At 65.7% G+C, this 113,875-nt stretch carries 103 protein-coding genes, 1 tRNA gene and 2 pseudogenes (1 of these 106 cut by a window edge); 38 read left to right on the plus strand and 68 right to left on the minus strand.

What is annotated here, in order from left to right:
- Positions 1-919 (plus strand): HNH endonuclease signature motif containing protein (locus QRN11_RS16100; RefSeq protein WP_285313579.1); only part of this gene is annotated, 919 nt, incomplete at its 5' end.
- Positions 920-1,290: 371 nt separating this feature from the next.
- Here QRN11_RS16100 and QRN11_RS16105 read toward each other — a convergent pair.
- The gene (locus QRN11_RS16105; RefSeq protein WP_350224001.1) at positions 1,291-2,085 is read right to left on the minus strand and encodes a putative protein N(5)-glutamine methyltransferase; all 795 of its coding nucleotides are present in this window, start codon (positions 2,083-2,085) and stop codon (positions 1,291-1,293) included.
- 204 nt (positions 2,086-2,289) lie between these two features.
- On the opposite strand from QRN11_RS16105, the gene QRN11_RS16110 reads away from it, so the two are divergent.
- The gene (locus tag QRN11_RS16110) at positions 2,290-3,342 is read left to right on the plus strand and encodes a lactonase family protein (RefSeq protein ID WP_285313581.1); all 1,053 of its coding nucleotides are present in this window, start codon (positions 2,290-2,292) and stop codon (positions 3,340-3,342) included.
- A 353-nt stretch (positions 3,343-3,695) separates the two neighbouring features.
- Positions 3,696-6,710 carry an alpha-amylase family glycosyl hydrolase gene (locus QRN11_RS16115; protein ID WP_285313582.1) on the plus strand — a complete coding sequence of 1,005 codons (3,015 nt, stop codon included), beginning with the start codon at positions 3,696-3,698 and terminating at the stop codon, positions 6,708-6,710.
- Positions 6,711-6,819: 109 nt separating this feature from the next.
- Here QRN11_RS16115 and QRN11_RS16120 read toward each other — a convergent pair whose 3' ends face one another.
- The 3 genes from QRN11_RS16120 to QRN11_RS16130 form a co-directional block, all read right to left on the minus strand.
- Entirely contained in the window at positions 6,820-7,728 is a 909-nt protein-coding gene (locus tag QRN11_RS16120; protein ID WP_285313583.1) for an SDR family oxidoreductase, read from the minus strand.
- An 81-nt stretch (positions 7,729-7,809) separates the two neighbouring features.
- A complete protein-coding gene (malQ, locus tag QRN11_RS16125) occupies positions 7,810-10,056 on the minus strand; it encodes a 4-alpha-glucanotransferase (protein ID WP_285313584.1) in 2,247 nt (748 codons plus the stop codon).
- Between the two features lie 156 nt (positions 10,057-10,212).
- The gene (locus QRN11_RS16130; RefSeq protein ID WP_285313585.1) at positions 10,213-10,947 is read right to left on the minus strand and encodes a GAF and ANTAR domain-containing protein; all 735 of its coding nucleotides are present in this window, start codon (positions 10,945-10,947) and stop codon (positions 10,213-10,215) included.
- Between the two features lie 196 nt (positions 10,948-11,143).
- Here QRN11_RS16130 and QRN11_RS16135 point away from each other — a divergent pair, with 196 nt between their 5' ends.
- From QRN11_RS16135 to QRN11_RS16145, 3 genes and pseudogenes are all read left to right on the plus strand, one after another.
- Complete coding sequence (locus QRN11_RS16135; protein WP_285313586.1) at positions 11,144-12,190, plus strand: aldo/keto reductase; 1,047 nt, start codon at positions 11,144-11,146, stop codon at positions 12,188-12,190.
- A gap of 120 nt (positions 12,191-12,310) precedes the next feature.
- Positions 12,311-12,832: a DUF488 domain-containing protein gene (locus QRN11_RS16140; RefSeq protein ID WP_285313587.1), complete on the plus strand. Its 522-nt coding sequence runs from the start codon at positions 12,311-12,313 to the stop codon at positions 12,830-12,832.
- A 122-nt stretch (positions 12,833-12,954) separates the two neighbouring features.
- Positions 12,955-13,128: pseudogene (locus QRN11_RS16145) on the plus strand (DUF3040 domain-containing protein); the annotation flags it as partial.
- On the opposite strand, the gene QRN11_RS16150 reads toward QRN11_RS16145, so the two are convergent.
- Both QRN11_RS16150 and QRN11_RS16155 read right to left on the minus strand, forming a co-directional pair.
- Positions 13,084-14,358 (minus strand): DMT family transporter, encoded by a 1,275-nt coding sequence (locus QRN11_RS16150; RefSeq protein WP_350224002.1) that lies wholly within the window; start codon positions 14,356-14,358, stop codon positions 13,084-13,086. The pseudogene QRN11_RS16145 and the gene QRN11_RS16150 overlap by 45 nt on opposite strands.
- Positions 14,355-14,945, minus strand: a complete 591-nt coding sequence (locus tag QRN11_RS16155) for a TetR/AcrR family transcriptional regulator (protein WP_285313588.1) — start codon at positions 14,943-14,945, stop codon at positions 14,355-14,357. Before QRN11_RS16155 ends, QRN11_RS16150 begins: the two co-directional genes overlap by 4 nt.
- Before the next feature lie 139 nt (positions 14,946-15,084).
- Here QRN11_RS16155 and QRN11_RS16160 point away from each other — a divergent pair, with 139 nt between their 5' ends.
- Together QRN11_RS16160 and QRN11_RS16165 are read left to right on the plus strand one after the other, a co-directional pair.
- Positions 15,085-15,945, plus strand: a complete 861-nt coding sequence (locus QRN11_RS16160) for an SDR family NAD(P)-dependent oxidoreductase (protein WP_285313589.1) — start codon at positions 15,085-15,087, stop codon at positions 15,943-15,945.
- A gap of 72 nt (positions 15,946-16,017) precedes the next feature.
- On the plus strand, positions 16,018-16,320 hold the full coding sequence (locus QRN11_RS16165; protein WP_091420465.1) for a hypothetical protein: 303 nt from the start codon (positions 16,018-16,020) through the stop codon (positions 16,318-16,320).
- Positions 16,321-16,419: 99 nt separating this feature from the next.
- Here the strand turns inward: QRN11_RS16165 and QRN11_RS16170 are convergent, their stop codons facing one another.
- From QRN11_RS16170 to QRN11_RS16195, 6 genes are read right to left on the minus strand one after another with little or no spacing between them, the layout of a single operon-like run.
- Positions 16,420-16,860, minus strand: a complete 441-nt coding sequence (locus tag QRN11_RS16170; RefSeq protein WP_091420463.1) for an SRPBCC family protein — start codon at positions 16,858-16,860, stop codon at positions 16,420-16,422.
- Positions 16,861-16,901: 41 nt separating this feature from the next.
- Complete coding sequence (locus QRN11_RS16175) at positions 16,902-17,165, minus strand: hypothetical protein (protein ID WP_285313590.1); 264 nt, start codon at positions 17,163-17,165, stop codon at positions 16,902-16,904.
- A 38-nt stretch (positions 17,166-17,203) separates the two neighbouring features.
- Positions 17,204-17,674 (minus strand): ribose-5-phosphate isomerase, encoded by a 471-nt coding sequence (locus QRN11_RS16180; protein WP_139204945.1) that lies wholly within the window; start codon positions 17,672-17,674, stop codon positions 17,204-17,206.
- Between the two features lie 51 nt (positions 17,675-17,725).
- The gene (locus QRN11_RS16185) at positions 17,726-19,516 is read right to left on the minus strand and encodes a dihydroxyacetone kinase family protein (RefSeq protein ID WP_285313593.1); all 1,791 of its coding nucleotides are present in this window, start codon (positions 19,514-19,516) and stop codon (positions 17,726-17,728) included.
- A 44-nt stretch (positions 19,517-19,560) separates the two neighbouring features.
- The gene (locus QRN11_RS16190; RefSeq protein WP_091420458.1) at positions 19,561-20,334 is read right to left on the minus strand and encodes an SDR family NAD(P)-dependent oxidoreductase; all 774 of its coding nucleotides are present in this window, start codon (positions 20,332-20,334) and stop codon (positions 19,561-19,563) included.
- A gap of 41 nt (positions 20,335-20,375) precedes the next feature.
- Positions 20,376-21,200: a sugar phosphate isomerase/epimerase family protein gene (locus QRN11_RS16195; RefSeq protein ID WP_285313595.1), complete on the minus strand. Its 825-nt coding sequence runs from the start codon at positions 21,198-21,200 to the stop codon at positions 20,376-20,378.
- Positions 21,201-21,384: 184 nt separating this feature from the next.
- Between QRN11_RS16195 and QRN11_RS16200 the strand changes: the two genes are divergently transcribed.
- From QRN11_RS16200 to QRN11_RS16220, 5 genes are all read left to right on the plus strand, one after another.
- Positions 21,385-22,722 carry an MFS transporter gene (locus QRN11_RS16200; protein ID WP_285313596.1) on the plus strand — a complete coding sequence of 446 codons (1,338 nt, stop codon included), beginning with the start codon at positions 21,385-21,387 and terminating at the stop codon, positions 22,720-22,722.
- A gap of 35 nt (positions 22,723-22,757) precedes the next feature.
- The gene (locus QRN11_RS16205) at positions 22,758-23,684 is read left to right on the plus strand and encodes a transketolase (RefSeq protein ID WP_285313597.1); all 927 of its coding nucleotides are present in this window, start codon (positions 22,758-22,760) and stop codon (positions 23,682-23,684) included.
- Positions 23,681-24,712, plus strand: coding sequence for a transketolase family protein (locus QRN11_RS16210; RefSeq protein WP_285313598.1), 1,032 nt, complete (start codon positions 23,681-23,683; stop codon positions 24,710-24,712). The genes QRN11_RS16205 and QRN11_RS16210 overlap by 4 nt, the downstream gene beginning before the upstream one ends.
- Positions 24,713-24,854: 142 nt before the next feature.
- On the plus strand, positions 24,855-25,514 hold the full coding sequence (locus QRN11_RS16215) for a GntR family transcriptional regulator (RefSeq protein WP_285313599.1): 660 nt from the start codon (positions 24,855-24,857) through the stop codon (positions 25,512-25,514).
- Positions 25,515-25,599: 85 nt separating this feature from the next.
- A complete protein-coding gene (locus tag QRN11_RS16220; RefSeq protein ID WP_285313600.1) occupies positions 25,600-26,052 on the plus strand; it encodes a transferase in 453 nt (150 codons plus the stop codon).
- A gap of 84 nt (positions 26,053-26,136) precedes the next feature.
- On the opposite strand, the gene QRN11_RS16225 is transcribed toward QRN11_RS16220, so the two are convergent.
- From QRN11_RS16225 to arfA, 12 genes are all read right to left on the minus strand, one after another.
- A complete protein-coding gene (locus QRN11_RS16225) occupies positions 26,137-27,192 on the minus strand; it encodes a HoxN/HupN/NixA family nickel/cobalt transporter (RefSeq protein ID WP_285313601.1) in 1,056 nt (351 codons plus the stop codon).
- A complete protein-coding gene (locus tag QRN11_RS16230) occupies positions 27,192-28,016 on the minus strand; it encodes an urease accessory protein UreD (RefSeq protein ID WP_285313602.1) in 825 nt (274 codons plus the stop codon). Before QRN11_RS16230 ends, QRN11_RS16225 begins: the two co-directional genes overlap by 1 nt.
- 131 nt (positions 28,017-28,147) lie before the next feature.
- Positions 28,148-28,765 (minus strand): urease accessory protein UreG, encoded by a 618-nt coding sequence (gene ureG, locus QRN11_RS16235; protein WP_285313603.1) that lies wholly within the window; start codon positions 28,763-28,765, stop codon positions 28,148-28,150.
- A 23-nt stretch (positions 28,766-28,788) separates the two neighbouring features.
- Positions 28,789-29,454: an urease accessory protein UreF gene (locus tag QRN11_RS16240; protein WP_285313764.1), complete on the minus strand. Its 666-nt coding sequence runs from the start codon at positions 29,452-29,454 to the stop codon at positions 28,789-28,791.
- Between the two features lie 147 nt (positions 29,455-29,601).
- On the minus strand, positions 29,602-30,081 hold the full coding sequence (gene ureE, locus QRN11_RS16245) for an urease accessory protein UreE (RefSeq protein ID WP_285313605.1): 480 nt from the start codon (positions 30,079-30,081) through the stop codon (positions 29,602-29,604).
- A 26-nt stretch (positions 30,082-30,107) separates the two neighbouring features.
- The gene (gene ureC, locus QRN11_RS16250) at positions 30,108-31,865 is read right to left on the minus strand and encodes an urease subunit alpha (protein ID WP_285313606.1); all 1,758 of its coding nucleotides are present in this window, start codon (positions 31,863-31,865) and stop codon (positions 30,108-30,110) included.
- Positions 31,862-32,206, minus strand: a complete 345-nt coding sequence (locus QRN11_RS16255; protein WP_285313608.1) for an urease subunit beta — start codon at positions 32,204-32,206, stop codon at positions 31,862-31,864. Before QRN11_RS16255 ends, ureC begins: the two co-directional genes overlap by 4 nt.
- Before the next feature lie 10 nt (positions 32,207-32,216).
- Entirely contained in the window at positions 32,217-32,519 is a 303-nt protein-coding gene (locus QRN11_RS16260) for an urease subunit gamma (protein WP_091420439.1), read from the minus strand.
- 224 nt (positions 32,520-32,743) lie between these two features.
- Positions 32,744-33,301 (minus strand): cysteine hydrolase family protein, encoded by a 558-nt coding sequence (locus QRN11_RS16265; protein WP_285313611.1) that lies wholly within the window; start codon positions 33,299-33,301, stop codon positions 32,744-32,746.
- A 95-nt stretch (positions 33,302-33,396) separates the two neighbouring features.
- Entirely contained in the window at positions 33,397-34,401 is a 1,005-nt protein-coding gene (locus QRN11_RS16270) for a LacI family DNA-binding transcriptional regulator (RefSeq protein WP_285313613.1), read from the minus strand.
- A 103-nt stretch (positions 34,402-34,504) separates the two neighbouring features.
- The gene (locus QRN11_RS16275) at positions 34,505-35,095 is read right to left on the minus strand and encodes an HhH-GPD-type base excision DNA repair protein (RefSeq protein ID WP_091420434.1); all 591 of its coding nucleotides are present in this window, start codon (positions 35,093-35,095) and stop codon (positions 34,505-34,507) included.
- A gap of 58 nt (positions 35,096-35,153) precedes the next feature.
- Positions 35,154-36,650 (minus strand): arabinosylfuranosidase ArfA, encoded by a 1,497-nt coding sequence (gene arfA / locus QRN11_RS16280; protein ID WP_502935046.1) that lies wholly within the window; start codon positions 36,648-36,650, stop codon positions 35,154-35,156.
- A gap of 432 nt (positions 36,651-37,082) precedes the next feature.
- On the opposite strand from arfA, the gene QRN11_RS16285 reads away from it, so the two are divergent.
- Complete coding sequence (locus QRN11_RS16285) at positions 37,083-38,105, plus strand: ANTAR domain-containing protein (RefSeq protein WP_285313615.1); 1,023 nt, start codon at positions 37,083-37,085, stop codon at positions 38,103-38,105.
- A 1-nt stretch (position 38,106) separates the two neighbouring features.
- On the opposite strand, the gene araA is transcribed toward QRN11_RS16285, so the two are convergent.
- The 3 genes from araA to araB all read right to left on the minus strand — a co-directional run bounded on the left by araA (position 38,107) and on the right by araB (position 42,172).
- The gene (gene araA / locus QRN11_RS16290) at positions 38,107-39,627 is read right to left on the minus strand and encodes an L-arabinose isomerase (RefSeq protein WP_285313616.1); all 1,521 of its coding nucleotides are present in this window, start codon (positions 39,625-39,627) and stop codon (positions 38,107-38,109) included.
- A gap of 71 nt (positions 39,628-39,698) precedes the next feature.
- Positions 39,699-40,394 (minus strand): L-ribulose-5-phosphate 4-epimerase, encoded by a 696-nt coding sequence (locus QRN11_RS16295; protein ID WP_091420429.1) that lies wholly within the window; start codon positions 40,392-40,394, stop codon positions 39,699-39,701.
- On the minus strand, positions 40,391-42,172 hold the full coding sequence (gene araB, locus QRN11_RS16300) for a ribulokinase (protein ID WP_285313619.1): 1,782 nt from the start codon (positions 42,170-42,172) through the stop codon (positions 40,391-40,393). Before araB ends, QRN11_RS16295 begins: the two co-directional genes overlap by 4 nt.
- A gap of 229 nt (positions 42,173-42,401) precedes the next feature.
- On the opposite strand from araB, the gene QRN11_RS16305 reads away from it, so the two are divergent.
- Positions 42,402-42,902 (plus strand): hypothetical protein, encoded by a 501-nt coding sequence (locus QRN11_RS16305; RefSeq protein ID WP_285313621.1) that lies wholly within the window; start codon positions 42,402-42,404, stop codon positions 42,900-42,902.
- Positions 42,903-42,965: 63 nt separating this feature from the next.
- Here QRN11_RS16305 and mmuM read toward each other — a convergent pair whose 3' ends face one another.
- The 3 genes from mmuM to QRN11_RS16320 all read right to left on the minus strand — a co-directional run bounded on the left by mmuM (position 42,966) and on the right by QRN11_RS16320 (position 45,164).
- Positions 42,966-43,928: a homocysteine S-methyltransferase gene (mmuM, locus tag QRN11_RS16310; protein WP_285313766.1), complete on the minus strand. Its 963-nt coding sequence runs from the start codon at positions 43,926-43,928 to the stop codon at positions 42,966-42,968.
- A 46-nt stretch (positions 43,929-43,974) separates the two neighbouring features.
- A complete protein-coding gene (locus QRN11_RS16315; protein ID WP_285313623.1) occupies positions 43,975-44,991 on the minus strand; it encodes a LacI family DNA-binding transcriptional regulator in 1,017 nt (338 codons plus the stop codon).
- Positions 44,992-45,091: 100 nt separating this feature from the next.
- Positions 45,092-45,164, minus strand: a tRNA-Lys gene (locus QRN11_RS16320).
- 180 nt (positions 45,165-45,344) lie between these two features.
- Here QRN11_RS16320 and QRN11_RS16325 point away from each other — a divergent pair.
- The 4 genes from QRN11_RS16325 (at position 45,345) to QRN11_RS16340 (ending at position 48,592) form a co-directional block, all read left to right on the plus strand.
- On the plus strand, positions 45,345-46,004 hold the full coding sequence (locus QRN11_RS16325) for a hypothetical protein (protein WP_091420424.1): 660 nt from the start codon (positions 45,345-45,347) through the stop codon (positions 46,002-46,004).
- Between the two features lie 325 nt (positions 46,005-46,329).
- On the plus strand, positions 46,330-46,947 hold the full coding sequence (locus QRN11_RS16330) for a DUF47 domain-containing protein (protein ID WP_285313625.1): 618 nt from the start codon (positions 46,330-46,332) through the stop codon (positions 46,945-46,947).
- Between the two features lies 1 nt (position 46,948).
- Positions 46,949-47,962: an inorganic phosphate transporter gene (locus QRN11_RS16335; RefSeq protein WP_285313626.1), complete on the plus strand. Its 1,014-nt coding sequence runs from the start codon at positions 46,949-46,951 to the stop codon at positions 47,960-47,962.
- Positions 47,963-48,187: 225 nt separating this feature from the next.
- Positions 48,188-48,592 carry a hypothetical protein gene (locus QRN11_RS16340; protein ID WP_091420419.1) on the plus strand — a complete coding sequence of 135 codons (405 nt, stop codon included), beginning with the start codon at positions 48,188-48,190 and terminating at the stop codon, positions 48,590-48,592.
- Between the two features lie 92 nt (positions 48,593-48,684).
- Here the strand turns inward: QRN11_RS16340 and pstB are convergent, their stop codons facing one another.
- The 4 genes from pstB to pstS all read right to left on the minus strand — a co-directional run bounded on the left by pstB (position 48,685) and on the right by pstS (position 52,828).
- A complete protein-coding gene (gene pstB, locus QRN11_RS16345) occupies positions 48,685-49,464 on the minus strand; it encodes a phosphate ABC transporter ATP-binding protein PstB (RefSeq protein ID WP_091420417.1) in 780 nt (259 codons plus the stop codon).
- 84 nt (positions 49,465-49,548) lie between these two features.
- A complete protein-coding gene (gene pstA, locus QRN11_RS16350; protein ID WP_285313627.1) occupies positions 49,549-50,661 on the minus strand; it encodes a phosphate ABC transporter permease PstA in 1,113 nt (370 codons plus the stop codon).
- The gene (gene pstC, locus QRN11_RS16355; RefSeq protein WP_142059419.1) at positions 50,662-51,594 is read right to left on the minus strand and encodes a phosphate ABC transporter permease subunit PstC; all 933 of its coding nucleotides are present in this window, start codon (positions 51,592-51,594) and stop codon (positions 50,662-50,664) included.
- A 112-nt stretch (positions 51,595-51,706) separates the two neighbouring features.
- Positions 51,707-52,828, minus strand: coding sequence for a phosphate ABC transporter substrate-binding protein PstS (gene pstS, locus QRN11_RS16360; protein WP_285313629.1), 1,122 nt, complete (start codon positions 52,826-52,828; stop codon positions 51,707-51,709).
- Positions 52,829-53,080: 252 nt separating this feature from the next.
- Here pstS and QRN11_RS16365 point away from each other — a divergent pair, with 252 nt between their 5' ends.
- Positions 53,081-54,208 (plus strand): FUSC family protein, encoded by a 1,128-nt coding sequence (locus QRN11_RS16365; protein WP_142059423.1) that lies wholly within the window; start codon positions 53,081-53,083, stop codon positions 54,206-54,208.
- Between the two features lie 25 nt (positions 54,209-54,233).
- On the opposite strand, the gene QRN11_RS16370 is transcribed toward QRN11_RS16365, so the two are convergent.
- From QRN11_RS16370 to QRN11_RS16395, 6 genes are read right to left on the minus strand one after another with little or no spacing between them, the layout of a single operon-like run.
- Complete coding sequence (locus QRN11_RS16370; protein ID WP_285313631.1) at positions 54,234-55,268, minus strand: Gfo/Idh/MocA family protein; 1,035 nt, start codon at positions 55,266-55,268, stop codon at positions 54,234-54,236.
- A complete protein-coding gene (locus QRN11_RS16375) occupies positions 55,268-56,284 on the minus strand; it encodes a LacI family DNA-binding transcriptional regulator (protein WP_285313633.1) in 1,017 nt (338 codons plus the stop codon). The genes QRN11_RS16370 and QRN11_RS16375 overlap by 1 nt, the downstream gene beginning before the upstream one ends.
- A 46-nt stretch (positions 56,285-56,330) precedes the next feature.
- Positions 56,331-57,773, minus strand: coding sequence for a GH1 family beta-glucosidase (locus tag QRN11_RS16380; protein ID WP_285313635.1), 1,443 nt, complete (start codon positions 57,771-57,773; stop codon positions 56,331-56,333).
- Entirely contained in the window at positions 57,774-58,694 is a 921-nt protein-coding gene (locus QRN11_RS16385; RefSeq protein ID WP_285313637.1) for a carbohydrate ABC transporter permease, read from the minus strand.
- Positions 58,691-59,695, minus strand: a complete 1,005-nt coding sequence (locus QRN11_RS16390) for a carbohydrate ABC transporter permease (RefSeq protein ID WP_285313639.1) — start codon at positions 59,693-59,695, stop codon at positions 58,691-58,693. The genes QRN11_RS16385 and QRN11_RS16390 overlap by 4 nt, the downstream gene beginning before the upstream one ends.
- Before the next feature lie 57 nt (positions 59,696-59,752).
- Positions 59,753-61,012: an ABC transporter substrate-binding protein gene (locus QRN11_RS16395; protein WP_502935047.1), complete on the minus strand. Its 1,260-nt coding sequence runs from the start codon at positions 61,010-61,012 to the stop codon at positions 59,753-59,755.
- A 285-nt stretch (positions 61,013-61,297) separates the two neighbouring features.
- Here QRN11_RS16395 and radA point away from each other — a divergent pair, with 285 nt between their 5' ends.
- Positions 61,298-62,671, plus strand: a complete 1,374-nt coding sequence (radA, locus tag QRN11_RS16400; protein ID WP_285313643.1) for a DNA repair protein RadA — start codon at positions 61,298-61,300, stop codon at positions 62,669-62,671.
- Between the two features lie 121 nt (positions 62,672-62,792).
- Here radA and QRN11_RS16405 read toward each other — a convergent pair whose 3' ends face one another.
- On the minus strand, positions 62,793-63,068 hold the full coding sequence (locus QRN11_RS16405) for a hypothetical protein (RefSeq protein ID WP_091420394.1): 276 nt from the start codon (positions 63,066-63,068) through the stop codon (positions 62,793-62,795).
- Positions 63,069-63,186: 118 nt separating this feature from the next.
- On the opposite strand from QRN11_RS16405, the gene QRN11_RS16410 reads away from it, so the two are divergent.
- Positions 63,187-63,711, plus strand: a complete 525-nt coding sequence (locus QRN11_RS16410) for an NUDIX hydrolase (RefSeq protein ID WP_285313645.1) — start codon at positions 63,187-63,189, stop codon at positions 63,709-63,711.
- Positions 63,712-63,814: 103 nt separating this feature from the next.
- Here the strand turns inward: QRN11_RS16410 and QRN11_RS16415 are convergent, their stop codons facing one another.
- The 5 genes from QRN11_RS16415 to QRN11_RS16435 are packed head-to-tail and all read right to left on the minus strand — an operon-like array spanning position 63,815 to position 67,663.
- Positions 63,815-64,093 carry a hypothetical protein gene (locus QRN11_RS16415; protein WP_285313647.1) on the minus strand — a complete coding sequence of 93 codons (279 nt, stop codon included), beginning with the start codon at positions 64,091-64,093 and terminating at the stop codon, positions 63,815-63,817.
- Positions 64,094-64,116: 23 nt separating this feature from the next.
- Positions 64,117-64,521, minus strand: coding sequence for a universal stress protein (locus tag QRN11_RS16420; protein ID WP_091420388.1), 405 nt, complete (start codon positions 64,519-64,521; stop codon positions 64,117-64,119).
- Positions 64,518-66,050: a tripartite tricarboxylate transporter permease gene (locus tag QRN11_RS16425; RefSeq protein ID WP_091420386.1), complete on the minus strand. Its 1,533-nt coding sequence runs from the start codon at positions 66,048-66,050 to the stop codon at positions 64,518-64,520. The genes QRN11_RS16420 and QRN11_RS16425 overlap by 4 nt, the downstream gene beginning before the upstream one ends.
- 9 nt (positions 66,051-66,059) lie before the next feature.
- Positions 66,060-66,638, minus strand: coding sequence for a tripartite tricarboxylate transporter TctB family protein (locus tag QRN11_RS16430; RefSeq protein WP_370455841.1), 579 nt, complete (start codon positions 66,636-66,638; stop codon positions 66,060-66,062).
- Between the two features lie 23 nt (positions 66,639-66,661).
- Complete coding sequence (locus tag QRN11_RS16435) at positions 66,662-67,663, minus strand: Bug family tripartite tricarboxylate transporter substrate binding protein (RefSeq protein WP_285313649.1); 1,002 nt, start codon at positions 67,661-67,663, stop codon at positions 66,662-66,664.
- Between the two features lie 141 nt (positions 67,664-67,804).
- On the opposite strand from QRN11_RS16435, the gene QRN11_RS16440 reads away from it, so the two are divergent.
- From QRN11_RS16440 to QRN11_RS16460, 5 genes are all read left to right on the plus strand, one after another.
- Positions 67,805-68,689 (plus strand): LysR family transcriptional regulator, encoded by an 885-nt coding sequence (locus tag QRN11_RS16440; RefSeq protein ID WP_285313652.1) that lies wholly within the window; start codon positions 67,805-67,807, stop codon positions 68,687-68,689.
- 129 nt (positions 68,690-68,818) lie between these two features.
- Positions 68,819-69,733: a 5-dehydro-4-deoxyglucarate dehydratase gene (kdgD, locus tag QRN11_RS16445; protein WP_142059447.1), complete on the plus strand. Its 915-nt coding sequence runs from the start codon at positions 68,819-68,821 to the stop codon at positions 69,731-69,733.
- A gap of 29 nt (positions 69,734-69,762) precedes the next feature.
- Entirely contained in the window at positions 69,763-71,376 is a 1,614-nt protein-coding gene (locus QRN11_RS16450; RefSeq protein ID WP_285313655.1) for an aldehyde dehydrogenase (NADP(+)), read from the plus strand.
- Complete coding sequence (locus QRN11_RS16455) at positions 71,373-72,701, plus strand: enolase C-terminal domain-like protein (RefSeq protein WP_285313657.1); 1,329 nt, start codon at positions 71,373-71,375, stop codon at positions 72,699-72,701. The genes QRN11_RS16450 and QRN11_RS16455 overlap by 4 nt, the downstream gene beginning before the upstream one ends.
- Before the next feature lie 171 nt (positions 72,702-72,872).
- The gene (locus tag QRN11_RS16460) at positions 72,873-74,225 is read left to right on the plus strand and encodes an MFS transporter (protein ID WP_285313658.1); all 1,353 of its coding nucleotides are present in this window, start codon (positions 72,873-72,875) and stop codon (positions 74,223-74,225) included.
- 113 nt (positions 74,226-74,338) lie between these two features.
- Here QRN11_RS16460 and QRN11_RS16465 read toward each other — a convergent pair whose 3' ends face one another.
- Entirely contained in the window at positions 74,339-75,583 is a 1,245-nt protein-coding gene (locus QRN11_RS16465; RefSeq protein WP_285313659.1) for a beta-ketoacyl-[acyl-carrier-protein] synthase family protein, read from the minus strand.
- A gap of 5 nt (positions 75,584-75,588) precedes the next feature.
- Positions 75,589-77,202, minus strand: a complete 1,614-nt coding sequence (locus QRN11_RS16470) for a peptide chain release factor 3 (RefSeq protein ID WP_285313660.1) — start codon at positions 77,200-77,202, stop codon at positions 75,589-75,591.
- Between the two features lie 287 nt (positions 77,203-77,489).
- Here QRN11_RS16470 and QRN11_RS16475 point away from each other — a divergent pair, with 287 nt between their 5' ends.
- The 3 genes from QRN11_RS16475 to disA all read left to right on the plus strand — a co-directional run bounded on the left by QRN11_RS16475 (position 77,490) and on the right by disA (position 80,121).
- A complete protein-coding gene (locus tag QRN11_RS16475; protein ID WP_285313661.1) occupies positions 77,490-77,720 on the plus strand; it encodes a hypothetical protein in 231 nt (76 codons plus the stop codon).
- Between the two features lie 178 nt (positions 77,721-77,898).
- Positions 77,899-78,783, plus strand: a complete 885-nt coding sequence (locus tag QRN11_RS16480; RefSeq protein WP_285313662.1) for a pentapeptide repeat-containing protein — start codon at positions 77,899-77,901, stop codon at positions 78,781-78,783.
- 261 nt (positions 78,784-79,044) lie between these two features.
- On the plus strand, positions 79,045-80,121 hold the full coding sequence (disA, locus tag QRN11_RS16485) for a DNA integrity scanning diadenylate cyclase DisA (protein WP_091420370.1): 1,077 nt from the start codon (positions 79,045-79,047) through the stop codon (positions 80,119-80,121).
- A 72-nt stretch (positions 80,122-80,193) separates the two neighbouring features.
- On the opposite strand, the gene QRN11_RS16490 is transcribed toward disA, so the two are convergent.
- Positions 80,194-80,880, minus strand: a complete 687-nt coding sequence (locus QRN11_RS16490) for a hypothetical protein (protein ID WP_285313663.1) — start codon at positions 80,878-80,880, stop codon at positions 80,194-80,196.
- A 177-nt stretch (positions 80,881-81,057) separates the two neighbouring features.
- On the opposite strand from QRN11_RS16490, the gene QRN11_RS16495 reads away from it, so the two are divergent.
- Complete coding sequence (locus QRN11_RS16495; protein WP_285313664.1) at positions 81,058-82,002, plus strand: iron-sulfur binding domain-containing protein; 945 nt, start codon at positions 81,058-81,060, stop codon at positions 82,000-82,002.
- A gap of 86 nt (positions 82,003-82,088) precedes the next feature.
- Positions 82,089-82,580 (plus strand): hypothetical protein, encoded by a 492-nt coding sequence (locus tag QRN11_RS16500; RefSeq protein ID WP_285313665.1) that lies wholly within the window; start codon positions 82,089-82,091, stop codon positions 82,578-82,580.
- Between the two features lie 8 nt (positions 82,581-82,588).
- On the opposite strand, the gene QRN11_RS16505 is transcribed toward QRN11_RS16500, so the two are convergent.
- The 5 genes from QRN11_RS16505 to QRN11_RS16525 all read right to left on the minus strand — a co-directional run bounded on the left by QRN11_RS16505 (position 82,589) and on the right by QRN11_RS16525 (position 86,006).
- Positions 82,589-82,768, minus strand: a complete 180-nt coding sequence (locus QRN11_RS16505; protein WP_142057166.1) for a hypothetical protein — start codon at positions 82,766-82,768, stop codon at positions 82,589-82,591.
- A 91-nt stretch (positions 82,769-82,859) separates the two neighbouring features.
- Positions 82,860-83,555 carry a dihydroxyacetone kinase phosphoryl donor subunit DhaM gene (dhaM, locus tag QRN11_RS16510; protein ID WP_285313666.1) on the minus strand — a complete coding sequence of 232 codons (696 nt, stop codon included), beginning with the start codon at positions 83,553-83,555 and terminating at the stop codon, positions 82,860-82,862.
- Positions 83,552-84,184, minus strand: coding sequence for a dihydroxyacetone kinase subunit DhaL (gene dhaL, locus QRN11_RS16515; RefSeq protein WP_091420362.1), 633 nt, complete (start codon positions 84,182-84,184; stop codon positions 83,552-83,554). The genes dhaM and dhaL overlap by 4 nt, the downstream gene beginning before the upstream one ends.
- A gap of 2 nt (positions 84,185-84,186) precedes the next feature.
- On the minus strand, positions 84,187-85,188 hold the full coding sequence (gene dhaK / locus QRN11_RS16520) for a dihydroxyacetone kinase subunit DhaK (protein ID WP_285313667.1): 1,002 nt from the start codon (positions 85,186-85,188) through the stop codon (positions 84,187-84,189).
- Positions 85,189-85,496: 308 nt separating this feature from the next.
- Positions 85,497-86,006, minus strand: a complete 510-nt coding sequence (locus QRN11_RS16525; RefSeq protein WP_285313668.1) for an amino-acid N-acetyltransferase — start codon at positions 86,004-86,006, stop codon at positions 85,497-85,499.
- Between the two features lie 227 nt (positions 86,007-86,233).
- Between QRN11_RS16525 and QRN11_RS16530 the strand changes: the two genes are divergently transcribed.
- On the plus strand, positions 86,234-87,694 hold the full coding sequence (locus tag QRN11_RS16530) for an amino acid permease (protein ID WP_285313669.1): 1,461 nt from the start codon (positions 86,234-86,236) through the stop codon (positions 87,692-87,694).
- A gap of 282 nt (positions 87,695-87,976) precedes the next feature.
- Here the strand turns inward: QRN11_RS16530 and QRN11_RS16535 are convergent, their stop codons facing one another.
- The 5 genes from QRN11_RS16535 to lysS all read right to left on the minus strand — a co-directional run bounded on the left by QRN11_RS16535 (position 87,977) and on the right by lysS (position 95,789).
- Positions 87,977-90,100, minus strand: a complete 2,124-nt coding sequence (locus QRN11_RS16535; RefSeq protein ID WP_285313670.1) for a S9 family peptidase — start codon at positions 90,098-90,100, stop codon at positions 87,977-87,979.
- Between the two features lie 590 nt (positions 90,101-90,690).
- On the minus strand, positions 90,691-93,183 hold the full coding sequence (locus QRN11_RS16540; protein ID WP_091420356.1) for an ATP-dependent Clp protease ATP-binding subunit: 2,493 nt from the start codon (positions 93,181-93,183) through the stop codon (positions 90,691-90,693).
- 417 nt (positions 93,184-93,600) lie between these two features.
- A complete protein-coding gene (locus tag QRN11_RS16545) occupies positions 93,601-93,936 on the minus strand; it encodes a histone-like nucleoid-structuring protein Lsr2 (RefSeq protein WP_091420354.1) in 336 nt (111 codons plus the stop codon).
- 123 nt (positions 93,937-94,059) lie between these two features.
- On the minus strand, positions 94,060-94,248 hold the full coding sequence (locus QRN11_RS16550) for a hypothetical protein (RefSeq protein ID WP_091420353.1): 189 nt from the start codon (positions 94,246-94,248) through the stop codon (positions 94,060-94,062).
- A 2-nt stretch (positions 94,249-94,250) separates the two neighbouring features.
- Positions 94,251-95,789: a lysine--tRNA ligase gene (lysS, locus tag QRN11_RS16555; protein WP_285313671.1), complete on the minus strand. Its 1,539-nt coding sequence runs from the start codon at positions 95,787-95,789 to the stop codon at positions 94,251-94,253.
- 68 nt (positions 95,790-95,857) lie between these two features.
- On the opposite strand from lysS, the gene QRN11_RS16560 reads away from it, so the two are divergent.
- Positions 95,858-96,712, plus strand: coding sequence for an alpha/beta fold hydrolase (locus QRN11_RS16560; RefSeq protein WP_091420349.1), 855 nt, complete (start codon positions 95,858-95,860; stop codon positions 96,710-96,712).
- Here QRN11_RS16560 and atzF read toward each other — a convergent pair.
- The 5 genes from atzF to QRN11_RS16585 all read right to left on the minus strand — a co-directional run bounded on the left by atzF (position 96,709) and on the right by QRN11_RS16585 (position 105,471).
- Positions 96,709-98,553, minus strand: a complete 1,845-nt coding sequence (atzF, locus tag QRN11_RS16565) for an allophanate hydrolase (protein WP_285313672.1) — start codon at positions 98,551-98,553, stop codon at positions 96,709-96,711. The two genes, QRN11_RS16560 and atzF, sit on opposite strands and share 4 nt — an antisense overlap.
- Positions 98,550-102,332 carry an urea carboxylase gene (gene uca / locus QRN11_RS16570; protein WP_285313767.1) on the minus strand — a complete coding sequence of 1,261 codons (3,783 nt, stop codon included), beginning with the start codon at positions 102,330-102,332 and terminating at the stop codon, positions 98,550-98,552. The genes atzF and uca overlap by 4 nt, the downstream gene beginning before the upstream one ends.
- An 11-nt stretch (positions 102,333-102,343) precedes the next feature.
- A complete protein-coding gene (locus QRN11_RS16575) occupies positions 102,344-103,021 on the minus strand; it encodes an urea amidolyase associated protein UAAP2 (protein ID WP_285313673.1) in 678 nt (225 codons plus the stop codon).
- Complete coding sequence (locus tag QRN11_RS16580; protein ID WP_285313674.1) at positions 103,018-103,896, minus strand: urea amidolyase associated protein UAAP1; 879 nt, start codon at positions 103,894-103,896, stop codon at positions 103,018-103,020. Before QRN11_RS16580 ends, QRN11_RS16575 begins: the two co-directional genes overlap by 4 nt.
- Positions 103,897-103,968: 72 nt before the next feature.
- Positions 103,969-105,471, minus strand: coding sequence for an amino acid permease (locus tag QRN11_RS16585; protein ID WP_285313675.1), 1,503 nt, complete (start codon positions 105,469-105,471; stop codon positions 103,969-103,971).
- Between the two features lie 221 nt (positions 105,472-105,692).
- Here QRN11_RS16585 and QRN11_RS16590 point away from each other — a divergent pair, with 221 nt between their 5' ends.
- The gene (locus QRN11_RS16590; RefSeq protein ID WP_285313676.1) at positions 105,693-106,364 is read left to right on the plus strand and encodes a TetR/AcrR family transcriptional regulator; all 672 of its coding nucleotides are present in this window, start codon (positions 105,693-105,695) and stop codon (positions 106,362-106,364) included.
- A gap of 68 nt (positions 106,365-106,432) precedes the next feature.
- Complete coding sequence (locus QRN11_RS16595) at positions 106,433-107,269, plus strand: alpha/beta fold hydrolase (RefSeq protein WP_285313677.1); 837 nt, start codon at positions 106,433-106,435, stop codon at positions 107,267-107,269.
- A gap of 61 nt (positions 107,270-107,330) precedes the next feature.
- Here the strand turns inward: QRN11_RS16595 and QRN11_RS16600 are convergent, their stop codons facing one another.
- Both QRN11_RS16600 and QRN11_RS16605 read right to left on the minus strand, forming a co-directional pair.
- Positions 107,331-108,806, minus strand: coding sequence for a DHA2 family efflux MFS transporter permease subunit (locus tag QRN11_RS16600; RefSeq protein WP_285313678.1), 1,476 nt, complete (start codon positions 108,804-108,806; stop codon positions 107,331-107,333).
- Positions 108,807-108,934: 128 nt separating this feature from the next.
- Complete coding sequence (locus tag QRN11_RS16605; protein WP_142057129.1) at positions 108,935-109,501, minus strand: type 1 glutamine amidotransferase domain-containing protein; 567 nt, start codon at positions 109,499-109,501, stop codon at positions 108,935-108,937.
- 431 nt (positions 109,502-109,932) lie between these two features.
- On the opposite strand from QRN11_RS16605, the pseudogene QRN11_RS22565 reads away from it, so the two are divergent.
- Positions 109,933-111,607 (plus strand): annotated as a pseudogene (locus tag QRN11_RS22565) (HNH endonuclease signature motif containing protein).
- A gap of 323 nt (positions 111,608-111,930) precedes the next feature.
- On the opposite strand, the gene QRN11_RS16620 reads toward QRN11_RS22565, so the two are convergent.
- Positions 111,931-112,461, minus strand: coding sequence for a TetR/AcrR family transcriptional regulator (locus tag QRN11_RS16620; RefSeq protein WP_285313768.1), 531 nt, complete (start codon positions 112,459-112,461; stop codon positions 111,931-111,933).
- A gap of 267 nt (positions 112,462-112,728) precedes the next feature.
- Between QRN11_RS16620 and QRN11_RS16625 the strand changes: the two genes are divergently transcribed.
- Positions 112,729-112,995: a hypothetical protein gene (locus QRN11_RS16625; RefSeq protein WP_285313680.1), complete on the plus strand. Its 267-nt coding sequence runs from the start codon at positions 112,729-112,731 to the stop codon at positions 112,993-112,995.
- A 138-nt stretch (positions 112,996-113,133) separates the two neighbouring features.
- On the opposite strand, the gene QRN11_RS16630 is transcribed toward QRN11_RS16625, so the two are convergent.
- Positions 113,134-113,875, minus strand: the 3' portion of a protein-coding gene (locus tag QRN11_RS16630; protein ID WP_285313681.1) for a 4-phosphopantoate--beta-alanine ligase. 194 nt of this gene lie beyond the right edge of the window; 742 of the gene's 936 nt are visible here — the last part of the coding sequence; the start codon falls outside the window, past its right edge — the gene reads right to left on this strand; it ends in the stop codon at positions 113,134-113,136.

Genomic DNA, 113,875 nt, shown 5'->3' on the forward strand with positions numbered 1-113,875 from the left:
CACCGACCAGTTCGAACACCTCAGCACCGTCATGAACACCGCCACCAACCCCCGCACCACCACACCCATACACGGCACACCCGCCACCGCAAACGCCACCGGCACGGCAGCGGCCACCGGGACCACCGACGGCGGCACCGGCACAACCGGCAGCCAGGACGGAAACCCTCACGACCGGGTTTGGAACGACACCACCGCCGGCCCGGACCTGGACCGCCGCACCCGGCCGCAAAAACTACTCGAGGGCCTCGTCGGCGCCGCCAAAATAGCCCTGGCCACCAACGCCCTGCCCGCCACCGGCGGCAACCGCCCCCAAATCATCGCCACCATCAACTACCAAGACCTCCTCCCCCACCACCAGAGCAGCACCGGGGCCGCAGCCAGCACCACCGCCAAACACACCGGCAACGGCACCGGGAACGGCACAAACCCCAACGACAGCGAAACCGGCAACACCCGCACCCGCACCGGCACCGGCACCGGGAACTTCGTCTTCACCGGACCCGTCGCCGCCGCCACCCTGCGCAAAATCGCCTGCGACGCCGACATCATCCCCGCCATCCTCGGCACCCACGGCGAACTCCTGGACCTCGGCCGCAAAACCCGGCTCTTCACCCCAGCCCAACGCACCGCCCTCACCACCCGCGACCAAGGCTGCGCCTTCCCCAACTGCACCATCCCCGCCCCCTGGTGCGAAGCCCACCACATCACCTACTGGTCCCACGGCGGCCCCACCAACATCGACAACGGCGTCCTCCTCTGCAGCGGCCACCACCACCTCATCCACAAAGAACAATGGACCATCACCACCACCAACAACACCCCCTGGTTCACACCCCCAAAACACCTCGACCCCCACCAAAAACCCCAACAAAACACCTACTTCAAACCACCCCCACCACCAACACCGCGCGAATAAACCACGCGCAAACCGGCACGGCTGTAAGGCCGCCCGAAAGAAGCCACAGCTAATCTCAGCGCCGACCCCAGCCCGGCGGCCGGAACTTACAAGTCACTCCGGGCGAAACCACGCTTTCTGGCTACATCAGGTAACAGCCATTCTGCCGTTGGGGAAAATGTCCTGGATCGGACGACGAGCGCATTGGCCGAAGGCCCGGTGCCAGGACCTCCCGCGACCAGTTCGCTGGGCGGAGGAAACTGCTTTGGATTCAGCTGTTGGCCCCACGCCTCAGAGTTCCCACACCGCCACGGAAGCCGCATCCCTCCTCGAAGCGGCAGCAAAAGAGACGCCGGAAGCGGTGCACTACTGCGAGCGGAAAGTGCCAACTACTACAGTTCCGTCCAACTCCTCCGAGTGAACAGTTCGTGCCGCCAGACCTGCGCGGCCATTATGGAAGCAGTTCCGGCTGCCTGTCGTTCACTGGTTTCAATGGCGAGATAACCGGCCTCATCCAGCCAATCAGACGCTTCGCCGATGACCCGGCGGTGGAGGCTCAAACCGTCCGGGCCGCCGTCCAGCGAGATGCGCGGCTCATAGATCCTGGCCTCGGGCGGCATGGTCGGCAGCACGTCAGTGGGGACATACGGCGCGTTCACCACAATGAGCTTCGCACGTCCCCTCAGCCGGGTGGGAAGCGCGGTGTAAAGATCCCCTTGATGGACCTGCCCGCCCACGGGCGCAAGGTTGCGGTGTGCGCACGCCACTGCAACGGAGTCAATGTCGGCGGCGTGAAGCTCCATGACTGGCACCTGGGAGGCAACCGCAACACCAACAGCTCCGGATCCACAACAAAGATCGATAACTACGCCGGCCTCCGCACCCTCCGGGAGGCGCTGCCTCAGCAGGGCCACGGCCTCAGAAACAAGCAGTTCGGTGCGCCGGCGCGGGACAAAGACACCGGGATCAACGGCAATGCGAAGACCGTAAAACCCGGCCCAGCCAACAATAAATTCGAGCGGCTCGCCGGAAACACGGCGGCCAATCCATTCAGTGAGCTCTTCGGGAGTGGACGCTTCGGATGACAACAACTGCGCTTCTTCCTCAGCGAAAACGCAGCCGGCCGCCCTCAGCAGGGTGACAATGTCGGCAAAACGTGGACGAGCAGGTAATGCGGCACGCGGCATGGGAACGCCTTTCGATGGGCCAGCAGGCACTCGCGCGTCTTCCAGCGGCCTATCCGAACTGGCCGTGGCGGCACAGGCGGCATAGGAAGGGAGTACCCGAAACTGATGAAGCAGGAATGGGGCTCACCTCCTTTTGCCTGGCTGGGATCCAATGCTAAACCGTAGTTCCCTTGAATGCGCTCACTTTGTTGGCAGGATGGACCCATGACTTCCCCCGCCCTGCACCCCATTATCTGGACCGGCACCTACACCCCGGACGGCGACGGCCGGGCAGAAGGGATCGGAGCCTTGTCCGCCCACCCGGACGGGACCTTGGAATGGCTGGGCACGGCAGCCAAGGCGGATTCGCCGTCGTTCGTTGCTGTCCACCCCGAGCAGCCCGTGGTGTACGCGGTGGCCGAGCAGCGCAAGATGGTGCGGGCCTTCCGGCGAACCGGCGATTTCAGGCTGGCGCCCCTCGGCGAGCCGCAACCCGCCGGAGATGCGACCTGCCACGTGGCCGTAGAACCCCAGGGGCGCTTCCTGACCGCCACGTGCTGGGGTGATGGTCAGGTACTGCTCTATGAACTGGATTCCGACGGCGGCATCACGGCACGGTTCCCGGCGCCCGCTTCAGTGGATCCGCACCCCGCCCAGACCCCGGGTGAAGCCCGGCAGAGCCGCGCCCACGCAAGCCTCATGCTGCAGGACGGCCGGATCATGACAACAGACCTCGGGCACGACACCCTCCGCATCTGGAACTACGTGCCCGGATCAGGACTGGAAGCAGACCACGAGGTGGCCCTCCCCTATGGCTGCGGGCCTCGCCACCTGGTACAGCACGCCAGCGGCAACGTTTTTGTGGTTTCGGAATACTCCATTGAGGTCTTCGTGGTCCGTCCCGAGGCTGGGACATTTGAACTCGTTTTCCGCGGCCCGGCAACCTCCGGGGGCAGCTTGCCGGACGACTCCGCAGCAGAAATCTGCCTCGACCGGGAGGGAAAGCACGCATACGTGGGCGTCCGCGGTTCCAACATAGTCAGCGTGCTGGATGTCGCTGCCGAAGGGACGGAGCTGCTGCCCGTCCGGGACTTCCCCAGCGGAGGGGACTGGCCGCGCCACCACATCGTGCGCGGTAACTGGCTCCATGTTGCCCATGAACGCTCGGACAACATCGCCACCTTCGAGCTGGACCCAGCCAGCGGTCTCCCCGGTCCCTTGATCCACGACCTGCAAACCCCCTCACCCACTGCCCTCGTGCCTGCTCCAGGACTGTAAGGCCAGCAGGCACAAGATCCCCCCGCCAGCACCAAAGAACAGGTTCCGCGGCTTTTCCTAAACGCTGGAGTTATTCAGTGCAAGCGCTTACAGTTGTGACGTGGTTCACAGGGCCAAGCCGGCCTTGTTGACCCGTCGGACTCATGTCCAACCCCTTGCCCCGGCAAGCCTGTACAGCAGCGCAGCTACCAGGAAAGGTCTCTTCCTTGAAATTCCGCACCCTCCCGGGCGCATCCCCATGCGCCAGAACGAGCACCACACCTCATCAAACCCGCAGCCGTCCCATAAACGGCACCCGGACTCCAAGCACAGCCAGAACCACAACACGCACGGCGGCTGCCCTGGTGGCCGCGATGGTTGCATTTTCTGCCACAGCTCTTCCAGCCCAAGCCGCCCCGGACAGCAATGACCCCGGCGGGAATGGCCATGGCAACAAAAACCCGGGATCGACGTCCGCCCTGCACAGCCTGCGTGCGCCAGTCACGGACGAGAACTTCTACTTCGTCATGGCTGACCGTTTCAGCAATGGGAGCACCAGCAACGACGACGGCGGACTGGGCAGTGATCCCATGGTTTCAGGCTTCGATCCCACCAAGAAGGGCTTTTACAACGGCGGCGACCTCACCGGACTGTTGGACAAGATCGACTACATCCAGGGCTTGGGCACTACCTCCATCTGGCTGACCCCCAGCTTCAAGAACAAGGCAGTGCAGCCCGAGGACAAGTCGGCCGGCTACCACGGCTACTGGGTCACGGACTTCACCCAGATCGATCCCCACCTGGGCACCAACGACGAACTCAAGGCCCTGATTGACGAGGCCCACAAGCGCGGCATGAAGGTGTACTTCGACATCATCACCAACCACACGGCTGACGTCATTGGCTACGAGGGAGCCGCGCGCAAGGGATACACCTCCAAGGATGCGGTGCCCTACAAAACGGCCGACGGTAAGGAGTTCGATGACCGCGACTATGCCGGCACAGAAAGCTTTCCCGCACTCGATCCGGAAACATCGTTCCCCTACAGACCACGACTCGATAAAAACGAAGAACACCTCAAGGTTCCGGACTGGCTGAACGACCCCACGCTGTATCACAACCGCGGCGACACCACTTTTGTGGGCGAGGACTCGTTCTACGGTGACTTCTTCGGCCTGGATGACCTCTTCACTGAGCACCCCAAGGTGGTGGACGGGATGAAGGACATCTACAAAACCTGGATCGGCAAGTTCGGCGTGGACGGCTTCCGGATCGACACCATGAAGCACGTCAACAACGAGTTCTGGCAGGAATTCGGCCCGGACGTCCTTAACTACGCCAAAGAACAGGGCAAGGACGAGTTCTTTATGTTCGGCGAGGTATTCGACACCACCAAGAGCTTCACCTCGCAGTTCACCACCAGGAACAACATGCAGGCAGTGCTGGACTTCCCCTTCCAGGACGCAGCGCGCAACTTCGCCTCCAAGGGCCAGGACGCCACCGCCTTGGAAACGTTTTTCGCGGGTGACGACTGGTACACCGATGCCGATTCGAACGTCTACCAGCTCCCCACTTTCCTGGGCAACCACGACATGGGCCGCATCGGCAGCTTCATCGCCGCGGACAACCCCGGATCAACCGACGCCGAGCAGGTGGCCCGCGACGAGCTCGCCCACGAGCTGATGTACTTCTCCCGCGGCAACCCGGTGATCTATTACGGCGACGAACAGGGCTTCACCGGCCCGGGCGGTGACCAGGATGCCCGGCAGACGCTGTTCGCCAGCCAGGTGCCGGAGTATCTCGACGACGACCTGCTGGGCACGGATGCCACGCACGCCACGGACAACTTCGACGCCGGGCACCCGCTGTATGCCAAGATCCGCCAGCTCGCAGGGCTGACCAAGGAGCACCCGGCGCTGCGCGACGGCGCCCACCAGCACAGGTACGCTTCGGACGGCCCCGGCATCTACGCCTTCTCACGTACTGACGCCGAGGACCAGCGCGAGTACGTGGTTGCCCTGAACAACAGCGAGCAGCCGCAAACCGCGGAGGTGCCCACGTACATCGCCAAGCGCACCTACACCCGGATCTACGGCGACGGCGCGGACGAGGCGAAAACCTCGGCAGAGGGCAAGCTCACGGTCAGCGTTCCCCCGCTTTCCGCCGTGGTTTACCAGTCCTCCGGCCGGATTCCGCACTCCAAGGCGGCGCCCGCCGTCGTCCTCCAGGAGCCGGTCCCCGCCCAAGGCGACAACGGGCGGATTAAGGTGACGGCCGACGTCGACGCCTCCTCGTTCTACGAGGTCACCTTCGAGGCCAGGACAGCAGGCGGCGGGTGGCAGCCTATCGGCACTGACGACACGGCGCCGTATCAGGTGTTCCACGACGTTGCGGCGTTGGATGCCGGCTTGTCGGTGGAGTACCGCGCCACCGTGCTGGACAACGGCGGGCACACCGCAACCTCACCGGGCCGTGCAGCAACGGTTCCTGCACCGGTCCTCACGCTCCAGAAGCCCGTGGAGGGCAGCAGCGTGGAGGGCTCCGTGGAGCTCAGCGCCACCGCGGATCCCGAAATGGCGAGCCATGTAGTGTCCTTTGAACGCAGCGTGGCCGGCGGGGACTGGACCTTGGTGGGTTCGGATGATTCCTCGCCGGTGTACTCGGTGAAGGATGACGTCTCGGCACTGGCGGATGGCACCCAGGTCAAGTACCGCGCAACCATGTCCGGCCCGGGTTTCAACGTCTCCAGCGAAGTCCGGACTGTCACAGTAGGCCAGGCACCGCAGCCGGATTCGGTCACGGTGGCCGGCTCCCTGAACCAGGCCATGGGCTGCGCTGAGCCGTGGGACCCTGCGTGCGCCCAGGCCATGATGGAACTGGATCCCGCGGACAACATCTGGCGCCTGACCGTTGATCTCCCCGCCGGAAAGTACGAGTACAAGGCCGCGCTCAACGGCAACTGGGATGTGAACTACGGAGCTGATGGCGCTTTCAACGGGCCGAACATTGTGTTGGACCACCCTGGCGGGCCTGTCACGTTCCGCTACGACAACAGCACGCACCAGCTCAGTGCCGTGTACGCGTCGCAGCAGCCGCAGGCCGTTTCCGTGGCCGGAAGTTTGGGGTCTGAGCTGGGCTGCACTGCCGACTGGCTGCCCGAATGCGAGCAAGCACAGCTGGCACTGGATCCGGCAGACCTGGTGTGGAAGCTGACGGTCCCGAACCTGCCGGCGGGCAGCTACGAGTTCAAGGCGGCCCTGGACCGCTCCTGGAACGTCAATTACGGCGCCAATGGCGTGCCGAACGGCGGCAACATTCCGTTTGCGCACAACGGCGGCCCAGTCACCTTCCGTTACGACCACTTCACCCACCTGATCACGGCGGGGTAGAGGGTCTTATCAACGCGCAACGCGAGGTCATTTTTGGCCGTTCCGAACCATCGGATTGGGCTAAAAGTGACCTCGCGTTGTTGCTGGAGAACGGCCTACCGGCGGTTCGTCAACCCTTGACGGCGTGCCCCATGCTTGTGACGAGCCGCTGCACCGCGTCCTCTGCCGTGGGTGGAGGGCCAAAGACCTCGGCCTGCCGGGTTGTGTCGGCAACGTACTTTCCGGTCTGGAACCAGCCCATCATGGCGGCCAAGTCCTTTGCCATGGGGTTGACCGGCGCCATCAGCGCACCCGCTGCCCGCACCACGCCAACGGGAACCGTTTGGACGCGGATCTCCTCGCCGGTCAGCCGCTCCACGATGTCGGCGAACTCCTGCAGGGAGATGGGCCTGTCCCAGCCGATGTCGATCCGCTGGCCCTCCACTGCCGGGGCATCCACGGCGGCGGCCAGGTATCCGGCGAGATCGGCGGTAAGCACAAAGGTCAGCGGGATTCCGGGCGAGCCGAACCACCTGACCTTGTGTTTGGCGATGGGGTCGCCGCCAAACCGGGTCACCTGGTCCAGGAAGGCCCCGGGACGCAGTGCAACAAAGGGGACGCCCAGGGCCTGCAGCCTGTCCTCCATCAGCCGTTTGTGCCAAAAATGCGGGACTTCCGGCGTCTGGTCGCACGTGAGGATGCTGGTGAGGACAAACCGGCGGATCCCGGCACGTTTGGCGGCATCGGCGAGGTTCGAGTTGCCCACCGTGTCGATTTCCGGGTTGTCGCCCTTCCGGTGCCTGGTATAGCCGGCAGCCGAGGTGATCACCGCATCGGCACCGGTCATCGCGCGGATCAACGAGTTCGCGTCCATCATGTCCCCGCGCGCAATCTCAACGCCGCGAGATTCCAACCGGGACGCGTCCGAGCCCGGCCGGACGAGTGCCCGCACCTGCTTCCCCCGGTTCAGCAACTCCGTGACCACCTGGCCGCCCACCATGCCGGTTCCGCCTACAACGAGTACTGGCCCTTCACCCATCGACCTCTCCTGACTGTTGACCCTGGCTGTAGACCCAGGCAAAACCCGGCAGGAAAGCCGGGCAGACTGCCCCCGCCTGCACTAGCCGCGCAGGGCTTCCTCCACCGCCGACAAGAGCGAGTTGAACCGCTGGTTGGTTGGAAGATCATCCAGGAAAACGGGCCGGCCGTCCGGTCCGGCCAGCGGAACCTGCCAGTTCGGGTAAAGGGCTTCAGTGGTGCCCGGTTGGTTCTGGACCCGCCGCTCGCCCACAGCATCCACCAGGGCAACACCAAGCAGCACCGACGGCGCTTGGGCCAGCAGCAGGTGCAGCGCCTCGATGGTCCTCTCTTCGCGTCCGGCAGCTCCTCCGGGCCCGTCCTCGGGCAGGTATCCGCGCTCTCTGAGCAGGGCAAACATCTTTTCCAGTGAGGCGTTATGCTCGGCACGCTCCTCCGCCTCCGAGCGCTCCAGCAGGCCCAGGCCGCTGCGCAAGGCCACGTGGTCCCCAGCGAGGTAGCCGGCGGTGGGCGGCAGGTCGTGGGTGTTGACGCTGGCGAGCGCCTGTGTGCGGTACTTTTCGGGCGCAAGGGGAGAATCGCCGTCGTACTCAAACCACAGGATGGAGGTACCCAGGATGCCGCGGGCGGCAAGGTAATCCCGGACCCACGGCTCGAAGGTGCCCAGGTCCTCCCCGATCACCACGGCCCCGGCGCGCTGCGCCTCGAGGGCCAGGATGCCGATCAGTGCCTCGTGGTCGTATTTCACGTACGCGCCATCGCCGGGAGCGTTTCCGGCCGGGATCCACCACAGGCGGAAAAGGCCCAGGATGTGGTCCACGCGGACACCGCCGGCATGGCGCAGCACGGTGGCCAGCATGTTCCGGAACGGGATGTAGCCGGCCTCGGCCAGCCGGGCGGGGTGCCAGGGCGGCTGGCCCCAGTCCTGGCCCTGCTGGTTGTACATGTCCGGGGGCGCGCCCACGCTGGTGCCCGGCGCCAGGACGTCGTGGAGTGTCCAGGCGTCGGCGCTGCTGTGATCCACGCCCACGGCGAGGTCGTGGACCACGCCGAGGCGCATGCCGGACCGGAGCGCGGCCCGCTGGGCTTCTTCGAGCTGTTCGTCGCAGATCCACTGGAGCCAGCGGTGAAACCCGATCCGGTCCGCCAGCCGTTCCCGCAGCGCTTCGGTCTGCGGCGTGCCGATGGCGCAGGCGGGATCGGACCAGAACGGGTCCCCGGCGGGCAGGTCCTCGCGGATGGCGGACCACAGGGCAAAATCGTCAAGGCCCTGGCCGGAAATCCGGCAGAACTCGTCGAAGGCGGCCTGCCGGGCCGGCGGCCGGCGCGCATGGTAGAGCAGCTCGAGGGCTTGGAGCTTTGCAGCGTAGGCGGCGTCGCGGTCCAGCCGGTTGCCCTCCTTGTTCAGCCCGGCCACCTCCTCGTGGAGCTTCTCCACCGTGGCGCGCTTGCGCGGCTTGAGATAGGCCACTTCGGGGATGGCCTCGATGCGGATGTACAGCGGGTTGAAGAACCGCCGGGTGGACGGCGAATAGGGCGATGGCTGCACGGGTGGAACCGGCTCGGCGGCGTGCAACGGGTTGACCAGTACATAGTCCGCCCCGCGGGCACCGCTGAGAGCGGCCAGGTCAGCCAGGTCCGAGAAGTCGCCGATACCCCAGGACCGCCTGGAGCGCACGGAATAGAGCTGGGTGGCCAGTCCCCAGCCCCGGCGCTCCTCCAGCGGAGCTGCGGTGGTCAGCCGTGCGGGCACCACTACCAGCGTGGCCGTCGCGGTGGCACCTTCGGATTCTGCATGCAGGGTGTGCCATCCCAGCGGCAAATCCTGTGGAAGGGCAAAGGTCGCTCGTCCGGTGGCAACGCCGTCGACATCCCGCGGCTGGACCCAAAGGTCCTGCTGGACGCCATTCCGGGACCCGGCGCCGTCCTCAAGCACGATGGTTAGCTGAGCTGTTGCACCGTCGCGTACGTGCACCGGGACCTGTGCCGGCTCGCCCTGCTGGATTACGACGGCGGGCGGCAGCATGCGCCGCCATGGCGCCAGTTCAGCTTCCGCCAGTGCCGCTTCGATGAGCTGGTTGGTGTCCGCCCGCACCCCGAGGGAAGCGAGGACCTTGATTAAAGTGTCTTCGGCGACAGAGTGCGGCAGCCCGTCCCAACCCTGGAATGACGTTCCCACGCCGTGGGCATCGGCCAACCGCTGGAGGAGGTGCGGGTCAACGGGCTCCCTGGCAGCAGCTTCATAGGCTCCCCCATCGGCAGGGGATGGAAAACCCGGCGCGTCCGCGGGCGCGGGCGATGGGAGGTGCTGCTGGTCTGAAGCCGTCATTCGTGTCCGCCTCGTCTGGTGTGATGTGGCCCGAACTTACAGTGCTGCCTGTTGCGCCGGGCGTTTGCACCCCGCGCACAACCGTTGGTTCAGATTATTGCAGGCGGGCGCACAGGTGAAACCCAGGCTGGTTTTGTCGCGTGGAGGGAGGCCGTTTCACGGCTCGAAGTGAGTGGTGACCGTGCCTGAGCTGACCTGGTTCAGGATGTCCCCGGCGAGGTCGCGCAGTTTCCGGTTGCGGTGGCTTGAAGCCTTGGTGAGGACGGCCATCGCTTCTTCCTGGGAGCACCTGTTTTGCGCCATCACCACACCACAGGCCAAATTGATCACGGTGCGGTGTTCCAGGGCTGCGGTGAGGTCCTCCGCCAGGTTTTGGGCATCAGCGATCCTCAGCGCAAGCCGTACTGCCCGTCCCGCCAGTTCGGCAAAACCTTCTGCACGACGCACCACCGCGTCCGTGAAGAGGCCCGGTTGGGAAGCGAAGAAGTTCAGTGCCGCTGCATGGCTGTTGTCCAGCGCCAGGGGAACTCCCAGCACGCTGGCACAGCCGTTGTCCTGCAGGAGTTTCTGGTACTCGGGCCAGCGGGAGTCTGTTGCCACGTCCGCGAGGATCACGGGCTTCATGGTTTCCAGGGCTGTCAGGCACGGCCCCTGCCCCAGTTCCTGCTCGAGTTTATCCAGCAGGGTTGCGCGCGGGCTGCTTCCGGCTACGGTGGCGCTGCGCTTGCGCTGCCGGAGCGTAACGCCGCACTCGATGTTTGAACGTGCGGTCTCCCCCAGAGTCGAGGCGGCGAAGACCGACAGGTCGCCAAGGAATGCGCTCACGTTTGCGCTGCCGATAATCATGTCGTGCAGCTTGACGAACTGCTCGTCATTACTGGGAGTGCCCATCCCTCAATATAAGCGACATCCACTCCTGCCGGCGCTCCACAAAACGTCACACCCGGGCCCGGGCGTTACTTCAAAAGTAGAAAAGAGAAGCACTAAGGCGGAATTCTGCAGCAGCAGCGCCGATCTGTGTAGCCTCGTGACGATCAAGGGCACGTGTCAAAAGCTGCATGCCAAAGAACTGTGAGGAGACCGGAAAATGAGCCTCAGTGAACTGCGGGTGTTCGGGCGGTCAGGCACGCCGATCAGCCCGCTGACCCTGGGCACCATGAACTTCGGCGAGGGGACCGGAGGTCCGCCCGGCGCCCCCACCGGAGCCGACGAGAGCATTCGGATCATCCACTCCGCGCTGGACGCCGGCATCACCGCCATCGACACCGCCGACGTCTACTCCCAGGGAGAGTCGGAGCAGGTTGTGGGGCGGGCATTGCGCGGACGCCGCGACGACGTTTTCCTGGCCACCAAGTTCCACGGCCAGATGAGCCCCAATCCGGCCCATTCCGGCAACTCCCGGCGCTGGATCACCCAGGCCGTGGAGGGCAGCCTCCGACGCCTGCAGACTGACCGGATCGACCTGTACCAGGCGCACCGGCCGGACTACAACACCGATGTCCTGGAGACGATCACCACCCTCAATGACCTCATCAGGCAGGGAAAGATCCTGTACTACGGCACCTCGGTGTTCACCCCGGCACAGCTGGTGGAGGCGCAGTGGCTCGCCACCACCAACCACCTGATCCCGCCGCTCGGCAACCAGGTTCCCTATTCCATGCTGGTGCGCGCCAACGAACGCGACGTCTTCCCGATCACCCAGCAGTACGGGCTCGGCGTGCTGGCCTACGGTCCGCTGGCCGGCGGCTGGCTGTCCGGCAGCTTTGTGCTGGAGTCCGGCGCTGCACCGACCCGGGTGCATTCACTCCCTGGCCGCTACGACATTTCAGGTCCCTCCAGCGAGCGGAAGCTCCATGCCGCCGATGCGCTGGCGCGGCTGGCCGACAAGCTGGAGCTGTCGCTGGTGGATCTCTCCATCGGCTTCGCCCTGACGCACCCGGCCATCAGCAGCGTGATCATCGGGCCGCGCAGCGAGGAGCACCTGGCCGCCTACCTGAAGGCGGCGGACGTCCAGCTCGGCGAGTCCGTCCTTGATGCAATTGACGACGTTGTGCCGCCGGGCACCAATTTCGTGGAGCGGGACGCGGGCGCCATTGTCCCGTCGATTGAGTTCGCAGAATTACGACGGCGGTAGTCCAGTCCCGCCGTCCGCCCGCCTGAGTGGGGCCGGGCGGAGCGGAGGCCGGCCGGAGCGGGGGCTGGCCTGAGTGGGGCCGGCACGGCCGGGCGCTCTCCCGTGCCTATCATGGCTTTTGTGGGCGTTCTCTATACAGCAGGGCACGGGACGGCTTCCCAGGACGGCTTCGAGGCGATGCTGAAGGCCGCGGGTGTGGTGTCCCTGGTGGACGTGCGCATTGGCCCGGGCAGCCGCAAGTTTCCGCACTTCGGCAAGGACCTGATGGCGGAGTGGCTGCCGGAAGCAGGAATCAGCTACCGGTGGGAGCGGCGGTTGGGCGGATTCCGAAAACTTCCGGCGGAATCCCCGGATACGGCCTTACGGAACGACTCCTTCCGTGCCTACGCCTCCTACATGCGCAATGATGACTTTCGCGCCGCGGCAGCCGCGCTGGTGGACGAAGCCAGTGATGTCCCTACCGCCATCATGTGCAGCGAAACCCTCTGGTGGAGGTGCCACCGTAGGCTCATTGCTGACCACTGCGTCCTGCTCGCCGGGCTGCCGGTGGAACACCTGATGCCGGCGTCCCGGCCGGCCGCCCACGTCCCGATAGCAGGGGTCAGGGTGCTGGGAGCTTCGCTTTTCTACGACGTTACCTAATGACTTCAGCCGGCCGCCCGGCCTCGCCCCGGAAGGGGGGCTGTCCCTTGACGGAAGGGGGCAAGGCTCCTACGGTCAATATCGAGAGTCCAGAAGTGTGATTTCAAGGCCGTCCAATGCCAATGTCCGAAGAGGAGCGGCGGCTCCTCAAGGAGCTGGAGCTCCGCCTGATAGCCGACGACCCGCACCTTGCGATGGAGCTGCTGTCCGGGTACCCGTCGCGCCGGTTCAGGTCAGGTGTCTACTACGGTTCAGCCGCGGGTTTGCTCGGCCTTGTCCTCTTTATCGCGGGTATCAGCGGGCAGATCATCGGAGTTGTTATCAGCGGGGTCCTTCTGATGGCTCTGGGCATCTATCTGGCGGTGCGAAAGCCGACGCCCCGTCGCCGTGGCCGGAATGGACGGGCGGGGTAGCTCGGACGGAAGAGGCAGCCCTGCGCCATCTTCAGGCTCCCCGTGCCCGGACGCACGTGGAAGCAGGAAAACCAACCCGGCCAGGACGGTGGCCGCTCCAATCCAGCCCGCCGCCGGGAGCCGCTCCCCCACAACCAGCACGGCCAACACCGCTGCCACCACTGTCTCAACCAGGGAGAGGCCGGTGGCGGTGCTCGCGCGGATCCGGGCCAGGCCCCACCCGAACAGGACGTACCCGGCAAACATCGGGACAAGGGCCATGTAGGCTCCAACGCCGACGTTCGTCCAGGATTCGACGAGTGCGCGTCCGGTCAGGAGGAGCACCGGCATCAGGAGCACCCCGCCCGTTCCGAAAACCGTGCCCATGGTGGCCCTCGCCGACAGTCCGCGGCCGATAAGGCGATGCGCCGCCCACGAATAGAGGGCGTATGTCACACCCGCCACCAGGCCCAACACGATACCGGCGGGCACCGCCCAGGAATCCACACCGGGTTCCATGCCGGTGCCACTCGCGCCGCCAGCATCGCCGGGCCTCTGTCCGGCAACCGATAACAGCGCCGCGCCCGCGACGCCGAGCAGTGCTCCGGCCAGCCACCGGCGGGTGAGCGGCTTCTTGTCGGCAAACCGCTCGATGACTGCTGCTGCAACGGGAGCCGAGCCGATGGAAACCACAGTTCCCACTGCTACGCCGGCGAGATGCATGGAGGTATAAAAAGCCAAGGGATAAACAGCGACGGCCAGCGCTCCCAACGACACCAGCGGCCATTGCTCCAACAGCAGCCGCCATTGGCCCCGGATCCGCCTGGCCGCGTGCAGGGCCTGGAGAAGACCGCCCACACCCATGGCCACGGCACCAATGGCCAGTGGGCTCACTGCCGGAGCAAAGGTGGCCGCGGTTCCCGTAGTCCCCCACAGCACCGAGGCGGCCAGCACAAAAACGGCACCCCAGCCTGCCCCGGGCAGATGTCCAGGCCCCGACAGGCTGCGGGTCCCGGACAGGCTCGTCCTCGAAGGCACCCGACTGTCCCGCCCACGCCGCCTGCTGCGCCCGATCTGCCGGGCAGAGCGGGTCAGGTACATCATCAACGTTGAGCGTTCGGTGGAACCCGTCACAGTTCGTCCAGCATCTGCGCGGCAAGTGTTCGGCCCTGCAGAAGCCGCGCTTCTCCGCCTTCGAGTCCGGCCCGCACCATGGCGCCTTCCAGCACGAAGGCAAGATGGACTGCAAGATCCGGGCGGCGTAAGTCCTGCTCCGGCATCAGCTCTCCCACGTGCTTGGCCAGGAGTGCCTCAACTTCTTCCTTATGGTGCCGGACGGCCAGCCGGCCCGGGCTCCCGGCGGGCAGTTCTGCCGCCGCATTAAGCAATCCGCAGCCGCGGAACCCATGCTCGTACGCGAAGTTTGCGTGATCCACATAGGCGTCAAAGACGGCCAGCACCCGTTCGCGGGGCCCACCAGCGGCGTCAACACGGGTCCGGTAAAGGCCGAGCCACTCTTCGTGCCGGGCTTCGAGGTAGGCGGCCACCAGGTCCTGCTTGGAGGCGAAGTTGTTGTACAGGCTCTTTTTCGCCACACCGGCCTCGGCAGTGATGGCGTCGATTCCGGTGGCACCGACACCTCGGGCATAGAAGAGCCGCGCGGCGGCGTCGAGCAGCAGTGCACGGGCACGCTTTTTTGGTTGCACTTCAGCCGGGGACACCGCAGCTCCTTCTTTTGAGGTAGGTAGACCAGTCTACCTACCTCAATGGGGTGAGGAGCCATACTTTCCCCGTTTGTACTGATGGAACGGTGCCGTCCAGGCGTAACCTGAAGGCGACTTCGGCGCTGAGGAGACGGCAATGGGTTCAATGGATGGGCGCCTGGCCCTTGTTACCGGTGCCACGGGCGGACTGGGGAAAGCCGTGGCGGCCGGGCTGGCACGGGAAGGCGCTGCTATCGTCGTCGTCGGACGCTCCGTTGCCCGGGCGGAGGAAGCCATGGCGGCCGTCCGCGGCCAAGTGCCGGACGCCCGGTTCGAACCGCTGGCCTGTGACCTGTCGGACCAGTCCTCCATCCGCTCGGCGGCGGCAGACGTCCTCTCCCGGCACGAACGGCTGGACGTGCTGGTCAACGCTGCAGGCGTGTTCCGGAAGGAACGCCATGTGACTCCCGACGGGCTGGAGCTGACCTTCGCCACCAATGTCATGGCCTATTTCCTGCTGACCACCCTGCTGCTGGACAGTCTGAAAAGCAGCGGAACCGGCGGCGCTTCCGGAGGCGGGCGCATCGTGAACGTGGCTTCGAGATACGGCAGAACTACGCTCAACTTCGATGACCTCCAGACAGCGAGCGGCAAGTACAGCTACCTCCGCTCCACGCCGCCCACCATGCTGGCCAGGGTCCTGCTCACCCAGGAATTTGCCGAACGGCTCCGCGGAACGGGCGTGGTGGCAAACGCCGTGCACCCGGGGCTGGTCAAAAACACTGGCCTGCTGCAGGACGTGGGCGGTCCGTTCCGCTGGATTACCAATGCCATCGGCGCCCCTGCCGAAAAGGCTGCCGACACCCCAATTTGGCTTGCCGCCGCACCCGAAACCGCGGAGGTTTCTGGAAAGCTGTGGGCCAATCGGAAGGAGCTGCCAACGCCGGGGATGGGCTCGGACCCTGAAGCCCGGAGGCGCTTGTGGGCGGAGTGCAGCCGGCTGGCAAGACTTTCCTGACGGCCAACCCATCCGTCGTGGCGGCGGCTCCGAACCACAGGGGCAAGAAGTCCCTTGGGAGCGGATAGAGCAATGGACGAGCAGGACCAACAGGCACTGACCGGCGGGGTTATCCAGGAACACAACCTTGATCTCGCCCAGCTGTGGCTCGATTACATCGCCTTGGGCGGCAACGCCACCCAACAGGACATCAAGGACTACAGCGCGGGACGCACCAGCCTTCCAGCGAAGGAACGCGACGTCCTGTCCCAGGCTGTCAACGAGCATTCGGATCCGGAAGGCCGGCCCCGTGAACTGCTGGCGATGGCCCCTTACAGCAACTCTCCGCTCACCGTGCCGCGGCGGGATTCCTCCGGCTCGCAATCCTCCAAGTAGGCGCGCCCCAGCCCGAGGGCGCGCCGCTGGGTTTGGGCCCCGCCCGCCTGTCGGTTCGGGCCGCCATTGAGTTCGGGCTTGCCCGTGGGTTTCGGGGCTCTAGGCTGCAGCGCGGGAGTTGAGGGTGTCCCTGATGCCGTTCAACGCCGGGTCCCGCAGCGACATAAACGCCGGCTTCAGGAGCGGCTGGATGATCTTGGCAGGCCCTTTGATGCTGAACTCGGCCGTGTACTTGACCACGGACCCGCCGGCCGCGGGGCTGACGTCGATGGAGTCGAAGGCAGTCACCGTTTTGTTCTCACCACGGAGCTTGATGTGGTTCTCTGTCAGCTCGATGACCTCATACTCCAGGGACTGCCGCTTGCCCCGGAACTCGGACTCGGCGTGGTAACGGTGGCCCACGGCCACCGGACCAGGCGTCAGTTTGTCCATCACCGGAGTGCTGGGATCCCACTCGCTGGTGTTTTCGAACTCCCGCATGTAGGCGAAGGCCTGGTCCGCGGGCAGTTTTGTTTCCACACTTCCGGTGACTGTGATCATCACCCCAGTGTAGGAACCGCATCTCCGGAAGCCCACCCCTATCAGCGACGCGGCGCACAGAGTTGGGCGGCCGCCATCTTGAAGCACAATTTTCCGCCCAGCTCCTGCGGCCTGATCCACACTTCGAAACCCTCAGCGGCAGTGAACAGGGTCCTGCCGCCGCCGGCGTCTGCCGCGATCCACAAGGCCGAGGAATCCTCCATGGCGTCGTCCACCACGCCGGTCCGGACAACCTCGAAGTCCTTGCGGATCTCCACCGGCGCCCCAATCAACCGGCGCCAGTCATGGTAGCGGTACGGCTTCATCGCCTTCCTCCAACCATTACCTTGCCCAACCCGGCCGGTCAGCAGGCTTCGAAGTCCGTGAGGACCTTGACCTTGCCCGCCGAGGCAGAAGCCGGGTCGAACGTGTAGCCGATCCACTCCTTGGCCAGCCTGCGCGCCAGCTCGATGCCCACCACCCGCTGGCCCATGGTGAGGACCTGGCAGTCGTTGGACAGGATGGAACGCTCCACCGAGAACGAATCGTGCGCCGCGGTGGCCCGGATTCCTTCCACCTTGTTGGCGGCAATTGCCACCCCGATTCCAGTGCCACAAAACAGAATGGCACGGTCGGCGGCGCCCTCCCGGATCATTTCCCCGGCGGCTATCCCCACATACGGGTAGGGTCGGGTGAAGTCGTCCGGGGCATCAGTGCGATTGACTCCAATGTCGATAACTTCAGTGATGCGCGGATCCTGCCGGAGGTCTTCAAGGACCTTGTCCTTGTAATCCACCCCTGCTTCGTCCGCGCCCACGATGAGCCGCAGTCCCATGGCTTGTCCTTTCCCTGTCTTTTGCTTGTGTGCGCTAATGCTTGCGCAGGTTTACGCTTGTGCTCCGGCAGGTTCCCTGCCGGGAATGGCTTGGTCGCGGCCGGGAACGGCCTGGGCGCTGCCGGGAGCGGCCGTGAAATGGGGGCCCATCACGGTGAACACCATCGCCAGGGACGTGGCGCCGGGATCCGGCGTTCCGAGGCTCTTTTCCGCCAACGGCCGGGCGCGGCCCTTCAGCGGCAAAAGGTCGGCAGTGACCGCGGCAGCTTCGGTGGCATGCAGGGCAGCCTCCTCCCACGCCTTGCTTGCGGGCTGGCCTTCCCCCACCAGGCGGCTGAACGTTTCAACAAAGGGCAGCAGGGCGTCCACCATGGTTTTGTCGCCGGTTTCCGCTTTACCCAGCTGGACGATCCGGTCGGCGAACGCGGTCACCGCCGAGGCCAGTTCCAAGGCGTCCGGGGCAGCAGAATTCCCCACGGACTTCCCGAAGGCCCGCAGGCCTGCGCCCCACAGAACGCCGGAGGTTCCGCCCGCCTTGTCGGCCCAGGCATCGCCGGCTGCGGCGAGTAGGTCGCCTGCTCCGGCCCCTTGCCCCAGGGTGAGGGAAGCTGCGGCGGCTGCGGCATCAATTCCGCGGACCATCCCGCGACCGTGGTCGCCGTCGCCGGCGATGGCGTCCATCCTGCCAAGCTGCTCCTCGGCGTCGTGAATCCAGGACCTGGCCGCTTCAAGCGCCGCAACGCAGGCGCCGGCAAAGTCCCGGGAGGCCGGTGTGGCGACGAACGCCACCAAGTCCGCACCGCCGTCGGACGTTTCATCGACGTGCAGCGCACCTGCCTCCCGGGGCGCGTTTCCGCGGCGGTAGGCGGGCGTTTCCGCAGGAGCAGTCCAGAGCGGTTCCAATTCCTCATCCAGCCACGTCATGGTGAGCGAGACGCCGGCCATGTCCAGGCTGGTGACCAGTTCGCCTACCTCAGGCATCACCAGGGTGTAGCCCGCGGCGCGGAGCAGGGGCGCCACGGTTCCCCAGAGGACGAAGAGCTCCTCATGCTTGGTGGAACCGAGGCCGTTAAGGATGACGGCGGCCCGCATCCCGGCACCCTCCGGCGCCTCGGCCAGCAGCCGGGTTACCAGTTCCTGGCCCAGTTCCTTGGCGGAGGGCAACGTTGTGTCGTACAGGCCCGGTTCGCCGTGGATGCCCAGCCCGAGGCCCATCTGTCCGTGCGGGAGCGAGAACAGCGGCGATCCGGCACCCGGGAAGGTGCAGCCGGCGAACGCGCTCCCGATGGTGCGGGTAAGGCCATTGGCCTTGCGGCCCAGCCGGACTACTTCAGTCAGGTCGGCGCCGTTTTCGGCGGCCGCGCCCATGATCTTGAAGACGGTGAAGTCACCGGCGATGCCGCGGCGCTTTTCGGCTTCCGACGGCGGCGCGCTGGCGATGTCGTCCGTGACCAGGACGTTCTCCACGGCGATGCCCTCGGCGGCCAGCCGCTCGCTGGCCATACCGAAGTTCATCACGTCTCCGGCGTAGTTGCCGTAGGTGAAGACGACGCCGGCGCCGGACTCTGCGGCCTTGGCCACGGCATACGCCTGCTGGGCGGACGGTGAGGTGAAGATGTTGCCCACCACTGCGCCGTCGGCGAATCCCTGGCCAATGAGGCCGGCGAAGGCCGGGTAGTGGCCGGAGCCGCCGCCGGCCAGGACGGCCACCTTGGGCTGTGCGGGCCGGTGGCGCCGGACGGCGCCGCCCGGGACCTGGCGCACAAGGTCCGAGTGGATGTCGCAGAAGCCGGCCAGGGCCTCCTCGGCGAAATCTGAGGGGTCGTTGAAGATCTTTGTCATGGTGGGCTCTCCGGCATCCGTGGTTTCGTGGGCGGGCGGGACCGTTAGTGCATGTGGCTTCCCCCGTTGATGTCCACGGTGGTGCCGGTGAGGTAGGCGGAGTCTTCGGAGGACAGGAAGGTGATCACGGCGGCCACTTCCTCGGTGGTGGCGTTGCGGCCCAGCGGGATGCCGGCGTTGATGGCGGCTTCCTGCTCCTCGGTGCTGCCCACGCGGATGTTGGTGTCTACAGCGCCGGGGGTGATCGCGTTGACCGTGACGCCGGTGGCGCCCAGTTCGCGGGCAAGGGCTTTGGTGAAGCCGAGGATGGCTGCCTTTGCCGACGAGTAAGGGACCTTGCCGAAGACACCGCCGCCGCGCTGGGCGGACACGGAGGACATGTTCACGATCCGGCCCCAGCCGTTCTCGATCATGGCCGGCAGGAAGGCCTTGGTCACCAGGTAGGTGCCGGTGGCGTTCACGTCCATGACCTTGTGCCACAGCTCCAGCGTGGTTTCGAGGAACGGGACCGGGGAGGTGATGCCGGCAATGTTGGCCAGGGCGCCCACCGGGGGCAGGTTTCCGGCAGCCACCTCGGCGGCCACTGCAGCCTGCGCAGCGGTGACCGAGGCTTCGTTGGCGACGTCGATTTCGTGGCCGAAGGCGGGGACGTTGAATTCATTGCCGATCTCGGCGGCAACTTTCGCGGACTTCTCGCCGTCGAGGTCCAGGATGACCACTGCCCAGCCCTGATTCGCATAACGGCGGGCGGTGGTGAGGCCGATGCCCCGTTCCGAGGTGGCTCCGGTGAGGACGGCGGTGCGCTGGATGGTGGTCATGATTGCTCCTTGGTTTTGTGGGGTTTAGGCGTTATTGGGTATCAGATGAGGTCGGTGATGAAGCTGGCTGCTTTCGCTGCAGCCGCGGGGCGTTCGTCGTGGGTGACATCCCGGGTTTCCAGCTCCAGCGAGAAGTGCCCGGTGTAACCGTCCCTGGCCAGCCGCTTCAGGCCGCCGGCGAAGTCCGCGTTGCCGTTGCCGATGCTGAGGTTGATGTTCCCCGGTACGGCATCGCGCAGGTGGACGTGGGTGATGCGGCCGCGGTGCCGGTCCAGGTAGGCGTGGACGTCCTCGCCCGCTGCGGTGATGTGGCTGAAGTCCATAACGATTCCGACGCCGGACCCCGCCAGCCGGTCAGCCAGCAGTCCTGCGCGCTCCAGGTTCCAGCAGAAGCGCAGGAAGTGCAGCGATTCGGTCCAGAGTTCGACGCCGAACTCCGCTGCCCGTTCCCGGGCGCCGATCAGCTGGGCGGCGATGAGGTCCAGGTCCTCGTCCATGCTCCGGACCGGGTTGTGGTCCAACGACCCGCAGGGGAGGACGAGAGCCCTGGCCCCCGTGGCGGCAGCAAGGCCAAGCAGGGCGTCAAGGTGCCGCTGCCTCGCGGCGGTGGCGTCGCCGTCGAGCACTGCATTCAGGTCACCAATGTCACCGTTGACGGAGCGCACCCGCAGGCCCGACGCCAAGGCCTCAGCGGAAACAGCCTTGACGGCCGTGGCGGTGAGTTCGTAGGGGACGTGGTCGCAGACTCCGGGCAGCGCTCCAAGATCGATTTCTTCGAAGCCCAGTTCCCGCATGCTACGCAGGGCCACGGGGAGCTCCTGGTGACGGAAGCTGATGGATGAGCACCCGAGACGGGAATGGAACATCGTTGATCCTCTGGTCAGGCCAAGCAGTAGTGATGGGCACCACAGTACCGCTGTTGAATGTTAACAGTCAACCTCTGGTGGTGACTGTTGACAGTAACCATGATGCGGGTCACACTTAGGGATATCATTTGTTAACAGTCGACAGCGGCGGACTCCTTCAGCCGCTCTTCGAAAGGGAACCACCATGAGCAAAGATGCTCTGACCATGCGCGGTCCGGTCCACGGCACCAAGGACGCCAGGCGTGTTGCCATTGGCTCCGGGGTGGGCGCGGTGATCGAGACGTATGACTTCATCGGTTTCGGCACCGCCGCTGCGCTGTACTTCGGAACTGCGTTCTTCCCGGGCAGCGATCCCGTGACGGGCACCCTGGCCTCCTTCGCCACCCTGGGTGTCGGCTTCGCGGCCCGCCCCCTGGGCGGCATCATCGGTGGCCACCTTGGTGACAAGGTGGGCCGCAAGCCCGTCCTGGTTGCTTCGCTCATCCTGATGGGCCTGGCAACCTTCGCCATCGGCCTGCTGCCCACCTACGCCGCTGTGGGGCTGCTGGCCCCGGCACTGCTGGTCTTCGTCCGCATCGTCCAGGGCCTGGCCTTCGGTGCTGAATGGGGCGGCGCCATCCTGATGAGCTACGAGCACGCACCCTGGAAGTCCAAAGGCAAGTACACCGGCATCGTCCAGGCCGGCTTCCCGGTGGGCCTGCTGCTGGCTAACCTGACCTTCCTGGTCAGCGTGAACCTGGGCGGCGAGCTCGCCTGGCGCGTCCCCTTCCTGGCCAGCATCGTGCTCGTAGCCGTGGGCCTGATCATCCGGTCCAAGGTTCCTGAATCCCCCGTCTTTGACGAGGTCAAGGACAGCGGCGACATCGTGAAGTCCCCCATCGTTGAGGTCATCAAGACTGACTGGCGCAATATCGTCAAAGGCATCGGCCTCCGCGTTGCCGAGACCGCCGGCTACGCCGTGTCCATCACGTACATGATTTCCTACCTGCACACGGAAAAGCTCGCGGACAAGACCCAGACCCTCGTCGCCCTTTGCATCGCCTCCGCCGTAGGCATCCTCGCCACCATGGCCTGGGCCCGCCTGACGGACCGCATCGGCCGCCGGCCCCTCTACATCTGGTCCACCGCCTTCGCCGCACTCTTCGCGATTCCGATGTTCCTCCTGGTCAACACGGGCCTCTTCATCGCCATCATCATCACCATCGTGATCTCCTACGCGGTCTGCCAGAACTCCTTGGCCGGCGCCCAGGGCGCCTGGTTCCCGGAGCTCTTCCAGGCCAAGACCCGCGCTTCCGGCGCCAGCCTGGCCTACCAGATCTCCGCCATGGTTTCCGGTTTCACCCCGTTCATCACCACCCTGCTTTTCGTCAGCTTCGGCTGGATGGGCCCGGCACTGCTCTTCGGCACCTACGCGCTGATCGGTCTCTGGGCCGCAGTGGCCACCCGGGAAACCTGGGGCAAGCGTGAGCGGGAGCTGGCGGACGAAGCCACCAAAAGCACCCCCAACACGGTAAGCGTCTAATGACGGTCACGAACCACACGAACACGGAGCAAGTAATGGCAACAAACACCGTCCAGGACCGGCCAACAGCGGCCGGGGCACTGGAAGACGGAGCGGCGCGTGGCCCGGTAACCCAAGAGCGCATCGCCAAGATCAGCGCCGCTGCCTTCCGGATCCGGCACCACGCCCTGAACATGGGCGAGGTCCAGGGCCAGGGCTACGTGGGCCAGGCCCTCGGCGCAGCCGACATGCTCGCCACGGTCTACGGCGATCAGCTCCGGTTCCGCGCCGAGGACCCGCACTGGGAAGCCCGCGACCGGTTCCTGCTCTCCACCGGCCACTACGCGATCGGCCACTACGCCGCCCTGGCAGAGGCCGGGATCGTGCCGGTCGAAGAGCTCGAGACCTACGGCTCCGACGATTCCCGGCTGCCAATGTCAGGGATGTCCACCTACACGCCCGGCATGGAAATCTCCGGCGGTTCACTGGGCCACGGACTGACCATCGCCGTCGGCATGGCCCTGGGCCTGCGCTACCAGGGCTCGAACGCCCGGGTGTTCAACTTCCTCTCGGACGGCGAACTGGACGAAGGCTCCACCTGGGAGGCCGCCATGGGCGCGCACCACCACCAGCTGGGCAACCTCACCGCGATGGTGGACATCAACGCCCTGCAAGCCGACGGCAAAACCGACACCGTGCTCCGCACCGAGCCGGTCACCGAAAAGTGGGAATCGTTCGGCTGGTACACCCAGCGTGTGGACGGCAACGACGTCGGCGCCCTGCTCGCAGCGTTCGACAACGCAGCCGCCCAGGCCGCCGCCGTCGGACGCCCTTCAGTAATCCTCTGCGACACGAAGGTGGGCCGCGGCGTCCCGCTCCTGGAAAACCGCGAAAAGGCGCACTTCATGCGCATCGAAGAACACGAATGGCAGACCTGCCGCGAGCAGCTCACCGCCGGTTATGAAGGAAAGGCTTCAGCATGAGCACCACCACCGAGGCCCCCGACACCACAACAGCCGCTGCAGCACCCGCCAAGCCGAAGCTGAAGACCTCGGCGATGATCGCTTCCTTCGCCGATCCCGGCCAGAAAACCAGCTCCGCACCGTTCGGGCACGCACTGGTCAAGGCAGCGCAGGAGAACGACAAGATCGTGGGCCTCACCGCGGACCTGGGCAAGTACACGGACATGCACATCTTCGCCAAGGCCTTCCCGGAGCGCTTCTTCCAGATGGGCATGGCCGAACAGCTGCTCTTCGGCGCCGCGGCCGGCCTTGCCGAGACCGGGCTGGTGCCGTTCGCGTCCACGTACTCGGTGTTCGCCGCCCGCCGCGCCTACGATTTCCTGTGCCTGGACGCCGCTGAGCCGAACCTGAACGTGAACATCGTGGGCGGCCTGCCGGGTCTCACCACCGGGTACGGCCCCAGCCACCAGGCCACCGAAGACATGGCGATCTTCCGCGGCATGCCCAACCTGACCATCGTTGACCCCTGCGACTCGGTGGACATCGAACAGGCAGTCCCCCAGCTCGCAGCGAGCGAGGGGCCCACCTACCTGCGCCTGCTGCGCGGGAACGTGCCCACGGTACTGGACGAGTACGACTACACCTTCGAACTCGGCAAGGCCAAGGTGCTGCGCGGCGGCAACGACGTGGTGTTCATCTCCTCCGGCCTGATGACCATGCGGGCCCTGCAGGCAGCCAAGGCGCTGGCAGCTCACAACGTGGACGTCGCCGTCGTCCACACCCCCACCATCAAGCCGTTCGACGCCGAGACCGTCCTCGCCGAGATCAACACAGACCGGCTGGCCGTCACCCTGGAAAACCACTCGGTAGTGGGCGGGCTGTTCGAAACGGTTGCGTCCGCCGTCGTGACCGCCGGGGTGGGCAAGCGCGTGGTTCCTGTGGCGCTGCCGGACCAGTTCCTCGACGCCGGCGCCCTGCCCACGCTGCACGACCGCTACGGCCTCGCTGTGGACCGCATCGTGGCGAAGGTGCTGGCCGAACTCGGGTAGCCGTCCTTTGCTGGCCAGGAGTTCAGCAGAGGTCCATCACCGCAGAAAGCACGGCACCAGGTCCCGCCCGGTGCCGTGCTTTCTGCCGTACTATCGGATTACGACTGTAAACAGTCGACTTACAACATTGAGGACAGACACCATGGCCGGAGTGAGCGCACCGCTGCTGGGACTGCAGAAGAAAAGCCTGCGCGAGCAGGCACTGGCGGCATTGAGGACCGCTATCACCAGTGGTGAACTGGAACCCGGCCGGCACCTGGTGGAGACCGAACTGTCCGAGATGCTACAGATCAGCCGCGGAACCCTCCGTGAGGCGCTTCGGCAGCTGGAGCAGGAGGGGCTGCTGTCCGCCGGGCCGCGCGGCCGGCTGTCCGTCCGCCACCTGGATGAGAAGGAAATCCGGGATATCTACGCTGTCCGGGCTGCCCTGGAATCCCTGGCGGCCCGCACGCTGTGCGAACTGCCGGACCGGCAGCACGTAATTGGCTCCCTGCGCTCCGCTATTGATGCCATGAAGGCGGCCGAAAAGGCAGGCCTGCAAGAGCGCGTTGAATCGGACCTGGAGTTCCACCGCACCCTGTGCCGGCTCACGAAAAACGAGACCCTGCTGCACACGTGGGAGTCACTGGAAGGCTCCATCCGGATGTCCATCATGTTCGCCGGATTGGAGAAGGGCGTCCGTAATATGAGCGTGGACCGCCACCACGACATCGTGGCCGCGATCGAAACCGGCGACGCGTCCCTGGCCCGCAAGACCATCCGGGAACACATGGATACCGCTGCCGCGAACCTGGTGGCCTAGTAGCCCGCCCAGCCGGGAATCCCTTTGAGTTGCTGACCGTTAACTGAGTGTGCGGAAGAGTCCGCGCCTTCAGACGAGGGATTGAATGAACGCGAAGTTTGTATCAGTTGAAGACGACGCCGGGAAGGTCACCCGCTACGCCCGCCATGTGAACGGTGGCGGCCTCATCGCCCCCGGCGCATCAGTGGCCGGGAGCGCGACCATCGGTCCGATGACTTACGTGGAGTACGGCGCCCGGGTCGGCTCGGGCTGCCGCATCGGGCGTGGCAGCTGGATCGACCGCGACGCGACCATCGGCGACCGCACGGTGATCGGTGACGGCGTGCGGATCGGCCGCGGCACGGTGGTGGGAAGCCGCGTGCACATTGGGAGCCATTCGAGGATCGGCTCGGGGGTCCTGATTGAGCACGGCGTGCACCTGCACGCCGACACAACAGTTCCCGACGGCGGGCACGTCCCGTTGGGCGTTCGCGCGCATGTTGCGGATCAGGCAAAGCACCGGCCGCACCGGAAGAGCAAGGGCCGGATGGCCGCCTGAGCCTGTGCTGCAACGTTCGCGCCCCCCAACCGGCGGTCCCCGCCTGCCCGAGGCGCCCGGCGGTCTCCTCTGCTTCGCCTTGGGTCAGGGCCTCGAACCGCCCGCTCGCCGCGCCTTCAGCGCCGCGGCTCCCCACACTGCCAGCAGGAGCGCCACGAGCAGCAGGCCGGCGTCGCCCAGGTCGATGGATCCCAGCCAGACCGTCAGGGGATCCTCCAATGTGAAGGCGGCATTCGCAAACCCGCCCAGCGTGATGGCGGCGATGAACAGGGCGGACACAGCGGAGATGCCCGTGACCAGGGCATTAAAGCCGAGTTTGCGCTGCCGGTCGGCGAGGGCCGAACGGTACATCCGCATCATCGCCAGCCCGTTCAGTGAATCGCACAGGGTCATGGCGGCGGTGAATGCGAGGGGCAGCGCCAGCAAGGCGAACGGCGGCACCCCGGCCAGGGACGCCGCCGTCGTCATCATCAGCAGCCCGATAGTGGTGGCGGTATCGAAGCCCAGCCCGAAGAGGAAGCCGATGACGTAAATGTTCCGCGGCCGCCGCACTCTGGACAGAGGCCTGGCAAGGAGCTTGGCCACCAGTCCCTGCGGCTCCAGGTCCTGAGGGTCTATGGTGCCACCGCTGCGGGAGCGTCGGTAGGCGCGGGCCGAGCGGACAAAGGCCGATCCGTTGAACAGGCCCATTCCCAGCAGGAACAGCCCGGAAACGCCGCTGCCGATCAGGCCGAGGACCAGGTTGCCGGCGGACCCGTCCTGCATCAACCCACCCACGGCCGCGGCGCCGGCAATCACCAGCACGCCGGTCAGCGTCACCACGGAGCTGTGGCCCAGGCTGAAGGCGAACCCGACACTCACCGGGTCCTGGCGGTCCGCCACAAACTTGCGGGTGGAGTTGTCGATGGCCGCGAGGTGGTCCCAGTCGTAGCTGTGCTTCACGCCAGCGAGATACGCGGTGAGGACCAGCCCCCAGGTGAGAGCCTGCGCGCCGGATGCCCCTGGCGTGCCGCTGAGTAAAAGTACGACGGCGGCTGCATGCAGGGCGGCCACGGCGCCGAACAGGCACAACAGCCGGGTGCGCAGCGGCAGGGTGTCCCGCTCCCGATAGAAAGTGGCGATGTTCGCGATGGCTGTCATCAGTGCTTCCTCAGGTTCAGCGGTTCCTGCCCGTACCACCGTTTCCGAAGCAGGGCTGTGCAAGCGCCGAGCAGGCGGTTCAGTTCGCCTGTGCTGTTCGAGAGCGATCGCAGGACCAGCCCGGTGGTGCCCGCCGCGCTGCGGGTGAGTGACATGCCGGTCAAGGCGTCGTTTTCTGAGGTCACGCTGTGCAGATCATCGGCGAGCGCCTGGTCCACCCGCGGGTCGACAACAACCAGCGATCCGAGGTGGCTGTAACCCTCCATAAACCCCAGCCCGGTCACATCCCCCAACGGCGGTCGGATCAGGAGGTTGTCGAGCGCCAGCAGTTGGCTGCCGTCCTCAGTTTCAACATGGATCTCGTTCCGCAGCCGCACTTCCTCATACCGGAACGCGGCCCCGTCGGGAGACCATCCGGGGGTCACCACTTCAGCCATCACCAGGGACGACGACGGCCGGACAGTAATGTGCGTCCGTTGCCGGTAGCTGGCCTCCCGGTAGGCAATGAGCTGGTCAGGCACAAGCTCCAGCCGCGCCCCCTCCCCCAGCCGAATGACCATCCGCTGCTCAGCAAAAGACCCCGGAGTCCGATAAACCTTCGTCGCAGACTGGGTAGTAAGAACAAGCTCCGCCTCTTCTTGCACCTCGACATCCAGCAGAAAAAGATCTGCCCCAAGATAAGCCCCACCAGGATTCACCACGACATAACAAACCTGCCCCGAGTCGTCGAGATAGTGAGGCCGGAGCACCCTCAACGCGCCCTGATGAAACTGCCGGGACGCAATGGAACGCTCCCCACGCTCACTGATGACGAGCTCCAGCACTCCACGAGGCGACACAATCGCAGAGGCTGCGGAGCCGGGTGTAAGGGGCCGCGGCGTGGCGGGCACCGCGGAGCGGGCACGGCCCCTTACACCCGGTGAAGCGGCCGGACCCAAGGGGACCGCCGTCGTGCTCATGACGCGAGGTCAAGCATCAGGACGTCGTGGCGTATCCAATCGATGACCTTTTCCAGCCCTTCGTCGGTCTTGAGGTTGGTGAAGCAGAAGGGTTTGTTGCCCCTGAATTCGCGGGAGTCCCGTTCCATCACTGACAGGTCCGCCCCGACGTGCGGTGCGAGGTCGGTTTTGTTGATGATGAAGAGGTCGGACTTGATCATGCCCTGGCCGGCTTTGCGGGGGATTTTTTCGCCTTGGGCCACGTCGATGATGTAGATGGAGAAGTCGACAAGTTCGGGGCTGAAGGTGGCGGAGAGGTTGTCGCCGCCCGATTCGACGAAGATGACCTGCAGGTCGGGGTGCCGTGCCTTGAGTTCCTCAATGGCGGCGGTGTTCATGGAGGTGTCTTCGCGGATGGCGGTGTGCGGGCAGCCGCCGGTTTCGACGCCGATGATCCGGTCCTCGGGGAGGATGCCGTTCGCGGCGAGGATTTTGGCGTCCTCGATGGTGTAGATGTCGTTGGTGATGGCGGCCATGGAGATTTCGGCGCTCATGTGCCGGGTGAGCCGCTCCACGAGCTGGGTTTTGCCTGCTCCGACGGGCCCGCCGATGCCGATCCTGATGGGTTCAGACATTAGTCCTCCTTTGAAAAACACACTTAGCTCATGAACATCCGGGCACGTTGGCGCTCGTGCCGCATTTGCGAAATTTCCAGGCCGGGGCTGACGGCGCCAAAGTCGTCCGGCGTGAGGCGGGCGATGCTGTTGATGGCGGCAGCGACGTCGTCGTGCGCCTTCCGCAGCAGCCGCTGCCCGGCGTTCTGGCCCAGCGGGATGGCGCGGACGGCGTTCTGCGTCAGGGAGGTGGCGGCGGCGAAAAGGTAGGCGGCGAGCGCCTCCTCCATCGGCACGCCCAGTGAGCGGGCGACGACGGCGAACGCCAGCGGCTGGTGCCCCGCGGCCCGGCCAGTGGCCACCAGGTCCCGGTACAGCCCCAGCTCAGCAGAGGGAAAGACCTCCACCCCGATCTCAAGCAACCGAAGCCCCATCTTGACGGAAGCCTCCCGAACCTGCCGCGGCAACAAAGAAGCAGAGAGCAGCGCATCAAGTTCAAGAACATCGGCCCCCTCATAAAGAAACCGGATAGCCAGCCCATCGGAATAAGTCAGCTGTTGCGAGACAAAAGCAGCCAACCACCGCCCAAAACCAGCCTCATCAGCGACCACCCCGGCGTCGACATACGTCTCAAACCCAAGAGAGTGAGCAAAAGCCCCAGTAGGCAACGCGGAATCAACAAGCTGCTGCAAAGCCAACTGGTAGTTCATAACCACGCTCGCAAGGTGAGGGGGGAGCCAGACGCAGCGGAAGCGGGTGAAGGGGGCTGCGGCGTGGTGGGCACCGCGAAGCGGGCACAGCCCCCTTCACCCGCTGGAGCCCCTGACACTTCCCTCGGCGCAGCCGCGGGGCGAAAGTTAGTGACTGTGTTCAGCATGGCGAAAAGGAACAGGCATAACGCGTTCCTGCCGGGAGAAGGGCACACCCACATGGATGAGGTAGTCCTCGACGGTGTGGTCGTAGGCGCATACCATGACGTCCGCTTCATATTCGGACGACGAGTCGAAGAACTGTGCCTGGAGGTGCCGGTTGCCGAGGGAGTGGGCTACGACGCCCATTTCGTGGATGGTCCGGGGTGCAATGACGAGGACGTCGGTGGGCAGCACGGAGACGACGATCATGTTGGTTTCTGCGATGTGCAGGATGTCGCCGTCGCGCAGGTCGCCGGAACCGGAGGGAAGGCGGATGCCGATTTCCTTGCCGTGGTCCGTGGTGGCGCGCTGGATGCGTTTGACCAGCTGGGCGCTCGGGAGGACCACTTTTTCCTGGTGCAGGGTGGCGTAGGTGTGCGGGTCCGGCAGTTCGTGCAGGTTGCCGAGGACTTTTTCGATGATCATGGGTGGCTCCGGGGTCAGGAGGTGCTTTAGAACAGGAAGTAGCGCTGGGCCATGGGCAGGACGTCGGAGGGCTCACAGGTGACCTCTTCGCCGTCGACGGTCACCTGGTAGGTTTCCGGGTCCACCTGGATGTCCGGCGTGGCGTCGTTGTACTTGAGGTCGGCCTTGGTGAGGGTGCGGATCCCGGAGACCGGCCGTATGACTTTTTCCAGGCCGAGCTCGTGGGGCACGTCGGCGTCGATCGCTGCCTGGGACAGGAACGTGATGGAGCACTGCTGGACGGCTTTGCCGAACGCGCCGAACATGGGGCGCATGGTGCGTGGCTGCGGGGTGGGGATGGAGGCATTGGCGTCGCCCATGAGTGCGTACGCGATCTGGCCGCCTTTGAGCACCAGTTCCGGTTTGACGCCGAAGAAGGCCGGGTCCCACAGCACCAGGTCCGCGAACTTGCCTTCTTCCACCGAGCCCACCGAATCCGCGATGCCCTGAGTGATGGCCGGGTTGATCGTGTACTTGGCCACGTAGCGCTTGAGCCGGAAGTTGTCGCTGCCCGCAGACCCATGGAAACCGGCAGCGCTGTCCCCCCGGGGGTCTTCCAATACGCCCCGCTGCTTCTTCATCTTGTCCGCCACCTGCCACGTGCGGGTGATCACCTCGCCCACCCGGCCCATCGCCTGGGAGTCCGAGGAGGTGATGGAGAAGATTCCCAGGTCCTGCAGGACGTCCTCGGCCGCGATGGTTTCGGCGCGGATCCGGGAATCGGCGAAGGCCACGTCCTCGGGGATGTCCGGGTTGAGGTGGTGGCACACCATCAGCATGTCCAGGTGCTCTTCGATGGTGTTGCGCGTGTAGGGCAGGGTGGGGTTGGTGGAAGCGGGAAGGACGTTGGGCATGCCGGCGATCTTGATGATGTCCGGTGCGTGCCCGCCGCCGGCGCCTTCGGTGTGGAAAGTGTGGATGACCCGGCCGTTGATGGCGCGGATGGTGTCCTCCACAAAGCCGCACTCGTTCAGTGTGTCGGTGTGGATGGCCACCTGGACATCGAATTCGTCCGCCACTGTGAGGGACATGTCGATCGAGGAGGTGGTTGATCCCCAGTCCTCATGGACCTTCAGCCCGATCGCCCCGGCGCGGATCTGTTCGGCCAGGGGTTCGACGGCGGAGGCATGGCCCTTGCCGAAAAGTCCGATGTTCATGGGGAACCCCTCAGCGGCCTGCAGCATCCGCTGGATGTGCCACTTCCCGGGTGTCACGGTGGTGGCCTTGGTGCCTTCGGCCGGGCCGGTGCCGCCGCCGATCATGGTGGTGATACCGCTGGTGAGAGCGGTGGGGACCTGGTCCGGGGAGATGAAGTGGATGTGGGTGTCCACGCCGCCGGCGGTGAGGATCTTGCGTTCGCCCGCGATGATTTCGGTGCTGGCCCCGATCACAATGTCCACACCATCGGTGATCTGGGGATTGCCCGCCTTACCGATCTTGAAGATATGCCCGTCCCTGAGGGCCACGTCGGCCTTGTAGATGCCGGTGTAGTCAAGGATCACGGCGTTGGTGATCACGGTGTCGGGCACTCCGTCGCTGGAAGAATCACCGTCGCGGACCGCTTGGCCGTTCTGGCCCATGCCGTCGCGGATGACCTTGCCACCGCCGAATACCACTTCCTCGCCGTAGACGGTGAGGTCCTTTTCGATTTCGAGGAACAGTTCGGTGTCTGCCAGGCGGATCGAATCGCCCGTCGTCGGGCCGTACAGATCGGCGTACTGCCGGCGTGGAATCTCGAAGCTCACTTGGCACTCTCCTTCGCGTCTTCGGGGGCCCCGCCGCGCAGTTTTCCATTGATGGCGTTGCTGAGGCCGTACACCTCGCGGCCGCCGGCGAGTTCGATCAATCGCACGTTCCGGGAGTCCCCCGGTTCGAACCTGGCAGCGGTTCCGGCGGGAATGTCCAGCCGCCGGCCGTAAGCTGCTTCCCGGTCAAAAGCCAGGGCAGCGTTGGCTTCGGCAAAGTGGAAGTGCGAGCCCACCTGAACGGGCCGGTCGCCGGTGTTGGTGACCGCGACGTCGATCGCCTCACGCCCGGCGTTCGCCGTCAGAGGCTCCGGCCGAAGGATGTACTCTCCAGGAATCATGGCCTGCCCCTCAGCGGATGGGATCGTGGACGGTGACGAGCTTGGTGCCGTCAGGGAAGGTTGCCTCGATCTGCACGTCATGGATCATTTCCGGCACGCCTTCCATCACGTCTTCGCGGGTCAACAACGTTGTTCCGTAGCTCATGAGGTCGGCAACGGTGCGCCCGTCACGGGCGCCCTCGATCAGTTCGTAGCTGATGATGGCCACGGCTTCCGGGTAGTTGAGCTTGAGTCCGCGGGCCTGGCGGCGGCGCGCCAGATCGGCGGCCACCACAATCAGGAGTTTTTCCTGCTCACGTGGCATCAGATGCATTGCGGGTCCCTTCAGCGGCCAGCGGACGGCGTGCTGCCCACATTAGGTGGCGGACGTTTCAGGCACGTTTCGGGACTGTAATGCAGGTCTCTCCGCTGCCAGGGCTGTACCGGCTCCCGGCTGCGCGCTGAATCTCCCCGGGTTTCCACCCGGGGAAGGCGGTGACGACGGCGTTTCGCCGGGACACGCCGTCGTCCGTCCTTAAAGGTGGGGAGACTCAGCCCCTACTGCGCCTCACTGAGCCGGGCGAGGATCTCGTTGGTGGACTGGACGGGCTGGCGGTAGGTGGTGGAGAGGATGCGCAGCATGTCCGCCGCGTCCTGGTTGTCCTCGGAGGCCATGGCTTCCTTGGCGTACGTGACCCGGATGTTGTGGGCGAAGGCGTCCGCGCCGGTCTGGGCGATGCAGTTGTGGGTGGAGACGCCGGCCAGCACTACTTCATCGGCACCCCAGTTGCGGAGGCGGGAAAGCAGGTTGGTGCCCACAAACGCGCTGTCCCTCGTCTTGTTCAGCTGGGGCAGGCCGTCGATGGCCAGCCCGGGCACAGCTTCCGCCTGCCTGGTGCCGCGGAAGATAAAGCCCTGGTCGTCGTCGAGCATGTTCAATGTCCAGGTGGATTTGTCCCGCTCGTGCTCGGTGCCCACCATCAGCGCCTTGTGCCCGCTGGCTTTGAAAGCCTCAAGCAGCCTGTTGCAGCACGCCACCAACTGCTCCTGCTGGGCTGCCAGTTCCGGCGCCTCGAAGTATGCGTTCTGCATGTCGATGACAAGAAGGGCAATCATGCGCGGTACCTTTCCTCGTGTTGCTCGTTCGGGAAAACGTACCCTCCCGGCGGCCGGGTGAAACTCAGGCCGGGAAACCGGAGGCGCGTAAAGACCTAGGGTGCCGATTCCCGGATCTGCAGCTGGAACCCGGCTTCCACGTGCACGCCCTGGTCCGCTGTTTCCCGGCCTTCGATCCGGTCGATCAGCAGGGCGATGGACCGCTCGGCGATCTCTGCCATTCCGGGTGAAACTGTTGTCAGCGACGGCGAGGCAAACCGGGCTTCGTCAATGTCGTCAAAGCCGGCGACGGCCACCTGGTCCGGGACTTTGATGCCGCGGATGAGCAGCTCGTGCATGGCACCCAGGGCCAAGGCGTCGTTCAGCCCGAACACCGCATCAAATTCAACCCCCTTGTCCAGGAGCCCGGCCACTGCCGCGGCGCCCCCGTCCCGGCGCCACTCACACGGTGCAACCAGCGCGGGATCAAAGGGAATCCCGGCCGTGTCCAGTGCCTGCCGGTAGCCGTTGAGGCGAAGCCCTGGAGTCCCGCCGGACTCATCCGGACGGGCGCCAATGACGGCGATCCGGCGGCGGCCGGCCGCCGTCAGGTGCGCGGTCAGTGCCGCGGCCGCTTCCTCGTTCTTCATGGTGACCAGGTCAAACCGGGGATCCAGGATGTGTTCACCGAGCATCACCAGCGGTTTTTTGCCCTGCCGCCCGGCAATGGCATCAGCCTCCATCACCAAAGGGGTGAACAACAGGCCGTCGGTGAGCTGCCGGAACGGACCTTGCAGGGCATTCAGTTCAGCATCCACCGTGGCATCGGACTGCTCCACGAGGACCCGGTACCCGCGCTGCGCTGCGGCCTTCATCAGCCTGGATGCCAGTTCGGCGTAATAGGGGGCGGAGAGGTCGGACAGCACCAGGCCCAGCATGCGGGTCTTCCCGGAGCGAAGGCTGCGCGCGGTCAGGTTGGCCTCGTAGCCCAGCTCGGCGATGGCGTCCTGGACCCGTTGTTTGGTGGCAGGACGGATGAACTCGTAGTCATTGAGGACGTTGGAGACCGTCTTCAGCGACACCCCCGCTGCCCTCGCAACATCGTTCATGGTGACCGCCATCGTGGCTCCTTCGTGTGGTTCCGCCTGTTCCTGCGATACATCGTTGCAGAAGAAGCCGTTGCGGCGGGAACCCGCCGTCGGGCCTGGGGCAGAAGCAGCCCGGTCAGTCCTTGGCCTTGGCCGCTTTCGCTGCAGCCTTGGCCGCCTGCTTGCTGGCGCGGACCTTCACCAGGGACTCGGGATCAACGATGTCCGCGACCGAGAGATACGAGCCTTCCTCGCCGTAGTGCCCGGCAGCCTCCCGCCAGCCCGGCGCCTGGAGGCCCCGCTGTTTGCCCAGCAGGGCAAGGAAAATCTTTGCCTTTTGCTCACCGAAGCCTGGCAGCGCTTTGAGCCGGCGGAGGACCTCCGCACCGTCAGGACCGCCCTTGGTCCAGATCGCGGTGGCGTCGCCGTCCCATTCGCTCTGCACGGCTTCAGCGAGGGCCTGAACCCGAGCCGCCATGGACCCCGGGAAGCGGTGGACGGCGGGGCGTTCCTTGAACATCTCCACGAAGGCCTGCGGCTCCTGGGAGGCGATCGCTTCCGGCGCAATGGAACCGATCCGGGTCCGGATCTTCTCCGGGCCCGCGAACGCCGATTCCATGGTCACCTGCTGGTCCAGCAGCATGCCCGTCAGCAGCGCAAAGGCGTCCTCACTCAACAACTTGTCCGCGGCGGGATCCCCCGTGATGTGCAGTTCCATGCTGTCCATCCTCCCAGAGGTTGGCAGGGACGTCAGCAGCCATCGCCATGACGTCCCCACCCCCGGATCAGCCGCCCACTGCGAGGCGGATCATGGACCAGGACACTGCCGGGAGGGTGGCGGTGAGGCGGCCGCCGTCGGCCTTCACCGAGACGTTCTCCGCCGGAAGGACGGACGTTGAATCATCGGCGCTGGCCTGCCAGTAGGGGTCCTTGTTCGCGTAGGTCAGCGCCTCCACCACGCGCACATCGCCCAGGCCGGACACCACGGCGTCCAGGCCAAGCGCATCCGTGGCCGAGCGGTTGACGGCGAACACCACGGCCTCACCCTTCTCTGCGTCATAGGTCGCGACGGCGGACACTGCGGCGAAACCGGCCGTCTTGCCGCCGCTGACAACCGGGGATTCGACGGCGAGCTGCAGCACAGTCCCGGACGCGTGGCGGGAGGTAAGTGCGAACGGGTGGAACGTGGTCTGCTTCCAGGAGCGGCCTCCGGGCTCGGTCATGATGGGGGCGATCACGTTGACCAGCTGCGCCAGGCTCGCTGAATGCACGCGGTCAGTGTTCTTGAGCAGGGTCACCAGGAGATCACCGACGACGACGGCGTCCGCCACCGTGTAGGTGTCCTCGAGCAGGACGGGCGCCACCGGCCAGTCCTTGCCCGACGGAACCCTGGACTCGTCGCGGCTCATGTGCCAGACGTTCCACTCGTCGAAGGAGATGTTGACCTGTTTAGTTGACTTCTTCACCGACTTCACGTGGTCGATGTGGCTCACGATGTCGTGGATGAAAGCTTCCATCCGGTGGCCGGCGGAGAGGTGCTCCTGGAGGTCGCCGAAGTCCTCGAAGTACTGGTGCGCCGAGATGAGGTCCACCAGTTCGTACGTCTCGGAGAGGACCACGCGCTCCCACTCACCGAACGTGCTCATGGTGGGGCCGGAGCTGCCGCACGCCACGAGTTCCAGGTCCGGTTCGATCATGCGCATGCCCCGGGCGGTGTCCGCTGCCAGGCGGCCGTACTCGAGCGCATTTTTGTGGCCGATCTGCCACGGCCCGTCCATCTCATTGCCAAGGCACCACATCTTGATGCTGTAGCCGTTCTCCGCCCCATTGGCCTTGCGCTGTTCCGAGAACGCCGTTCCGCCGTCGATGTTGCAATACTCCAGCAGGTCCAGCGCCTCCTGGGTGCCGCGGGTGCCAAGGTTCACCGCCATCATGGTTTCGACGCCGGCCTTGGCCGACCACTTGGCGAACTCGTCAACGCCCACCAGGTTGGGGTCAGTGGAATGCCAGGCGAGGTCCAGCCGGACGGGGCGCTGGCCTGCCGGTCCAACGCCGTCCTCCCAGCGGTAGCCCGAAACGAAGTTTCCGCCCGGGTAGCGGACCGTGGATACGCCAAGTTCCCGCGTCAATTCCAGGACGTCGCCGCGGAACCCGTCCTCGTCCGCCGTCGGATGTTCCGGCTCGAAGATGCCGGTGTAGACGCAGCGCCCCAGGTGCTCTACGAAGGCACCGAAGGTGCGGCGGCGGACAGGCCCCACGGTGAAAGCCGGGTCCATGGTGATTTTGGCGGCTGCGGTTCCTGGTGCGGGGGTTCCTGGGGCGGCTGATCCGGCGGCCGGTGATTCCGCCCCGGCTCCAGTGGGTCCGGATGCCGCGGCGGGAGTGGTGGTTTCGGTGGGTGCCACGAAAACGTCCTCGTTTCGGTAAATTTACAACGTTATAGAAGCCATTGTTGATGGTTGCCGAATGAGAGTCAAGCAACATTCCTGCGGTCGTCCCCGCACGCTCCGGCCAGGGCCATCCCGGGCCAGGCGCTTCCCACCTGCGGAAACATTGGCCCCAGGCCGTAAGGGCAAAAACCAAGTAGTACCTAATCTCAAAAACGGGTACCGGTTACGCATTCACCGCGTACGGCCACGCAATTAGGTTTTTCTCAGAGACAAGACGGGTTCTGGCTCGCGGTACTTGGCTCACGAGGGGGTGTGAGACTGGCAATGCACGCACAATACGCAAACTCCGATTTCCCGGGTCGACGGACCCGGGCATTAAGCGGGGCCGGCGACGAGGAGGTCTTCGAGACCAAGGCCTCTCCCCCAGCCGTCGCCGGCCCTCTGGTTTCCCAGCAGGGCCCCCTCCACCGCCCCCACGGCCCCGCTGTCTACGGAAATCCGGCAGTTGGACGGGCTCCGCACGGCAACCCGGGGGCCGGAAACGCCGCCTTGGGTGATTCACGGCAGGGCAGGCCTGCCGGTCCGCAGAGCGGGACACAGAACGCCATCCTGCTCGACCTGGTGACCGGCGCCGAAACGCTGTCCGACTCCCTGGAACTGCTCGCCGCTGCGTCAGCCCGGGCCGTTGTGGGTACGGCGGGCCTGGTGATCGAAACGGGGGTGGTGGTCCGGCAGGCGAAGCGGGCCCCTGTCATCACCGGAACATCCGCCGAGGTCATCCGGCTCCTGGAATGGGAACAGGAGGCAGGCGAAGGGCCGGTGTGCGACGTACTCGCCGGCGGACATCCCGTGGCGGTGCTGCAGCGCAGCGGCGACTTCCGCTGGCCCCGGTATTGCCAGGAGTTACAGGCGGCCAATCTTGGCAGCGTCCTGGGAATGCGGCTCCGGGTGGACAAGGACAGCGGGACAACCGCTGACGGCAGCGTACCCGGGCGCGAAACCACGGCCGCCCTCTCGTTCTTCGCCCAGGACGCCAAGGCATTTCCGCTGCAGGTCATTTCCGAGGCGCGATCCTTCGCCGGCCTTGCCGCGAAGAGCCTTCAGATGGCCCTGGACCTCCATAACGCCCGGTCAACCGCATCGGATTTGCGGTTCGCGCTGGACAGCCGCACGTCCATCAACGTTGCCTGCGGCGTGATCATGGCCCAGAACAGGTGTTCCTACCACGAGGCTTTTTCGATCCTCGCCCGTGCCTCCAGCCACCGGAATATCAAGGTGCGCCGGGTGGCGGAGGACATCCTCGAGCGTTTGCCCGAGGGTCCTCCGCAGGCGCACTTCGGCCACTAGGTCAGATGCCGCCGGCGAGCTTGTAGTAGGCGGCGTTCCAGTTCAGGTCCTTCTTGAACTGGCGGATGGTGGTTTCGGCGTCGATCGTGAGCAGCTCGGTTTTGGCGATCTCCGCGAAGTCCTCGAACACGTCCATGCCCACCTGGGTGGAGAGAACGGTGTGGTGTGCGGCGCCGGCGGTGAGCCAGGCGGCAGCGGAGGTGGCGAAGTCGGGTTTGGGCTGCCACAGGGCGCGCGCCACTGGAAGGTTGGGCAGCGGCTGGTCCAGCGGGACCACGTCCACGGCGTTGGCCACCAGGCGGAACCTGTCCCGCATGTCCGACAGGGCCACAACGACGCCCGGGGAGGCATCGGCGTCGAACACCAGGCGCACCGGGTCTTCCTTGCCGCCAATGCCCAGCGGATGGATCTCCAACCGCGGCTTGGTAGCAGTCAGCGACGGGCAGACCTCGAGCATGTGCGCGCCGAGGATCTTCTCGGAACCGGGTTCCAGGTGGTAGGTGTAGTCCTCCATCAGCGAAGCGCCGCCGGGCAGGCCCGCGCCCATCACCTTGGCCGCGCGGACCAGGATGGCGGTTTTCCAGTCGCCTTCGGCGCCGAAGCCGTAGCCGGCAGCCATGAGCCGCTGCACGGCCAGGCCGGGGAGCTGGCGGAGGGCGCCGAGGTCCTCGAAGGAGGTGGTGAACGCGGCGGAGCCGTTGGCTTCGAGGAAGCTGCGCAGGCCGAGCTCGATCCTGGCCCCGTAACGGAGCGAGTCGTGGCGGGCCGCGCCTGCGCGGAGCTCCGGCACCACGTCATAAAGGTCCTCGTACTCGGCAACGAGCGTGTCGACGTCGGCCTCCGCAGCGCTGTGCACGGCGTCGGCGAGCTCGTTCACGGACCACGTGTTGACCGCGACGCCGAAGCGCAGCTCCGCCTCGGTCTTGTCGCCTTCAGTGACGGCGACGTTACGCATGTTGTCACCAAAACGGGTGAGCTTCAGGGTGCGGACGGCGGCCCAGCCGGCGGCGGCGCGCTGCCAGGAACCTACCTGCCGGGCTACCTCCGGGTTGGAAACGTGCCCCACGACGGTCTTCCGGGCGATGCCCAGGCGGGACTGGATGTAACCGAATTCGCGGTCGCCGTGGGCTGCCTGGTTCAGGTTCATGAAGTCGAAGTCGATGTCCGCCCAGGGCAGGTCCCGGTTGGCCTGCGTGTGCAGGTGCAGCAGGGGCTTGCGGAGCAGGTCCAGGCCCTGGATCCACATCTTCGCCGGGCTGAACGTGTGCATCCAGGCGGTGACGCCGATGACGGAATCGTTCGAATTCGCCTCGAGCGCGGTGCGGCGGATGGCATCCGAATCAGTCAGGACAGGCTTCCAGACAATCTTGACCGGAACGTCGGAACTGCCGTTGAGCTGGTTGGCAATCTCCTGCGACTGCGCGGCAACCTGCTTGAGGACATCCTCGCCGTAGAGGTGCTGGCTGCCGGTGAGGAACCAGACCTCATAACCGTCAAGGGATGTGTTTGCTGCGCCACTCATGGGTTCTCCTTTGGAGTAAGTCTTGTTGGGAGTAAGTTCTTGGGGGTGCTGCTTGGATCGGCGGCGCTGGATTACTGCCCGTAGACGTTCTGGTACCGGGCGTACAGGGAATCGATGTGGCTCTGGTCGATGGCTATGGGCTCGCCGAGCTGCCGGGCGATGTGGACGGTGCGGGCCACTTCCTCGCACATCACCGCAGCCTTCACCGCGGACTTGGCGTCCTTGCCGATGGTGAACGGGCCGTGGTTCTGCATCAGCACCGCCGGTGAGTTCGAGTTCTTCAGCGTCTCCACGATGCCGTGCCCGATCGAATCGTCCCCGATTAGTGCGAACGGTCCCACCGGGATGGATCCGCCGAATTCGTCGCTCATCATGGTCAGGACGCACGGGATGGACTCGCCGCGGGCCGCCCACGCGGTGGCGTAGGTGGAGTGCGTATGCACCACCCCGCCCACCTCCGGCATGTGCCGGTACACGTAGGCATGGGCAGCAGTATCCGACGACGGCGAGAGCGCCGGGTTGCCCCACTCACCTGTCGCATCTCCCGGCACAGGCACCCCGTACAAGTCCGTGACCACCATCTGCTCCGGCGTCAGATCCTGGTAAGAGACGCCCGAGGGCTTGATGACCATCAGTTCGTGGCCGGGGACCCGGGCGGAGACGTTGCCCGCGGTCCATACCACCAGTTCATACCGGGTCAGCTCGGCGTGCAGGGCGCAGACTTCCTCCCTGACGCGGGCGATGGTGTCCAGGATTCCGGTGCTCATGCGGACACCTCCACAGCGGCCTCAACAGCCGCGGTATCCTGGTCTGCATTTCCCGCCAGGGAAGCGGCGGCTCCGCCGGGGGAACCGGCAGCCTTCCGCTGGATGGCCTTGAGCCGGTGCATCACGTCGTTGCTGCCCCGGCCGAAGTAGTCATGCAGGGTCTTGTATTCCTGGAACAGTTCCTCGTAGGCGGCCGCGTTTTCAGGGATCGGCGTGTACACCTCGCCCGGCTCCGCCCCCATGGCGGCGGCCGCCTCCCGGATGTCCGCATACTTCCCGGCCGCCACGGCAGCGTGGATGGCCGAGCCCAGGGCCGGGCCCTGCTCCGAGCCGATCGTGGACAGCTGCAGTCCCGTGACGTCAGCGTAGATCTGCATCAGGAGCCGGTTCTTGAGCAGGCCGCCGGCCACGATGAATTCCTTGACCGGAACGCCGGAACTGCGGAACGCGTCCACGATGGTCCGTGTGCCGAATGCGGTGGCTTCGAGCAGGGCGCGGTAAGTGTCCTCGGGGCGGGTGGCCAGGGTCTGCCCCACCACGATCCCGGACAGTTCGTGATCCACCAGCACCGAGCGGTTGCCCGAGTGCCAGTCCAAAGCGATCAGGCCGTGCTCACCAATGGACTGCCGGGACGCCAGCTCAGTGAGGTATTCGTGGATCCCCACGCCTGCTGCTTCGGCGGCCGCGTGGTATCCGGGCGGCACACCGTACCTAGTGAACCAGCCGAAGATGTCGCCCACGCCGGACTGGCCGGCCTCGTACCCCCAGAGTCCGTCCACGATGCCGCCGTCCACCACACCGCACATGCCCGGCACTTCATGGAGTTCATTACCGTTCATCACGTGGCAGGTGGAGGTGCCCATGATCGCCACCAGCTGGCCGGGGTCCACCGCGCGCGCCGCCGGAGCGGTCACGTGCGCGTCCACGTTGCCTACCGCGACGGCGATGCCCTCAGGCAGGCCTGTCCAGCCGGAAGCCTCCGCCGTGAGGTAGCCGGCGGCGTCGCCGAGACGTCCAATAGTGTGTTCCAGCTTCGTGCTGACAAAGTCCTTGAACCCAGGATTCAAGGCAGCCAGGAAATCCTCCGACGGGTAGCGCCCGTCCTGGTAAATCCCCTTGTAACCGGCAGTGCAGGCATTGCGGACATACTGGCCGCACAGCTGCCAGACGATCCAGTCCGCAGCCTCCACCCAGTGGTCCATCCCGGCGTAGGCTTCGGGGTCCTCCTCCAGCAGCTGCAGGCCCTTGGCGAACTCCCACTCAGAAGAAATCAGCCCGCCGTACCTGGGCAGCCACTCTTCGCCGCGTTCGGCCGCCAGCCGGTTGATCCGGTCGGCCTGGCCCTGCGCGGCGTGGTGGCGCCAAAGCTTCACGTAGGCGTGCGGCCGGTTTTCGAATCCGGGCACCTCGTTCAGTGGGGTTCCGTCCGCTTTTACCGGCACCATGGTGCAGGCGGTGAAGTCCGTGGCAATTCCGACGACGGCTGCCGGGTCAATTCCCGCCTCAGCCACAGCTGCCGGGACGGCAAAACGAAGGACGTCCCGGTAGTCGTTGGGCACCTGGAGGGCCCATTCCCCCGGGAGCCGGACGGACTGTCCATCGGCGCCCTGGCCGGCGACGTCTTCCGGGAGTACATCAGTAACCACTGCATGCGGGTACTCGTACACGCCGCTGCCCAGCTCCTTGCCGTCCCGCACGCGGACCACCACGGCCCGGCCGGAAAGGGTCCCGTAATCCACACCGATGACGTAGCTGTCCGTGTCCACTCTGACGTCCATAAAAGTTCCTCCAATAGCTGCCGCAGCTTCGCGACCTTTCAATTGTGAGCGCTAACAAGAATGAAGTCAATGCCCCAAAAGGCAACGTTGTAAATCGAGGCGCGCCAAGTATCACCACGGAAACTGTGGGACGGCTGCCACATGGGGTAGGGACAGATGGGGTAGTGACAGGATGGAGCAGGGACAGGATGGACCGTCACACGGGACGCCCTGGGCAGGAAGGAAGTTCGTGGCAACCCTTCAACCGGCAGGGCGCACTGGGACTGTCGCGTGGCTGGCCGGTCCGCTCTCCACGGGTTTCGGCCTGGCAGCGCACCTGGCGGCCGGCGGCCCGGCGCCCTCGCTCATCATCCTTGTGGCTTTGGCAGCTCTGCTCGGCATGGCGGCAGCGATGATCGGGCGCTTCAGCATCCCCGGCTGGGCCGTGCTGCTCGCGTGCGCGGTGGCCCAGCAACTGCTTCACCTGGGATTTGCGGCGTTTTCCGGCGGCTCCGCCGAAGGGATACCCAGCCATGGGCACGGCGGCAGCGGGCAGGAGGTCCCGTACCCCGCGCAGGATCGACCATCGGGGGCCGAGGCTGCACCGCCGCCCGGGTATTCGCCGCACCTGATGCTCCACGCGCACATGGCCGCGGCGCTTTCAACCTATGCCGTTATGTACTACTGGCCCGGTTTTGTCCGCTGGTCCCGGCGCTTCCACGCATCCCGGCCAAAATCCCCCACTGTTTAGTGCTCTCGCCGGATAAGGCTCACGCCCGGCCGGGGCTCACCGGAAGTGCCGGCTGATGCGGGATCAGGACCGCCAGAGGCGGGCCAAGGCGGCAATGTCCGCCGGCGTGGTCCGGCAGCAGCCGCCCACCATCCGCGCGCCGCGTTCCTGCCACGCCCGGGCTCCTTCCACAAGGCTGGCCGGCGCGCGTCCTGCATCAGTGGCGTCACCGGAAGCTGCGGACGGCCCCCAGGTCTTGGTGGTGGCGTTGTAGGTTTCTCCGGAGTTGGGATAAGCGATCAACGGTTTGCGGGTGGCCCGCCCTAAGGCATCCAGTGCCGGAGTGACCAACTCCAGCGGGACGCAGTTCACCCCTATCGCGGCTACGCGCGGCTCGTCGTTGCACAGCTCCGCCACCCGTTCGAGGGCAGTGCCGTCACTGATGTGCGCGCCATCCCGGAGTGTGAACGTCAGCCAGGATTCGACGTCGAACTCGGCAACCAGTTCCAGCAGCGCGGCAGCTTCAGGCAGCGAGGGCAATGTTTCGCAGGCAAGGACGTCGGCTCCCGCGTCCACGAGGGCCGCGATCCGCGGCCGGTGGAACGCCTTAAAATCGTTCCGGCTCAGGGTGTAGTCGCCGCGGTATTCGGATCCGTCCGCGAGGTAGGCGCCGTACGGTCCAACAGATCCGGCCACCAGCAGCGGGCCGGCCTCCGGGTTTGCGGCCAGGTGCTCGCGGCGGGCTTCGTCTGCCAGGCTGACGCTCAGTGCCACCCGTTCCAGGGCTTCAGCTTCGGAAATCCCCCGGCGTGCGAACCCCAGCGGCGTCGCCTGGTAGCTGGCGGTGATGGCAACCCGCGCCCCCGCACGAAAGTAGTCAAGGTGGACCCGCCTGACGAGTTCCGGCTGCTCCAGCAGGACTTTGGCAGACCACAACGGGTCCTCCAGGTCGCAGCCGTGTGCTTCAAGTTCGGTGGCCAGGGCACCGTCCAGGACCAGTTTCTCTCCGGCTTCAAGCAGGCGGGACAGGGCGTTGTTGCGGGGCATGGTGTCAGGCAGGGGCATCACTTCAGGCTACAGGGAAGGGCGCGGGTCAGGAGCGCGGTGCTGCCGTGCTCTCCCGGGGCACCAACTGCGGGATGACCACCGTGGAACTGACCGGCGCGCCCGCTTCGATCTCCTTCAGCATGGCATCCATGCAGCGCCGGCCCAGCTCTTCGAAGTCCTGGCGCACGGTGGTGAGGGGCGGGGTAAAGAAGCCCGATTCAGGCTGGTCGTCGAACCCCACCACGGAGACGTCGTCGGGCACGCGCACGCCCGCCTCATTAAACGCGCGCAGTACACCGAGGGCCATCTGGTCGTTGCCCACGAACAGGGCCGTTGCCGTCCGCTCGGCCGCCAGCCGCCGCCCGATCGCATAGCCGCTTTCGGCGCTCCAGTCGCCTTCCAGCACCAGGTCGTCCTGCAAACCCGCCTGCTGGAGCGCTGCACGCCAGCCCTCGGCCCGGAGGGCACCATCGATCCAGTCCGCCGGCCCGGCGACGTGGCCGATCCTGCGGTGCCCGAGGTCGATGAGATGCCCGACGGCGATCCCGGCGCCGCTCTTCTGGTCCACCATCACGCCGCTGACGGCGTCGTTGCCCGCCGAGCCGACGGCCACCACCGGGACGCCGGGGTTGAACTCCTCCAGGATCCGCAGCGTTTCGGTGTGCGGCACCAGGACGGCGATCCCGTCCACCGACTGGTCCATAAAGTGCCGGAGGGCGTCGAAGATGGCGTCCCGGCCGATGGAACGCAGCGCGGCGATACTGACGAAGTAGCCGGCATCGCGCGCGGCACGCTCGACGCCGAGCATGGTGTTGGCGGGGCCGTACTGTGAAAGCTCACTGCCCAGCACCCCGATGGTCTGCGAGCGCCGGGTCACCAGGCTGCGGGCCGCAGTGTTGCGGCGGTAGCCCAGTTGTGCGATGGCCGCCTCGACCCTTTCGCGCGTTGCCTTGCTGACATTGGGGTGGCCGTTTACCACCCGGGAAACGGTCTGGTGCGAAACACCAGCAAGTTCAGCCACGTCCTCAAGGCGCGGCAGGCGCCCGCTGCTGCTTTTAGTCATGTCCCCATTGTGCCCGTTTGGCCCGGGTTGCCACGCGCCCCACGAAAAATCCCCCGGCGGCTTCGAAAGGCTGCCGGGGGATTCCCGCTCTTACAAAGAGTGGGCCCTGTGGGGCTCGAACCCACGACCCACGGATTAAAAGTCCGATGCTCTACCAACTGAGCTAAAGGCCCCTGCCGGGCTGTGTGGGCACCGAAGTGCCGGCCTGCCCGGCCCAGTCCATTTCTGGACATTTAATACTCTAACCCATGGTTCCGGCCCCGTTGAACGCAAGCCGGGACCCGCCGTCGGGCGCGTGTGCAAAGGGTTCCGATGCTCGATTTACGGCAGGGCACAGGAGTAGCGTGGGTGGCATGAGCGAGCAACCAGGTCCCAGTCCTTACGGCGGCGCCAACCGGCACCACAAGCCGAAGCCTTTCGCCCCCGTGGACTTTGAGCCTTTTGCCGGCGGCGCGGATCCCGCGCGCGTGTCCGAGGCCGCCCACCTCGCCGCCCAGGCGCTGGTCCGGCACGGCCGCGACAGCGACGATCCCGCCGTGACCGAGCGGCTGGTCAGGCTGGCTGACGAGCAGGGCCTGGAGGCCATCGCGGAGATGTGGGCGGAGAGCCCGGCCCGGTCGCTTCCGGGTGCCCTCTGGCGCCTTTATGCGTTGCGGGCGGCCACAGTGCAGGACCCGGAGCGCATTTCCGTCTACTTCCGCGCCGGAAAGGACACTGCCCAGGTTTCCAACGTGGTGGCCGGCGCGGCCGAGCCTCCCGGGGCAGACGAGATGAAGACCATGGCGGACGCCATCCTGTCCGGGGCGTTCGACGGCGAGTTCGACGTCGCGCTGGAACGTTCCGCGGCGTTCTGCCGCGTGGTGGCACTCGGCCAGGCCACCCTTGCCGACGGGGCCGAGCACGGCAACGAGGCCCACGCCAGCAAGCTCACCCGCAACTCCAACCAACTGGTCAAAACCGCTGAAGACCTTGAGCACGCCGCCAACGCCTGGCGGCTGGGCGAATTGGACTGACAGGGCCCGCTTTGTGGCCCAGAACCGGCGATCTGTCAATGTTGACTTGGGCCAACCAACGTAGAACACTGAAACTGGTGCCGAGCCGCGAAACCCCCGGGCTTCAACATTTAGCCGCCTAGAGCGGCCTACCGCCGAGAGGCGTATCCGGTTCGGCACCATTTTTATGCCCGCTTACGGCCGGCCTGATGTTCGTGGGCCGCCTGCCGTCAGCCCATTTCAACCCTCCTTTTACGGGCCGGTAGAGTTAGCGTTGGTTGCGCCGGGGTCACGTCACACGGCAGGCAACTCCCGCCCTGAACTACTCCCGGAGACCGGTAACTACGTGAAACTGCGCCTTTTTCCCCAGGAGCCCGCCGGGCTGAACCTCTTGTCGCAAATGGCGCAGCAGATTGTGCTGGGCAGCGCCACCCTCGCCGAAATCCTCGGTGTCCCCGCGGCGGAGCACGGCAGGCTTGTGGAGGACATGCACAACCACGAGGCACGGTCCGCCGAACTGCATTTCGCCCTTCTGACGCACATGCGCACCAGCTTTGTTAACCCGTTGCCGCGCGAGGACATGTATGCCCTCTCGCGGTACCTCAACGAGGCCATCGAGAAACTGGATGCCGCCGCGGAACTCGTGGCCCTTTACCGGCTGGAGCGCCTCCCCAAACGGGCCGCGGACCAGCTGGAGATCATCAGCCGGCAGGCCGAGCTCACCGTGGATGCCATGCGGCGGCTCGACAACCTGGACGACCTCGAGGATTACTGGATCGAAATCCTCCGCCTGGCCAAACGTGCCGAACGGACCCACCGGGTGTGGGTGGCGGACATGATCAGCGATATGAAGTGGGCGCAGTACTCCCGCAACCGCGACATCGCCAACCAACTCGTGGAAGTCACCAAGGACATGCGCCGCATCGCCACCCAGGTAGGCAGCATCATCGTCAAGGAATCCTGAGGTGACGGCAGTCGTCTTCGGCGCAGTGGTCCTCCTGGCCGCCGTGTTCGCCTTCGTCAACGGGTTCCGCGACGTCTCCACCTCCGTGGCCCTTGCCGTCCGCACCCGGGCACTCACGCCCAGCGTGGCGGTGCTGCTCGCAGCCTTCTTCAACTTCATTGGTGCACTGCTCAGCGCGGGCCTGGCGGTGGCTGTGAGCCAGGCCTGGATCAGCCTCCCTGCCGGGACGGACGGACTCAGCATCCTCCTGGCCGGCCTGGCCAGCGCCATCGCCTGGGGTGTCTTCCTGTGGTGGCGGGGCATCCCGGCCTCCACCACCCACGCCCTGGTGGGCGGCCTTGCCGGGGCCGGACTCGCCAGCCTCGCCATGGGTGGGCCAGGTGTTGGCGGGGTGGACAACTCCCTGCTGTTCCAGGTCATCCTGCCCCTGGTGCTGTCCCCCCTGGTGGCCTACAGCGGCGCGTTTATGCTGGTCTACCCCGCCACCTGGGCCGCACGGCACACGCAGCCGAACGTGGTGAACCAGCGGTTCCGCCGGAGCCAGTCCATCGCCGCGGGGGCGGTGGCGTTCGGCCATGGCCTGCAGGACGGGCAGCGGATCAGCGCCGTCCTCCTCCTTGCCCTGCTGGCGGGCGGCTATTCCGACGGCGGCAGCATCCCCGTGTGGGTTGCGCTGCTTTCCGCGGTGATGATCGCCGCCGGTACGATGTTCGGCGGCTGGCGGATCTCGCACACCATCGGCCATAAAATCACCAGGATCGACCCGCTGCGCGGCTCGGTGGCCCAGATTTTCAGTGCCGTGATGCTTTTTGTGGGTGCCATCGGCCTGCACTGGCCCCTGTCCACCACGCACACCGTCACCTCGGCGGTGTTGGGCGCGGGAGAGAACCAGCACTTCTCGGTCACCAACCGGAAGCTGGTGATCCGCATCGTGGGGCTCTGGATCCTCACCCCGCTGGCCACGGCCGCCCTCGCCTTTGTGCTGGCGCTGGCACTTTCCCCGCTGCCGGAATAAGCCGCGCGGACCGGGTCCGCCGGCTCACAGCCGGGGACCACGCCGTCGTCTGCTGCTGCCCTGCCGTACAAGACCTGTACAGCCGGAAGCTGGTGACGTAAATTCAAAAGTAGGCCCCCAGCACCGCTGCCGGGCCTGCCATCCGCAGCCGGGTGCAGGGCTGGGGATGGTTCCGCTGCAGCATATCGGCGGGTTGGCTGCACAACGTGGAAAAGACCAGGCGCCATGTCTACCCCGGCTCCCCGCCACGACCACCCTCAGCCACGCCATATGCAGTGCGAGCTTTGCGGAACGGAACAGCAGCTGACCATCCACGCGATCATTGCGATGGGTGCCGCCAATGGCGACCTGGTCACCGTCTCCTATACGTGCAACGAATGCCGCCGGTTCCAGGAGCACCTCGCGTATGCGGCCGACGTAGCCGCGGCGCTCGGCCAGGTGCGGTGGATGGCAAAGGTTATTTTGCTCGGTGACGAGTACATCCATTGCGGATTTGCCATGGAGGAAGCCGAGTTCGAGATAGAGCGCCTGTGCTACCGGAGCAGTTCCGGCGGGGCACTGAACACCGTCTCGCTGCCCACCCGGGTGCTGCGCTGCCGGTGCGGCTTCCAGCTGGAAGTCCCCGAATAGGCGTACGACGACGGCCCCTGGTTCAGCCGGCTGTGGGCCCACGGCCGCAGGGGTCCCCGGGCGAGCGTGCGAGCCTGGGGCGCGGCTGGGGATTATCCGAAGCGGCCGGAGACGTAGTCTTCCGTGGCCTTCTGCGTGGGGTTGCTGAAGATGGTGTGCGTGTTGCCGACTTCGATGAGCTTGCCGGGCTTGCCGGTGCCGGCGATATTGAAGAACGCGGTGCGGTCCGAGACGCGGGCTGCCTGCTGCATGTTGTGCGTCACGATCACCACCGTGTACTGGTCCTTGAGCTCGTTGATGAGGTCTTCAATGGCCAGGGTGGAGATGGGGTCCAGCGCGGAGCACGGCTCGTCCATCAGGATCACCTGCGGCTCCACTGCGATGGCCCGCGCGATGCAGAGCCGCTGCTGCTGGCCGCCGGAAAGGCCCGAACCGGGCTTGTCCAGGCGGTCCTTGACCTCGTTCCAGAGGTTGGCGCCCTTCAGTGAGCGCTCCACCAGGACGTCGGCCTCGCCCTTGGAGATCTTCTTGTTGTTCAGCTTCACGCCCGCCAGCACATTGTCACGGATGGACATGGTGGGGAACGGGTTGGGCCGCTGGAACACCATGCCGATCTGCGAGCGGACGGTAACAGGGTCCACGCCCGGGCCGTACAGGTTGTCGCCGTCGAGGAGCACTTCGCCCTCCACGCGGGCGCCGGGAAGTACCTCGTGCATGCGGTTCAGGGTCCGCAGGAAGGTGGACTTGCCGCAGCCGGACGGACCGATGAATGCGGTGACGGACTTGGCCTCGATGTTGATGGTGACGTCCTCCACGGCGAGGAAATCGCCGTAGTACACGTTCAGGTCCTTGACGTCGATGCGCTTAGACATGGTGTTCCTTCACTAACTGGGGATGAATTGAAGTCTAGGTTCCGGCCGGAAGCGGCGGTAGGTGCCACATGCCCGGAGCCGCGGTCAGCGGCCCGTTTTGGGGGCGAAGACCCGGGCGATCAGCCGGGCGCCCAGGTTGAGGATCATCACCAGGATGATCAGCACCAGGGCAGCGCCCCAGGCCCGCTGGGAGGACGGGTCCGGGTTGGCCGGCGACGTTGGGTTCAGGATCTGGGTGTAGATGAACGTGGGCAGCGAGGCCATCCAGCCGCTGAACACGTTGGAGTTGATGCTGGTTGCGAAGCCGGCGGTGACCAGGATGGGCGCCGTCTCGCCGATAACGCGGGCGATGGCCAGGGTGACGCCCGAAGCGATGCCGGAGATCGCCGTCGGAATCACCACCTTGACGATGGTCCGCCACTTGCGCACGCCCAGCGCGTACGCCGCTTCACGCAGTTCGTTGGGCACGATCTTCAACATTTCCTCGCTGGACCGCACCACAACGGGGATCATCAGCACGGAAAGGGCGACGGCGGCCACGGCGCCTGTCTTGGTTCCCGGGCCCACCACCGCGAAGAAGAAGGCGGCGGCAAAGAGGCCGGCCACGATGGACGGGATGCCGGTCATAACGTCAACGAAGAAGGTGATGGCGCGGGCGAGCCGGCCATCCCTGCCATATTCCACCAGGTAGATCGCGGTCAGCAGGCCCACCGGCACGGAGATAACGGTGGCCAGCAGGGTAATCTCCACCGTACCCAGCAGCGCGTGGTAGATGCCGCCCAGGACGGGTGCGCCCTCTTCCACGGCCCGCCTGTCGTACACTCCCGTGACGCCGTTCATGGAGCTGCTCAGGAATCCCGGTGTCAGGAGGCCGGGGATTCCGTTGACCAGCACGGTCCAGATGACCGAGACGAGCGGCAGCAGCGCAACCAGGAAGGATCCCACCACCAGGCAGGTGGCCAGTTTGTCCTTGGCCTTGCGGGATCCTTCCACTGCTGCGCTCCAGGACACGAGCCCAACGGCGAACAGGATCGCGGAGACCACGCCCCAGCCAAAGGCGTTAAAGCCCACCAGGGCCAGGAGCGCCGCACCGAGAATCAGTGCAACGGCAAGGACCACGTAGGGCGCGTACTTGGGCAGCTGGCCCTTGGTGAGCGCCGAGCGCTTGCTGCGGACGGGAGTAAGGGTGGAGGTCATTTAGTTGGCTCCCGAGAATTCTTTGTGCCGGGTGATGATCCAGCGCGCGATCATGTTCACGGCCAGGGTGATGATGAACAGGACCAGGCCCGCAGCGATGAGCGTGCTGACCTTGAGTCCGCTGGCCTCGGGAAAGTTCAGGGCGATCTCCGCGGCGATGGTCTGGTTGCCGGACTGGATCAGGCTGGCCGTCAGGGCTCCGGAGGACAGCACGAGGGCCACCGCCATGGTTTCGCCGAGCGCGCGGCCGAGCCCGAGCATAACGGCGCTGATGATGCCGGGCCGCGCAAAGGGCAGGACGGACATCTTGATCATTTCCCAGCGGGTGGCACCCAATGCGAGCGCGGCTTCCTCGTGCAGTTTGGGGGTCTGCAGGAAGATTTCGCGGGACAGTGAGGTGATGATGGGCAGCACCATCACGGCCAGGACGATGCCTGCGGTAAGGATGGTTTTGCCGGTGGCGGAGGCCGGGCCTTGGAAGATCGGCAGCCAGCCCATGTTCTGGGCGAGCCAGTTGTAGGCCGGGGAGATTTGGCCGGCCAGGAACGCTGCACCCCACGCGCCGTAGACCACAGAGGGGATCGCGGCGAGCAGGTCCACCACGTAGCCCAGGCCGGCGGCGAGTCCGCGCGGGGCGAAGTGGGAGATAAACAGGGCAACGCCGATGGCGATGGGCGTGGCAATCACCAGCGCAATGACTGCTGCGATGAGCGTGCCGATCACAATAGGCCAGATGTAGGCGAAGAAGCCTGCACCGCCCTGGATCTCGGCGGCAGGTGCCGTCAGCGCCGGGATGGCCTGGACCACCAGGAAGAGCGCGACGCCGAAGAGGACGGCGAGAATGAGGCAGCCGGCGGCCAGCGCGGCACCCGAAAAGATTTTGTCCCCGGCGCGGCCGGCGCCCTGGGTGCTGGTCAGGGGGGTGGCGGTCATTCGACGGCCCTTCGATCGTGGAGGTTATTCAAAGACTGGAAGAACGTGCATCCAATGCCAAGTTCCCCGCACTGCCTGCCGGCAGGCGGGGAACCCGGATTTGGTGCGCTGATTAGGACTTGACCTTGACGGACTCGATGGCCGCCTTTGCCTTCTCGGCGAGGGTGGAGGAGAGCGGAGCGGACTTGGCGGAATCCGCAGCCGTCTGCTGGCCTTCCTCGGACACTACGTAGTTCTCGAAGGCCTTGATCAGGTCAACGGTCTCCTTCTTGTCGTAGGTGCTGCATACGACGTGGTAGGAAACCAGGACCACGGGGTAGGCGCCGGAGGCGGTGGTCTTGCGGTCCAGCTTGATGGCACCGTCGTTGGCGGAGCGGCCTTCAACAGGCTTGCCGGCTTCAACTGCCTTGGCGGCGGCGTCGGCGGAGATCTTCACGAAGTCTTCGCCCACCTTGATGGAGGCGGTGCCGAGCTTGCCGCCAACGGCGGAGTCGTCAGCGTAGGTCACGGCACCGGGGGTGTCGGTGACTGTCTTGACCACGCCGGAGGTGCCCTTGGCGTTCTCACCCTGGAGGCTTGCAGGCCAGACGCCGGCGGCCTTGTCCGTCCAGATCTCAGATGCTGCCGACGCCAGGTAGTCGGTGAAGTTGGTGGTGGTGCCGGAGTCGTCGGAGCGGTTCACCGGGGTGACCTTGAGGTCCGGCAGGGTGACGCCGTCGTTCAGGGCAGCAATGGCGGGATCGTTCCAGGTGGTGATCTGGCCGCGGAAGATCTTGGCCACCGTGGCTGCGTCCAGCTTCAGCTCGGTGATGCCGGGGAGATTGAAGGCTACGGCAATCGGGGAGATGTAGACCGGGATGTTGACAGCACCTTCGGGGCCGCACTTGGCCTTGGAGGCTTCAAGTTCTTCGTCCTTGAGGTACGCGTCCGAACCGGCAAACTGTGCCGAGCCGTCGATGATGGCCTTGCGGCCGGCGCCGGAGCCGTCCGGCGAGTACTGCACGGTGGCGCCGGGGTTTGCCGAGGCGAAGCCGGCCTTCCACGCGTCCATGGCCGCGGTGGTGGAGGATGCGCCGATGCCGGTGAGCGTGCCGGTCACCTTGGGTCCGGCTGAAGTCTGGTTGCCGCTGGGCGCGGTGCCCGTGGCGTTGTCTGAACCGCAGGCGGTGAGCGCGAGTGCGCCGGCTGCGATAACAGCAATAGCGGCGTGGCGGCCGAAGCGAAGTGCCTTCACTAGGTGTACCCCTTCCAGGGTTTCTCAGTTGCGGGACAGGGGCGGAGAACCCTGCAGCGCGATGCGTACGTTTTGTACCTTCATCGAAGTTAAGGGCCGCAGGTAACGGGATGGGCTGTCCAAAGTGAACGGAACATTAACGACGGCGGGATATTTGCTGACAAGTGCCGGGTTCCCATTGCGCAGATCACATCTGCGGCCGTAGTGCGCGGCAGCAAAAATAAAACACGGGCAGCAAATAGACTGGACGTCATGGCTTCGGCAGCAGGACTCTCAGCGGGCAGGCGTTTCCTGCACGGCCGTATCCGCACCGGGTTGATCCGGAGCCGGAATTCGCTGGTTCCTGCCATCCAGATGACCCTGTGCGCAGTGGGCGCCTATGCCTTCGCCGAGTACGTGCTGGGCCATTCCGGGCCCCTGTTCGCCGCCACCTCCTCCCTGATCGCCCTGGGCTTCTCGCGCGAACCGCGGCTGCGGCGGGTGGTGGAGGTGGGACTGGGCTGCACCATCGGCATCGCGGTAGGCGACCTGCTCTTGCACTGGCTGGGCAGCGGAATCTGGCAGGCCGCCGTCGTGCTGCTCTTCTCCATCCTGCTGGCCCGCTTCCTGGACAGCGGCACCATCTTTACCACGCAGCTGGGGCTTCAGTCGTTGCTGGTGGTGCTGCTCCCGGCGCCGGCCGGCGGGCCTTTCACCCGGAGTATCGACGCCGTGGTGGGCGGCCTGTGCGCTCTGCTGGTGACCATCCTGATCCCCAAGGACCCTCGGCGGGAGCCACGCAAGGACGTGCAGAAGCTGCTGCACGAACTGGCGGAGGTGCTGCGCGAGTGTGCCGACGCCTTGGCCGACAGCGACTCCACGCAGGCATGGCACGCGCTCATCCGGGGCCGGAACTGCCAGCCGCTGGTGGACGCGATGCGCCAGTCCCTGCGCTCTTCCGGGGAGGTGGCCAGGCTTGCGCCCGCCTACCGGCGGCACCGGGAGGAGCTGGACCAGCTGAAAGTGTCACTGGACTTTATTGATCTGGCTTTGCGGAACAGCCGGGTTTTCGCCCGCCGGCTGACGAGCGCCATCAATCACGCGGCGCTCTCGGACGAGGCAACGGAGAACATCGCAGAAGTGCTGCAGGAGACCGCTGCCGCCATTGATGAGCTGTCGCTGGGCCTGGCGGAAACGCACGACGGCGTCCGCCGCGCCCACCTGCGCACGGCCCGGCGTGACCTGAGCGAGATTGCCCTGCGGCTGCACCCGAAGCTGCTTGAAGTGCAGCGGCTCGAAGGCGAAACGGTGGTGATGCTCTACCGGCCCCTGATGGTGGACCTCCTGGAGGCCACGGGGATGGACGCGCGTGAGGCGCGGGACGTGCTCCCGGCGCTTTAGCTCCGGTGGTTGAGCCCAGCCGAAACTAAACGTCGTTGGGGTAGTGCAGCCCCAGTTGCTGCCGTGCTTCGTCCAGCAGCTGCATCATCTGCACGGTTTCGGCCCAGCGCATCAGCGGACTCTCCTGGAGACCGGCGCGGATGCACCGTGCCGTTTCGCGCAGTTCGTGGATGAAGCCCTCGGTCTCCTCTGGAAATTCCTCAACCCGGATTCGGCCGTCCAGGCCGCAAATTTCCAGGCTTTTCGGGCTGTACAGCGGGGAACCGGTCCTGATCCAGCCGGCGGTCCCGCCGAGTGTTGCCATGCCCGGACCGGCCGACGAGAGTGAGGAGGTCAGCTGGGCTGCGGCGCCTTCCGGATATTCGAGCGTGAGCGTGTTCTGCACGTCCACGCCGTCCCGGTTCAGGTGCCCCGTGGCGGTGAGCCTGGTGGGAAATCCGAGGGCAGCCACGGCCCAGGTCAGCGGGTACACCGCGAGGTCCAGGAGGGCGCCGCCGCCGGCAGCCGGATCCCACAGCCTGTCCGCTGGATCGTACACAGCCGGAAAGCCCAGGTCCGCTTGGACCCAGCGCACCGTGCCGATCGCCCCGCTGCCGGCCAGCTCAAGGGCGCGGCGGGTAGCCGGCAGGAAACGGGTCCACACCGCCTCCATCAGGAACACTCCCCGTTCCCCCGCCAGCGCGGTCAGTTCGCGGGCCTCACGGGCGTTGATGGTGAGGGGCTTTTCGCACAAGACATGTTTGCCGGCGTCGAGGGCGGCAAGGGCAACTTCGAAGTGCTGGGCGTGCGGCGTGGCCACGTACACCACGTCCACCAAAGGATCGGCGAACAGCTGTTGGTAGCCGGTTGCGGTGGGTGTGTCGTGGTAGCTCACGGCAAAGCCGTGCTCTTCAGCGAAGCCCCGGGCGGAGCCCTCGCTCCGCGAACTCACCGCATACAGCGTGGCATCCTCAAGGCAGGCGAGGTCGCGGGTTACGCGGTGGGCGATCCTGCCGGTGGCCACAACACCCCACCGCAGGAGGCGCCCACTGTGGCCGGAACCTTCCTCCTCGGCGCCCATCAGGCGGACCCGCGCACCACGAGTGACGTGGGGATCTGTGTCACCCGGTCCGGGTCCTTCCCCTCAATCAGGTTCACCAGGATTTCCGCCATTTTCTTTCCCATGTCGATGATCGGGTGATGCACCGTGGTGAGCTGCGGGTCCACGGAAACTGCGAACGAGTCGTCGTCGAACCCCACCACAGCGACATCCTCGGGTATCCGGAGTCCGCGCTCCTGCAGGACCGTGTAGGCCCCGGCGGCCATCTGGTCATTGGCGACGAACAGTCCGTCCACCGGCCGCCCGCTGCCCAGCAGGCGCCGCATCGCTTTGGCTCCGGAGGCGAGGGTGAAGTCCCCGTACTCCACCATGGAATCATCCAGCCCCGCTTCCGCCAGGGCTTTTCGCCAGCCGTTGACGCGGTCAATGCCCGGCGGCATGTCCTGGGGGCCTGCGATGGTGGCGATGTTGCTCCGTCCCCGTTCGATCAGCAGCCGGGTTGCCCCTGCGGCTGCGGCCTCGTTGTCAACGTCCACGTAGTAGCTGCCGCTTTCGCGCAGGGGCCGGCCGGCGAACACCATGGGGATGTAGTCGCCCAGGTGGGTCCAGGACGTGTCCCCCGCATGATGGGACACCACCAGGGCCCCTGCGACGCTTCCGCCGAGCAGGAAAGCCCGGGTCTTTTCCGGCTTGGCCTCGGAAGCAATCACCATGTTCAGTGTGTAGTCCGTGTCTGCCAGATAAAGGGCCACGCCCTCCACTACTGAGGCAAAGAACGGGTCCGCGAAGACCTTGGACGTGGACTCCGGCACGATAAGGGTCACGGAGTTGGGCTTCCTGCTGGCCAGGGTACGGGCTGCCCGGTTGGGGGTGTAGTTGACGGCGAGAATGGCCTGCCGCACCTTGGCAGCGATGTCCTCGTCCACGCTCGGCACATCATTAACCACCCGCGAGACGGTGGCGCGGGAAACGCCGGCCAGCGCTGCCACCATCTCAAGGGTGGGCGCCGGCCTGCTTGCGCTGGGGTCTTGCTTCACAATCTTCGCTCCGTGATCTAGCTGGCACTGGGCCGGGGATTTCAGTTTAGGCGGGCAGGGAAACAGCGGGGCGTGGAATGTTCCGCTTCGCCGCGGCAATCAACCCGGCGTAGGCCTTCCCGCTGTCCTTGACGGTGCGCTCGAAGCTGCCGTAATCCACTCGGACAATCCCGAAACGTTTTCCATACCCCCACGACCATTCGAAGTTGTCCAGCAGGGACCAGACGAAGTAGCCGCGGACGTCCGCACCCTGGTCTATGGCCTGGCCGACGGCGGCCACATGGTCCAGGATGAACCGGGTCCGGTCCTCGTCGTGCACTGCGCCGCCGGCATCCACCGTGTCCTCGTAGGCGGCGCCGTTCTCGGTGATGTACAGCGGCGGCAAGGACGGATACTCCTCGCCCAGCCGGACCAGCAGCGTACGCAGGCCCTCGGGGTTCACTTCCCAGCCCATTGCTGTCCTCGGCAGCCCCCTGCTGGGGAACGCGATGTCCTCGGAACCGATCCAGGGTGAGGCGGTGGGACGTTCGGCTCCGCCGGAGTGGCCGTCACTCCCGGCGGCGTCGGCGTGGCCGCTGATGAGGTCATCGTGGTAGTGGTTCACGCCCAGGAAGTCCAGGGGCGCGCTGATGATTTCGAGGTCGCCCGGACGGATCACCCCCTGCAGGCCGAAGGGTGCCAGGTCCCGCAACGAATCCTCCGGGTAGCTTCCCCGCAGGATGGGGTCCAGGAAAATCCGGTTCTGCAGGGAGTCGAACCGGCGGGCGGCGTCAAGGTCCACCGGGTCCTGGCTGTCCCGCGGAATCGAATTGCTCAGATTAAGGGTGATGCCCAGCTGCCCGGCTCCACGGCTTCGCAGCGCCGTGACTGCCAGCCCGTGGGCGAGATGCTGGTGGTGAACGGCGGCGATGGCTGCCGCGGGCTCCTGGCGGCCGGGCGCGTGGACCCCATCCCCGTAGCCCAGCAGCGATGAACAGAAGGGTTCGTTGAACGTGGTCCAGTGGCGGACCCGGTCCCCCAGCGCCGAATACACGTCGTCTGCGTACTCAACGAACCGGTACGCGGTGTCCCGGTTGGCCCAGCCGCCCTTCTCCTCAAGTGCTTGCGGCAGGTCCCAGTGGTAGAGGGTGAGCCAGGGCAGGATGCCAGCTTCGAGCAGCTCGTCCACCAGCCGGGAGTAGAAGTCCAGGCCCTCGCGGTTCGGGGTCCTGTCTCCTGGACGGACCCGCGCCCAGCTGGTGGAGAACCGGTAGGAATCCAGTCCGAGTTCCTTCATCAGCCGGACGTCCTGGGGCATCCGGTGATAGTGGTCCACTGCCTGCTCGAGGGTGTCACCGTTGGCGATGGCGCCGGGGATCCTGGCGAAGTGGTCCCAAATCGAATCTTCCTTGCCGCCTTCGTGGCCGGCGCCCTCTACCTGGGCGGCCGCCGTCGCCGATCCCCACAGGAAGCCCTCGGGCCATTGCCGCTTATATGTTGAGTGCTGCATTCAGCCCTTCACTGCTCCTTGCATGATTCCTGAGATGAGTTGTTTTCCTGCCAGTACGAAGAGCACCAGCAGCGGGAGGGTTGCCAGCACGGCGCCGGCGAGGACCACGGAGTAGTCCACGTAGCGGGCAGACTGAAGCTGGCTGAGCGCCGACTGCAAGGTGGGGTTGCCGGCGTCGAGCACCAGAAGGGGCCAGAGGAAATCAGTCCAGGCCGTCATAAAGGTGAAGAGGCCCAGGATGGCCATGGCGGGCCGCGCTGCGGGGATGGCGACATGCCGGAAGGTGGAAATCATGCTGGCCCCGTCCATCCTGGCGGACTCGATGAGTTCGTCCGGGATGACGTCCACCAGGTACTGCCGCATAAAGAAGACACCGAACGCCGTTACCAGGGTGGGCACCACCACGGCGCCGATTTCACCTGTCCAGCCCAGGGTGCGCATCACCATAAAGAGCGGGATGATTCCGAGCTGGGTGGGGATGGCCATGGTGGCCACCACCATCAGCATGAGCCCGTCCCGGCCTTTGAAGCGGAGCTTGGCGAACGCGTAGCCGGCCAGGGTGGAGAAGCCCACCACCGAAACGGTGATGATGCAGGAAATCAGCACGCTGTTGCCCAGGGCGAGCCAGAAGGGAATGGTGTCGAAGACTTCACCCACGTTGGTCCAGAAGTTTCCACCCGGGAGCAGTGGCGGCCAGGTTTCACTCAGGGCCTCATTGGAACGGCTGCCGATCACGGCGGACCACCACAGCGGGTAGGCCGAGGACAGCAGGAACGCCAGGAGCAGGCCGTAAGTCAGGAAGCCGGGTTTTTCTCCGGAGCCGACGAAGCGCTTGCGTGGTCCGGTGGAGGGGCCTGGCGCAGGCGTTCCGGAAGTGCGGGATTCAGTGGGTGCCGGGGCTGCCCCTTCGATGATGCTCATCGCGTGGTCCTTTCGGCGCGTCTCCGGGCAGCCCGGGAGGGTTTGGTGGCGTCTGCGGTGGCGATCCGCCGGGAGATGAGGTAGTTGACCAGACCGAACAGCACGATAATCAGGAAAAGGAGCCAGGCGATGGTGGATGCCTTGCCGAAGTTCTGGCGCTGGAAGGCCATTTCCCAGAGGTACAGCACGGTGGTTTGGAATTGCCGCTGTGATCCGCCTGCGGTGGCGGGATCGAACAGGCGCGGCTCGGTGAAGATCTGCAGGCCGCCTATGGTGGACGTAATGACCACAAACACCATGGTGGGACGGATGCTGGGCAGGGTGATGCTGAAGAACCGGCGTACCGCTCCGGCCCCGTCCAGGGCGGCGGACTCGTAGAGGTCGCGGGGAACGGCCTGCATGGCTGCGAGCAGGATCAGCGCGTTGTAGCCGGTCCAGCGCCAGTTCACCATGGTGGCGATGGCGATGTGGCTGGGCAGGGTTTCGCTTTTCCACATCACGGGGTCCAGGCCGATATTGCCCAGGACGTTGTTGATCAGGCCGTACTGCTCACCGAACATGTTGGTGAAGATCATGGCCACTGCCACCGGCGTCACGATGTAGGGCAGGAGGACGCTCATCCGCCAGAAGGTCCTGGCCCGGAGGTTCTGGTCAAGCATTGCCGCCAGGAAGAGCGCGACGGCGAGCTGCGGAATGGCGGAGAGCAGGAAGATGCTCACCGTGTTGAACAGGGAGTTCCAGAAGAAACGGTCTTGCAGGACCTCCACGAAGTTTTGCAGCCCCACGAAGTCCCCCTGGCCCTTGAGCAGGTGCCAGTCGAAGAGGCTCACCACGAAGGTGTAGACCAGGGGAAAAAGCCCCACGAGGGCGAAGAGGATAAAGAACGGGGCGACGTACAGGTAGGGCGATGCTTTGACGTCGAAGACGTTCAGCCGCTGCTTCCAGGTGGGTTTCGGTTTGATGGCCGCGGGTTTGGCGGCCCGGTTCAGGGTGGTTGTCATGGGCTCTTGCCCTCCATCGGGGGGCCTCCCTTCCGGAAGACCCCGCAGCGGGTGGTGCTAGTTGTTTACGACCAGGTCGTTGAGGAGGGTCAGTGCTTCGGACCAGGCCTTGTCAGCATTGGCCGTGCCGCCGTCGAGCATTTTCAGGGCCGGGCCAAACACGTTCTCCTGGATGACGGAATCGTCCGGTCCCTTGAACTGGGCCACCACTCCCTTGGCGCGGTTGGCGAGGATAACGCCGGTGGGGGCGTTGTTGAACAGCACGTTGGGGGTGGCGTCGGCCACGAGCTTCTCCTGTGCCTTAAGCGTGCTGGGGAAGTTGTTGGCCGCGGCCGACTGCTTGACCTGCTGCTCAGGCGCAGTCAGCCAGGCGGCGAGCTTGGCAGCTTCTGCCGGATGTTCGGAGGTCTTGGGCACTGAGAGGAAAGCGCCGCCCCAGTTCGAGGCCCCGCCCGGGAAGACATCGGCGAAGTCCCAGCCGCTGTCCGCGCCGCCGCCTGCTGATTCAAGCTGGCCCTTGATGGTGCCGAGCATCCAGCCGGGGCAGACGAAAGTCGCGAAGGAGCCGTCGGTAAACGCCTTGCCGGTGCCCCAGTCAAACTGGGTCTGGTTGGCGGACAGACCCGCCGCCGTTCCGGCCGCCAGCAACTCGAATTTGGCTTTCATCTCCGCGTTGCCATCAATGTTCAGCTTTCCGTCCTTGGTGTAGTACCCCTCCTCCATCTGGTTCACCATGGAGTTCCAGACGAAGCCGGACTGGTCATACCAGGCCTTCCCGGTGGCCGCCTTGTACTGCTCGCCGAGCTTGAAGTAGGTCTCCCACGTGGCGTCCTCGCCGCCGAACAGCTTCGCTACCGATTCGCGGTCCTTCGGCAGGCCGGCAGCCTCAAACAGTTTCCCGTTGTAGCAAAGGCCCTGGGGTCCGATGTCTGTTCCGTAACCAATGACGCGGCCGTCCGGATCTGTGCCCTGCTTGAACTTCCAGTCCACCCAGTTGTCCTTGATGTCCGCAGCCCCGTGCTCGTTCAGGTCCACGAACTGGTCCGAAACTTCCATGATGGATCCGAGCCAGCCTTCCTCGATGGCCACCACGTCGCTGAGGCCGGAGCCGGCAGCAAGTTTCGTGAACGCGTCGGTGCGGGCGTTGGCTCCGCGGTCTATGTTCGTTGCCTTGATCTTGATTCCGGGGTTGGCCTGCTCGTATTCACCGTAGAGATCGTCGTAACCGAAGGTTCCGAAAGTGGTGACCGTGAGTTCCACGGGGTTGTCTGCGCTTGCTGCCTGTTCTTTGCTGCTGCTGCTGCAGCCGGTGGCCATCAGGGCCAGGGCCGCTGCGCCCGCAATTGCGGCCGCGGTATGTCGTGCGAATTTCAAGGTCACTCCTTTGTGGGGGGAACTACCGGCGCTGAGAGAGCGCTCTCTGGCAAGTTCCTCAACTGTAGAGGTGGCGCAGATCACTGTCAAGAGAGCGCTCTCTCGTGGTGTCCTGTTGGTGGGAGGTTACGGTCGGCGGTCGGCCCACGCCCGCAGGGTTCCCTGGCCGAGCGTGCGAGGTTAGGGTGCGGGCGGGGATTGTCGGTGGCCGCCATTAGGGTTGGACGCATGGCAACAAAGACTTCCCGGGCCGCCAAGGCGCCCGCCTACAAATGCGCCGAATGCGGCTGGACCACCGTGAAATGGGTGGGTCGCTGCGGCGAGTGCCAGGCGTGGGGCACCGTGGAGGAGACGGGCACCGCGGTTGCGCGCACGACGGCGGCCACAACAGTCCTCGAGCCGGCCCGCCGGATTGCCGAGGTGGATGCCACCACGGCCGCTTTCCTGCCCACGGGCGTGGACGAACTGGACCGGGTGCTGGGCGGCGGCCTGGTCCCGGGCGCGGTGATCCTGCTGGCAGGCGAACCCGGCGTCGGAAAATCCACGCTGCTCCTGGACGTCGCTGCGAAGTTCGCACGCACCGCCCAGGACGTGCTGTATGTGACCGGCGAGGAGTCCGCGGCGCAGGTGAAGCTGCGCGCCGAGCGGATCGACGCCGTCGCGGAGTCCCTGTATCTCTCGGCGGAAACGGACCTGGGCCAGGCCTTGGGGCAGGTGGAGAAGATCGAGCCGCGGCTCCTGATCGTGGACTCGGTCCAGACCCTCAGCAGCGCCGACGTTGACGGCAGCGCGGGCGGTGTTTCGCAGGTGCGGGAGGTCGCGGCATCCATTATTGCCGCGGCAAAACGGCGGAACATGACCACCTTGCTGGTGGGCCACGTGACCAAGGACGGTTCCATCGCCGGGCCCCGGCTCCTGGAGCACCTGGTGGATGTGGTGTGCCAGTTCGAGGGAGAACGGCATTCGCGCCTGCGGCTGCTCCGCGCCGTCAAGAACCGCTACGGGCCTACCGACGATGTGGGCTGCTTCGACCTGAACGAGAACGGCATCGAAGGCCTCGCCGATCCCAGCGGGCTGTTTGTCAGCCGCACCAAGGAACCGGTCTCGGGCACCTGCATCACCGTGACCATGGAGGGCCGGCGCCCACTGCTGGCCGAGGTGCAGTCGCTGCTGGCCGAGAGCCCCAACTCGCAGCCGCGCCGGGCTACCAGCGGCCTGGACAGTTCCCGGGTCTCCATGCTGCTGGCGGTGCTGCAGCAGCGCGCGGGGACACTGCTGCACAAGGACGACTCCTACGTGGCCACGGTGGGCGGGGTGAAGCTGAGCGAACCCGCCACGGATCTAGCGGTCGCCCTCGCCGTGGCCTCGGCCAAGGCGCGCAAACCCCTCCCGATCCGCTTGATTGCTTTCGGCGAAGTGGGACTCGCCGGCGAAGTCCGCCCGGTTCCGGGCATCAACCAGCGGATCCAGGAGGCCCACCGGTTGGGGTTTACCCATGCCGTGGTCCCGGCAAGCCATGCCGGCCCCGGGCCCGTCCCGGCCGGTTTTTCGGTCCGGGAAGTGGAGCACCTGACGGAAGCCCTGAGCCTGTTGATCGGCTAGCGCCTGCTGATTGGCAGGCCGGTTGGCAAACCGGTTGATCGGCTGGTCCGATTGATTGGCTGACGCCGCTGCCTGGCCGGTGCCTGCTGATTGACAGGCCCGCCGGCGCCTTCTGCCGCGTTCAGTGCTGGCCGTGTTGCGGCAAGGCGTCGGGGTCGTCCCGGTGGGAGTTGAGGAGCCAGCCGGAAACGTCGCTGCGCAGCACCAGCAGCGGGCCGCCGGTGGCACTGACATTTCCGTTGGGCACGTAATAGCCGCGGCCCGAACCGGGGCCCCCGGCCGCGCGGTCCAGTGCCTCAACCAGGTGGCGCGGGAGGTGGCCCTGCGGACCAAGGCTGCGAAGCTCATCAAGTTCTTCCGGCGTAAGCCGTCCCAAAACCTCAGCAATATTGGCCATGACCGGTCCCTTCGAGGAAAGTGCCTGAAGGAATAACCTAAAGCAGGGCCGTGAACTGCCGGTTAACACTGGACGGCGAATTCGCTTCTTTTCGTTTGTTGCTGGAAATGGAGGACACATGCCGGTCCGAAGCGCAGGAATCCTCCTGTACAGGATGGGTGCGACGCCGGGGCCCGCCACCGGTCAACAGCCAGGCAGCGCACCTGGTGTTTCCGCCGAGCTGCAGGTGTGGATTGCCCACATGGGCGGTCCGTTCTGGGCCCGAAAGGACGCGCACGCCTGGTCCATTCCCAAGGGCGAGTACACGGAGGACGAGGACCCGTTGGCGGCCGCCATCCGGGAGTTCGCCGAGGAAATGGGAACACCCGCACCGGCTGCTGACTACGAACACCTCGGCGAATTCCGCCAGCCCTCCGGCAAGATCATCACCGTTTACGCGGCCGAACAGGACTTCCAGCCGGAACGCATCGAGAGCAATACCTTCCCAATGGAATGGCCCAAGGGTTCAGGCCGGATCCAGCACTTTCCCGAAATTGACGACGCCCGCTGGTTTGCGGAGCCAGAGGCAAGGCTCAAGCTGGTGAAGGGCCAGGTCCAGGTCCTGGACGCCCTCGCCGAACATGTCCACCCCCGGTCCGCGTGAAGGTGCCACCGAAGACCGCCCCTGTCCCCCAGACGGCTGAAGGCCGGGAACCCTCTGGGATTCCCGGCCTTGCACGCCCTTGCCGCGCCAGATGCGGCGTCCTTCAGGCTGCCGCGCGGATTCGCCCCGCCATGGGGTTGGCTGACGCAACCTTGACCACGGTCACGTCGTCGCCGCAGCACAGCATGGTCCTGCCGGCCCCATCGTCCCGGATGATCCAGAAGACGCTTCGGTCTGCGGCAATCATGTCGATAATTCCGGACACCGGGGCACGGCCGGCGGCATGGAGCTCCACATGGTCGTTGCGGCAGAGCCTGGACCAGTCAGGAACCGGCGGCGCCGCGTTTACCGTTCCCCGGCGGGCTGGTTTGTGAACGTACATGCGCCTCTCCAAAGGACTCTCTGCTAGAAGTTTCCGCCGTCGGCCTTGACGGCCAGGACCGGCCGGTCTGCCTGCATGAGGATGCGCTGGGCGTGGCTGCCCAGGATGAACTTTCCCACCTGGGTGCGGTGCCGAAGCCCGATGACGATCAAGGAAGCATCAGCGTCCCTGGCCACGTCCAGGAATTCATCCGCGAGGTCATGCTGGTAGGGCGGCTGGATGACGCTCGCCTTAACCCCTGCCTCGGTGGCGCGGCGGGCGGCCTGCGCCAGGAGCTCCTCGGGCGCCACGGACTTGTCCACCAGTGCGCCTTCCCTGGCGGAGTTGACGATCAGGAGGTCCTCGTTCCGCAGCCGGGCTTCGGCGATGCCGGCCGTAAGGGCGGCTTCTCCTGCCGGCGTGGGAACGAATCCGACGACGATGCTCATACTTTCTCCTTGATGTCCTGCCGCGCTGCTGGTGCAGCGACGGGCGGCTTGCGCTTGGCGATGGAAGTCCGGATGACCGGCAGTACTGCCACCAGGACAAAAACAACGAGCAACGTGGCTGAAATGGGCCGGCCAAAGAAGCCCAGCGGGTCGCCGCCGAAGACCAGCAGCGAACGCCGCATGGAGCTTTCGAGCAGTTCGCCGAGCACAAAGGCCAGGACCAGGGGCCCGGGTTCGAACCCGAACTTCTTCATGAGGTACCCGATGATGCCGAAGACCACCACGAGCGTCACATCGAACATGCTGTTGTTGATGGTGTAGGCACCCAGCAGCGTGATCAGGGCAGTGACCGGCGCCAGGATGGCCGCACGGACCCGCAGGATCCGGACGAAGATTCCCACCAGCGGCAGGCTCATGATCAGCAGCAGGATGTTGCCGATGTACATGGAGTTCACTACGCCCCAAAACAGCTCCGGGTTCTGCTCCACCAGCTGCGGGCCGGGGGTTACGCCCTGGATCAGCAGCGCGCCGAACATCAGCGCCATGGTGGCGTTGGCCGGGATGCCCAGCGTCAGCAGGGGGATGAACGAGGAGGTGGCGGCGGCGTTGTTGGCCGTTTCCGGGCCGGCCACGCCTTCCGGCGCTCCCTTGCCGAACCGCTCGGGCTGCTTGGCGCGCTTCTTCTCCATGGCGTAGGAGGCCATGGAGGCGATAGTGGCGCCGCCGCCTGGAAGAATGCCGAGGAAGAAGCCCAGGACAGAGCCGCGGCCGATGGCGCCCGAGGCCTGCCTGAGATCGCCGCGGGAAGGCCAGACGTTGGCCACTTTCGACGGCGCCTTGGCGGCCCGGTGCCGTTCCTCCAGGTTGTAGAGGATCTCACCCAGCCCGAAGATGCCCATGGCAATCGGCACGAAGTCGATGCCGTCGGCCAGTTGCAGGCTGCCGAAGGTAAAACGGCTTTCGCCGGTGAAAATGTCCCTGCCGACCGTGGCGAGCAGTAGGCCGAGGGCCGCGGCTATGAGTGCCTTGGCTTTCGCGCCGCTGCTGATGGTGGCCACCAGGAGGATGCCCAGCAGTGCAAGGGCGGTGTACTCCGGCGGCCCGAAATCCAGCGCGAAACCGGCAACGATGGGCGCCAGGAAGGTCAGGCCGATGATGGCCGCCGTGCCGCCGATAAAGGAACCGATGGAGGCAAGGCCCAGGGCGGTACCGGCCTTGCCCTGCCGGGCCATTTGGTAGCCGTCAAAGACGGTCACCACGGAGGAGGCTTCGCCGGGAAGCCGGAGCAGCACCGAGGTGATGGTGCCTCCATACTGGGCGCCGTAGAAAATGCCGGCGAGCATGATGATGGCGGTGACCGGCTCGACGTTGTAGGTCAGCGGAAGCAGGATGGCGATGGTTGCCGCGGGCCCCAAGCCGGGCAGCACACCGATCAGCATGCCGATGACGACGCCGATCAGGCAGTAGAGGAGGTTGGTAGGCTCCAGGACCACCGCAAAACCGTTAATGACGGGATTCAGAAAATCCACGGAGGTCTCCTAGAAAAGGTGGGGGATGGACGTGCCGAGCGCCAGGACAAAGATGCCGTAGAACGCCGCGACGACGATGGCGCTGACCAGCAGCGTGGAGCGCCAGGTTTCGCCGCCCAGGAAGCGCATCCAGATGATGCACAGCACCAGGGCAGGAATCTCGAACCCGATCAGCGGCATCAGTGCCACCATGGCTGCCAGTGTCACCAGTCCGGTGAGCGGGGCAAGTGACATGCGCGTGAACTTTTCGGCGTCACGGTTGTGCCTGCCCAGGATGAGCTGGAACAGGCCCAGGGCGGCCATCACGCAGCTGATGACGAACGGCCAGAGGCCAGGCTGCGGGCTGGACGGTGTGCCAAGTCCCATGGAGATGGACAGGACGACGGCGCCGATGCCCACACCGAGGACCACCAGGGACGAGGCCATGTTGGCCAGGGGACCGGCCGCCGGGGGCTTTTCCTCCTCCCATTGGGCGGCCAGCTGCTCCGGCGTCAGTTCGTCGACGGGTTCGGACTGGCCGTCCTCCGATGCGCGGGGGGCGGTGCCGCCGGAGGAGGCAGCCGTGCTGCTTCCTCCGGCAGGCTCCACTGCATGGGTTCCTTTCACAGGAATCACTTATTTCCGCTCAGGCTGATGTCATACTTCTCCACCAGTTCCTTGTACTTTGCTGCGTAGCCCTTCCATTCGCTGACCACTTCCTCGCCGGAGATTTCCTTCGGCGTCAGCATGTTCTTCTCGTTGAACTCCTTGTAGGCGTCCGATTTGAAGGTCTCCTGGAATGCCCCGTACAGCTTGTCCTTGACCTCCTGCGGCGTTCCCTTGGGAGCGGCGACCGCGCGGTACTGGGCCACAGGAACGTCATATCCTGCTTCCTTGGCAGTGGGGGTGTCCGGCAGGAAGCTGTTGCGCTCCTCGGAGAAGACCAGCAGCGGGGACACCTTGCCCGCCTTGATCTGCGGCATGGCCTCGCCCAGCTGGATGGTGGCGAGCTCCACCTGGTTGCCTAGCGCCGCCGTCAGTGCCGGCTTGCCGCTGTCGAACGGGATATCGGTGCCGGTGACGTTGGCCTGCTTGAAGAGGACGGTCTGGGCCAGCTGGCTTCCCGTGCCCACACCGGTGGTGCCGAAGGTTACGTTGCGGCCGGCATCGGTGACGTCCTTGAAGGACTTGAAGCCGGAGCCGGGGCTGGCCACCAGGACGTAGTCATCCTGGGACAGGCCGGCGATGATGTCGAGGTCGTCAATATTGACAGCTTCGTCGGCGGAAACAGCCAGCGGCGTGATGGTGATCAGCGAAGCGGTCAGCAGGACCAGTTCCTGCCCGTCGGCGGGCTTGCCGGCAACTTCCTTTGTAGCGAGGGCGCCGTTGGCACCGGGCTTGTTGACGACGGGCACCGGCTTGCCAAGGGTTTTCGAGGCGCCTTCGGCCAGGGCGCGGGCTATGAGGTCCGTGCTGCCGCCAGCCGCCTGGCCTACCGTGAGGTTGATGGGCCCGGAAGGGTATTCAGCCGTTTTGGACTGGCCGCCGGCGACGTTGCCGCAGGCTGTCATGGCCAGCAGGGTGATGGCCGAAGCCGCGCCGAGGACTGAGCGGCGTGTGGGGAAGTGCTTCATTGGGACTCCTCATAAAAACTCCGGGATGCTCCCGGACGGTGCTGTGAACCGAATCACTTCGGCTTGCTCGAACGAGTTTAGGGACGGGTTATGATGCCTGTCTAAGCCCAAAACTGCATCACCTGATACCCGGAAGGCATCATGTTTACGTTTGACCAGCTGGCAGGATTCATCGCCGTCGCCGAGGAGCTCCACTTCGGGAGGGCTGCCGAGCGCCTGAACATGACGCAGCCTCCGTTGAGCCGGCAGATCCAGAAACTTGAAAAAATCGTCGGTGCCGAACTCCTGGAGCGGGACAACAGGCGGGTGGAGCTCACCTCGGCGGGCCGGATGTTCCTTGAGGAAGCCCGCCGGCTCATGGCACTGGCGGAGCGTGCACCGGTGACGGCCCGGCGGATCGCGTCGGGACGTTCCGGCGTGCTGCGCATCGGCTTCACCGCGGCCAGCGGCTTCAGCATCCTGGGCCCGTTACTGGAAGAGGTTTCGAGCCTCATGCCGGACGTGGATATCGACCTTCAGGAACTGGTGACCCGTGAGCAGCTCAACGGCCTGCTGACCGGTGAACTCGACCTTGGCTTCGCCCGCCCGCCCTTCGACAGCGAAACCTTCGATTCCCATCTGCTCTACCGGGAATCCATGGTGCTGGCCGTTCCGTCCGGGCACCGCCTGACCCTGCTCGGCCGGGACATCACCGCAGCGGACTTCAGCGACGAGCCCTTGATCATGCACTCCCCCACGCAGGCCCGTTATTTCTATGACCTCGTGGTCAGCATGCTGCCCATCCGGCACACGAACGTGGTGCACACGGTCAGCCAGATCCTCACCATGGTCTCGCTCGTTGCCGCTAAGCGCGGGCTGGCCTTCGTGCCCCACTCCGCCACCATGCTGGGCATCAAAGGGGTGGAGTTCCTGCCGCTGGAAGCAGGCAGGGGGGAACAAGTGGAACTGCACGCCCTCTGGAATCGAAGGATCACCAATCCCGCCCTGGCACGGCTGCTGCAGGATCTCGAATTCTCGATGGAGTAGGTCCCCGATCATGCTCCGAAGGTATCAATACATATAAAAATGCACTTAGACAGGCATTAGACGGGCTCCTAGGCTGGGAGGGAATCATCACCTTCGCCGCCCGCGGCGCACATACCGGAGGACCACAACGTGGCAAAGCATTCACCCCAGGAACTGGCGGACACACTCAAGGAAGGCCTGCTCTCCTTCCCCGTTACCGCCTTCGACGCGCAGCTGCAGTTCGATGAAGAAAACTACCGCAAGCACCTGGCGTGGCAGGCCAGCTTCCCCGTTGCCGGCCTGTTCGCGGCCGGCGGCACCGGCGAAGGCTTTTCGCTGACACCGGCAGAATCCGAGCGCGTGGTCCGCACCGCGGTGGACGAAGTGGGCAGCCGCGTCCCTGTCCTCGCTTCCGCCGGCGGATCCACCGCCCAGGCCATCGAGAACGCCAAGGCAGCAGAGGCTGCCGGCGCTGAGGGCATCCTCCTGCTGCCGCCGTACCTGACCGAGGCTGACCAGGGCGGACTGATCGAGCACGTGAGCGCCGTCTGCAGCGCCACATCCCTGGGCGTCATCATCTACAACCGCGCCAATGCCATCTACAAGGACACCACCGTGGCCACCCTGGCTGAACGGCACACGAACCTGATCGGATTCAAGGACGGCGTGGGCGACCTCGAGCACGATGCCCGCGTGTACGCCAAGCTCGGCGACCGGCTGTTCTACCTCGGCGGCCTGCCCACGGCTGAAACTTTCGCCCTGCCTCTGCTGCAGCTCGGCATGAGCACCTACTCCAGCGCCATGTACAACTTTGTGCCGCAGTTCGCGCTGGACTTTTACCAGGATGTGCGCAACCAGGACCGCGTTGCCGTCAACAGGAAGCTGAACGACTTCGTCATCCCCTACCTGGACATCCGCGACCGTGTGAAAGGCTATTCGGTATCCATCGTCAAGGCCGGGCTGGACGCCATCGGCCGCTCCGCCGGCCCCGTGCGCCCGCCACTGCAGAACCTTGCCGAACAGGACCTCGCCGACCTCAAAGCCCTGATCGCCACCGTTTCCTAGCCGTCACCGCAGACACAGGAGAAAAGTACATGACCCTTACCGGACATTCCCTTATTGCCGGGCAGCCCACCGTTGGCGAAGGCAAAACGACCTTCGGCCTTAACCCGGCCACCAACCAGGCCCTGGACCCCACCTACACACTGCTCACAGAGGACCAGCTCAAGGCAGCCACCGCCGCCGCAGCCGAAGCCTTCCCCTCCTTCAGCACCCTTGACCCCGAAACCCACGCCGGCTTCCTCGAAGCCATCGCGGACAACATCGAAGCCATCGGCGACGAACTCATCACCCGCGCCGGCCAGGAAACCGGCCTGCCCGCAGCCCGGCTCCAGGGCGAACGTGCCCGCACCACCGGCCAGCTGCGGCTCTTCGCAAATGTGGTCCGGCAGGGCGACTTCCGCGGCGTCCGCATCGATCCCGCCATCCCGGACCGCACTCCCCTGCCCCGGGCCGACATCCGCCAGCGCCAGATCCCGCTCGGCCCCGTCGCCGTGTTCGGCGCCAGCAACTTTCCGCTGGCCTTCTCCACCGCCGGGGGAGATACCGCGTCCGCCCTCGCCGCCGGCTGCCCCGTCGTCTTCAAAGCACACAACGCCCACCCCGGCACCAGCGAACTCGTCGGCCAGGCCGTCACCAAAGCCGTCAAGGACTTCGGCCTGCACCCCGGCGTGTTCTCCCTGGTCTACGGCCCCGGTGCCAGCATCGGCCAGGCCCTCGTGGCCGACCCCGCCATCAAGGCCGTCGGCTTCACCGGCTCCCAGGCCGCCGGCATCGCCCTCATGCGCACCGCCGCTGCGCGCCCCGAGCCCATCCCGGTCTACGCGGAAATGTCCTCCCTGAACCCCGTCTTCGTCTTCGAAGGCGCACTGAACGGCACCGCCGAAGACATCGACGCCCTCGCCCGGCAGTACGTCACCGCCGTCACCGGCAGCTCCGGCCAGCTCTGCACCTCACCCGGCCTGCTCTTCGCCCCCGAAGGCGAGGCAGGGGACAAACTCGCAGCCGCCGTCGGCCGCGCCATCTCTGCCTGCGCCGGACAGACCATGCTCACCGAAGGCATCGCCACCTCCTGGAACAACGGCACCGAAAACCTCGGCAGCGCCAACGGCGTCCAGCTCATCGGCCAGGGCACCCCGGGCCCCACCGAAAACGCCCCGGCACCCACCATCTTCGGCACGGGCGTCACCGAATTCACCACCAACCCGGTCCTGCACGAGGAAATCTTTGGCGCCGCATCCCTGGTGATCCGCTATTCCTCCATCGAGGACCTCCTCCAGGCCACCCGCCGCATCGAAGGCCAGCTCACCGCCTCCCTGCAGCTCACCGAAGAGGACTACCCGACCGCGGCACGCCTCCTGCCCGTCCTCGAACAGAAAGTAGGCCGCATCATCGTCAACGGCTGGCCCACCGGCGTCGAAGTAGGCCACGCCATGGTCCACGGCGGCCCCTTCCCCGCCACCTCCGACTCCCGCACCACCTCCGTCGGGACCCTCGCCATCAACCGCTTCCTCCGCCCCGTCGCCTACCAGAACCTCCCCCAGGAACTCCTCCCCGAAGCACTGAAGGACAACAACCCCTGGCACCTGAACCGGCGCATCGACGGCGAAACAGTCGCTGCTGCGGAGAAGGCCGAGGTGGGCGCATGAGCAACCAGCCCATCATTGCCGCCGTTGAAGTAGTGCCGGTTGCAGGCCATGACAGCATGCTGATGAACCTCAGCGGCGCGCACGGCCCCTTCTTTACCCGCAACGTTGTGATCATTACGGACTCGGAGGGCCGCACCGGCCTGGGCGAGGTTCCCGGCGGCGAGAAGATCCGCACCACCATCGAGGAAGCCGGCGCCCTGATCACGGGCAAGCCGGTGGCCCGCTACCGCTCGCTCCTGCGCGAGGTTGCGTCCGAGTTCGCGGACCGCGACGCCGGCGGCCGCGGCCTGCAGACCTTCGACCTGCGCACCACAGTGCATGCGGTGACGGCGGTGGAATCGGCGCTGCTGGACCTGCACGGCCAGTTCCTTGGCGTTCCCGTGGCCGAACTCCTCGGCGACGGGCAGCAGCGGACCTCCGTGCCGATGCTCGGCTACCTGTTCTTCGTTGGCGACCACGCCCGCACCAATTTGCCCTACCTCGTGGAGGATGCTCCGGCTGACCGTTGGGAGAAGCTCCGCCGGCAGGAGGCAATGACTCCGGACGCCGTCGTCGCGCTGGCCGAAGCGGCACAGGAGCGCTACGGCTTCAGCGACTTCAAGCTCAAGGGCGGCGTGCTGTCCGGGGACGACGAAGTGGACGTTGTGACCGCCCTGGCCAAGCGCTTCCCCGAAGCCCGGGTCACCCTGGACCCCAACGGGGGCTGGCTCCTGGACGAAGCCATCCGGCTGGGCAAGCGGATGCAGGGCGTCGTTGCGTATGCCGAGGACCCGTGCGGTGCCGAGGGCCGCTTCTCCGGCCGCGAGGTGATGGCCGAATTCCGACGGGCCACCGGACTGAAGACGGCCACCAACATGATCGCCACGGACTGGCGCGAGATGTCGCACGCCATCCGCAGCAACGCAGTGGACATCCCGCTCGCGGATCCGCACTTCTGGACCATGCACGGCTCGGTCCGGGTGGCGCAGATGTGCCACGAGTTCGGCCTCACCTGGGGCTCGCACTCGAACAACCACTTCGACATCTCGCTGGCGATGTTCACCCATACCGGGGCAGCAGCCCCCGGCGAGATCACGGCGCTGGACACACACTGGATCTGGCAGGACGGCCAGGGCCTCACGAAGGAGCCGCTGCAGATCAAGGGCGGCGCGATCGAGGTTCCCGACGCTCCCGGCCTGGGCATCGAACTGGACCGCGAAGCCCTGGACAAGGCCCACCAGCTGTACCTGCAGCACGGCCTCGACGCCCGCGATGACAGCGTGGGCATGCAGTACTACATCGACGGCTGGTCCTTCGACCCGAAGCGGCCGTGCCTGGTCCGATAAGAGCAGTTCGGTAGCAGTTGCCCGGTAGAAGCAGTCTGATAACTGCCGTTCGATAGAAGCAGTCCGCCGGCAGCTGTCCGGTAAAGTTGTGGGGTCCGCTGTGACGGGCCCCACTGCTTTCCAGTGCCCCGCAGCCGGCCTGCGTTATCCAACCCCCAAAGGAAACATTCAATGATGTCTTTGGACAATGCCGTCACGGACGTGGCCTCGGCCACGAAGAAATTCTTCAAGCGCGTGCTGCCCATCATGCTGGTCATGCTGGTGTGCAACCAGCTGAACCGGTCTAACATCGGCTACGCGCAGGACCACCTCCAGGCTGACGTTGGCATCGGTGCCGCCGCCTATGGTTTTGGTGCCGGCCTCTTCTTTATCGCGTATGCCATTTTTGAACTTCCCAGCAACGTGATGATGGAGAAGTACGGCGCCAAAGTGTGGCTGGCAAGGATCATGGTCAGCTGGGGCATAGTTTCCTTCCTGATGGCGTTCGTGCAGAACGAAACCATGTTCTATGTCCTGCGCTTCCTGCTCGGCGCCGCAGAAGCAGGCTTCTTCCCTGCCGTCATCTTCTACTTCGCCCGGTGGGTGCCAGCCGGGCAGCGCGGAAAGGCAACCGCGATCTTCATCGCCGGCTCATCCATTGCCGCGGCCATTTCCGGACCCATCGCCGGGATGCTGCTCAGCCTGCACGGCGCGCTGGGCCTGCGCGGCTGGCAGTGGCTGTTCGGCTTCGAAGGCGCCCTGTCAGTAGTTGTGGGCATCACGGTGTTCTTCCTCCTGGACGCCAGGATCAGGGATGCCAAGTGGCTCACACCACGCGAAAAAGATGCACTGTCCCAGGCGATCGCAGCTGAGGACGCCCAGCACACCACTGCCGGCGGCGGAAAGATCAACCGCTGGAAGATGCTCCTGAACCCGCAGATCCTGCTGCTGTGCGGCATCTACTTCTCGGTGCAGCTCTCCATCTACGCAAACACGTTCTGGCTCCCCAGCATCATCAAGCAGATCCCCGGCACCACCGACCTCACGGTGGGCTTCCTGTCCTCGATTCCGTGGATCTGTGCCGTGTTCGCCATGTACTTCGCCGCCAAGTGGCAGGACAAGGCCAAGTCCAAACGTCCCTTGCTGGTGGCCGCACTCCTGGTCGCCGCAATCGGCACGTTCGCAGCCGCCGTCGCGTCCCCTGTGATGGCGCTGGTGTTCCTGGCCATCGCCGCGATGGGTTTCAAGAGTGCTTCGCCGCTGTTCTGGACCATCCCGCAGTCAGGGCTGCATCCGCTGGTCCTGGCTCCGGCCATCGCCATCATCAATTCGCTGGGAAACCTGGGCGGGTTCGTGGCGCCGTTCGGCTTCGGCATCATCAAGGAGCAGACCGGAAGCGTCATCCCGGGCCTGTTTGCCCTCGCAGCCGCCTCCACCATCGCCGCGGGCCTGGTGTATTTCCTGAAGGAACGCCGCAACGAAACGGAGCCAGTCGCCGACGCGGCGGACCACAGTGTGGAGGCTCCGGCGCCCAGCCGGGCGTAGCAATGACGCGATTGCGCCGCGATCGCCGCAACAGTGCCGGGGAGCTGTAGCGTTCCGGCGTCACTGCACTGTTCCAGCGTCCGGGCCGGGAAACCGCCCGGAACGCTGTGCGGCTATGAACCCGTGATCACCAGGGCAACGCTGTGCCCGCCGAAACCGAAGGCGTTCACCAGCCCGGCCTGCGGTGTACCCGGCTGGAGATGGCGGACGTCTTCGGTAACGACGTTAAGCTCCACCTCCGGGTCCAGCGCCTCCACGTTAAGGGTCCCCGGCAGCATTCCGGTCCGCAGCGCTTCCACCACCACCACCGCAGCCAGGGCTCCGGCGCCGCCCAGCAGGTGGCCCGTGTGGCCCTTGGTGGACGTCACCGGGATGCCGGCACCGAAAATCGCGTTAATGGCCTGGCCCTCGAGCCGGTCGCCCACCGGGGTGGACGTGGCATGGGCGTGCACAAAGCCGATGTCCTCCGGATGCAGGCCGGCGGAGTCGAGTGCCTTCTGCATCACGCGCCGCTGCATGGCAGGATCGGCGGCCACAATGTCGTTCGCGTCGGAGGTCACTGCTCCCCCGGCAACCGCCCCCAGCACCGCTGCACCACGGGCCCGCGCGTGCTCTTCGCTCTCAAGCACCACCACGCCGGCGCCCTCTGAGAGCACAAAGCCGTCCCTGCCGCCGTCGAACGGCCGCGACGCGCGCTGCGGATCATCGTTGCGGGTGGACAGCGCCCGGATCTGCGAGAAGCCGGTGACCACAAGGTTGTTCACGGAGGCGTCCACGCCGCCGGCTATCACGACGTCGGCAGCACCGGAGCGGATCATCTCGGCTGCCTGGACAATCGCCTCAGCTCCGGAGGCGCAGGCGCTGACGGGAGTCCGGGCGCCGCCGCGGGCGCCGAGGTCGATGGACACCCAGGCCGCCGGGCCGTTGACCATCAGGCGGGTAAGGGTGTGCGGGGAAACCTTGCGCGGGCCTGATGCGGCGAGCGTCCGGTCCTGTTCCAGGGTGGAGCCCAGTCCGCCGTAAGCCGAGCCGATCACCACGGCGAAGCGCTCCGGGTCAACGTCGGGGGCGCCGGCCTGCTTCCAGGCTTCCCGCGCCGCGATCAGTGCCAGCTGCCCGCAGCGGTCCATGCGCTTCATTTCGCGCGTGCTGAGGTGTTCGTTGAGGTCCGCAGTGACCTGGCCGGCCATTTTCACCGGCAGCTGTTCCGCCCACCCGGCTTCGAGCGGCGCAATCCCGGATTTGCCCGCCACCAGCGCGGCCCAGGTTTCGGGGACCGATGAGCCGAGCGGGTTGATGGTGCCAACGCCGGTGACCAGTGCGCGTGGTGGTGTTGCGCTGGATTGAACTGCGTTCACGGTTCCTACTTTGCGGGGTTGTGCGTGCCGATGGGCACGAGCGTGAGGTCGGGGTGGTTCTTTTCGATGCGGCGCAGCGCCCAGACGTCGTTGAACAAGGCGAGGTACTCGCCGTCGGACCGCAACAGCACCTCGGCGCCCGGCACGTTGGCCAGCGCTGGCATGGCATCCGCCGTCGAAATCCTGGCCAGCGAGTAGGGCAGGCGTTCCAGCCTCATGGGCGCACTGAAGTCATGTGCCATCCGGTCCTCCACCACCTCGAACTGCATGGGGCCGACGGCGGCGAGCACCGGCGCCTGGTCGCCGCGGAGGTCGGAGCGGAGCAGCTGGATAACGCCTTCGTGTTCGAGCTGTTCGATGCCGCGGCGGAACTGCTTGAATTTGCTGGGGTCCTTGGAGCGTGCCACCTGGAAGTGCTCCGGGGCAAAGAGCGGGATGGCGGGGTATTCCACGGGTTCGTCAAGGAAGAGGCTGTCGCCCACGCGCAGGGATGATGCGTTGACCAGGCCCACCACGTCCCCGGGGTAGGCCTCGTCGATGACTTCGCGTTCGCGGCCGAACACCTGCTGGGCGTACTTGGTGGCGAAGGACTTGCCGGTGCGGGTCTGCGTGACCACCATGCCCCGTTCGAACACGCCGGAGCAGACGCGGATGAAGGCCACGTGGTCGCGGTGGGCCTTGTTCATGCCCGCCTGGACCTTAAAGACGAAGCCCGAGAACGGGGACTCAACCGGCCGCGGTTTTCCCTCGATGTCCGGCCGGGCAGCAGCCGGCGGAGCGAAGTCCACCAGCGCATCCAGCAGCTCCTTGACGCCGAAGTTGAGCGCGGCGGAGCTGAACAGGATAGGGGTGGCCTTGCCGGCGTGGAAGGCTTCGACGTCGAACTCAAGGTTGGATTCGATCACCAGGCCGGCCTCGTCCACGGCGTCGGACCAGTTGCTGCCCTGGGTTTCAGCTGCCTCTTCAGGGGTGAAGTATTCGGTGATGGCGATCTGGGCGCCGGCGTTGTTGCGCTGGAACCGGGCGAAGCGGTCGTTGCGGAGGTCCCACACACCACGGAAGTCGCCGGAGATGCCCACGGCCCAGGTCAGCGGCATGGGCTGCAAGCCGGTGCGCTCGGTGATTTCGTCCATCAGCGCCAGCGCGTCCAGGCCCGGGCGGTCCCATTTGTTGATGACGGTGATAATGGGCAAGTTGCGCTGCTTGCAGACCTCGAAGAGTTTCATGGTCTGGGTTTCCAGGCCTTTGGCGGCGTCCACCAGCATCACCGCACAGTCGACGGCGGCCAGAACGCGGTAGGTGTCTTCGGAAAAGTCGGCGTGGCCGGGGGTGTCCAGGAGGTTGATGACCGTGTCCCGGTAGGAGAACTGCAGCGCCGCCGAACTGATGGAGATGCCGCGGTCCTTCTCCATCTGCATCCAGTCGGAGACGGTTTCCTTACGGTTGGCCTTGCCGCTGGAGGCACCCGCGGTGCCGATCACCTTGGCGTGCAGTGCCAGCGCTTCGGTCAGCGTCGACTTGCCGGCGTCAGGGTGGGAAATGACAGCAAAGGTCCTGCGACGGCCCGCCTCTTTATGAATCTCCGAGATCCGGGCGGGGGTGAGGACATCTTGGGACACGGTGCTACTTTCGCTGCGGGTGGGACTGTCCAGGCGCCTTTGAAGGCACTGCGCGCCGGAGCGCTGCGGCCCGGGCCGGGAAACGGACTGGCGGAAAGCCAAGTTCCAGTTTATCGCAGCGCGGCAAATCAATGCCGGTCCGCTTAACGCCGCGGAAACCACTGGTTCAAAGCCTCGAAATGAGTGCCCGCTACCGTGACCGCATGATGAGTCTCAGCAACGCCTCCTGTGGAGCCTTCGTGTCACTCCGCACCGCCGTATCCGGCAGGGAAAGGAACTGATCAGTTATGCACGGCATTTCCTTCCCGGCCAACCTGTTTTTTGATCCCCTGGCCACAGGGCTGGTGGCGCCCGCCCCGGCTGCCCATCTTCGCGAGAGCGAATCGATGGACGCTCCGGCGGGTACACCCCGGCGGCGGCCTACGCAGACGGCCGCCGAGCAGAAAGCACTGCGCGCCGCATCCCTGGTGAAAGTCAGCAGGGAGCTGGAACGGATGGTGCGGGAGCGGGCGCGCTAACCGCCTCGCCGCGGTATTCTTGATCCCAGTGACACTTCATATTTCTCTGTGACCCAGAGCCTTAACAGCGGTTTCGGCCGGCTCCTCCTCGAAGGAGCCGTGATTGTGTGCGCCCGCCGGGGGAACTCCAGTTCCCCCCAAGACCGGCCACATCGAATCCCTACGCCTGGAAGATCACATGCTCAAGCCTTCATCGCCTTACCCCCAAGCTCCCTATAAGACGCCGTCTTCGCCCGCCCTTGACCGGCAAGCGCTCCGTCCTGACTGCGCCAACTGTTTTGCCCTTTGCTGTACAGCCTTCGGGTTCACCAGGTCCGCCGACTTTGCCGTCGATAAGGATGCAGGAACCCCGTGCACCAACCTCGCCGCAGACTTTTCCTGCACCATCCACCACAGCCTGCGTGCCCGCGGATTCAAAGGCTGTACGGTGTTTGACTGCTTTGGTGCGGGCCAGCGGGTGTCCCAGGATCTCTTCGGCGGAGAAAGCTGGCTGGAGCGGCCGGCCAGCAAGGAGAAAATGTTCTCGGCCTTCAAGGCTGCCAGGCAACTGCACGAGATGCTCTGGTACCTGGCGGAAGCACAGGTGCGTACCTTTGATCCTGAGGCCTCGCAACGCGCGGTAGTCCTTCGCAGCATTATCGAAAAGGCGGTCGGCGGCGATCCGGACGGGCTGTTGTCACTGGACGTCCAAGAGCTGCACGCCGAAGTCAGGTTGTTGCTGATGGCTGTCAGTGAAGAAGTCCGCGCGTCCTACTTCGCCACGGGGGATGACCACCTGGACCCAGATCTTAGGCCCCGGGCAGATCTTAGCGGCAAGGATTTGCGGTCCCGCCGGTTGTGCGGGGCGGACCTCAGAAGCAGCTACCTCATTGCAGCGGACCTTCGCGGCAGCGATCTGACGGCCGTGGACCTGCTGGGCGCGGACCTCAGGAACGCCAGGCTTGAGGGCGCCGACCTGTCCCGGGCCCTGTTCCTGACCCAACCGCAAATCAATGCGGCACAGGGGGATCTCCGGACGCTTTTGCCCGCTGACGTGGCTGCCCCTTCACACCGGGGCCCATAGAGGAACCGTCCGCGCAGGGGGCCGGGAGGCGTTTACGAATCCGCGAAATGCCCGCCCGGCCACCCGCCGTCGAACCCATTTTCCGCCTGTTGGCACTGCCCCCTAACGGGGCACTTTGGGGCTTGCCCGTGCGGAAGTTGCCGGTTCTTACCCCTATCATTGAGCTTGCGGGAGAATGAGCATTTTTTGATCCTGCCGGCGGAGCATCAAACCGGCATTCCTGCGGGCATCCGGCCCGCACCTTTGAAGGGACACACTTAAATGGCGCGGAGCCCCGAAGAATCTCTCAGGGCAACCCTGGCCAGAGTGGCACCCGGAACCCCGCTCCGCGACGGACTGGAACGGATCCTCCGCGGACGCACCGGCGCACTGATAGTCCTGGGCATGGACCGGACCATCGAATCCATCTGTTCGGGTGGTTTCGACATCGGCATCGACTTCTCCCCCACCCGGCTCCGTGAGCTCGCCAAGATGGATGGCGCCATCATCTGCGACAAAGACGCCGGCAACATCCTCCGCGCAGCCGTCCAACTGGTCCCCGATTCCAGCATCGAGACCCAGGAATCGGGCACCCGCCACCGCACGGCCGAACGCGTGGCCATCCAGACGGGCGTACCCGTTATCTCGGTCAGCCAGTCCATGCAGATCATCGCCCTGTACGTGAACGGTTTGCGGCACGTCCTGGAAGGATCCGAAAAGGTCCTGGCCCGCGCCAACCAGGCCCTCGCCACCCTTGAGCGCTACCGGTCCCGCCTGGACCAGGTCACCAGTTCGCTGTCCGCCCTGGAAATCGAAGCGATGGTCACGGTCCGGGATGTCGCCGTCACCCTCCAGCGCCAGGAAATGGTCCGCCGAATCTCAGAGGAAATCTCCCAATACGTGCTGGAACTTGGCGAGGACGGCCGGCTCCTGTCGCTCCAGCTCGATGAGCTCACGGTGGGCCGCGGCCCCGGCAGCGACGTGATCATCCGCGATTACGCCAGCCCCAACGCTTCAGCCGATGACATCGAAAAAGCCGTCAACGAACTGGTGAACCTGGGACCTACCGAACTGATTGATTTGGGCAAGATCTCAAACATCGTGGGGTTTGCCGGCGGCGAAGCGAACCTGGACGCCGTGGTGCAGCCTCGGGGCTACCGCCTGCTTTCGGGCCTCAAAGCGGTTCCGAAAGCCGTTGCAGACCGTCTGGTAGACCACTTTGGCGGCCTGCAGTTCCTTATGGCAGCCACCATCGATGACCTGATGACCGTGGACGGCATCGGCGACCAGCGCGCCCGGACCGTGCGCGAAGGCCTCAGCCGGATGGCGGAAGCAAGCCTGCTGGACCGTTTCCTCTAAAGCCAGTGGGTTACTGCCGCTTTTTTCGCGGCCAGAACGGCGGTTACGGAGCAGACGCTTGAAAGGAACCCGTTAGTTCAGCTGGAAAACAGCCTTAGGGCTGGCTTTCGAGCCGAGCTTCGCGGTGAAGATGTAGTACGCGCCGCCGCCTCCGGGCTTGGCTTCCACCGGCTGGCAGCCTTCGAGGGAACGGTTGCGCGACCACGGGAAGTTGGCGGTTTCACTGGCCCCCGGTGCAAGCATTTTCACCAGGTCCTCGCTCTTCGCCTGGCAGTCCCTGGACGAGAAAATCCGGTCGGCGCCGCTGGTCACCAGGAATTCCATCTGTGAGGTTCCGATATTCACCTCGCACGGCATGGTCCCGCCGTTGCTCACCTTCAGCGTCAGCATCGGGTTTTCCCCGGGGCCGTAGACGGCTTTGTCCGTCGACGCCGAGACGGTCACCAGGTTCTGGTTGCAGGTTGGGGTGGGTGACGGCGTGGGCGTGGGTGCCGGAGCAGAGGCCGACGCCGAGGCCTGGCCGGAGGGGTCAGCGGACGCGGTTGCGCCGGCGGCCGGGTCGGTTGATGACGCCTGTTCGGACCCGCCACTGAAGGCGCCGGCGAGGGAGAATCCGCCCACCACCAGTGCGATCACCAGCAGCAAGGCCGCACCCAGGAACAGCCGGCGCCGGCGGTACACGGCAGGGCTCGGCTTGCGGACCATGCTGGATCCGGATGCCGTTGTCCTGCCTCGTGATGAATTGCCTTGCCCGCCCATCCTCCTAGGCTAGAGAACGGCGGCCGATCTGCCCTGCCACCACGCCGCCGGCAGACCCATCGCTCTGGTCACATCCAGCCAGGCGGCAGGGCCCTATCCCGTTTAAGGCGCCGGACGGGGATCCATTACAGTGTTGGGATCGATACTGAAGCCCTAACCACCGCCGCGCCTGCCCGTTTGCCCTCGGAAACGGAACTGCAGGAGCTGCATCACCGGATCAACGCGTGGTTCGCCGGCATCGCCCGCGACCTGCCCTGGCGCGAGCCCGCCTGTTCTCCATGGGGGGTGCTGGTCAGTGAGATCATGCTGCAGCAGACCCCCGTGGTCCGGGTGCTGCCCGTCTGGCGTGAATGGCTGCAGCGTTGGCCCACCCCGGCCGGGCTGGCTGGCGAGCCGGCAGGAGAGGCAGTGCGTTCCTGGGGTCGCCTGGGCTATCCGCGCCGTGCACTGCGGCTGCACGCGGCAGCGGTTGCGATCGCCAAGGATCACGGCGGCAAGGTTCCGGACAACTACGCCGACCTACTGGCGTTGCCGGGAGTGGGGAGCTACACGGCCGCGGCGGTGGCGGCCTTCGCCTACGGGCGCCGCGAAACCGTAGTGGACACCAACATCCGGCGGGTACACGCCAGGCTGATCTCCGGGATGGCACTCCCCGCTCCGGCGCTGACCGCCGCGGAGATGCGCCTCGCGGCCGGGCTCCTTCCGGACGACGACGGCACATCAGTGCGCTGGAACGCTGCGGTGATGGAGCTGGGGGCTCTCGTCTGCACAGCCCGCGCACCCAAGTGCGGTGACTGCCCGGTCCGGGACTCCTGTGCCTGGCGCGCTGCAGGTGAGCCGCCGCCGTCGTACATCCCGAAGGGACAGGCGTGGCACGGCACCGACCGCCAGGTTCGCGGAGCCGTGATGGCCGTGCTGCGCGTGGCCGAGGCGCCGGTGCCGGCGGAGATGTTCCAGCGGGAGCCGGCGGACCTGGGGTTCGCGCCGGAGGGGATCGGGGTGCCCCTGGCAGCCCTGCACAGGCTGAACTCCGCCCCGGAGCAGCTGGAGCGGGCGCTGGCGGGGCTGCTTGCCGACGGCCTGGCCGAAGTGCAGCACGGCGGATACCGGCTCCCCGGTTAGAGCCTGCAGAGGGGGCCACCATAACGATGTTTGCATCACTTCACCCTGACCGCAGGCAGGCACAGCGCCCGGCTTTACGCTGAAGTATGGGCAAGCGCGGACTGCTTTTGGCGCTGATAACGACGGCGGGACTCGCCACTGCGTGCGGGCCGGGCCCCGGTGCGGTGCCCTGCCCGGCCATCGCCCAGGCCACAGCTGTATCGGTCACAGTCGCGGCGGACTACGCGCCGCAGGTGGAGAAGCTGCACCTCAAGGCCTGCCAGGACGGGCAGTGCGAGGAAGAAGACGTGGAGCTGCGCCCTGGCAGTGCATCGATCGACCAGGGCTGCACGCCGGAGGGGGTCTGCGCGGCCACCGCGTCCCCGGACGGGACAAAGATCGCCACACTGTTCCTGGAGAGCCTGACCGAATCCCCCATGTCGGTCACCGCAACGTCCACGGCACCGGACGGGTCACCCCTGCCCGTGCGGACCATCGATTTCCGCCCCCGCGGCGACTACCCGTTTGGCGAGCAGTGCGGCCGGTTCATATCTGCGTCCGTGCTCCTTGACGCCGCCGGGCTGCGGGAACAGCGCTGATCCTGGAACTAGAGCTGGAACAGGGCGGGCTGGCCAAAGTCCTCCCCGGATGAAGCTTCGGGTCCGGCTCCCGCCGCCCCTTCCGGCAGCCATTCGAAGCCAAGGTCGGCGAGGAGTTCCTCAACGGACATTTGCCCCTCGAGCACTTCGATATCGGGGGTGGTGTCTTCAAGGTCCGGCCGTTCCATGGCATCGAGCATATTCGCAGCGGTCCGCTCCGGCCCTGAGAACACACCGCCCGGCCATCATCCGGATTTGTGCAGTCGATCTCGGATGGGCTTACGGCTCGCCGAAGCCGGCCTGCACCAGCCCGCCAACGTAGTTCACGGCGCGTTCGGCGTCCGCACCCCAGGCTTGAACGTGCAGCACTGATCCCTTGCCGGCCGCCAGGGTCATCAGCGCTGTCATGGAGGTGGCATCCACGCCGTTGACCTGGACTTCCGCGTCCAGGGACGACAGGCCGCCGGCGATCTTGGCCGCTGGCCGCGCATGCATGCCTGCCTGGTTGATGAGCTCAAAGTCGCCGGTAAAATCGGGCCCGGAACCGGTGACGGAACCTTCCGCTACCTCCTGGACCGCAGGGCTTTCGGAGTGCCGGGCGGGGGCGCGGACGGCTTCCGCTGCCCGCTTGACCGCCTGCACATCGCCGCCGCCCTGGGCGGCGACGGCAGCGGCCACCAGCCCTTCCACCAGGGGCGCGTCCGCCAGCAATACATCTTCGGGGTTCTCCGCGAATTCCAGGGCTGACTCCGCGGTCATCACGGCGGATCCCAGATCAGTGAGGATCACGGCACCACCGCCGTTGGGCACCTGGTCCAGTGCGGCCATGACCTTCTCCAGGCTGGTGCCGATCCGGCCGTCAGTGGTGCCGCCTGCTGGCAGGATAACGACGTCCGGCGCCATTTGCGCGGCAAGTTCCGCGGCGCCGTCGGCAATCTTTCCACTATGGGACACCACCACGATGCTGACGGTCACGCAGCCGCCTTCGCCGCGGCGCGCATGATCAGGGCACTGGAAGCCGCGCCGGGATCGCGGTGGCCGGCGCTCCGCTCCCCCAGGTAACTGGCCCGCCCCTTCCGCGCCACCAGCGGGTCAGTAGCCACCGCTCCGGCCTCGGCCGCTTCTGCCGCGGCGACGAGGACGGTCAGCGGGTCAGTGCTGCCGTTTCCGGCTGCCTTGCCTGCCGCTTCAGCCGCCGGGGTCCAGGCGTCCACCATGGTTTTGTCCCCCGGCTCCGCCTTCCCGCGGGCCACAATCCCGTCCCGGGCAGCGGTGAGGGCACCGGCCCAGGCGGCAGGATCGATCTCGGCGGCGTCACCCAGGGACGTGGCGGCGCGCAGGAACGCAGTGCCGTACAGCGGACCGGCGGCCCCGCCCACTTTGGACATCAGCGTCATCGCCGTAAGCTTCAACGCCGCACCGGGGGTTTCCGGGGGCGACTCGGACAGTTTGTCCAGGACGGCCTGGAAACCCCGGTCCATGTTCTCGCCGTGATCTGAATCCCCGATGGCCCGGTCCAGCTCGATCAGCTCCACCCGGTGCTCCGCCATGGCCTGCGCGCACAGCGTCAACCACTTCACCGTCCAGTTCACATCGAGGACCACGGCTACACGCCCCAATGCAGCGCCGCGGTGTGTACCGGCGCGTCCCACAGTTCGGTGAGCTCACCGTCCAGCCTCAGTACTGAGATGGAGCAGCCCTGCATTTCCAGGGCGGTGATGTAGTTGCCCACCAGGGAGCGCTCGACGGCGGCGCCCCGGTCTGCGAGCACCTGCGCGGCCCGCCGGTACACGATGTACAGCTCGCTCAGTGGAGTGCCGCCCATGCCGTTGACGAAGAGCAGCACCTTGTCCCCGGAGGTGATGCCGAGATCGGACAGCACGGGCTCCAGCAGCCGGTCCGTGATGCCGTCCGCGTTTTCCATGGGGATGCGGTGCCGGCCGGGCTCGCCATGAATTCCGATGCCGATCTCGATTTCGTCCTCGGCCAGGTCGAAGCTGGGCTTGCCCGCGTGGGGAACGGTGCAGGCAGTGAGGGCCACACCCATGGTGCGGACGTTGCTGTTGACCCGTTCGCCGATTGCCGCCACCGCGTCGAGGTCATCGCCGCGTTCGGCGGCGGCCCCGGCAATCTTTTCCACCAGCACGGTTCCGCCCACCCCGCGGCGGCCCGCCGTGTACAGGGAGTCCTCGACTGCAACGTCGTCGTTGACCAGGACGGTGCGTACGTTCACGCCCTCGGCTTCGGAGAGTTCCGCTGCGGTTTCGAAGTTCAGGACGTCACCGGTGTAGTTCTTCACGATGTGGACGACGCCGGCACCCGAGTCGACGGCGAGCGTCGCGGGAAGGATCTGGTCCGGCGTGGGCGAGGTGAACACCGCCCCCGGCACAGCGGCGTCGAGCATTCCCCGGCCCACAAACCCGGCGTGAAGCGGCTCGTGGCCACTGCCGCCGCCGGACACCAGGCCCACTTTCCCGTTGATCGGCGCGTCCTTGCGCGTCACGAAAATGGGGTCTGGATTGACGGTCACGAGTTCTGGATGTGCCTGGCCAAATCCCTGCAGCGATTCTTCAACTACCGACCTTGGATCGTTGATGAGCTTTTTCATGGCGTTGCTCCTGGGCATGGTTCCTGGAGGATGACAGTCTGACCCTACTACCGGCCCATGGCGGGGCGGTAGGGTCCGGATTCGCGCAGACGCAGAAAAGGGACAGCCCCCAATGACCGTCCCTTTCCGTGGGCCCCCCAACCCGGCCGCAGTAAGTTTATCCATCAAATCGAGTAAAACCAAGCAGGTCAGACGGTTATCTTTGTATTTTTGGGCTGCAAAAGGGATGCTGGCGGGCCGGTCCCTGGACAGGCTTTCGGCGGCCTGTTCGGACCGGAGTTTTAGAACCGGAGCTCGGGCAGGGTTCGTCAGAGGAACTTGATCATCCGGGTGTTGCCCAGGGTGTTCGGCTTTACCCGCGCAAGATCGAGGAATTCCGCTACGCCTTCGTCATGGGACCGCAGCAGCTCCGAGTACACCATGGGGTCCACGGCCGATTGATCTGCCATGACTTCGAAACCGTGGCGCTTGAAGAAGTCCACCTCAAAGGTGAGGCAAAAGACGCGTGCCACACCCAAAGCACGGGCTTCCTCAAGCAGGCTCTCCACCAGCACGTGGCCAACGCCCTTACCGCGCCAGTCTTCGGACGCAGCCAGGGTCCTCACCTCGGCCAGGTCTTCCCACATCACGTGGAGCGCTCCGCAACCGATCACGTCGCCGCCGTCTGCCTCGGCGATGCGGAACTCCTGCAGGCTCTCGTAGTAGGCCACCGTCTCCTTGGCCATCAGAATCCGTTGCTCTGCCAGCGGCGCAACTAGTTTCTTGATCGCGGACACATCACTGGTGCGGGCAGGGCGGATATGGAAGGACTCGGTCACAGAGCAATCCTAGTTCCCGTGGCCGCCCCCAGGACTCAGCTCTCCGATTTCGTCATACGGCTGCTGAGATGAAGTTTTGCTTACCCTCAACTGTGCGAAGCGGGGCAGATAGCGAAGAGTTAGGAGCTCACATCCGGCAGCGTTTGCGGACGCGGACTGCGAACAACCAGTGTTGCGGATGTTACCCAAGTCACCCTAAAGGTGCAGCCGCACGACCCGGAGGAAAAATGGCCTTAGGCTCCCCCACGCTGACCGATGAACCATTGGTGCACGACGAACAACAGGGCCTTCGGCGGTCCATGGAGGCCCGCCACCTGGTGATGATTGCCATGGGAGGTGTTATTGGGTCCGGCTTGTTCCTCAGTTCGGGGTACACCATCGCGCAGGCGGGGCCCCTCGGAGCGATCATCGCCTACCTGCTCGGCGCCGTGGTGGTGTACATGGTGATGGCGTGCCTGGGCGAATTGGCTGTGGCGTACCCAGTGTCCGGTGCGTTCCACATCTACGCAGCCAGATCCATCGGTCCAGCTACCGGTTTCGCCACCGCCTGGCTTTACTGGCTCTGCTGGGCAGTTGCCCTGGGCTCGGAATTCACCGCAGCCGGCCTTCTGATGCAGCGCTGGTTCCCTGGGGTGGATGTCTGGATTTGGTGCCTCGTTTTTGCAGCCGTGCTGTTCACGCTGAACGCGATCTCTTCCCGGGTCTTTGGTGAATCGGAGTTCTGGTTCGCGCTGATAAAGGTCGCAGCCGTCATAGGGCTGATTGTCCTGGGCGGTGCAGCACTGCTCGGCTTTCATCCGCTGGCCGAAAATGGCTATCCGTTCCTCGGCGAAAACCTCAATACGCCCCAAGGCCGGTTCCCCAACGGAATTACCGGCGTCCTGATTACCACGCTTGCGGTCTTCTACGCATTCTCAGGGTCCGAACTCATTGGCGTTGCGGCTGGAGAAACGGCCAACCCGGCAGTCAATATTCCAAAGGCGATGCGAACCACCGTTATCCGCCTGATGATTTTCTTTGTTGGGGCCATCGCTGTTATCGCCGGTACGGTGCCCTACGCGGAAACCTCCCTGGAACAAAGTCCCTTTGTCACCGTCTTTGCACAGCTTGGCATTCCCTACGCCGCCGACATCATGAATTTCGTTATCATCACGGCCCTTTTGTCCGCCGGGAACTGCGGCCTGTTTTCGTGCGCCCGGATGCTCTTTTCCCTGGCCGATGAAGGCCACGCTCCGAAGGCCCTGCAGAAACTCACAAAGCGCGGCATTCCCTTGCTTGCCCTGTGTGTGAGCATGCTGGGCGGCCTGGCTTCGCTGATCAGCAGCGTGGTGGCACCAACCACGGTCTACCTGGTCCTGGTCTCTGTTGCCGGGTTCGCCACGGTGGGCGTCTGGATGTCCATCACGGCAGCGCACTTCTTCCACCGCCGGAACTTCCTCCGAGAGGGCGGGGACACGGCGTCGCTCCCCTACCGGGCGCCGCTGTTCCCGCTGCTGCCCATAGCCGCGTTTATCCTCTGCGTCATCTCCCTGATAGGCATAGGCTTCGACCCCACCCAGGCGACAGCCCTCTACTTCGGAATCCCCTTCGTAGCAGCCTGCTACGCCTACTTCCACTTCAAGCACGGCCGCGGAAAGAAAGAAACCCGCGAACCCAAGGTCCTGGTGAAAACGGAAGACGCCCCCTAACCCCCAAAAGTATGGCGCGGGCGGCCCCGCAGGTGAGAGATATCGCTCGAAGGCAGACCCCAGGCAGAAGGCGGCAAGGATGCGGCCCGTATCTGGCATCGCTTGCCCAGGTGACAGCCCGCAAGAGGCTCGGGGGCTGGGACATTTATGTAGCGTGCGTCAAAGCGAGGAACGAGCAGCACGCGGGAAATGTCCCAGCCTCCGAGCCGGAGGCGAGTAGGGCTACGGCCTAGGAGCCGCAGGCGACGAGAGCGTCAGAGCGCCAACCCGAGCCAGCCCGGGCTAGAGTCCCAGTTCGGAAGGCAAAGGCACATTCTGGTCCAGGACGTTCCGGGCCAAAAAGTGCTCTACGACCCCGTACCAAACCTTCGCGTGCTGTGGCTGCAGGACCCAGTGGTTTTCGTCGGGGAAGTACAGGAACCGGTGCGGGGTCCGGCCATCCTGGTCTGCTGCAAGCTGTGACTTGGACAGCAGCTCGTACCAGAGCCGCAGCCCTTCCCCGATGGGGACGCGGTAGTCCTTGTCTCCGTGGATCACCAGCATGGGGGTGCTGATTTTTTCGACGTGCAGATGTGGCGAATTTTCCATGGCCATCTCTTCGGTCATTTCCTTGAGCCAGTATTGGGAGGCGTCGGTGGTTGGGCCGAACTGGTCCAGTGCCCAGAGGCTCGCGTGGGTCACGATGGCCTTGAACCGGTCCGTCTGGCCTGCAACCCAGTTGGCCATGTAGCCGCCGAAGGAGCCGCCCATGGCCGCGGTGCGTTCCGGATCGATATCGGGTCTGCTGACAGCCGCATCAGTGGCCGCCATCAGGTCCGTGAACGGCGTCTTGCCCCACGCACCCCAGCCGCGCTGGATGTAATTCTGGCCGTAACCCGTTGAGAGGGCCGGGTCAGGCAGGAGCACCGCGTATCCCTTGGCGGTGAGCAGCCACGGGTTCCAGCGCCACGTCCAGGCATTCCACGATCCCAGCGGGCCGCCGTGGATCCACAGGAGCATCGGGGCCGGGGACTTCGCGGACGCTCCCTCGGGCAGCGCCAGGTAGGCCGGAACCCGGGAACCGTCAGCCGCTGTGGCCGCAATCCGTTCAAGCCGGCCGGACCGCGCGGGACGGTCTGCGGGGGCCGGGAGGCGGGTCGTTTCCCCGGTCTGCAGGTCGATGCGGACAGCCTCAGGGGGAAACTCATAGGAACTGCGGAGGGCATAGGCATGGCGTCCCTCGGGCGAGATGACGACGTCAGTGTACGCCGACGCGTCCTGCGTCACCCGGGTGACACTCACTTCAGCGGCAGCCGCCGGGACGCTGATCCGGAAAACCGGCGACGCGCCGTCGTCGTCCGCGGTGACCAGGAGGGCGGAACCGTCCGGCAGCCAGGCTGCGGGCTTGGCCCAGCGGTCCCAGTCATGCGCCAGGGGCGCCAGCCGGCCCGCTCCACGCTCCACCCCTTCCGAAACGTCCAGGAGGTGCAGTTTGACCTGCGGAGCCTGGTGCGGGGTGCTGTCACTCTCGCTGACAACCACCAGGGTTTTTCCGTCCGGGCTGACGGGGCCCGGGAAGTAGCTCATGCCCTCCTGGTCCAGGAGCACGTTGGTGGTTCCGGATGCCACGTCGACAGCCACGAGGATGGAGCGGCTGTCCGCCTTCGCCAGCGGCTTGGCATAGCTCGCGTAAATGGTCTGCCCATCGGGGCTGACGGCGGTTTCGGCCTCGCGCAGCCGGGGTCCCGCCTCCGGAGTGAGGTTCCTTAGTGCCAGCGGGGCGGCTGCGTCCACAGTGGCGGGCTTTCCGGGTTCCTGCTCTTTTCCAGGCTCGACGGCGAAAATCCGCGGCTGCCCCGGCCCCAGGTCCGCGTCCCAGTACCGAACCGGATATTCGCTGTGCAGGATGGCCGAGACTTTGTTGTCCTTGCGCGACTTGCGGCGTTCGGCGTCGTCCTCTTCGTCAGCCGAACCAGCGAGGACTTCCGCCACCACGAAGGTGGCGGAGGCCTTCCTGGCGGTCAGCACGGAGCCCACACCGCCCGGGCGGTTGAGTACCACGCGCGCCTCACCGCCGTCGGCCGGCAAAAGCCACAGGGCGTTGACGGGGTCTCCCTCGGGGCTCTCGGGATCGGGCCGCGCCGAGGTGAAGTAGACGTCGCCGTTGGCTGCGAACGCTGCCCCGGCCTCGCCCTTGGTGCTGCGGGTTATCCGGCGGGCCTGCTTCTGCCCGGCCGGATCAAGTTCCCACAGCGCGGTGGCAAACTCGGTGCCCTTGCCGTTGAGGGTGGCCACTGTAGTGACCAGCCTGCTTCCGTCCGGGCTCAAAGCCAGCCCGCTAACGCGCGGGATGGAGAGGTAATGGTCAAGATCGTGAAAAGGGGTCAAAGGTCGCTCATCCGGGATCACCGGTTCCAAGTTAGCCATGCCCCCGATTCAACCCGAGTTGTGCTTCCCGTCACAACCGCCACGCTCACTTGTCTTTGTCTCCGTGGCCAAGTCCGTTCCGGCACCGGGTGCCTTCCCGCGGCTGAGTCCGCTCCGGCCCCGGCGCCTGGCCTTGGTGCGTTTCCGTGGCTGGGTCCGGCGCCGGCCATCAGAGATTTCCCGCGCCTGCTCGTTCCTCGCTTTGACGCAAGCTACACAAATGACCCCGGCGCCCTCGCTTGTGCCTGAGAAACGATCCGAAGCAGGAGGCTTTCCGTAAGCGCGGCCCTGCCCCGCATGAACGGTGTTGGGCAGCAACGGTTCTGCGGGGAAGGGCCGCCCGTGCGAGCTCAACCGGCGGATTCCCCACAGCCGCCCCCCACGAGGTGCCGGGCATCAGGGATTTATGTAGGCGCCGTCAAAGCGAGGAACGAGCAGGCGCCGGGAAATCTCTGATGTCCGGCACCGAACCCCGCCGGGGAGCGAACCTGGCCACGGTGAGAGCGCCGGACTCAACCACGGATGGGAGCTTAACAAGCGAAAGCCCCGCCTGCTCCGGTGGGGAGCGGGCGGGGCTTTGGCTGTGGAGACTAGACGCTCGGGGCGATTTCCGGGATACGCGGCTTGGCGTTGCCGGCGAACGTGAACTTGGCGTCGTCGCCGTCGCCTTCCACGTCCACTACGACGATGTCGCCGGCGTGGATTTCGCCGAACAGGATCTTCTCGGAGAGCTGATCCTCGATCTCGCGCTGGATGGTGCGGCGCAGCGGCCGGGCACCCATGGCGGGATCGTAACCGCGGGTTGCCAGGAGCACCTTGGCGGCCTTGGTCAGCTCGATGCCCATGTCCTTGTCCTTGAGCCGCTTCTCCAGGCGGGTCACGAACATGTCCACGATCTCGATGATCTCGTCCTGGGTCAGCTGCGGGAACACCACAACGTCGTCAACACGGTTCAGGAACTCGGGGCGGAAGTGCTGCTTGAGCTCCTCGGTGACACGGGCACGCATGCGGTTGTAGCCGGTCTGCGTGTCGGTGCCGGACTGGAAGCCGGTGGCAACACTCTTGGAGATGTCCCGGGTGCCCAGGTTGGTGGTCATGATGATCACGGTGTTCTTGAAGTCCACCACGCGGCCCTGGGAGTCGGTCAGGCGGCCGTCTTCCAGGATCTGCAGCAGCGAGTTGAAGAGGTCCGCGTGGGCCTTTTCCACTTCGTCGAACAGCACTACGGAGAACGGACGGCGCCGGACCTTTTCGGTCAGCTGGCCGCCTTCCTCGTAGCCGACGTAGCCCGGAGGGGCACCGAAGAGCCGCGAGACTGTGTGCTTCTCGGAGTACTCGGACATGTCCAGGGTGATGAGGGCGTCCTCTTCACCGAACAGGAACTCCGCCAGTGCCTTGGCCAGCTCGGTCTTGCCGACGCCGGTGGGGCCGGCGAAGATGAACGAGCCGCCGGGACGCTTGGGGTCCTTGAGCCCTGCACGGGTGCGGCGGATGGCCTGGGACAGTGCCTTGATGGCCTCGTCCTGGCCCACCACGCGCTTGTGCAGTTCGTCTTCCATCTTCAGCAGGCGCGAGGATTCTTCCTCTGTCAGCTTGAAGACCGGGATGCCGGTGGAGTTGGCCAGCACCTCGGCGATGAGATCCTCATCCACCTCGGAGATGTCGTCCATGCCGCCGGACTTCCAGTGGCGTTCCTTCTCGGAACGCTCGGTGATCATCTTCTGCTCCTTGTCGCGGAGCGCAGCTGCACCTTCGAAGTCCTGCGCATCAATCGCGGACTCCTTCTCCATCTTCAGCTTGGCGATGCGCTCGTCCATGGCCTTGAGCTCCGGCGGAGCGGTCATGCGGCGGATGCGCAGCCGTGCGCCTGCCTCGTCGATCAGGTCGATCGCCTTGTCGGGCAGGAAGCGGTCCGAGATGTAGCGCTCGGCGAGGCTGGCCGCAGAGGCCAGGGCGCCGTCGGTGATGGTGACGCGGTGGTGCGCTTCGTAGCGGTCACGCAGGCCCTTGAGGATCTCGATGGCATGTGCCACAGAGGGTTCCTTGACCTGGATGGGCTGGAAGCGGCGCTCCAGCGCGGCATCCTTCTCGATGTGCTTGCGGTACTCGTCAAGCGTGGTGGCACCGATGGTCTGCAGCTCACCGCGGGCCAGCATGGGCTTCAGGATGGAGGCAGCGTCGATGGCACCTTCGGCGGCACCGGCACCCACGAGGGTGTGGATTTCGTCGATGAACAGGATGATGTCGCCACGGGTGCGGATTTCCTTGAGGACCTTCTTCAGGCGCTCTTCGAAGTCACCGCGGTAGCGGGAGCCTGCCACCAGGGACCCGAGGTCCAGGGTGTAGAGCTGCTTGTCGCGGATGGTCTCCGGGACGTCGCCCCGGACAATCGCCTGGGCGAGGCCTTCGACGACGGCGGTTTTACCGACGCCGGGCTCACCGATCAGCACCGGGTTGTTCTTGGTACGGCGGGAGAGGACCTGCATGACGCGTTCCATCTCCTGCTCGCGCCCGATGACCGGATCCAGCTTGTTTTCCCGGGCAGCCTGGGTCAGGTTGCGGCCGAACTGGTCCAGCACCACGGAACCTGCCGGAGCGCCTTCGGGCTGGCCCGAGCCAACGCCTGCGCCGGTGGTTTCCTTGCCCTGGTAGCCCGACAGGAGCTGAATGACCTGCTGGCGGACCCGGTTGAGGTCGGCGCCGAGCTTGACCAGCACCTGGGCAGCAACACCCTCACCCTCGCGGATGAGGCCCAGCAGGATGTGCTCCGTGCCGATGTAGTTGTGGCCCAGCTGGAGGGCTTCGCGCAGCGAGAGCTCCAGCACCTTCTTGGCACGGGGGGTGAAGGGGATGTGGCCGGACGGCGCCTGCTGGCCCTGCCCGATGATCTCCTGCACCTGCTCGCGAACGCCGTCGAGCGAAATGCTCAAGGACTCAAGAGCTTTGGCGGCAACGCCCTCACCCTCATGGATAAGACCCAAGAGGATGTGTTCGGTACCGATGTAATTGTGGTTCAGCATGCGTGCCTCTTCTTGGGCAAGCACAACTACGCGACGGGCACGGTCCGTAAATCGCTCAAACATTTCGCCACACTCCTAGCTACGACGTACTTTGATGCTACGTGGCCAGCCCATACTTGTGGAGCGTGTTCGCCACGGGGGAAACCGCAGTGTTCACGGAATATTTGGAACAGCCCCTTCGGGGCGCTTCCATCACGGCGATGAGGAGGCCAAGGAGCCTCTTTGTCGAGGGAACGGAAGAGCGCCTCACATCAGCCGCACCGTTAGTAACGGCCGGCGTCGCCGGGGTGCCACGGCGACTGCCATCAGGGTCCTGATCCTTGATGCAAGGCGCGGGCCTGAAAGGTTCCGGCACCTCCAAAACACCCCGATGGCGCCAGGAGCAGTTACCGGGCGGTGCCGCCCATTTGAGTCCCGCAACCGAAAAAGCCCTGCTCCCAATATAGGAAGCAGGGCTTATTACGTGAGCTGCCGGCGTAACTAGGAATTGGCCTTTTGGTAGGCTTCCTGGATTTCAGCCTGAATTCGGCCGCGGCTGTTAACCGTGTAGCCGTTTTCGCGGGCCCATTGACGAATCTGGGCCGAATCGTGGCTGCGGCCACCGGTGGGCGCTTTTGCCCGGGCAGTCCGGCCGCTGCCGCCGGAAGCCTTTCGTGCTGCGCCGATAAAACGCTCCAGTGAGGAGCGAAGTTCCGCGGCATTCGCTGCGGAAAGATCGATCTCGTAGTTGACCCCGTCAAGGCCAAACTTAACATTCTCGTCTGCGGATCCCCCATCCAGATCATCAACGAGGATGATGTTTACTTTCTGTGCCATTAAAAGACTTCCTCTTGGAAAGGTTCGGGTTTTCAGAAAAGCAGGATGTTTCCTAAAAAGTATGACTCTTTTTATGGCAACGCGTCAAAGTGCCTAATGGCCCCTGGGGATAAATGCGGAAAATCAGGGGGCTTTATCTTTTGATTCGGGGTCATTGCGGTCCGCGGGAGTTGCTGCCCGGGCTTCGGCTTCTGCCTGCGCACGAGCTTCCGCCTGGCGCTCGGACTTGTCCGCGTTAAAGATCGCTTTCATGGCGAACCAGAAAAGCAAACCCACCACAATGGAGGGCAGCAGGACAGCTACGTATTCCATGGTCAGTGGCCCTCGGGCTTGAGCAGCGGGAACAGGATGGTTTCGCGGATGCCGGCACCGGTGAACAGCATGACCAGCCGGTCAATCCCGAGGCCAATGCCACCCATGGGAGGAGCACCGTATTCGAGCGCCCGCAGGAAGTCTTCATCCAGCTGCATCGCCTCATCGTCGCCGGCCGCTGCGTGGCGGGACTGTTCGGTGAGCCGTTCGCGCTGGATGACGGGGTCGATCAGCTCCGAGAACGCGGTGCCGCGCTCCATGCCGCCGATGATAAGGTCCCAGGCCTCGATCAGCCGGCCGTCCTTGCGGTGCGGGCGGGCCAGCGGCTGCGCCGACGGCGGGTAGTCGTAAACGAAAGTGGGGTTCAGCAGCGTGGGCTCGACGATTTCGCCGAAGAGCTCAACCACCAGCTTTTCGGCGTCCCACTTCGGGTCCACCTTGACCTCGTGCTTCTCAGCAATCCCGCGGAGCACCTCCAGCGGAGTGTCCGGCGTGATGTCCTGCCCAACGGCGTCGGACAGTCCCGGGTACACGGACACCCAGGCCCAGTCGCCGTCGAGGTTGATCTCCCCTGCTTCGGTCTGCAGGACGCGGCCGGCACCCACGGCGTCGGCGGCGTCGAGGATGATCTCCTTGATGCGCTCGGCCATCACAAACTGGTCCGCCCACGCCTCGTAGCACTCAAGTGTGGTGAATTCCGGGCTATGGGTGGAGTCCACGCCTTCATTGCGGAAAACCCGGCCCATGTCGTAGACGCGGTCGATGCCGCCCACCACGGCGCGCTTGAGGTAAAGCTCGGTGGCGATGCGCAGGGTCATCTTCTGGTCGAAGGCATTCATGTGGGTCTCGAACGGCCGCGCCAGCGCGCCGCCGTGGACCAGGTTGAGGATGGGCGTTTCCACCTCAACATAGCTGTGCCGGAACAGCGTTTCGCGGATGGAGCGGGTGATGGCCGCGCGGGTGTAGACCATTTCACGCGCTTCGTCGCGGACCATCAGATCCACATAACGCTGGCGGACCCGGGTTTCCTCGTTCAGCTCGGCGTGCAGCACCGGCAGCGGGCGGAGCGCCTTGGACGCCATGGACCAGGAATCGGCCATGATGGACAGCTCTCCGCGGCGGGAGGAGATGACCTCACCCTTGACGAACACGTGGTCGCCGAGGTCAACAAGGGCCTTCCAGTCAGCGAGCGCCTCCTCGCCGATGTTGGCAAGGCTGAGCATGGCCTGCAGGCGGGTCCCCTTGCCGTCCGTGCCGCCCTCCTGGAGGGTTGCGAAGCACAGCTTTCCGGTGTTGCGGACGAACACCACGCGCCCGGTGACGCCCACGATGTCGCCTGTGGTGTCGTCGGCCTGGAGGTGGGCGTACTTTTCCCGGATCTCGGCGAGGGAATGCGTCCGCTCCACACCCACCGGGTACGCCTCAACGCCGCGCTCGATCAGTTTGGCGCGCTTCTCCATGCGGATCCGCATCTGCTCGCTGGCATCCAGCGGCTCCGGGGCGTTCTTGGGCGAGGGGGTGTTTTGGGAAGTCACAATCATCAAGTTTACCGGGCATCCGGCCGGCCCGGCTGCGCGGCCTCCCAACCGGGCCTGCCTAGGATGGGGTGGTGAAAGAACAGGTCCTTTCAACGCACGACGGCGGCCGGCTGGCTTTGTACAGTTACGGCACCGAAGACGCTCCCGGCGAACGCCGCGTGGTGCTGATCGGCGGCGCGTTCCTCACGGCCCTGATCTACCGCCCGTTTTCCACGGCGCTGGCGAAAGGCCTGGGCGAGGGCTGGGCCGTGGACGTATATGACAGGCGCGGCCGCGGCAGCTCCTCAGAGCAACCGGCAGGCTACTCGATGGCCACCGAGATAGCGGACGTCCGGACGGTCCTGGAGGCCACCGGCGCGAGGAACATCCTTGGCCACAGCCTGGGCGGCTCAGTGGCACTCAATGCCGTCCAGGAGTTCACCGGCACCGGGTACGTCCCGGACAAGCTCGCCGTGTACGACGCCGCCGTGAACATCGACGGCAGCATCGACACCGGATGGCTGGACGGTTTCGAAGATGCCGTGAACAACGGCAAAGTGGGCCGCGCCCTCGCCCACGTGAAGAAGGCAACCAAACCGGGCTCGGCCCTGGCGAGGATCCCGGAGCCTGTCCTTGCCGGGCTGATGGCCGTGCTCTCCGGCACCAAGGTGAACAGGATGTTCCAGGAGGTGATGCCCAGCGCTGTGGGCGAACTCCGGGCGGCCTACAACGAGGCCGACCACGCCAGGGACTTCAGCGTGCTCCCCGCCAACACCCACTTCATGGCGGGCGGCAAGAGCCCCAGTTATTACAAGGCAACAGCCGAGCGGCTGCACGCCGCAGTCCCCGGCAGCACCTACGAGCTCTCCCCCAAGTGCTTCCACGGCTCGATTCCGGCCGCCGTGGACGAACTGGTCACGGACATCTCAGAGTACTTCAAGGGCTAGGTTCCCCGGCTGAAGCCGGCCAAGGCAACCTTCCCCAGGTTCTGCCAGAGGCTCTTGGGCTGACCCAGGTGGTCCTTGGCCGCCAGCCAGTCGCCGTAGCGGGTGATGTCCTCCCCGCCCGCGGCGGCCACCGCGTCGCAGGCGAACCCCACGGCCGTGGAGCCGTCGGCCAGTTCGATGGATCCGAGCAGCATGGGTTCGGGGAGGTCGGCCAGGAACCGCCCCAGCCCCGCCTCGGACACCAGCCACCGTTCACCGGCCAGCTTCGCGCCGTCGTCGTCAGAACGGTAGACGCCCGGCTTGGGCGGCACGGTGTCCAGGGACACCATCCGGTACCGTGCCGCGGTCTGTACAGGTCCGTCCCAAATGGCGCCGAGCGCCTCGAGCTGCGGCGCCAGGGGCTGGCCCCTGCGGTGAGCACCCACAACTACCAGCGGCACGGCTTTTGCACCTGCTGCTACCGGCCAGGGAGCGGACGACGACGAGCCGTCACCACTGCAGGCTGCCGCCGGAGCCGCGCCCCCGGCGAAGAGGGCGGGAGCCGCCGGAGTTGCCTCCAGGCGGCGGGCAATGTCAGCGGCGACGGCGTCAGCGAACGTCCGGCCCACCACTGTCAGCCCGAACTGGGCCCCGTCCACCGCACCGGCAGGAACTGCCACAGCGCACAGGTCGAACAGGTTGCAAAAGTTGGTGTAAGTGCCCATTAAGGAGTTGACACCCCCCGGGTCCGCGGCCACCTCTGCAAGAGTGGGATGGAACGGGGCGGTGGGGATCAGCAGGGCGTCAAAGCCCTCAAGCTCCGCCATCGCCTTCTGTTTCAGCACCTCCAGCTTTGCCGTGTCGGCGACATACAGGTGGGCGGGCACCGTGCCCGCTGCCCGGATGATGCGTTCCACGGTGGGATCGATGCCCGCCTTGCTGTCCGGGCCGCCGTCGTGCTGTTCCAGGAAACCGCCCACGGCGGCGAAACGCTCCGCCACCAGCGCGCCGTCGTACAGCAGCCGGGCCGCCTCAAGGAAGGCATCGAACTCGATGGGTTGGGCGTCCACGCCCGATTCGCGGAGTTGGTCAACGTTGCGGTGGAATTCTGCTGCCCACGCCTCCGGGAGCGCGGGCAGGGTTGCCGGGTAGGCGACGCGGGGCTTTTCCGGAGCTGCGAGCCGGATATCCGCGGGCCACGCCCGGGCGTCTCCCGCCATCACCCCTATCGCAAGCTCGGCGGTGGAGAGGTGCCGGGCAAAGATGGTGACGGCGTCCCAGGACTTGCAGGCGGGCACCACACCGGCCGTGGACACAACATCCAAAGTCGGCTTGATTCCCACGATCCCCTGCAGCCCGGCGGGTACGCGGCCCGAGCCGGCCGTGTCCGTCCCGATCGCGATGTCCACCAGGCCCAAGGCGACGGCAACCGCGGAACCGGAGCTGGAGCCGCCTGAGATGAATTCCGGCCGGCGCGAATCCCGGACCGCGCCGTGCGGGCTGCGCGTGCCCACCAGGCCGGTGGCGAACTGGTCCATGTTGGTGGCGCCCAGCACCAGGGCTCCGGCGGACCGCAGCCGGGCCACCGCTTCGGCGTCTTTCTCCGGAACGTAGGCGAAGCCGGGGCACGCCGCCGTGGTCGGTATTCCTGCCACGTCAACGTTGTTTTTGACGGCGAGCAGGAGCCCGGCAAGGGGCAGGTCGGCGCCGCGGGCCACGGCCGCGTCGATGTCAGTGGCCTCGGCCAGCAGATCGGCCTCCCCGCGCAGGGTGATCCAGATTTCCGGACGGTCCACTGCTTCCAGCGCCGCGAGGGCTGCCTGCACACGCGCCGTGGCAGGGCCGGTGGTTGAGTTGGTCATACTGCTGCTTCTTCCAGTTCAGGGGCTTCGCCCGCCAGTTCTTCGCCCACCAGTCCAAAGTCCACGTCCGAGCCACCCAGGACCACCACCGCTTCGCCGGTAACCACCTGGGAGCCGGCAACCGGCAGCACCCGCAGCACCACGCCGTCGCACGGCGCCTCCAGCACGGTTTCCATCTTCATCGCTTCCAGGGACACCAGCGGCTGGCCCTTGACCACCCGGTCGCCCTCCGCCACGTCAAGCTTCCAGACACTCGCCGCGAACGGCGCGGCGACGAGGGAACCGCCGTCCGGAACCTCCACCTCGTCTGCCGGCGGAGCCACGACGGCGGCCAGCGCGTCGGCACGGTCAAACTCGCCGGCGTCGGCCCATGCCTGCCGTTCGACGGCGAAAGCCGCACCCTGCTTGTCGCGGAACACCGCGATGGATTCGCGGTTTTCCGCAAGGAACACCTCGTGCTCGGCCAGTGAGAAGGTGCCCTCCTCGATGTCCACGCCGCGGCCGCGGCCCGCGGCCATGTCAGCCCGCAGGTCCAGGAGTTCCTCGGGGCTGACGGGGTACCAGGAGATCCGGTCAAAGAAGCGCAGGAGCCACGGTGAGCCCGGCTCGAACGGGGCGGAATCCGCGTAGCGCGACCAGACCTGGGTGGTGCGGCCAACGAACTGGTAGCCGCCCGGTCCTTCCATGCCGTAAATGCACATGTAGGCGCCGCCGATGCCCACTGCGTTCTCCGGCGTCCAGGTGCGGGCCGGGTTGTACTTGGTGGTGACCAGGCGGTGGCGCGGATCCAGCGGGGTGGCCACCGGAGCGCCAAGGTAGACATCGCCCAGGCCCAGGACCAGGTATTCGGCGTTGAAGACGGTGTCGAACACGTCGTTCACGGAGTCCAGGCCGTTGATCCGGCGGATGAATTCGATGTTCCAGGGGCACCACGGGGCGTCGTCGCGGACACCGGCCATGTAGCGCTCGATCGCTTCACGGGTGGCGGGGTCGTCCCAGGACAGCGGCAGCCGGACGGTGCGGCTGGGAACCACCAGCTCGGAGCTGGCGGGCAGCGCCGCCTCGATCTCCTGAACCAGGCCGAGTAGCCGCTTGGTGGACAGCACCGACGGGTCCACCTTGATCTGCAGGGAACGGATACCCGGGGTAAGGTCCACGATTCCCGGAACCTGCAGCTGTTCGATGTGCTGGTGCAGGGCGTGAACCCGGGCGCGGAGCCCCAGGTCCAGGACCATCTCGCCGTATTCCACGAGAAGGTTGTCGTCGCCGGAGCGGCGGTAGGTGACCGCCGGGCGGCCGGCGCCTTCGGGCACCCGGCCCAGCACGCCGTCGTCGCCATCCCCGCGATGCGTCCTGGCAGCAGGTGTGCCGGCCGCGGCTGCTGCGGCGGTGACGGAGGAGATATCCCCGGACCACTCGGCGTCACCGGGCAGGACCAGCTGGCGGCCGGGTCCCAGGTCCCTGGCCGACGGCGCCTGGATGGCTTTGATCGGAACGAACCGGACTTTGTCCCCGGGGCGGAGCTGGCCGAGTTTCCAGCGGTCCGCGGTCACTACGGTAACCGGGCAGACGAACCCGCCCAGGCTGGGGCCGTCCGGGCCCAGCAGGATGGGGGTATCGCCGGTGAAGTCCAGCGCGCCCACGGAGTAGGCGGTGTCGTGGATGTTGGAGGGGTGCAGGCCGGCCTCGCCGCCGTCCGTGCGGGCCCAGCGCGGTTTGGGACCGATAAGCCGGACGCCGGTCCGGGCGGAGTTGAAGTGGACTTCGTACTCAGCGGCGTACAGTTCCTCGATATCTTCGCGCTGGAAGAACTCCGGGGCACCATGGGGGCCCTCCACCACGGAAAGTTCCCAGGCCGAGGTCAGCGCCGGGCGGCTGTCCAGCGGCACTGCGGCCGTGGGTGTGCCGTTTCCGGCACCGGCGGTCGTGGCAACTGTGGCCGGACGCACTGCCCGGAGCACGTCCCCGGCGCGCAGTACGCGCCCGGCGTGGCCGCCGAACTGGCCCAGGGTGAACGTGGAGGCGCTGCCCAGGTACTGCGGGATGTCCAGGCCGCCCTGGAAGAGGATGTAGCCGCGCAGGCCCTTGCTGCCGGCCGTGCCGACGTCGAGGGTACCTCCCGCGGGCACCGTCACCGGTGTCCACGCAGGCGCCTCCGTCCCGTCAACTGTCACTGATACTTCCGCGCCGGTGATGCAAACGGTGGTGGCGTGGGTGAAGGTCAGGCTGGGACCGGTCATGGTGAATTCCAGGCCGGGAGCACCTTCCGGGTTGCCCAGGGCGGTATTTCCGAGCCGGAAGGAGAGATCGTCCATGGGGCCGCTTGGGGGTACGCCAATCTGCCACAGGCCGGTGCGGCCGGGCCAGTCCTGCACGCTGGTCTGCAGGCCGGGGCGGCCCACGGTGATGCGCGGCTCGGGATCCCCCACGCTGTCCAGGGTGCTGGTGGAGTGCTGGACGGTGCGGACCGCGTCCAGCCCGGTGGCGGCGCGGAGCAGCCCGAGGTTGGTTTCGATCCCGTCGATCCGGGTGTCTTTGAGGGCTGCGTCCAGCCGGTTGAAGGCGTCGGTACGGCTCGGACCGGAGGTGATGATTTTGCCCAGGAGGGGGTCGTAATTGGTGGACACTTCCGTGCCGGTTTCGGCCCAGGCGTCAACGCGGACGTCCTCTGTTTGCGGGTAGGCGGCGTTGGTTACGGTGCCGGCGCTGGGCTGGAAACCGCGGGCCGGGTCCTCCGCGTAGACGCGTGCTTCCACGGCGTGGCCTGAAACCGGCAGGCTGTCCGGCACACCGGCAAGGACGGAAGTGGCTTCGCCTCCGCCCTGGGCAAGGCGGAGCATCCACTCCACCAGGTCCACGCCGGTGACGGCCTCGGTGACGGGATGCTCCACCTGGAGCCGGGCGTTGACCTCGAGGAAGGACGCCTCGCGGCGGGCGGAGTCGTAGACGAACTCGACGGTCCCGGCGGAACGGTAGTTAAGGGAGGCGCAGAGGGCACGGGAGCTGCGGTGGAGTTCTTCGCGCAGTTCCTCTGGCAGGTCCGGGGCGGGTGCCTCTTCGAGGACTTTCTGGTGGCGGCGCTGAAGGGAGCAGTCCCTGTCGCCGAGGCTGACTACCCTGCCTTCGCCGTCGCCGAACACCTGGACCTCGATGTGGCGGGCATTCTCCACGTACCGTTCCGCGAATACGCCGGCGGTGCCGAAGCTGGCACCGGCGAGGCGCGCGACGCGGGGAAAGCTGTCTACCAGTTCGGCCTCGTTGCGGCAGACCGTCATGCCAATGCCGCCGCCACCGCCGGTGGCCTTGAGCATCAGTGGGAACCCGATCGTTGCGGAGGCTGCGACGGCGGCGTCCACGTCCTCCAGCAGCCCGGAACCGGCGATCATCGGCACCCCGGCCGCCCGGGCGGCGTCGCGCGCTGTGTGCTTGGTGCCGAAGATGCGGAGCTGCTCGGCGGTGGGGCCTACAAAAACCAGCCCGGCTGCTTCCACGGCCTCGGCGAAGGCGGCGTCCTCGGACAGGAAGCCGTAGCCGGGGTGGATGGCGCCGGCCCCAGTGGATTTGGCGGCCTCAAGCAGGGCGTCCACGCGGAGGTAGGACTCCTTGGCCGGCGCCGGCCCCAGGAGGACTGCTTCATCGGCGATGCGGACGTGCTTGGCGCCCCGGTCGGCTTCGGAGAAGACGGCAATCGTGCGGAGGCCGAGCTTCCGGGCGGATTCGATGATGCGGCACGCAATTTCACCGCGGTTTGCGATCAGGAGGGTGTCGAAAGTGTTCACGTTCTTGTTGGTCACAGTGCAGCCTCCGGCCGGGTGACGATCATGCGGACAGGGGTGGGGTTGAAGCCGTTGCAGGGGTTGTTGATCTGCGGGCAGTTGGAGACGAGCACCAGGGTGTCCACCTCGGCCCGCAGCGCCACGCGCTTGCCCGGCGCGGACAGGCCGTCAACGATTCCCAGGGCGCCGTCCGGGTCAACGGGGACGTTCATGAACCAGTTGATGTTGGACACCAGGTCCCGCTTGCCCAGGCCCCAGCGCGAGCCCTCGATCAGGAAGTTCTCCACGCAGGCGTGCTGTTCACGCGTGTGCTGGCCGTAGCGGAGGGTGTTGGATTCCTGGGAGCAGGCGCCGCCGATGGTGTCGTGCACGCCCACCTCGTCCGCCACGACGGTCATTAGGGCCGCGCCGGTGTCCGCCCGCAGCACGGAGCCGGTGGTGAGGACAATCGACTGCTGCCGGGCGATGGTGACAGGCGCGGAGTAGCGGACCGAAGTGTCTGCCGCCGCGTACAGCAGGCAGTCCACGGCCTGGTTGCCTTCGAGGTCCACAATGGTCAGCACGTCGCCGGCCGCCACGACGGCGGACCAGGGGCCGCGGGCCTCGACGAATTCATCAAGGACCACATCGCCGGGGGTTAGCGTGATCTCGCGGGCGTCCGCGGTGGGCTGGGTGTAGGTGGCGGTGTTCATCGGGCATTCCTTGCGGTCAGGTCGTGTTCGGTGTTGTGCAGTGCCTGCAGGTGTTCGGGTGCCAAGCGTCCGGTGAGTGTGCCGGCCTCGAGGGCTGCCAGGTCCTGCGGTGCGTGCCAGGCAACGATGTCCACGGCGGTTCCGGTGAAATCCGCGCGGGGGTCCAGCGGGTGCGCGGTATTGGCAAGGACCAGCACGGCGTCCATCTGGAGCAGGAGTTCGACGGCGGCACCCGGCCCGGCGCTTCCGGTGAACGTGATGCTTCCGGCCGGGTCCACGGCGGTGCCTTTGAAGAGAGACAGGGACGGAGCGACGTCGCGCGGGCCCAGCCCGTTCTTCAATGCTCCGAGGGTGAGCAGTTCGCGGGCTGCCGGGGATGCGCTGTGCGCTGTTCCGGCTCCATACTTTGCGTTGTTGCCCTCGAGGGTGGTGGCGCCGGTCAGGGCATCGTGGCGGGAGGAGGTATCGGCGACGATCGTGGCCATCAGGCGGCCGGCGTCGGACAGCAGCGGGTGGCCGGTAGTGGGATACGCCTGCCACGGGACCTTGACGGTGTCAGCCACGTTGAGGCGCTCGTGCATTGTTCCGGTCCGGCAGAGGAGGGCGTGCACGCAGGCGTCTCCGGCGGTGTCCGTGAGCCTGATCCGGGTGCCGCGGGCGAGGGGCAGCGTGGTGTAGCGGCCGAAGGCGAGTGATTCGGCCCAGGTGGGGGACGCGCCGTCGGGCAGTCCGGCCAAAAGGTGTGCCGGGGCGGAGGCGGCGGGGACGTACCGCATGGTGTCCACGGTCCGGCCGTGCTGCTCCCTTGCGTGGGCACGGGCGCCTGCCGTGGTGGCAGTGCCTGCGGCTGCTGGACTTTCCGTTACTTGTGTCATGTCGATCCTGTGTTCTTAAGTCTTGGGTTCGGTGCGGCTTGCGTGCTGTGCGGCTTGCGTGCTGGAGGGCTGTTATTCGGCGGTGCGCAGGGTCCGGCGCCGGACCCAGACGCCCAGGAGCAGGACCACTGCCACCATGAGCGGCGCGGAGTAGAGCAGCACGGGGTTCTCCCCGGAGGGGTCATACACCTCGGGCCGCGGCCAGGCGAGGTTGACCACCATCACCGCGCCGTAGAGGACGGCGAGGATGTTGACGGGAAGGCCCCAGCGGCCCAGGGAAAAGAGTCCGGCCGGAAGGGTCTGTCCCACCTGGTTCCAGTCGCCCCGAAGCCTGTTGAAGAGCTGGGGCACGGTGACCAGGAGGTAGGCGAGGTAGACCATCACGATGCAGACGCTGCAGAGGGTGGTGAACAGCGCCGCGTTGCCCACGTTGATGGCCAGGACGCCCACGGCCAGGGCGCCGATGACGATCGAGGGCCACATGGGCGTGCCGCGGGTGGGGTGGACGGAGGACAGCAGCACCGAGGCAGGGAGTTTGCCGTCGCGGGCCATGGAGAACACCAGGCGTGAACCCGCGGTCTGGATGGCCAGGGTGCAGACGAAGATGGCGATGGCTACGTCCACCAGCAGGACCTTGCCCCAGAAGGTACCCAGGACGGCGGTGAGGACGTAGGGCAGGCCTTCGGTGGCGAGCCGGCCGTCGTCGAGGCTGGGGGCTGCCATCAGGGCGGTGATGATCATCAGCGCGCCGCCGATTCCGGAGATGAGCAGGGCGGAAAGGATGGTGCGGGGAGCGGTCCGGCGCGGGTCCTTGGTTTCTTCGGAGAGTTCACCGGCGGAGTTGAAGCCCACCATCACATAGGCGGCCATCAGCCCGGAAACCAGGAAGGCTCCCACGGCACCAAGATCAGAATTCTGGAGCACCGTGGTGTCCGCAACAACGTCCGGTCCGCGCTGGGCGGCGCTGATCAGGGCCAGGATGACGGCGGCGACGCCCACGATCTCGCAGGTTACGCCCACCGAGTTCACGTGGGCCATCAGCTTGACGCCCAGGGAGTTGATGATGGTGGTGGCCACCAAAAGCACGGCGCCCAGGATCACTGCGTTGGCGGCTCCCGTCACGGTGTTCAAGGCGGAATCACCTCCCACCAATTGGAACCCGTCCCACAGCTGGGGCAGCACCACCTGAAGGGCGATGGCGGCGGCAGCCGCGGTGACCACCTGGGCGATGGCCATAAACCAGCCGGCGAACCAGCCCACGCCCTCGCCGCCCACCCGCCGGGCCCACTGATATACGGCGCCTGAGAGAGGGTAGCGGGCTGCGAGTTCCGCGAAGTTCAGGGCCACCAGAAGCTGGCCCACCAGCACTACCGGCCATGTCCAGAAGAAGGCCGGCCCCGCGAACGAGTAGCCGAAGGCGAAGAGCTGGAAGATGGTGGTGAGGATGGAGACGAAGGAAAAGCCGGCGGCAAAGGAAGCGTAGCGGCCGAGTTTCCGGTGGAGGGTGGGCTCATAGCCAAGGGACGTCAAATCTGCATCGTCCGCGTGGACGGTGGGAAGAACTGTTGAGGTCATCGGATTCTCCGGGGGCTGGAAAGGCGAGGGGGCCGGCGGTAATGCAGCCCTCGGCCGATGGCTGCGGAATACCGGTCACTTGATAGTTTTCCAGCGCGATGTCCCCAAACAGTTTCACCTCTGTAAAAGGCGCATTGACATCTTGTTTCCGTTGTATTTCCGTCCCCTCACCGCCCGTTCGGGCGCTCAAAGGGCACCCGGCATGATGCAAGAATGAGGCAGTGACCTCAGCCGGACCGGGACGCCCCCGCAGCCAACAGCCCTCCAGGCCAGGCGCCACCGCCCGTGAGGAAATCCTGGATGCGGCGGCTGAACTCTTCACCACCCAGGGCTTCGCCAACACCTCCACCCGCTCCATCGCCGATGCCGTGGGAATCAGGCAGTCCTCGCTCTACCACCACTTCAAAACCAAGGACGACATCCTCGAGGACCTCCTGGAGGGCACGGTCTCCGGCGGGCTCAAGTTCGCCCGGGCAGTGGCGGCCCTGGCACCCGCTGAAGTGCCGGCTGGGAGCCGCCTTCACGCCGTCGCCCTTTACGACGGGACGCAACTGTGCAGCGCACGCTGGAATCTCGGCGTCCTGTACCACCTGCCCGAGGCGCGCAGCGGCCGCTTTCAGCGGTTCCTGGCAGCGCGGCAGGAGCTGCGCACGTTGTACGGGGAGCTCGGCGCGGCCCTGTCCCCCGCCGGAACCTCGGCCCTGGCCGGCGCCAATCCCGGCGACCTGGCCTTCCGCCTGGTCGAATCGCTGATCAACCTCCGGGCGGACGGCCTCGCCACCTCCGGCTCTCCCCGGCAGGCCGCGGATGCCGCGCTCATCCTGTGCGGGCTGGCTGCTGAATTGCCGGCGATCCGGGAGCAGAGCGCGGAACTCATCAAACGCCTCGACTGATGTCAGCGCCGAGAGCCGGTGCAGTGTCCATGGTGCCCGCGTTCAGGTTGCTCGGCTAGGCTCGGAACATGACGCGTGAGAACATCAGGACCCCCGACGGCGGCACTCTGGAGCTCTTTTCCACCGGCACGGAACTCACTTCGGCCGGTTCAGGCGTGGTGGTTGTCCCGCCGTCCCTGGTGACGGCTGCGGACTACACCAAGTTCGCCCAGAAACTCAGCGCTGCCCTGGGCCGGCCGGTCCACACGTTCAACCGCCGCGGCCGGGGCTCGTCATCGCCCCAGCCGGAGGATTACACCCTGGACGTGGACATCCGCGACCTCGATACAGTGATGAAGCACACCTCCAGCACGGACGTCTTCGGACACAGCTTTGGCGGTGCCGTTGCACTGCATGCCGCACGGACGCTGCCCGTGGAACGGCTCGCCGTCTACGATCCCGCCGTCTCCGTGAACCACAGCGTCAAGGCGGACTGGACCGCCGAGTACGAGCGGGCCGTCGCGGCCGGCGATGACGACCGCGCCCTCGCCGTCCTGCAGCGCGGCCTCGAAGCCGGTGGCGCCTTCTCGTCGCGCATGCCGCTCTCCATGCTGACCCTGGCCAACAAGCTCACGGCGGGAACGTCAGAGGGCAAGCAGCAGCGCGAGCTTATGCGAACGGGCGTCCGGGAGATCAAGGCGATCATCGCCGCGGACATGCCGGCCGAGCCGTTCCTGGAACTGCCGCTGGAAACGCTGATTGTGGTGGGCGAAAAGAGCCCGGCCTACTTCGGGGTGGCGTGCGGCCAGATCCACGACGTGCTCTCCGGCTCCAGCTACACCATCCTGCCCGGCTTCGGCCACGACGGCGTCATCAAGGCCCCGGACAAGCTGATCAAGGAACTGGCGGACTTCTACGCCGGCTAGACCCTCAAGCGCTGGTTGAGCGTGCCGAAACCAGAGATTTCGACACGCTCAACCACCGCACCTAGTGCCCGCCGTGGCCCGCCCCGGCACCTTCGGTCTTGCGCATCATGGCGGAGAGTACGACGGCGGCAAAGGCGATGACGGTTGCCGTCAGGAAGGCGGCACTCATCCCGGCGACGAGGCCCGACGCCGCCGAGACCACGGCGAAGATGGACACCAGCAGGGCAGTACCGGCGGCACCGGCCACCTGCTGCGTGGTGCTCATGATCGCGGACCCGTGCGAATAGAGGTGCGGCGGAAGCGGGTTCAGGCCTGTGGTGAAGGCCGGCGTGAACAACAGCGCAAGTCCGAAGCTCAGCCCCACGTGCAAGGTGACAATCCACCAGACGGGCGTGCCGGCGTCGAGCATTGAAAACTGCCACAGCGCCACCACCATCAGGACTGAGCCGGTGACCGTGAGCGGCAGCGGGCCTACCTTGTCGAAGAGCCGGCCGATGACCGGACCCAGCAGGCCCATGGCCAGGCCACCGGGCAGCAGCGCGAGGCCGGTCTCGAGGGAGCCCAGTCCGCGGACTTCCTGCAGGTACAGGGGCAGCAGGATGACGCCGCCGAACAGTGCCATCATGGCCACCACCATCAGCAGGACTGAAACGGTGAACATACGGAAGTTGAACGCGCGCAGGTCCAGCAGCGGGGCGTCGCCCTTCTGCAGGCGCAGCTGGCGGAGGACAAAGACGGCGAGGCTGGCGACACCGATAACCAGAGCGGCGATGGCTGCAACACCCGGGCCCGCCTGTCCGCCGTGGCCGCCGCCGATTTGGCTGAGGCCGTAGACCAGGCCACCAAAGGCGGGAACGGTGAGGATGACCGAAAGGGCATCGAGCTTGGCCTTTTCCGTCTCACCGACGTTGGTCAGGTACTTGGCGCCGATGGCAAGGGCAGCGAGGGCCACCGGGAGGACGAACACGAACATAAAGCGCCAGGTGAAGTGTTCAAGGATGAGCCCTGAAACGGTGGGCCCCATCGCGGGCGCGACGGAAATGGCGATGCTGACGTTGCCCATTACCGCGCCGCGCTTGGCCATGGGGACCAGTGTGAGGATGGTGGTCATCAGCAGGGGCAGCATGATTGCGGTACCGCCGGCCTGGACAATGCGGGCCAGCAGCAGGACCTCAAAGCCGGGAGCCACTGCGGCAAGTGCCGTGCCACCGGCAAAAAGCCCCATCGCGAGCATAAATACCGCGCGGGTGGACAGGGTCTGCAGGATGAACCCCGTGGTGGGAATGACCACGGCCATGGTGAGCATAAAACCGGTGGAGAGCCACTGGACAGTGGGGGCATCAACCTGGAGGTCCACCATGAGCCGCTGCAGGGCGACGTTCATGATGGTCTCGTTGAGGATCACCACAAACGTCGCCACCAGCAGCGTGCTGATGACTGTTACCGATTCGCGGGACATCTTCTCCGGCGCGGCGGGCGTGGTTCCTTCAGTTTGGACGGACTTGCCGCTGGCGTTCGGAGAGACTTCGGTAGACATGGGTGTTCCCTCAGGGAGTTGTTTGAAAGGTGCGCGATCAGCGTCGCTGCAGACTCCAACACTCTACCGGCTGGAGTAATTCCTCCGCACGGTATTTTTTCTTTAACCCTGAGGGAACAAACGGTGTCCTAGGCCGTCTGGCCTGCGTGCTGGCCTTCGGAAATCTCCTCGACCAGTTTGCTGTTAAACGCCGGGAGATCATCCGGATTGCGGCTGGTAACCAAGCCCTGATCCACCACCACTTCCTCGTCGGTCCAGTTCGCACCGGCATTCTTCAGGTCCGTCTCGAGCGTGTGATACGAGGTGACGTTGCGGCCCCTGATGACGCCGGCGTCGATGAGCAGCCAGGGCCCGTGGCAGATGGAGGCTACCGGCTTGTGCTGTTCGAAGAAGCTTCTGGTGAAAGCCTGGGCGTCCTTGTCCACGCGGAGGTGATCGGCGTTAACAACGCCGCCGGGCAGGACCAGGGCATCAAAGTCCGAGGCGTTCGCCTCTGCCACCGTGAGGTCGACGTCGAACGTGTCGCCCTTTTCCGTGCCCTCGAAGCCCTGGAGCTTTCCGCTCTTTGGCGCCACCAGGGTGGGTTGGCCACCGGCATCCTTGACCGCCTGCCAGGGGCTGGTCAACTCAATCTGCTCCACGCCGTCCGTCAGCAGGAATGCCACCTTCTTGCCTGTGATGCTGTGTTCTGCCATTTTTCCTCCTCATGTGAAGCGGCCTGACGCGCGTCTTTGAGGGCGCGGACTACCGCTTCGAGAGTTGTTTGCCTGACAGCTTCCAGCGTAGGAAAAGGAGAAGTGATAAGCAAGCTGACTATATTTGCGTTTGTTCCGCGTAGGGGCAGGGAGGACCATTACGACGGCGGCCGGGCGCCGGCGTGCGACGGCGGGCGTCGCTATTTCGTTACCAGAGGTGCCAAACCGGGGCATGGACGAAGAATGTCAGGGCCTCCACTGAGGATGTCTTTATGAGGAGATTCGATGCGGGCGAAGGCATTGACGGGACGGTCGGGCCTGCAATTTCCAACGCGCCGGCATGCGCTCTTCAGAATCCATGCGCCCATCGGAATGTCAGTGCCTCGATGGATGATTCTTGTATGGGAAACGGCGCGGGTACGGCGGCAACGATGGAGGGCATTTACGCCTCCGTTGCCCGGCTCGATGCACTGTTCCTCGAAGATCAGCGGCTGGAAGCCGATGCCGGCGCCGCTGCTTGTGGCGGAGCTGTTGTGGATGTGCTGCAGCGTCGCTATGAGATCCGGCTCGAGCGCTTGGCGGTAACGAAGCAGCTCGAAGCCCAAATCGCCGCGGTGAAGGCCCGGGACGCCGCCGAAGCTATTGAAATCCAGCATGCGATGATCCCGCCGGAAGCGCCCGTCCACGAACGGACCTACGCCGAGATGTCCGCCGTCGAGGAAATCGCCGGGGTCCTGACCATCAGCTCCCCCGCCGCCGGAACACTCATCACCCAATCCCGCCAACTCGCCTCCCTGCCGCCGGCCATGGACGCCCTCACCGCCGGGGCCATCTCCTGGCAGCACGCCAAAATCATCGCCGACGAAACCGACAGCCTCAGCCCCACCGGCGCGGCCGCCCTCGTCGAGCACGTCTTGAACCCCAACCCGGGCCCGTGGAGCCGCCGCCGGCGAACTCGTCCCGTCGCGGTTCCGGACCCGGGTCCGTAGCTGGCGCGAACGCCACCACCCCGAATCCCTGGAGAAACGCCACACCAAGTGCGCCGCGGACCGGCGGATGGAATACACCCCGGACCGTGACGGCATGGCCTGGGTTTCCCTCTACGTCCCCGCAGATCAGGGCTCCGCCATCTGGAACCGGACCACCGCCATCGCCCGCGGACTCCAAGGCCCCAACGAACCCCGCACCATCACCCAACTCCGCCCCGACATCGCCGCCAACCTGCTCCTCCGCGCCGGCCCAACCCTCACCCACACCACCGCACCCAACACCAACGGAACCAGCACAACACAAAGCACCACAGGCGAAGGAAACGAGGGACAAGGCAACCCGGGTGAGGGCAACCCGGTAACCATCGAAGCCGGCGACCAGGACACGATCGGGCTGGCGTCGCTCACGCCGGCCGACATCAACGACGCCGCCGCCGGCACCGCCGAGGACGAGTCCAACGGCGGCAACGGGTACGCGGACCTCGGCATCGTCCCGGTCCCCAAGGCGGACGTCCTGGTCACCGTCCCGGTACTAGCCCTCTTCAACATCACGGACGAACCGGCAAACCTGGACGGCTACGGTCCGATCCCCGCATCGATGGCCAGAAAACTCCTCGCCAACGGTGCCACCTCCTTCTACCGGGTCCTCGTCGACCCACGGGACGGGGCACCGCTGGAAATCGGCCGCACCAGCTACCGGCTCACCAAAGCCATGAAAAAAGCCCTGCAAATCCGGGACGGCAAATGCACCTTCCCCGGCTGCAACAACCCCTCCCTGGACAACGAGGCAGACCACCTTCAAGCCTGGCAACACGGCGGACATACCGGGATCAGCAACCTGGCCCAACTCTGCCCAAAACACCACCGCCTCAAACACAACAGTGGCTGGGAACCCACCCCAGCCACTGGAACCGAACCACCCGGCTGGAACTCACCCACCGGCCGCCACTACAAAGCCGAACAACCCGACCACGAACCACCCCAATGGCCACCCGGGATTCTGCCGCGCGCACCGGGTACAGCCGGGCAGCTGCCGGGTGCAACGGCAATACCCAAGGTCCGGCCGATCGAAAAGAGCCAATTTGAAGCTGCCCTCGTAGCCTTGCTATCGGGCTGAGGTCGAGGGCAGAGGTTGCTTTGGGCTGCATTCGAACACTCGATGAATCTGCACCTGGTTCCGGTTTCGACGGGCCAACCTTCGCGGTGAGGTTTCAACCGGGCCACCAGGGCCTCAGGTGCACCACCAACAAACCCCAAGGGCTCAACTGACCGAGCTTCAGCGTCCCCAGAGAACGAACCGTGAAGGCCCGGTCAAGCGGGCGTCAGGGGGCGCAGACAACGAACCCGGCTCGACCAACCGGGCTTCGGACGCGGCCAACGAACCCAGTCAACCGGACGTGTGGGGCAGCCAACGAGCCCTCCCGCCCAACCAACCGGTCTTTACCGGTGGTGCTCGATCAGCCAGCCTGCCATTTGTTGGGCGCGCTTGGCTGCCTGCATGTCGCCCTCGGTGGCGGAGATGATGGAGCCCTTCATCAGGATGTGCCAAGACCTCGCGAATTCGTCCGGACGCTCCAGCCCGGCTTCTGCAGCCAACGCCTGCACGTGTCCCCGGATCTTCGCGAGGTAGTCGATGCTGGCCTGGCCCAGCGGGTGCGCCGGGCCCATCTCCAGCAGGACGTTGATGAAGGAGCAGGCCTCGAAGTCCTCCCGCAGGAACCAGTCTCCGAAGACGTCGAAAATGGCTAACAGTTGCTCGGTGGGTGTGCTTCCGCGGCGCCGGGCTTCGGAGACAATCGCCTCCACGGTCCACTGCTTGTCCCGCTGTTCGAGGAATGCCAAGACCAGGGCGTCCTTCGACGGGAAATGGCGATAGAACGTGGCCTTTGCCACCCCGGACCGTTCAACCAGTTCATTCACGCCGACATCCCGGACGCCTCGCCGGGAGAAAAGCTCATAAGCCACCGTCATGATCCTGGCCACGGACTTGGCGGCAGCACTCTCCGGGGCGGGCGGTTCAGCAGGCGCATGAACGGCCGCCGCAGGCTCGGCTGACAATGCCTGGTCAAGCGCATTGACTGCTGGATACTCCGCTTCTGGATTCATGACAATTCCAGTTTACCGCCGTGAGGGGAAGACAGACCGGTCTTTCCCGCTGTACTGTTCCCTTACGCGCAGTGCTTACTACGCCGCAGGGGCCAGCCCACCGGCCGCTCGGATTGGTGCAAGGAGGCTCCTATGTCAGCAGAGCGGATGTTCCAAAGCGTGCCCTCGGATCCCGATCCGTGGATGAGTGGCGACACTCCGGCCGAGATCCGCCAGTTCGCCATCGAGTCACTTCGATGGCAGGCCCAAGAGATCATCGACGAGATCCTCTGCAGCCACGAGCCGGGCGAGGAGCTCGCCAGGGCCAGGCTCCGCCGCTGCGTCGCCCGGAACCCGGGCCGTCCAGAACAGGCGCTCCTCGAACAGCTCTTGACCAGCCGCGGCCGGCCTGGAATCTAGCGCCGCCCTGGAATCTAGCGCAGACAAACCTCAGCAGGTACTGCGGCAAGCCAGACTGCGGCCCGGGAAGCTTCCGCCTGCGCAACAGGTTCAGGAAAGTACAAGCGCCAGCAGCTCAAGCAGGGGAATCCACTGGCGCTAGGAGCTCAGCGGCATATTGTCGATCAGCCGCACCGGCCCCACCTTGGCAGCGATGAGGGCCAAAGCCTCACCCCGGAACGGCGTCTCCCGGCAGTTCTCCGCCAAGGGCTCAAGCGTGTCAGGATCCACCACATCGAAGTAGTCCAACGCCACCAGGGGCTGCGACTCCACCATCGCCTGCGCAGACTCCAGGTCCAGCGGCTCCCGCGCTTTTGCCCGCTCCTCAAGCAGCCGCAGCGCCCGCGACAGCACCAGCGCAGCCTCGCGCTCGTCGTCGGACAGGAACCGGTTGCGGCTGGAGAGTGCCAGCCCGTCGGCCGACCGGACCGTGGGCACCCCCACGATCTCCACCGGAAAATTCAGGTCCGCCGCCATCCGCCGGACCAGCGCCAGCTGCTGCGCGTCCTTTTGGCCGAAGTAGGCGCGGTAGGCCGGCAGGCCGCCCGCCGGCGCCCCCTCGCTATTTGCCCCCTTACCAGCCGACAGCCCCGCCCCGGGGGTTCCGTAATGCAGCAGCTTGGCCACAACGGTCAGTGCGCCGTCAAAGTGGCCGGGCCGGGAAGCACCCTCCCACTTCTCCCCAAGCCTTCCGGACGTGATGCGCACCAGCGGCTCGCCGCCGGGATACACCTCCTCCACGGACGGCGCAAAAGCCAGGTCCACGCCCTGTGCTTCCAGCAACGCGAGGTCGGCATCCAGCGTCCGCGGATAACGGTCCAGGTCCGTGGCATCACCGAAC

This window comes from Pseudarthrobacter sp. fls2-241-R2A-168 (assembly GCF_030209335.1).
In the GTDB taxonomy this organism is placed as follows: Bacteria; Actinomycetota; Actinomycetes; order Actinomycetales; family Micrococcaceae; genus Arthrobacter.

Bases quoted from the DNA above. Each gene is read 5' to 3' on its own strand.
- QRN11_RS16135 (WP_285313586.1), top strand. From the start codon at position 11,144: ATGAGCCTCAGTGAACTGCGGGTGTTCGGGCGGTCAGGCACGCCGATC.
- QRN11_RS16380 (WP_285313635.1), bottom strand. From the start codon at position 57,773: ATGCAGCACTCAACATATAAGCGGCAATGGCCCGAGGGCTTCCTGTGG.
- QRN11_RS16270 (WP_285313613.1), bottom strand. From the start codon at position 34,401: ATGGCGGTCACCATGAACGATGTTGCGAGGGCAGCGGGGGTGTCGCTG.
- QRN11_RS16325 (WP_091420424.1), top strand. From the start codon at position 45,345: ATGAGCGAGCAACCAGGTCCCAGTCCTTACGGCGGCGCCAACCGGCAC.
- QRN11_RS16370 (WP_285313631.1), bottom strand. From the start codon at position 55,268: ATGGGCGCCGAGGAGGAAGGTTCCGGCCACAGTGGGCGCCTCCTGCGG.
- QRN11_RS16110 (WP_285313581.1), top strand. From the start codon at position 2,290: ATGACTTCCCCCGCCCTGCACCCCATTATCTGGACCGGCACCTACACC.
- QRN11_RS16105 (WP_350224001.1), bottom strand. From the start codon at position 2,085: ATGCCGCGTGCCGCATTACCTGCTCGTCCACGTTTTGCCGACATTGTC.
- QRN11_RS16185 (WP_285313593.1), bottom strand. From the start codon at position 19,516: ATGACAAAGATCTTCAACGACCCCTCAGATTTCGCCGAGGAGGCCCTG.
- QRN11_RS16160 (WP_285313589.1), top strand. From the start codon at position 15,085: ATGGGTTCAATGGATGGGCGCCTGGCCCTTGTTACCGGTGCCACGGGC.
- malQ (WP_285313584.1), bottom strand. From the start codon at position 10,056: ATGACGGCTTCAGACCAGCAGCACCTCCCATCGCCCGCGCCCGCGGAC.
- QRN11_RS16170 (WP_091420463.1), bottom strand. From the start codon at position 16,860: ATGATCACAGTCACCGGAAGTGTGGAAACAAAACTGCCCGCGGACCAG.
- QRN11_RS16390 (WP_285313639.1), bottom strand. From the start codon at position 59,695: ATGACAACCACCCTGAACCGGGCCGCCAAACCCGCGGCCATCAAACCG.
- QRN11_RS16545 (WP_091420354.1), bottom strand. From the start codon at position 93,936: ATGGCACAGAAAGTAAACATCATCCTCGTTGATGATCTGGATGGGGGA.
- QRN11_RS16475 (WP_285313661.1), top strand. From the start codon at position 77,490: ATGCACGGCATTTCCTTCCCGGCCAACCTGTTTTTTGATCCCCTGGCC.
- QRN11_RS16480 (WP_285313662.1), top strand. From the start codon at position 77,899: ATGCTCAAGCCTTCATCGCCTTACCCCCAAGCTCCCTATAAGACGCCG.
- QRN11_RS16550 (WP_091420353.1), bottom strand. From the start codon at position 94,248: ATGGAATACGTAGCTGTCCTGCTGCCCTCCATTGTGGTGGGTTTGCTT.
- atzF (WP_285313672.1), bottom strand. From the start codon at position 98,553: ATGACCAACTCAACCACCGGCCCTGCCACGGCGCGTGTGCAGGCAGCC.
- QRN11_RS16410 (WP_285313645.1), top strand. From the start codon at position 63,187: ATGCCGGTCCGAAGCGCAGGAATCCTCCTGTACAGGATGGGTGCGACG.
- QRN11_RS16175 (WP_285313590.1), bottom strand. From the start codon at position 17,165: ATGAAGCCGTACCGCTACCATGACTGGCGCCGGTTGATTGGGGCGCCG.
- QRN11_RS16365 (WP_142059423.1), top strand. From the start codon at position 53,081: ATGGCTTCGGCAGCAGGACTCTCAGCGGGCAGGCGTTTCCTGCACGGC.
- QRN11_RS16540 (WP_091420356.1), bottom strand. From the start codon at position 93,183: ATGTTTGAGCGATTTACGGACCGTGCCCGTCGCGTAGTTGTGCTTGCC.
- QRN11_RS16120 (WP_285313583.1), bottom strand. From the start codon at position 7,728: ATGGGTGAAGGGCCAGTACTCGTTGTAGGCGGAACCGGCATGGTGGGC.
- mmuM (WP_285313766.1), bottom strand. From the start codon at position 43,928: ATGCCCCGCAACAACGCCCTGTCCCGCCTGCTTGAAGCCGGAGAGAAA.
- QRN11_RS16200 (WP_285313596.1), top strand. From the start codon at position 21,385: ATGAGCAAAGATGCTCTGACCATGCGCGGTCCGGTCCACGGCACCAAG.
- QRN11_RS16600 (WP_285313678.1), bottom strand. From the start codon at position 108,806: ATGTCTACCGAAGTCTCTCCGAACGCCAGCGGCAAGTCCGTCCAAACT.
- ureG (WP_285313603.1), bottom strand. From the start codon at position 28,765: ATGTCTGAACCCATCAGGATCGGCATCGGCGGGCCCGTCGGAGCAGGC.
- QRN11_RS16340 (WP_091420419.1), top strand. From the start codon at position 48,188: ATGTCTACCCCGGCTCCCCGCCACGACCACCCTCAGCCACGCCATATG.
- QRN11_RS16180 (WP_139204945.1), bottom strand. From the start codon at position 17,674: ATGGGACTGCGGCTCATCGTGGGCGCGGACGAAGCAGGGGTGGATTAC.
- QRN11_RS16530 (WP_285313669.1), top strand. From the start codon at position 86,234: ATGGCCTTAGGCTCCCCCACGCTGACCGATGAACCATTGGTGCACGAC.
- ureE (WP_285313605.1), bottom strand. From the start codon at position 30,081: ATGATCATCGAAAAAGTCCTCGGCAACCTGCACGAACTGCCGGACCCG.
- QRN11_RS16220 (WP_285313600.1), top strand. From the start codon at position 25,600: ATGAACGCGAAGTTTGTATCAGTTGAAGACGACGCCGGGAAGGTCACC.
- QRN11_RS16195 (WP_285313595.1), bottom strand. From the start codon at position 21,200: ATGTTCCATTCCCGTCTCGGGTGCTCATCCATCAGCTTCCGTCACCAG.
- pstC (WP_142059419.1), bottom strand. From the start codon at position 51,594: ATGACCGCCACCCCCCTGACCAGCACCCAGGGCGCCGGCCGCGCCGGG.
- QRN11_RS16455 (WP_285313657.1), top strand. From the start codon at position 71,373: ATGAGCAACCAGCCCATCATTGCCGCCGTTGAAGTAGTGCCGGTTGCA.
- pstB (WP_091420417.1), bottom strand. From the start codon at position 49,464: ATGTCTAAGCGCATCGACGTCAAGGACCTGAACGTGTACTACGGCGAT.
- dhaK (WP_285313667.1), bottom strand. From the start codon at position 85,188: ATGAAAAAGCTCATCAACGATCCAAGGTCGGTAGTTGAAGAATCGCTG.
- QRN11_RS16505 (WP_142057166.1), bottom strand. From the start codon at position 82,768: ATGGAACGGCCGGACCTTGAAGACACCACCCCCGATATCGAAGTGCTC.
- QRN11_RS16385 (WP_285313637.1), bottom strand. From the start codon at position 58,694: ATGAGCATCATCGAAGGGGCAGCCCCGGCACCCACTGAATCCCGCACT.
- QRN11_RS16440 (WP_285313652.1), top strand. From the start codon at position 67,805: ATGTTTACGTTTGACCAGCTGGCAGGATTCATCGCCGTCGCCGAGGAG.
- QRN11_RS16605 (WP_142057129.1), bottom strand. From the start codon at position 109,501: ATGGCAGAACACAGCATCACAGGCAAGAAGGTGGCATTCCTGCTGACG.
- QRN11_RS16395 (WP_502935047.1), bottom strand. From the start codon at position 61,012: ATGGCCACCGGCTGCAGCAGCAGCAGCAAAGAACAGGCAGCAAGCGCA.
- QRN11_RS16460 (WP_285313658.1), top strand. From the start codon at position 72,873: ATGATGTCTTTGGACAATGCCGTCACGGACGTGGCCTCGGCCACGAAG.
- QRN11_RS16205 (WP_285313597.1), top strand. From the start codon at position 22,758: ATGGCAACAAACACCGTCCAGGACCGGCCAACAGCGGCCGGGGCACTG.
- QRN11_RS16240 (WP_285313764.1), bottom strand. From the start codon at position 29,454: ATGAACTACCAGTTGGCTTTGCAGCAGCTTGTTGATTCCGCGTTGCCT.
- QRN11_RS16275 (WP_091420434.1), bottom strand. From the start codon at position 35,095: ATGGACAGCATGGAACTGCACATCACGGGGGATCCCGCCGCGGACAAG.
- QRN11_RS16500 (WP_285313665.1), top strand. From the start codon at position 82,089: ATGGGCAAGCGCGGACTGCTTTTGGCGCTGATAACGACGGCGGGACTC.
- QRN11_RS16260 (WP_091420439.1), bottom strand. From the start codon at position 32,519: ATGCATCTGATGCCACGTGAGCAGGAAAAACTCCTGATTGTGGTGGCC.
- araA (WP_285313616.1), bottom strand. From the start codon at position 39,627: ATGAGTGGCGCAGCAAACACATCCCTTGACGGTTATGAGGTCTGGTTC.
- araB (WP_285313619.1), bottom strand. From the start codon at position 42,172: ATGGACGTCAGAGTGGACACGGACAGCTACGTCATCGGTGTGGATTAC.
- QRN11_RS16535 (WP_285313670.1), bottom strand. From the start codon at position 90,100: ATGGCTAACTTGGAACCGGTGATCCCGGATGAGCGACCTTTGACCCCT.
- QRN11_RS16620 (WP_285313768.1), bottom strand. From the start codon at position 112,461: ATGACGGTGGCTTATGAGCTTTTCTCCCGGCGAGGCGTCCGGGATGTC.
- QRN11_RS16580 (WP_285313674.1), bottom strand. From the start codon at position 103,896: ATGACACAAGTAACGGAAAGTCCAGCAGCCGCAGGCACTGCCACCACG.
- disA (WP_091420370.1), top strand. From the start codon at position 79,045: ATGGCGCGGAGCCCCGAAGAATCTCTCAGGGCAACCCTGGCCAGAGTG.
- QRN11_RS16415 (WP_285313647.1), bottom strand. From the start codon at position 64,093: ATGTACGTTCACAAACCAGCCCGCCGGGGAACGGTAAACGCGGCGCCG.
- pstA (WP_285313627.1), bottom strand. From the start codon at position 50,661: ATGACCTCCACCCTTACTCCCGTCCGCAGCAAGCGCTCGGCGCTCACC.
- QRN11_RS16130 (WP_285313585.1), bottom strand. From the start codon at position 10,947: ATGGGCACTCCCAGTAATGACGAGCAGTTCGTCAAGCTGCACGACATG.
- QRN11_RS16190 (WP_091420458.1), bottom strand. From the start codon at position 20,334: ATGACCACCATCCAGCGCACCGCCGTCCTCACCGGAGCCACCTCGGAA.
- QRN11_RS16625 (WP_285313680.1), top strand. From the start codon at position 112,729: ATGTCAGCAGAGCGGATGTTCCAAAGCGTGCCCTCGGATCCCGATCCG.
- QRN11_RS16210 (WP_285313598.1), top strand. From the start codon at position 23,681: ATGAGCACCACCACCGAGGCCCCCGACACCACAACAGCCGCTGCAGCA.
- QRN11_RS16575 (WP_285313673.1), bottom strand. From the start codon at position 103,021: ATGAACACCGCCACCTACACCCAGCCCACCGCGGACGCCCGCGAGATC.
- lysS (WP_285313671.1), bottom strand. From the start codon at position 95,789: ATGATTGTGACTTCCCAAAACACCCCCTCGCCCAAGAACGCCCCGGAG.
- QRN11_RS16265 (WP_285313611.1), bottom strand. From the start codon at position 33,301: ATGATTGCCCTTCTTGTCATCGACATGCAGAACGCATACTTCGAGGCG.
- QRN11_RS16315 (WP_285313623.1), bottom strand. From the start codon at position 44,991: ATGACTAAAAGCAGCAGCGGGCGCCTGCCGCGCCTTGAGGACGTGGCT.
- QRN11_RS16450 (WP_285313655.1), top strand. From the start codon at position 69,763: ATGACCCTTACCGGACATTCCCTTATTGCCGGGCAGCCCACCGTTGGC.
- QRN11_RS16435 (WP_285313649.1), bottom strand. From the start codon at position 67,663: ATGAAGCACTTCCCCACACGCCGCTCAGTCCTCGGCGCGGCTTCGGCC.
- QRN11_RS16115 (WP_285313582.1), top strand. From the start codon at position 3,696: ATGGTTGCATTTTCTGCCACAGCTCTTCCAGCCCAAGCCGCCCCGGAC.
- QRN11_RS16285 (WP_285313615.1), top strand. From the start codon at position 37,083: ATGCACGCACAATACGCAAACTCCGATTTCCCGGGTCGACGGACCCGG.
- QRN11_RS16420 (WP_091420388.1), bottom strand. From the start codon at position 64,521: ATGAGCATCGTCGTCGGATTCGTTCCCACGCCGGCAGGAGAAGCCGCC.
- QRN11_RS16490 (WP_285313663.1), bottom strand. From the start codon at position 80,880: ATGGGCGGGCAAGGCAATTCATCACGAGGCAGGACAACGGCATCCGGA.
- QRN11_RS16215 (WP_285313599.1), top strand. From the start codon at position 24,855: ATGGCCGGAGTGAGCGCACCGCTGCTGGGACTGCAGAAGAAAAGCCTG.
- QRN11_RS16165 (WP_091420465.1), top strand. From the start codon at position 16,018: ATGGACGAGCAGGACCAACAGGCACTGACCGGCGGGGTTATCCAGGAA.
- QRN11_RS16585 (WP_285313675.1), bottom strand. From the start codon at position 105,471: ATGACCTCAACAGTTCTTCCCACCGTCCACGCGGACGATGCAGATTTG.
- QRN11_RS16405 (WP_091420394.1), bottom strand. From the start codon at position 63,068: ATGGCCAATATTGCTGAGGTTTTGGGACGGCTTACGCCGGAAGAACTT.
- QRN11_RS16295 (WP_091420429.1), bottom strand. From the start codon at position 40,394: ATGAGCACCGGAATCCTGGACACCATCGCCCGCGTCAGGGAGGAAGTC.
- QRN11_RS16255 (WP_285313608.1), bottom strand. From the start codon at position 32,206: ATGATTCCTGGAGAGTACATCCTTCGGCCGGAGCCTCTGACGGCGAAC.
- QRN11_RS16225 (WP_285313601.1), bottom strand. From the start codon at position 27,192: ATGACAGCCATCGCGAACATCGCCACTTTCTATCGGGAGCGGGACACC.
- QRN11_RS16595 (WP_285313677.1), top strand. From the start codon at position 106,433: ATGACGCGTGAGAACATCAGGACCCCCGACGGCGGCACTCTGGAGCTC.
- radA (WP_285313643.1), top strand. From the start codon at position 61,298: ATGGCAACAAAGACTTCCCGGGCCGCCAAGGCGCCCGCCTACAAATGC.